At 63.5% G+C, this 115,343-nt stretch carries 111 protein-coding genes (2 of these 111 cut by a window edge); 75 read left to right on the top strand and 36 right to left on the bottom strand.

The features are described from left to right. Together JJ896_06495 and JJ896_06490 are read left to right on the top strand one after the other, a co-directional pair. Positions 1-419 carry the 3' portion of a hypothetical protein gene (locus JJ896_06495; GenBank protein ID MBO6779284.1) on the top strand. The gene continues 409 nt to the left of window position 1, outside the view, so only the last 419 of its 828 coding nucleotides appear in the window; its start codon lies beyond the left edge, outside the window; its stop codon occupies positions 417-419. Next, positions 412-1,260 (top strand): GNAT family N-acetyltransferase, encoded by an 849-nt coding sequence (locus tag JJ896_06490; protein ID MBO6779283.1) that lies wholly within the window; start codon positions 412-414, stop codon positions 1,258-1,260. Before JJ896_06495 ends, JJ896_06490 begins: the two co-directional genes overlap by 8 nt. On the opposite strand, the gene JJ896_06485 is transcribed toward JJ896_06490, so the two are convergent. After that, positions 1,241-2,161, bottom strand: coding sequence for a rhodanese-related sulfurtransferase (locus JJ896_06485; GenBank protein MBO6779282.1), 921 nt, complete (start codon positions 2,159-2,161; stop codon positions 1,241-1,243). The two genes, JJ896_06490 and JJ896_06485, sit on opposite strands and share 20 nt — an antisense overlap. Before the next feature lie 119 nt (positions 2,162-2,280). On the opposite strand from JJ896_06485, the gene JJ896_06480 reads away from it, so the two are divergent. The 5 genes from JJ896_06480 to JJ896_06460 all read left to right on the top strand — a co-directional run bounded on the left by JJ896_06480 (position 2,281) and on the right by JJ896_06460 (position 7,298). Continuing rightward, positions 2,281-2,664: a hypothetical protein gene (locus JJ896_06480; protein MBO6779281.1), complete on the top strand. Its 384-nt coding sequence runs from the start codon at positions 2,281-2,283 to the stop codon at positions 2,662-2,664. Continuing rightward, positions 2,651-3,109 carry an isoprenylcysteine carboxylmethyltransferase family protein gene (locus JJ896_06475; GenBank protein MBO6779280.1) on the top strand — a complete coding sequence of 153 codons (459 nt, stop codon included), beginning with the start codon at positions 2,651-2,653 and terminating at the stop codon, positions 3,107-3,109. Before JJ896_06480 ends, JJ896_06475 begins: the two co-directional genes overlap by 14 nt. Beyond that, positions 3,100-3,696, top strand: a complete 597-nt coding sequence (locus JJ896_06470) for a uracil-DNA glycosylase family protein (GenBank protein ID MBO6779279.1) — start codon at positions 3,100-3,102, stop codon at positions 3,694-3,696. The genes JJ896_06475 and JJ896_06470 overlap by 10 nt, the downstream gene beginning before the upstream one ends. Before the next feature lie 86 nt (positions 3,697-3,782). Continuing rightward, positions 3,783-6,431, top strand: coding sequence for a TonB-dependent receptor (locus JJ896_06465; protein ID MBO6779278.1), 2,649 nt, complete (start codon positions 3,783-3,785; stop codon positions 6,429-6,431). A gap of 78 nt (positions 6,432-6,509) precedes the next feature. After that, the gene (locus tag JJ896_06460) at positions 6,510-7,298 is read left to right on the top strand and encodes a hypothetical protein (protein MBO6779277.1); all 789 of its coding nucleotides are present in this window, start codon (positions 6,510-6,512) and stop codon (positions 7,296-7,298) included. Here the strand turns inward: JJ896_06460 and JJ896_06455 are convergent, their stop codons facing one another. The 3 genes from JJ896_06455 to JJ896_06445 form a co-directional block, all read right to left on the bottom strand. Then, on the bottom strand, positions 7,299-10,136 hold the full coding sequence (locus JJ896_06455) for a TonB-dependent receptor (GenBank protein ID MBO6779276.1): 2,838 nt from the start codon (positions 10,134-10,136) through the stop codon (positions 7,299-7,301). It lies immediately after the preceding gene. Between the two features lie 105 nt (positions 10,137-10,241). Next, positions 10,242-13,010, bottom strand: a complete 2,769-nt coding sequence (locus tag JJ896_06450) for a TonB-dependent receptor (protein ID MBO6779275.1) — start codon at positions 13,008-13,010, stop codon at positions 10,242-10,244. A 64-nt stretch (positions 13,011-13,074) separates the two neighbouring features. Further along, positions 13,075-13,824 (bottom strand): GLPGLI family protein, encoded by a 750-nt coding sequence (locus tag JJ896_06445; GenBank protein ID MBO6779274.1) that lies wholly within the window; start codon positions 13,822-13,824, stop codon positions 13,075-13,077. 108 nt (positions 13,825-13,932) lie between these two features. Here JJ896_06445 and JJ896_06440 point away from each other — a divergent pair, with 108 nt between their 5' ends. From JJ896_06440 to JJ896_06405, 8 genes are all read left to right on the top strand, one after another. Beyond that, positions 13,933-14,214: a hypothetical protein gene (locus JJ896_06440; GenBank protein ID MBO6779273.1), complete on the top strand. Its 282-nt coding sequence runs from the start codon at positions 13,933-13,935 to the stop codon at positions 14,212-14,214. After that, a complete protein-coding gene (locus JJ896_06435; protein ID MBO6779272.1) occupies positions 14,211-14,855 on the top strand; it encodes an ATP-binding cassette domain-containing protein in 645 nt (214 codons plus the stop codon). The genes JJ896_06440 and JJ896_06435 overlap by 4 nt, the downstream gene beginning before the upstream one ends. A 71-nt stretch (positions 14,856-14,926) precedes the next feature. Then, positions 14,927-15,361, top strand: coding sequence for a hypothetical protein (locus JJ896_06430; GenBank protein MBO6779271.1), 435 nt, complete (start codon positions 14,927-14,929; stop codon positions 15,359-15,361). Positions 15,362-15,421: 60 nt separating this feature from the next. Further along, the gene (locus JJ896_06425; protein MBO6779270.1) at positions 15,422-16,870 is read left to right on the top strand and encodes a hypothetical protein; all 1,449 of its coding nucleotides are present in this window, start codon (positions 15,422-15,424) and stop codon (positions 16,868-16,870) included. Between the two features lies 1 nt (position 16,871). Next, on the top strand, positions 16,872-17,579 hold the full coding sequence (locus JJ896_06420; protein MBO6779269.1) for a class I SAM-dependent methyltransferase: 708 nt from the start codon (positions 16,872-16,874) through the stop codon (positions 17,577-17,579). 51 nt (positions 17,580-17,630) lie between these two features. Beyond that, on the top strand, positions 17,631-18,086 hold the full coding sequence (locus JJ896_06415; protein MBO6779268.1) for a RidA family protein: 456 nt from the start codon (positions 17,631-17,633) through the stop codon (positions 18,084-18,086). Positions 18,087-18,134: 48 nt separating this feature from the next. Further along, a complete protein-coding gene (locus tag JJ896_06410; GenBank protein MBO6779267.1) occupies positions 18,135-19,367 on the top strand; it encodes a sterol desaturase family protein in 1,233 nt (410 codons plus the stop codon). Then, the gene (locus JJ896_06405) at positions 19,364-21,505 is read left to right on the top strand and encodes a hypothetical protein (protein MBO6779266.1); all 2,142 of its coding nucleotides are present in this window, start codon (positions 19,364-19,366) and stop codon (positions 21,503-21,505) included. Before JJ896_06410 ends, JJ896_06405 begins: the two co-directional genes overlap by 4 nt. On the opposite strand, the gene JJ896_06400 is transcribed toward JJ896_06405, so the two are convergent. Beyond that, positions 21,489-21,911: a two pore domain potassium channel family protein gene (locus JJ896_06400; GenBank protein ID MBO6779265.1), complete on the bottom strand. Its 423-nt coding sequence runs from the start codon at positions 21,909-21,911 to the stop codon at positions 21,489-21,491. The two genes, JJ896_06405 and JJ896_06400, sit on opposite strands and share 17 nt — an antisense overlap. A gap of 70 nt (positions 21,912-21,981) precedes the next feature. Between JJ896_06400 and JJ896_06395 the strand changes: the two genes are divergently transcribed. The 4 genes from JJ896_06395 to JJ896_06380 are packed head-to-tail and all read left to right on the top strand — an operon-like array spanning position 21,982 to position 25,317. Beyond that, positions 21,982-22,371, top strand: a complete 390-nt coding sequence (locus JJ896_06395) for a hypothetical protein (protein MBO6779264.1) — start codon at positions 21,982-21,984, stop codon at positions 22,369-22,371. 23 nt (positions 22,372-22,394) lie between these two features. Continuing rightward, positions 22,395-24,041: an energy-dependent translational throttle protein EttA gene (ettA, locus tag JJ896_06390; protein ID MBO6779263.1), complete on the top strand. Its 1,647-nt coding sequence runs from the start codon at positions 22,395-22,397 to the stop codon at positions 24,039-24,041. Positions 24,042-24,043: 2 nt separating this feature from the next. Beyond that, positions 24,044-25,081 (top strand): GNAT family N-acetyltransferase, encoded by a 1,038-nt coding sequence (locus tag JJ896_06385; GenBank protein MBO6779262.1) that lies wholly within the window; start codon positions 24,044-24,046, stop codon positions 25,079-25,081. A 26-nt stretch (positions 25,082-25,107) separates the two neighbouring features. Next, positions 25,108-25,317: a zinc ribbon domain-containing protein gene (locus tag JJ896_06380; GenBank protein MBO6779261.1), complete on the top strand. Its 210-nt coding sequence runs from the start codon at positions 25,108-25,110 to the stop codon at positions 25,315-25,317. On the opposite strand, the gene JJ896_06375 is transcribed toward JJ896_06380, so the two are convergent. Genes JJ896_06375 through JJ896_06355 form a run of 5 tightly spaced genes read right to left on the bottom strand, consistent with a single transcriptional unit; the run spans position 25,307 to position 30,427 of the window. Beyond that, a complete protein-coding gene (locus JJ896_06375; GenBank protein ID MBO6779260.1) occupies positions 25,307-25,732 on the bottom strand; it encodes a DUF126 domain-containing protein in 426 nt (141 codons plus the stop codon). The two genes, JJ896_06380 and JJ896_06375, sit on opposite strands and share 11 nt — an antisense overlap. Further along, on the bottom strand, positions 25,720-26,976 hold the full coding sequence (locus tag JJ896_06370; GenBank protein ID MBO6779259.1) for an aconitase X catalytic domain-containing protein: 1,257 nt from the start codon (positions 26,974-26,976) through the stop codon (positions 25,720-25,722). The genes JJ896_06375 and JJ896_06370 overlap by 13 nt, the downstream gene beginning before the upstream one ends. 51 nt (positions 26,977-27,027) lie before the next feature. Further along, complete coding sequence (locus tag JJ896_06365; GenBank protein ID MBO6779258.1) at positions 27,028-28,221, bottom strand: hypothetical protein; 1,194 nt, start codon at positions 28,219-28,221, stop codon at positions 27,028-27,030. Positions 28,222-28,226: 5 nt separating this feature from the next. After that, positions 28,227-30,032: a M56 family metallopeptidase gene (locus JJ896_06360; protein MBO6779257.1), complete on the bottom strand. Its 1,806-nt coding sequence runs from the start codon at positions 30,030-30,032 to the stop codon at positions 28,227-28,229. Beyond that, complete coding sequence (locus JJ896_06355) at positions 30,029-30,427, bottom strand: BlaI/MecI/CopY family transcriptional regulator (GenBank protein ID MBO6779256.1); 399 nt, start codon at positions 30,425-30,427, stop codon at positions 30,029-30,031. The genes JJ896_06360 and JJ896_06355 overlap by 4 nt, the downstream gene beginning before the upstream one ends. 125 nt (positions 30,428-30,552) lie before the next feature. Here JJ896_06355 and JJ896_06350 point away from each other — a divergent pair, with 125 nt between their 5' ends. From JJ896_06350 to JJ896_06335, 4 genes are all read left to right on the top strand, one after another. Continuing rightward, positions 30,553-32,946, top strand: coding sequence for a S9 family peptidase (locus JJ896_06350; protein ID MBO6779255.1), 2,394 nt, complete (start codon positions 30,553-30,555; stop codon positions 32,944-32,946). 77 nt (positions 32,947-33,023) lie between these two features. Further along, positions 33,024-33,683, top strand: coding sequence for an ABC transporter ATP-binding protein (locus JJ896_06345; protein MBO6779254.1), 660 nt, complete (start codon positions 33,024-33,026; stop codon positions 33,681-33,683). After that, a complete protein-coding gene (locus JJ896_06340; protein MBO6779253.1) occupies positions 33,680-36,046 on the top strand; it encodes an FtsX-like permease family protein in 2,367 nt (788 codons plus the stop codon). Before JJ896_06345 ends, JJ896_06340 begins: the two co-directional genes overlap by 4 nt. A gap of 2 nt (positions 36,047-36,048) precedes the next feature. Further along, the gene (locus JJ896_06335) at positions 36,049-37,191 is read left to right on the top strand and encodes an efflux RND transporter periplasmic adaptor subunit (protein ID MBO6779252.1); all 1,143 of its coding nucleotides are present in this window, start codon (positions 36,049-36,051) and stop codon (positions 37,189-37,191) included. A 27-nt stretch (positions 37,192-37,218) separates the two neighbouring features. Here the strand turns inward: JJ896_06335 and JJ896_06330 are convergent, their stop codons facing one another. The 5 genes from JJ896_06330 to JJ896_06310 form a co-directional block, all read right to left on the bottom strand. Next, complete coding sequence (locus JJ896_06330) at positions 37,219-37,539, bottom strand: winged helix-turn-helix transcriptional regulator (GenBank protein ID MBO6779251.1); 321 nt, start codon at positions 37,537-37,539, stop codon at positions 37,219-37,221. Next, positions 37,539-37,973 (bottom strand): SRPBCC domain-containing protein, encoded by a 435-nt coding sequence (locus JJ896_06325; protein ID MBO6779250.1) that lies wholly within the window; start codon positions 37,971-37,973, stop codon positions 37,539-37,541. Before JJ896_06325 ends, JJ896_06330 begins: the two co-directional genes overlap by 1 nt. 62 nt (positions 37,974-38,035) lie before the next feature. Beyond that, complete coding sequence (locus tag JJ896_06320; protein MBO6779249.1) at positions 38,036-38,686, bottom strand: hypothetical protein; 651 nt, start codon at positions 38,684-38,686, stop codon at positions 38,036-38,038. 45 nt (positions 38,687-38,731) lie between these two features. Then, a complete protein-coding gene (nhaA, locus tag JJ896_06315) occupies positions 38,732-40,057 on the bottom strand; it encodes a Na+/H+ antiporter NhaA (protein MBO6779248.1) in 1,326 nt (441 codons plus the stop codon). A gap of 174 nt (positions 40,058-40,231) precedes the next feature. Next, positions 40,232-40,927 (bottom strand): hypothetical protein, encoded by a 696-nt coding sequence (locus JJ896_06310; GenBank protein ID MBO6779247.1) that lies wholly within the window; start codon positions 40,925-40,927, stop codon positions 40,232-40,234. Positions 40,928-41,050: 123 nt separating this feature from the next. Between JJ896_06310 and JJ896_06305 the strand changes: the two genes are divergently transcribed. The 3 genes from JJ896_06305 to JJ896_06295 are packed head-to-tail and all read left to right on the top strand — an operon-like array spanning position 41,051 to position 44,190. After that, positions 41,051-41,512 (top strand): (2Fe-2S)-binding protein, encoded by a 462-nt coding sequence (locus JJ896_06305; GenBank protein MBO6779246.1) that lies wholly within the window; start codon positions 41,051-41,053, stop codon positions 41,510-41,512. Positions 41,513-41,515: 3 nt separating this feature from the next. Further along, positions 41,516-43,789, top strand: coding sequence for a xanthine dehydrogenase family protein molybdopterin-binding subunit (locus JJ896_06300; protein ID MBO6779245.1), 2,274 nt, complete (start codon positions 41,516-41,518; stop codon positions 43,787-43,789). Next, positions 43,789-44,190 carry an SUF system NifU family Fe-S cluster assembly protein gene (locus JJ896_06295; GenBank protein MBO6779244.1) on the top strand — a complete coding sequence of 134 codons (402 nt, stop codon included), beginning with the start codon at positions 43,789-43,791 and terminating at the stop codon, positions 44,188-44,190. The genes JJ896_06300 and JJ896_06295 overlap by 1 nt, the downstream gene beginning before the upstream one ends. A 5-nt stretch (positions 44,191-44,195) precedes the next feature. Here JJ896_06295 and JJ896_06290 read toward each other — a convergent pair whose 3' ends face one another. Next, positions 44,196-44,810, bottom strand: coding sequence for a hypothetical protein (locus JJ896_06290; protein MBO6779243.1), 615 nt, complete (start codon positions 44,808-44,810; stop codon positions 44,196-44,198). Here JJ896_06290 and JJ896_06285 point away from each other — a divergent pair. Both JJ896_06285 and JJ896_06280 read left to right on the top strand, forming a co-directional pair. After that, positions 44,809-45,669, top strand: a complete 861-nt coding sequence (locus JJ896_06285; protein MBO6779242.1) for a M23 family metallopeptidase — start codon at positions 44,809-44,811, stop codon at positions 45,667-45,669. The genes JJ896_06290 and JJ896_06285 overlap by 2 nt on opposite strands. Before the next feature lie 37 nt (positions 45,670-45,706). Next, entirely contained in the window at positions 45,707-46,936 is a 1,230-nt protein-coding gene (locus JJ896_06280; protein ID MBO6779241.1) for a hypothetical protein, read from the top strand. Here JJ896_06280 and JJ896_06275 read toward each other — a convergent pair. Continuing rightward, entirely contained in the window at positions 46,933-48,165 is a 1,233-nt protein-coding gene (locus tag JJ896_06275; GenBank protein MBO6779240.1) for an FAD-dependent oxidoreductase, read from the bottom strand. The genes JJ896_06280 and JJ896_06275 overlap by 4 nt on opposite strands. A 99-nt stretch (positions 48,166-48,264) precedes the next feature. On the opposite strand from JJ896_06275, the gene JJ896_06270 reads away from it, so the two are divergent. Beyond that, on the top strand, positions 48,265-49,842 hold the full coding sequence (locus tag JJ896_06270; GenBank protein ID MBO6779239.1) for a hypothetical protein: 1,578 nt from the start codon (positions 48,265-48,267) through the stop codon (positions 49,840-49,842). A 269-nt stretch (positions 49,843-50,111) separates the two neighbouring features. Here JJ896_06270 and JJ896_06265 read toward each other — a convergent pair whose 3' ends face one another. Genes JJ896_06265 through JJ896_06255 form a run of 3 tightly spaced genes read right to left on the bottom strand, consistent with a single transcriptional unit; the run spans position 50,112 to position 52,467 of the window. Further along, a complete protein-coding gene (locus JJ896_06265) occupies positions 50,112-50,930 on the bottom strand; it encodes a sterol desaturase family protein (protein ID MBO6779238.1) in 819 nt (272 codons plus the stop codon). A 30-nt stretch (positions 50,931-50,960) separates the two neighbouring features. After that, positions 50,961-51,959 carry an XdhC family protein gene (locus JJ896_06260; protein MBO6779237.1) on the bottom strand — a complete coding sequence of 333 codons (999 nt, stop codon included), beginning with the start codon at positions 51,957-51,959 and terminating at the stop codon, positions 50,961-50,963. Next, a complete protein-coding gene (locus JJ896_06255; GenBank protein ID MBO6779236.1) occupies positions 51,952-52,467 on the bottom strand; it encodes an NTP transferase domain-containing protein in 516 nt (171 codons plus the stop codon). Before JJ896_06255 ends, JJ896_06260 begins: the two co-directional genes overlap by 8 nt. A gap of 167 nt (positions 52,468-52,634) precedes the next feature. Here JJ896_06255 and JJ896_06250 point away from each other — a divergent pair, with 167 nt between their 5' ends. Together JJ896_06250 and JJ896_06245 are read left to right on the top strand one after the other, a co-directional pair. Then, positions 52,635-52,922 (top strand): RNA-binding protein, encoded by a 288-nt coding sequence (locus JJ896_06250; GenBank protein ID MBO6779235.1) that lies wholly within the window; start codon positions 52,635-52,637, stop codon positions 52,920-52,922. Positions 52,923-53,045: 123 nt separating this feature from the next. Further along, positions 53,046-53,684 (top strand): hypothetical protein, encoded by a 639-nt coding sequence (locus JJ896_06245; GenBank protein MBO6779234.1) that lies wholly within the window; start codon positions 53,046-53,048, stop codon positions 53,682-53,684. Here JJ896_06245 and JJ896_06240 read toward each other — a convergent pair. Beyond that, positions 53,674-54,639 (bottom strand): phosphotransferase, encoded by a 966-nt coding sequence (locus JJ896_06240; GenBank protein ID MBO6779233.1) that lies wholly within the window; start codon positions 54,637-54,639, stop codon positions 53,674-53,676. The genes JJ896_06245 and JJ896_06240 overlap by 11 nt on opposite strands. Positions 54,640-54,694: 55 nt before the next feature. Here JJ896_06240 and JJ896_06235 point away from each other — a divergent pair, with 55 nt between their 5' ends. From JJ896_06235 to JJ896_06210, 6 genes are all read left to right on the top strand, one after another. Then, entirely contained in the window at positions 54,695-55,183 is a 489-nt protein-coding gene (locus JJ896_06235) for a DinB family protein (GenBank protein ID MBO6779232.1), read from the top strand. Beyond that, positions 55,176-55,682, top strand: coding sequence for a hypothetical protein (locus JJ896_06230; protein ID MBO6779231.1), 507 nt, complete (start codon positions 55,176-55,178; stop codon positions 55,680-55,682). Before JJ896_06235 ends, JJ896_06230 begins: the two co-directional genes overlap by 8 nt. After that, positions 55,682-56,200, top strand: coding sequence for a DinB family protein (locus JJ896_06225; GenBank protein MBO6779230.1), 519 nt, complete (start codon positions 55,682-55,684; stop codon positions 56,198-56,200). The genes JJ896_06230 and JJ896_06225 overlap by 1 nt, the downstream gene beginning before the upstream one ends. 61 nt (positions 56,201-56,261) lie before the next feature. Continuing rightward, positions 56,262-57,038, top strand: coding sequence for a VOC family protein (locus JJ896_06220; GenBank protein MBO6779229.1), 777 nt, complete (start codon positions 56,262-56,264; stop codon positions 57,036-57,038). Next, positions 57,035-57,322, top strand: coding sequence for a hypothetical protein (locus tag JJ896_06215; protein MBO6779228.1), 288 nt, complete (start codon positions 57,035-57,037; stop codon positions 57,320-57,322). Before JJ896_06220 ends, JJ896_06215 begins: the two co-directional genes overlap by 4 nt. A gap of 71 nt (positions 57,323-57,393) precedes the next feature. Continuing rightward, positions 57,394-57,825, top strand: coding sequence for a hypothetical protein (locus tag JJ896_06210; protein ID MBO6779227.1), 432 nt, complete (start codon positions 57,394-57,396; stop codon positions 57,823-57,825). Positions 57,826-57,874: 49 nt separating this feature from the next. Here the strand turns inward: JJ896_06210 and JJ896_06205 are convergent, their stop codons facing one another. Both JJ896_06205 and JJ896_06200 read right to left on the bottom strand, forming a co-directional pair. Further along, positions 57,875-59,428, bottom strand: coding sequence for a tetratricopeptide repeat protein (locus tag JJ896_06205; GenBank protein MBO6779226.1), 1,554 nt, complete (start codon positions 59,426-59,428; stop codon positions 57,875-57,877). Between the two features lie 70 nt (positions 59,429-59,498). Continuing rightward, positions 59,499-60,005, bottom strand: a complete 507-nt coding sequence (locus tag JJ896_06200) for an FKBP-type peptidyl-prolyl cis-trans isomerase (GenBank protein ID MBO6779225.1) — start codon at positions 60,003-60,005, stop codon at positions 59,499-59,501. 72 nt (positions 60,006-60,077) lie between these two features. Here JJ896_06200 and JJ896_06195 point away from each other — a divergent pair, with 72 nt between their 5' ends. From JJ896_06195 to JJ896_06170, 6 genes are all read left to right on the top strand, one after another. Beyond that, a complete protein-coding gene (locus JJ896_06195; protein ID MBO6779224.1) occupies positions 60,078-60,539 on the top strand; it encodes a DinB family protein in 462 nt (153 codons plus the stop codon). Then, positions 60,540-61,187 (top strand): pyridoxamine 5'-phosphate oxidase family protein, encoded by a 648-nt coding sequence (locus tag JJ896_06190; GenBank protein ID MBO6779223.1) that lies wholly within the window; start codon positions 60,540-60,542, stop codon positions 61,185-61,187. After that, complete coding sequence (locus JJ896_06185; GenBank protein ID MBO6779222.1) at positions 61,184-61,777, top strand: DUF2911 domain-containing protein; 594 nt, start codon at positions 61,184-61,186, stop codon at positions 61,775-61,777. Before JJ896_06190 ends, JJ896_06185 begins: the two co-directional genes overlap by 4 nt. Then, positions 61,774-63,198 carry a Na+/H+ antiporter NhaC gene (gene nhaC, locus JJ896_06180; GenBank protein ID MBO6779221.1) on the top strand — a complete coding sequence of 475 codons (1,425 nt, stop codon included), beginning with the start codon at positions 61,774-61,776 and terminating at the stop codon, positions 63,196-63,198. The genes JJ896_06185 and nhaC overlap by 4 nt, the downstream gene beginning before the upstream one ends. Further along, entirely contained in the window at positions 63,195-64,358 is a 1,164-nt protein-coding gene (locus tag JJ896_06175; GenBank protein MBO6779220.1) for an aminotransferase class I/II-fold pyridoxal phosphate-dependent enzyme, read from the top strand. The genes nhaC and JJ896_06175 overlap by 4 nt, the downstream gene beginning before the upstream one ends. A 105-nt stretch (positions 64,359-64,463) precedes the next feature. Further along, complete coding sequence (locus tag JJ896_06170; GenBank protein MBO6779219.1) at positions 64,464-64,874, top strand: hypothetical protein; 411 nt, start codon at positions 64,464-64,466, stop codon at positions 64,872-64,874. Between the two features lie 15 nt (positions 64,875-64,889). On the opposite strand, the gene JJ896_06165 is transcribed toward JJ896_06170, so the two are convergent. Then, positions 64,890-65,831: a calcium/sodium antiporter gene (locus JJ896_06165; GenBank protein MBO6779218.1), complete on the bottom strand. Its 942-nt coding sequence runs from the start codon at positions 65,829-65,831 to the stop codon at positions 64,890-64,892. A 49-nt stretch (positions 65,832-65,880) separates the two neighbouring features. On the opposite strand from JJ896_06165, the gene JJ896_06160 reads away from it, so the two are divergent. The 7 genes from JJ896_06160 (at position 65,881) to JJ896_06130 (ending at position 73,264) form a co-directional block, all read left to right on the top strand. Beyond that, positions 65,881-66,666 (top strand): hypothetical protein, encoded by a 786-nt coding sequence (locus JJ896_06160; protein ID MBO6779217.1) that lies wholly within the window; start codon positions 65,881-65,883, stop codon positions 66,664-66,666. Then, complete coding sequence (locus JJ896_06155; protein MBO6779216.1) at positions 66,663-67,181, top strand: Spy/CpxP family protein refolding chaperone; 519 nt, start codon at positions 66,663-66,665, stop codon at positions 67,179-67,181. The genes JJ896_06160 and JJ896_06155 overlap by 4 nt, the downstream gene beginning before the upstream one ends. A 77-nt stretch (positions 67,182-67,258) precedes the next feature. Then, entirely contained in the window at positions 67,259-67,786 is a 528-nt protein-coding gene (locus JJ896_06150) for a DUF1648 domain-containing protein (protein MBO6779215.1), read from the top strand. Between the two features lie 30 nt (positions 67,787-67,816). Then, complete coding sequence (locus JJ896_06145; GenBank protein ID MBO6779214.1) at positions 67,817-69,856, top strand: S9 family peptidase; 2,040 nt, start codon at positions 67,817-67,819, stop codon at positions 69,854-69,856. Between the two features lies 1 nt (position 69,857). After that, positions 69,858-71,993, top strand: a complete 2,136-nt coding sequence (locus JJ896_06140; GenBank protein ID MBO6779213.1) for a T9SS type A sorting domain-containing protein — start codon at positions 69,858-69,860, stop codon at positions 71,991-71,993. Positions 71,994-72,056: 63 nt separating this feature from the next. Further along, complete coding sequence (locus JJ896_06135; GenBank protein MBO6779212.1) at positions 72,057-72,812, top strand: SUMF1/EgtB/PvdO family nonheme iron enzyme; 756 nt, start codon at positions 72,057-72,059, stop codon at positions 72,810-72,812. Beyond that, positions 72,812-73,264, top strand: coding sequence for a VOC family protein (locus tag JJ896_06130; GenBank protein MBO6779211.1), 453 nt, complete (start codon positions 72,812-72,814; stop codon positions 73,262-73,264). Before JJ896_06135 ends, JJ896_06130 begins: the two co-directional genes overlap by 1 nt. 8 nt (positions 73,265-73,272) lie before the next feature. Here JJ896_06130 and JJ896_06125 read toward each other — a convergent pair whose 3' ends face one another. Next, the gene (locus tag JJ896_06125) at positions 73,273-75,483 is read right to left on the bottom strand and encodes a carbohydrate binding family 9 domain-containing protein (protein ID MBO6779210.1); all 2,211 of its coding nucleotides are present in this window, start codon (positions 75,481-75,483) and stop codon (positions 73,273-73,275) included. Between the two features lie 53 nt (positions 75,484-75,536). Next, the gene (locus JJ896_06120) at positions 75,537-77,114 is read right to left on the bottom strand and encodes an amidohydrolase family protein (GenBank protein MBO6779209.1); all 1,578 of its coding nucleotides are present in this window, start codon (positions 77,112-77,114) and stop codon (positions 75,537-75,539) included. 12 nt (positions 77,115-77,126) lie between these two features. Between JJ896_06120 and JJ896_06115 the strand changes: the two genes are divergently transcribed. From JJ896_06115 to JJ896_06105, 3 genes are read left to right on the top strand one after another with little or no spacing between them, the layout of a single operon-like run. Next, a complete protein-coding gene (locus JJ896_06115) occupies positions 77,127-77,528 on the top strand; it encodes an ACT domain-containing protein (protein ID MBO6779208.1) in 402 nt (133 codons plus the stop codon). Then, positions 77,521-77,787, top strand: a complete 267-nt coding sequence (locus JJ896_06110; GenBank protein ID MBO6779207.1) for a hypothetical protein — start codon at positions 77,521-77,523, stop codon at positions 77,785-77,787. The genes JJ896_06115 and JJ896_06110 overlap by 8 nt, the downstream gene beginning before the upstream one ends. Before the next feature lie 40 nt (positions 77,788-77,827). Next, positions 77,828-79,462, top strand: coding sequence for a T9SS type A sorting domain-containing protein (locus tag JJ896_06105; GenBank protein MBO6779206.1), 1,635 nt, complete (start codon positions 77,828-77,830; stop codon positions 79,460-79,462). Position 79,463: 1 nt separating this feature from the next. On the opposite strand, the gene JJ896_06100 is transcribed toward JJ896_06105, so the two are convergent. The 3 genes from JJ896_06100 to JJ896_06090 form a co-directional block, all read right to left on the bottom strand. Then, positions 79,464-80,075, bottom strand: a complete 612-nt coding sequence (locus JJ896_06100; GenBank protein MBO6779205.1) for a tetratricopeptide repeat protein — start codon at positions 80,073-80,075, stop codon at positions 79,464-79,466. After that, positions 80,075-80,920, bottom strand: a complete 846-nt coding sequence (locus JJ896_06095; GenBank protein MBO6779204.1) for a Ku protein — start codon at positions 80,918-80,920, stop codon at positions 80,075-80,077. Before JJ896_06095 ends, JJ896_06100 begins: the two co-directional genes overlap by 1 nt. Before the next feature lie 81 nt (positions 80,921-81,001). Further along, on the bottom strand, positions 81,002-81,637 hold the full coding sequence (locus JJ896_06090; GenBank protein ID MBO6779203.1) for a hypothetical protein: 636 nt from the start codon (positions 81,635-81,637) through the stop codon (positions 81,002-81,004). A gap of 129 nt (positions 81,638-81,766) precedes the next feature. Between JJ896_06090 and JJ896_06085 the strand changes: the two genes are divergently transcribed. Further along, complete coding sequence (locus tag JJ896_06085; protein ID MBO6779202.1) at positions 81,767-82,654, top strand: DUF2807 domain-containing protein; 888 nt, start codon at positions 81,767-81,769, stop codon at positions 82,652-82,654. Positions 82,655-82,656: 2 nt separating this feature from the next. Beyond that, on the top strand, positions 82,657-83,820 hold the full coding sequence (locus JJ896_06080) for an AraC family transcriptional regulator (GenBank protein MBO6779201.1): 1,164 nt from the start codon (positions 82,657-82,659) through the stop codon (positions 83,818-83,820). Here JJ896_06080 and ligD read toward each other — a convergent pair. Together ligD and JJ896_06070 are read right to left on the bottom strand one after the other, a co-directional pair. Then, entirely contained in the window at positions 83,792-86,077 is a 2,286-nt protein-coding gene (ligD, locus tag JJ896_06075; GenBank protein MBO6779200.1) for a non-homologous end-joining DNA ligase, read from the bottom strand. The genes JJ896_06080 and ligD overlap by 29 nt on opposite strands. A gap of 17 nt (positions 86,078-86,094) precedes the next feature. Further along, positions 86,095-87,780, bottom strand: coding sequence for a hypothetical protein (locus tag JJ896_06070; protein MBO6779199.1), 1,686 nt, complete (start codon positions 87,778-87,780; stop codon positions 86,095-86,097). A 131-nt stretch (positions 87,781-87,911) separates the two neighbouring features. Here JJ896_06070 and xth point away from each other — a divergent pair, with 131 nt between their 5' ends. From xth to JJ896_06045, 5 genes are read left to right on the top strand one after another with little or no spacing between them, the layout of a single operon-like run. Continuing rightward, positions 87,912-88,691 carry an exodeoxyribonuclease III gene (xth, locus tag JJ896_06065; GenBank protein ID MBO6779198.1) on the top strand — a complete coding sequence of 260 codons (780 nt, stop codon included), beginning with the start codon at positions 87,912-87,914 and terminating at the stop codon, positions 88,689-88,691. Positions 88,692-88,694: 3 nt separating this feature from the next. Then, positions 88,695-88,880 (top strand): hypothetical protein, encoded by a 186-nt coding sequence (locus JJ896_06060; protein ID MBO6779197.1) that lies wholly within the window; start codon positions 88,695-88,697, stop codon positions 88,878-88,880. Beyond that, positions 88,877-89,494 carry an L-2-amino-thiazoline-4-carboxylic acid hydrolase gene (locus JJ896_06055; protein ID MBO6779196.1) on the top strand — a complete coding sequence of 206 codons (618 nt, stop codon included), beginning with the start codon at positions 88,877-88,879 and terminating at the stop codon, positions 89,492-89,494. The genes JJ896_06060 and JJ896_06055 overlap by 4 nt, the downstream gene beginning before the upstream one ends. After that, entirely contained in the window at positions 89,481-90,389 is a 909-nt protein-coding gene (locus JJ896_06050; protein ID MBO6779195.1) for a DinB family protein, read from the top strand. The genes JJ896_06055 and JJ896_06050 overlap by 14 nt, the downstream gene beginning before the upstream one ends. After that, positions 90,386-90,901 (top strand): hypothetical protein, encoded by a 516-nt coding sequence (locus JJ896_06045; GenBank protein ID MBO6779194.1) that lies wholly within the window; start codon positions 90,386-90,388, stop codon positions 90,899-90,901. Before JJ896_06050 ends, JJ896_06045 begins: the two co-directional genes overlap by 4 nt. 23 nt (positions 90,902-90,924) lie before the next feature. Here JJ896_06045 and dinB read toward each other — a convergent pair whose 3' ends face one another. Further along, complete coding sequence (dinB, locus tag JJ896_06040) at positions 90,925-92,064, bottom strand: DNA polymerase IV (GenBank protein ID MBO6779193.1); 1,140 nt, start codon at positions 92,062-92,064, stop codon at positions 90,925-90,927. On the opposite strand from dinB, the gene JJ896_06035 reads away from it, so the two are divergent. From JJ896_06035 to JJ896_06005, 7 genes are all read left to right on the top strand, one after another. Then, positions 92,063-92,491, top strand: a complete 429-nt coding sequence (locus tag JJ896_06035; protein ID MBO6779192.1) for a hypothetical protein — start codon at positions 92,063-92,065, stop codon at positions 92,489-92,491. The genes dinB and JJ896_06035 overlap by 2 nt on opposite strands. Beyond that, positions 92,488-92,907 (top strand): hypothetical protein, encoded by a 420-nt coding sequence (locus tag JJ896_06030; protein ID MBO6779191.1) that lies wholly within the window; start codon positions 92,488-92,490, stop codon positions 92,905-92,907. The genes JJ896_06035 and JJ896_06030 overlap by 4 nt, the downstream gene beginning before the upstream one ends. 212 nt (positions 92,908-93,119) lie before the next feature. Beyond that, positions 93,120-93,452: a Gmad2 immunoglobulin-like domain-containing protein gene (locus tag JJ896_06025; protein ID MBO6779190.1), complete on the top strand. Its 333-nt coding sequence runs from the start codon at positions 93,120-93,122 to the stop codon at positions 93,450-93,452. Between the two features lie 113 nt (positions 93,453-93,565). Beyond that, positions 93,566-95,620: a DNA polymerase III subunit gamma/tau gene (gene dnaX, locus JJ896_06020; GenBank protein ID MBO6779189.1), complete on the top strand. Its 2,055-nt coding sequence runs from the start codon at positions 93,566-93,568 to the stop codon at positions 95,618-95,620. Between the two features lie 39 nt (positions 95,621-95,659). Continuing rightward, on the top strand, positions 95,660-95,998 hold the full coding sequence (locus JJ896_06015) for a YbaB/EbfC family nucleoid-associated protein (protein ID MBO6779188.1): 339 nt from the start codon (positions 95,660-95,662) through the stop codon (positions 95,996-95,998). Between the two features lie 6 nt (positions 95,999-96,004). Then, positions 96,005-96,640, top strand: a complete 636-nt coding sequence (gene recR / locus JJ896_06010; protein MBO6779187.1) for a recombination protein RecR — start codon at positions 96,005-96,007, stop codon at positions 96,638-96,640. After that, positions 96,637-98,313 carry an iron ABC transporter permease gene (locus JJ896_06005; GenBank protein ID MBO6779186.1) on the top strand — a complete coding sequence of 559 codons (1,677 nt, stop codon included), beginning with the start codon at positions 96,637-96,639 and terminating at the stop codon, positions 98,311-98,313. The genes recR and JJ896_06005 overlap by 4 nt, the downstream gene beginning before the upstream one ends. Positions 98,314-98,376: 63 nt before the next feature. Here the strand turns inward: JJ896_06005 and JJ896_06000 are convergent, their stop codons facing one another. Further along, positions 98,377-99,570 (bottom strand): ATP-dependent 6-phosphofructokinase, encoded by a 1,194-nt coding sequence (locus tag JJ896_06000; GenBank protein ID MBO6779185.1) that lies wholly within the window; start codon positions 99,568-99,570, stop codon positions 98,377-98,379. A gap of 143 nt (positions 99,571-99,713) precedes the next feature. Here JJ896_06000 and JJ896_05995 point away from each other — a divergent pair, with 143 nt between their 5' ends. Beyond that, positions 99,714-100,889: a saccharopine dehydrogenase NADP-binding domain-containing protein gene (locus JJ896_05995; GenBank protein ID MBO6779184.1), complete on the top strand. Its 1,176-nt coding sequence runs from the start codon at positions 99,714-99,716 to the stop codon at positions 100,887-100,889. An 803-nt stretch (positions 100,890-101,692) separates the two neighbouring features. Here the strand turns inward: JJ896_05995 and JJ896_05990 are convergent. Next, positions 101,693-102,376: an SDR family NAD(P)-dependent oxidoreductase gene (locus JJ896_05990; GenBank protein MBO6779183.1), complete on the bottom strand. Its 684-nt coding sequence runs from the start codon at positions 102,374-102,376 to the stop codon at positions 101,693-101,695. Positions 102,377-102,809: 433 nt separating this feature from the next. Here JJ896_05990 and sprA point away from each other — a divergent pair, with 433 nt between their 5' ends. From sprA to JJ896_05975, 3 genes are read left to right on the top strand one after another with little or no spacing between them, the layout of a single operon-like run. Then, positions 102,810-110,672, top strand: coding sequence for a cell surface protein SprA (sprA, locus tag JJ896_05985; GenBank protein ID MBO6779182.1), 7,863 nt, complete (start codon positions 102,810-102,812; stop codon positions 110,670-110,672). Further along, positions 110,672-111,472 carry a lipoyl(octanoyl) transferase LipB gene (gene lipB, locus JJ896_05980; GenBank protein MBO6779181.1) on the top strand — a complete coding sequence of 267 codons (801 nt, stop codon included), beginning with the start codon at positions 110,672-110,674 and terminating at the stop codon, positions 111,470-111,472. Before sprA ends, lipB begins: the two co-directional genes overlap by 1 nt. A gap of 17 nt (positions 111,473-111,489) precedes the next feature. Beyond that, positions 111,490-111,888 (top strand): hypothetical protein, encoded by a 399-nt coding sequence (locus tag JJ896_05975; protein MBO6779180.1) that lies wholly within the window; start codon positions 111,490-111,492, stop codon positions 111,886-111,888. On the opposite strand, the gene JJ896_05970 is transcribed toward JJ896_05975, so the two are convergent. Continuing rightward, positions 111,854-112,264 carry a DUF423 domain-containing protein gene (locus tag JJ896_05970; protein MBO6779179.1) on the bottom strand — a complete coding sequence of 137 codons (411 nt, stop codon included), beginning with the start codon at positions 112,262-112,264 and terminating at the stop codon, positions 111,854-111,856. The two genes, JJ896_05975 and JJ896_05970, sit on opposite strands and share 35 nt — an antisense overlap. Positions 112,265-112,365: 101 nt before the next feature. Between JJ896_05970 and JJ896_05965 the strand changes: the two genes are divergently transcribed. From JJ896_05965 to raiA, 3 genes are all read left to right on the top strand, one after another. After that, positions 112,366-112,821 (top strand): hypothetical protein, encoded by a 456-nt coding sequence (locus JJ896_05965; protein MBO6779178.1) that lies wholly within the window; start codon positions 112,366-112,368, stop codon positions 112,819-112,821. Further along, positions 112,814-113,260: an rRNA maturation RNase YbeY gene (gene ybeY / locus JJ896_05960; protein MBO6779177.1), complete on the top strand. Its 447-nt coding sequence runs from the start codon at positions 112,814-112,816 to the stop codon at positions 113,258-113,260. Before JJ896_05965 ends, ybeY begins: the two co-directional genes overlap by 8 nt. 65 nt (positions 113,261-113,325) lie before the next feature. Continuing rightward, a complete protein-coding gene (gene raiA / locus JJ896_05955) occupies positions 113,326-113,637 on the top strand; it encodes a ribosome-associated translation inhibitor RaiA (GenBank protein MBO6779176.1) in 312 nt (103 codons plus the stop codon). Between the two features lie 125 nt (positions 113,638-113,762). Here the strand turns inward: raiA and metF are convergent, their stop codons facing one another. After that, positions 113,763-114,719, bottom strand: a complete 957-nt coding sequence (metF, locus tag JJ896_05950) for a methylenetetrahydrofolate reductase [NAD(P)H] (protein ID MBO6779175.1) — start codon at positions 114,717-114,719, stop codon at positions 113,763-113,765. 59 nt (positions 114,720-114,778) lie between these two features. Here metF and JJ896_05945 point away from each other — a divergent pair, with 59 nt between their 5' ends. After that, positions 114,779-115,343, top strand: partial view of a hypothetical protein gene (locus JJ896_05945; GenBank protein ID MBO6779174.1) — the 5' portion only. 32 nt of this gene lie beyond the right edge of the window; only the first 565 of its 597 coding nucleotides appear in the window; the start codon lies at positions 114,779-114,781; its stop codon lies off the right edge, out of view.

Here is a 115,343-nt window from a genome sequence, read left to right as displayed (position 1 = left end):
TCGTGACGACGCTCACCATCCGCTCAGCGGAAGGCAAGCAGTTCATCAATTTCCAGCGCAGGGTCGGTCTGGGCAGTCCTCGCGCCGAAGGGTGGGGGTACGGCGCCATACTCGCGTTGCTCGCGGGTGCCATTGCCGGCGGGGTGCTCGGGTCCGTCCTGGCGCTGTTCATGGTGTTCTTCGCAGTGCTCTTCATCGCCGCCCCGGGCATCGAGTATCTGGACCGGCGCTGGCGTGACAAAGTGCTCCGCGAGATGGGTGGTGTCGCCGACGACATTTGCAGAGTCATGCACGACCCCGTGGCCGCCCAAGACCACGAAGCGGCTGCCGAGCAGGTGGAGCCCGTAGTCGCTCTGGACGAAGCGATTCAGGAGGACGACGCCGCTATCGCTGCTGCCCGATCGAGAGCTCGTGCCTGAGCTCCGCGTGCATCGCTTTGAGGATTTCGGCGAAGCCCGCCGGGTCCTGGAGCCGTGGATGCACACGCGGGAAGCGCTGCTTGGACTGCCCATCGGGATTCTCCGGCAGCTTGATTCCGGGAGTCACGTCTATGAGCCGCCCTACCTCGTAGCCGGCGTTTTTTCGGGCGATGCGGTCCGCGGCATGGCCTGGCGCACGCCCCCCTACAAGCTCGGCCTCTCCGAGATGCCGGCGAGAGCGATTCCCGAACTGGCCCGGCACGTGTCTGCCACCTACCCCTCCGGCCTTCCCGCGGTGCTGGGACCAGAGCGCGAGGCGGTGCTGTTCGGTGCGGCCTGGCAGGCCCTGACCGGGGCCGAACCTGTCGTCGGCCTGCGTCAGCGCCTGTACCAGGCTGTGCATGTGGACATGCCCTCCCGGCTGCCGGAAGGGAGGCTGCGCAAGGCTCGGGAAGACGAATGGCACACGCTGCTGGCCTGGAGCAATGAGTTCGTGAAAGAGGCGGGGCTGCTGCCTTTGCATCAGGACAAGCGCCTCCGACAGATGCTGGATGCAGGAGCGGTACATGTCTGGGAACATGGTGAGGCCTGCTCCATGATTGCCTGGGTTGCGCCAACCGACCACGGCGTGCGTGTGGCGCACGTCTACACGCCGCCCGAGAAACGCGGCCGAGGCTACGCTTCGGCAGCCACGGCAACCCTGACCAGGCGACTTCTGGAGCAGTACGACTTCTGCACGCTGTACACGGACCTTTCCAACCCGACGTCCAACGGCATTTACAGCAAAGTCGGCTACCGCCCGGTCGCGGACGTGCTCGATGTCAACTTTCGGACGACGTGAACGTGGCGCCGAGGTGCTCCACACCGCGCTGCTCGGCCAGCATCATCTGTCGCTGGCGCTCCCGGTAGCGATCGCGGTCCTCATCGCTGCGATCATCGTGGCAGTACGGGCAGCTTACCCCTTCCTCAAACATGGGCGATGCGGTCTCCGCCTCGGACAAAGGCATGCGGCAGGCCCGGCACATGTCGTAGGAACCCGGCTCCAACGCGTGGTTGACGCCGACCCGCTCATCGAACACAAAACACTCACCACGCCAGAGTGAGCCTTCCTCCGGCACTTCCTCGAGATACTTGAGGATGCCGCCCTTGAGGTGGTAAACCTCCTCGAACCCCTGTTCCAGCAGATAGGAGGTGGCCTTCTCGCAGCGAATGCCGCCGGTGCAAAACATGGCCACTTTGCGGTGTCGCCGCGGATCGAGGTGCTCGGACACGTAGTCCGGGAATTCCCTGAAGGATGTCGTGTCCGGGTCAACCGCGCCCTCGAAGGTGCCCATCTGCACCTCGTAGCGATTGCGGGTGTCGATGAGCAGGACCTCCGGATCCGAGATCAGCGCATTCCATTGTGCGGCGTCGACGTACCGACCCACACACAACGTAGGATCCACTCCCGGCACCCCCAGTGTGACGATCTCCTTCTTGAGTCGAACCCGGGCCCGTCGGAACGGAATCTCCTCGGCGTAGGATTCCTTGTGTTCGACAGCGGCGAGACGCGGATCCGCCCGGATCACTCCCAGCACCGCGTCCACGCCCGTTCGAGTACCCGCGATCGTCCCGTTGATCCCCTCTTCGGCCAACAGGATGGTACCCTTCACCCCGTGCTCCTCCATCGCACCCTGGATGCGCGACTTCAGCTCCGCCAGGCCGTCCAGCCGCGCGAACCGATAAAGAGCAGAAATGACCATCGAATGGGGCATAGGTTAGGGCGAGCGCAAAGGTGCACGCGTGCAGGAGGCGTTGGTTTTGCTGGGCCGATAGAACTATCGATGGACATTCCCACGTCAGAAACTCTAATCGAATCGCTGTGATCACCGCCATCCGCATCGCCGCCATGTCCGTGCTGCTCCTCATCGCAGCCCTGTTCGCGTACCAGGCGGAGGGTGGCGTGCGCATGCTGGCGATCTTCTTCGGCTTACTCTTCCTGCTTGCAATCTCAGACAGCCTGGCACGGCATCGGTTGGAACCGCGCACGTTTCGTCAGCAGCTCGAATTCCATCGCACGAACAACCGGGTCTGGTGGCTGACTCCGCTCGCGCTGGTGGCAGGCCTTGTCACCACCGCGCTGCTGCTGGCCGGCAATGATCGCTCGACGGCGGAGGAACTCCTCGTCCTCCTGGTCCTTGTCTCGGCATACCACCGTTTCTGGTCACTCCCCGCTTCCGTCCCCCGCGGTGATGAACGCACTTGAACTGAAGATCCCCCCGGTCATCGTGGCCGGCCTGGCCGTTGGCGCGGCGTGGCTGATCCGTGACCTGCTCCCCAACCTGACGCTGCTCAGGCCCAACTACTTTGCCATCATTCCCCTCCTGGTGTTCGGGGCGGGGTTCGCGGTCATCGGCCTCTACCAGTTCGCCCGGGCCAGAACCACGGTCGATCCCCATCGCCCGGAGAAGACCAACACATTGGTGACGGAAGGCATCTACTCCGTGCTGCGGAATCCGATGTACCTCGGCATCTTCTTCTTTCTTGCAGCGATCGTGGTGTACCTGGGAAATCTGGCCGGCGTGATCGTGCTGCCGGCTTTCGTGGCCTACATGAATCGGTTCCAGATTCTGCCGGAGGAACGCACGTTGGCCGAGAAGTTCGGTGAGGAGTACATGCTTTACGTCGATCGCACCAGGCGTTGGCTGTAGAGGCGGCATACCAGGAACTGCTGGTCGAAGTGCGGGCCTGCACGGTATGCGCCGAGCATCTTCCGATGGGACCGAGGCCGGTGATTCGAGCCACGACCCATGCACCCATTCTGCTTGTGGGTCAGGCGCCCGGCCGCCGTGTGCACGAGTCGGGAATCCCGTTCGATGACCCGAGCGGAGATCGCCTGCGCGACTGGCTGGGCGTGGACCGGGACACGTTCTACGACCCCACCAGATTCGCCATTGTGCCGATGGGCTTCTGCTACCCGGGCACTGGCAAATCCGGGGACCTGCCACCGAGGCCGGAATGTGCAGCAACCTGGCGAGAGCGCGTGCTGGCTCCACTCACAAACGTACATTTGACGGTGATCATGGGCGCCTATGCGCTCAAGTACCACCTCCCGGGACCGCGGCAGACGCTGACCAGAACGGTACAGTCCTGGGAGGACTACTGGCCGGATCGCCTGCCTCTTCCCCATCCGAGCCCGCGCAACATCCGCTGGTTCCGGTCAAATCCGTGGTTTGAGGCCGAGGTCGTTCCCGCGCTTCGTGAGCGCGTAGCGGACCTCCTGGGTACTCGACATTGACGGCGAACACGATCCGGCATTCCCGTGCGCCCATCCGGGAGACTTCCCGATGCTTCGTCTGTCTTTTTGGTGCACCCTCCCGCCACATGCGCCTGATCATCTTCTCCCTGTTGGTTCTCGTGACGGCCCCGGACCCCGCAGCCGGTCAGGTGGCGCAACTGACCGGCCGGGTGTTGGAGGCGGGTTTTGACGATGGGCTGCGCGGCGCGAACGTGTTGGTCCGCCAACTCTCCGATTCGACGCGAACTGCGGGGGTATCCACGGATCGCCGTGGGTTTTATCGGCTGGAGCTACCGTGGACGGGACCCACTGCCATTCGCATTTCACACGTGGGCTTCCGGGCATTCGCGGATACGCTTCAGATCGACGGCGACCTGGATTTTGGCGTCGTCACCCTGCAGCCCGAGGTGCTCGACATGGACGCGGTGGAAGTTCAGGCCCGGCGCGAGCGCATGGTGATCCGCGGTGATACCGTCGAGTTCTTTGCTGGGGGCTTTTTTGTGCCGAGATACACGTACGCCGAATCCCTGATCGAGGCGTTGCCCGGATTCGAGATGTCGGGTGGCGTGGTGATGTATCTCGGCCGGCCTGTGGACCGTGTGCTCATCGACGGAAAAGCCTACTACGGCAAGGATGTCATGACCGCGCTGACCACGATGCCCATCGAAATGATCGAGGCGCTGCAGGTCTATGACCAGTTGCCGGACGACCGCCGGTTCTCCGGTGTTGACGACGGCAGTCGGGAGCAGGTCATCAACCTGGTCACCGATCCAAACAAGCGACGGGCGCTGCTCCTGTCTGTGGGCGCGGGGGGGGGATCGGCCGACCGATACTCACTGGATTCCGGATTGAACCGCATGGAGCCGCCTCACCAACTCAGGGCCTCCATCGGAAGCGAGAATACCACAACCCCATCGGATGGTGGCATCGCACGGTCCAACAAGGGTTCGCTCAGCTATTACAACACGTTCAACGAGCGCACACAGGTGCGCATGACATGGTCTGCGAACGACGGCATCAACCGGGGCACGACGGAACTCACGCGCACATTCCTTGGCAATGAGGAACCGTCCGATGCCTACGCCGAGGTGAGAACCAACACGTCCGACCGGCTCTCGAACACCCTTTCGGGTTCGGTTTCTCACCAGACTGATTCCCATTACTTCTCCTGGAATCCCCGCCTGCTGGTCATGAGCACGCGGACGGACGGAGCTTTCCGTGGTCAGTCCGTGGATCCGCTGAGCGGCGTCGCGCGCGGCATCGAAACCACCAATGCGTTCGGGTCCGAGTCCGTGACGGGCGGTTTTTCCGCGAATTGGCAGTACAACCCTGGGGAGCGGTCCGGCTTTTCTTTCGGCAGCAACGTGTCGTTCTCCGACGATCACACAGACGGCTCCCAGAGTTCGGTCATCGGCGCAGCTCCCGCGGAGATCACGCAGACGGACTCGGAAAACCGCTCGTTGGCGCTGTCTGGGGACGTGGGGTACATGCGGCGCCTTGGGGAAACCAGGTATCTGAGCGTGGGAGTCAGTGGAGGCACCGATGGGCGCTTCGAGGATCGCCGCGCGCTTTCCGGGATGGCACTCAACATGTTGGCGCTCGACTCCACGCTTACCTCCGACTACCGAAGCACCACAAATTCCTATGGGGCCAGTCTGAACTACGGCATTGCCACGGGTCAGCGCGGTCTGGAATTCGGACTGGTTGCCAACAGCAACGTGCGCCGCCTGGAGGACGATTTCTCCGGCCGTCCGGCGTTTCGTGAATCGGACCTGGTGGTCAGCGGAAACCTCGGCGGAAATGTCAGCATCACCGATTTCGGCTCCCTGCGGATGGGCTACTCGATTTCGGGGGCGTCCCCGTCCGCAGACGACCTCCAGCAGGTCGTTGACAACTCCAATCCGTTGTTTCTGCGGGTGGGCAACCCGGACCTGCGACCCATGCGCGACCACAGTCTGGATTTTCGCATAAACGTGCGCATTCCGGAGTCGTCCTACACCGGAAACGTGTCCCTGGAAGCCTCAGCGAGCGAGAACCTGCAAGGCTCGGAAACCTGGTACGCCGGTGCGGCCGATCGCGAGGTGTTCGGCATACTCATTCCAGCCGGCGGACAGTTGTCCAGGCCCGCGACCCTCGGTACGGCGTATTCGCTGCGGATGAGCACCGGCCTCGCTCGTTTTGGTCAGCTCGGCGGCCTTAATGCGCGCTTCTCGGGAAGCGTCGGTGTGCGGCCAGAGTCCATCAACGGAACCCGGTCCGAGGCCCGAACCCGTGCGCTCGGCAGCGGATTGAGCTGGCGCATCCGCATGACCCGTCGCATGTTTGCCAACACCAACTATTCGTTTTCCTGGTCCTCCGTCGATTCTGACCTGCCACAAAGCCCGGCTCGTGGCTACTCTTCGCATACGGGGAGCGCCACGTTCACATTCCAGGCAGGCAAGGGCGTGGGCGTGAACGCCTCCTTTACCGGTTCGGCCTACAACCGCACGGGCGCCGGACGGAATACCCGTACCAGCAATCTGAATACCGGTCTCATCTGGCGTCCACCTTTTGCCGAGCAGATCTTCGCGACGGTCATGTTCAACGATCTGCTGAACTCCGGCGACACCCTGCGCCAGACCGAAGACGGCCTGTTCCTTACCCAGCAGCGCGTGAACCGCCTGGGCCGGCACGTCCTCTTCTCGCTGAGCTGGCAGTTCCGCACGTTTCAGCCGGAACGGGGTCGCCAACCTTAAATCCTCTACGTGTTTCTACCGGGGTGGCGGGTTTCCGGGGGTTTTTACGTTTGATATAGTGAAGCCCCCTCCTTCACCATGATATCATCCCCTAGCAAGGCGCCAGTCGTCGCCTGCATTTGCGTGGCCGTAGCCTATGCGCTGACGGTTACAATTGCATTGATTCAAACTTGGGCGTATGCGCCGGCGACATCGGCCGGCGGTCAGGTCGTACTCCCTGCAATCATCGCGTCCATAGTGGGCGTCACCGTATTTCGCCTCACCCCCGGAAAGGATGTGTGGCGCGGTGCCCTGGGCATGGGGGTCGGCTTTCCGCTTTTCACCTTCCTGGCCGGTTCCCTGGCTACCATGCCTGCAGACGTCGACATCCCCTGGACTTCCGGGGGCACCCTGATGCTGGTCCCTGCCGCTTTCGCGGGGGCTGCCATGGGCGCACTGATTGTCAGAAACTCGATTCAGCCGCCCTCTCGCTGGGAGGCACAGCTGTTCGGAATCGCGGCGGGAGTCTTCGGCGGCGTCGGTGTGGTAGGCTCCCTCCTTGAAGGTGGATCGTTCACCCAGGGGGTATCCATGGGCGGACAGCTCGTGGTTCCGGGGATCCTGGGAGGCCTGTCCTTTATGCTGGCCCGCAAGTACGTGCGCGGGCCGGCGGTACTCAACCGCATCCTTTCGCCAGCGGTCGGCGCGGCAGTGTTCGCGGTCCTCTCGGCGATACTCGTGGAACTCGACGCCTTTGAGCTTTCCATGCTGTCCGGACCGCCGCTTCCGGCCGCGGTCATCGGCTTTGTGGCTGGAGGCTCCGCAGGACTGCTCCACTACCTGTTTGTCGACCGCTCCCTCAAGAACATCAAGAAAGAGGAAGAGTGATCAGAACCGGTAGTTTCTGAGCGTATAGGTGAAGTTCAGCATCACGTAGCGACCCAGCACATTGCTGGACATATCGTCCACGTAGAAGCTGTTGACGGAGCGGCCCACGCTGGTCTGCTGGTTCAGAATGTCGACCACGGCAAACCGAAGCTCGCCCCCGTTGCCCTGCAGGAATTTGTAGCCCAGGCCTGCATTCAGCAGCAGGGAGGCGTTGTCGATGCTGTCCTCAAGCCCGTCAAACGCCCGGTACGCAAAGCTCGACTCCAGCACCCAGTTGGCACTCGGCATGAGGTTCATGCGCACCCCTGAGGTATGCTGGACATAGTCCGAATCCAGCTCGGGTGAGACACTGTTGCGGATGGTATTGAATGTGGACTCGTGCGTGAGCGTGAAGTCCACGCGCTCGGAGATGTTGGAGCCGAGCGTAGCCCCGGCGGTCATGACCTGGACATCCGCATCGTTGGACTGCCCGTTGACCAAACCCGGCGTGTTGGACACGCTGAGCCCGCCGTTCAGGTTGAGGTTGCTACTCAGCGGACCGATCGGGGTACCCAGCGTGAAAAAGCTTCGGGCGTTCCAGTAGCCGTCCAGGTTTACCGGCCGCGTGTACTGGGAGCCGGGAGCCAGTACTAGGCCGTTGTCCAGCCGTGTCTGCGTGGCAGCAACGATGGTTTCGGAGCCGACGAAATTCTGCGCAGCCTGGAAGCTGACAAACCCAATGAAGACCCGGCCCTTCCGCGGGCTCGTTTTGTTGAACCGCGCCACCAGGTTGTGGCTGTAGCTCTGCTCCAGGTCGGGGTTGCCGCTTGAGAGCTGCAGCGGATTGCTGTTGTCCACCACGTCCTGGAGCTGAGTGATGGACGGCGTATTGGTCGAGGTGCGGTAGAACAGTCGCAGATTGTTGGTGCGCCGATCGCCGATCATGAACATCACCTGCGGCAGCAGCGAAGTGAAGGACTTGTCCACCTCAGCCACCCGCGGCAATGCCTGATCGCCCGTGAGGGATTCAGTCTGCGCCGAAAGCCCCGCCGAGAAAAACCCGCGGTCCATGCGCAATCGGTAGGATACGCCCGCCCGCTGGGTCAGCACCTCATTGTCGATCCTGCTCGACAGGGCCGGCGCGGGCACGGTATACCCTCCGGTCGCGATATCAAACATGCTGGCCAAACGATCCGCATCGTTCATGGAGAACGATGGGCGGTAGCTGACCTGAATCTGTCCCCGCTCCCCAGCCGGCTCCGTATACACCAGGCTGGTCGCGACGGTGTAGCCGCTCTGCAGGTTGTCGGTGAGTTGTGAAAACGACGCGTCCTGGGCGGTACCGTCGTAAAAGACATTCTCCGAGGCCTGCCGGGTCTCCCCGGATCGATCGTCGACGCGCCCCGTCAGGTTCAGGGAAAGGGTGCGTCCCCGCTTGGTGAAGCGGTGCCGTAGCAACAGGTTCGCCGAGCCGTTCCAGCCGCTGTTCTCGGTCAGAAAATCGTTCACCGTTTCGCTCAGCAGACCACCGCCGGCGTCCGTATTCAGTCCCGACACGAACGACTGCGAGTCATTCATCTGGGCCGAAAGACGGGGTGTGAAGATGATGGAGTTGCGCTCGTTGATCGTGTACTCCATGCGCATCGACAACCGGTGGTTCATGTTGTCCGAGGCGGCATCGTTCGACTCGTCGTAGAACTGACTGCCGCCGCCGTCCAGGAAGTACTCACGGTCCAGGAAGTTGGCCGTCGTGTTCTCAGACTGATTGAAGAAGTAGGAACCGGTCATCTTGAAGGCATCGCCAAACTCGTCGGAGTAGTTGATGCCGATGGAGTTGGTGCGGTTGACCCCGCCCTGATCGCCGATCATGAAGTCGCGTGCGTTGCCGCCGCCCCCGCGGAATCCACCGCGATCCCCGCCGCCTCCACCTCGGCCGCCGCGCGCGCCGCCGCCGCGGGGCCCGCCAGAGAAGCCTCCCCGACCGCCGGCCTGGCCTACAACGCCGAGCAGATCTTCCGTCGAGAAGTTCTGCTGGTTGACGTTGTTGGACATGCCGATGATGGAGATGCGTCGGGTGTCGTCAAACATGTTGACATTGCCACCGCCCTGATACCGGTCTTCGGATCCGTAGCCACCGTAGACCTTGCCGAATTGCCCGTTTCGACGGTCCGCCCGCGTGATGATGTTGATCGTCATTTCCCCGTTTCCATCGTCGAACCCGGTGAACTGCGCCTGATCGCTCATGCGCTCGAACACCTGAATCTTGTCGATGACTTCCGAGGGCAGATTGCGCAGGGCGGCGGTCGGATCGTCTCCGAAGAACTCCCTGCCGTCCACCAGCACACGCCTCACCTGTTCGCCGCCGGCCTCCACCTGTCCATTTCGCACGACCACGCCCGGCATTTTGGCCAGCAGATCCTCTGCGTTGGCATCCGGGTTCACCTGATAGGCTCCGGCGGCATATTCGGTCGTGTCACCCCGGACCACCACGCGATCCTGCACGGCTTCGACGACCACATCGTCCATGTCGACGGCACGGACCTCGAGACGAACGGTATCCAACTCGCGACCCTCTTCAGGGATCGAGAGCACCCGCAGCGCGGGCTCAAAGCCTACGAACGTGATGCGAATCCGGTATACCCCGGGCTCCCGCAGCATGACGCGGAAGCGCCCGTCTGCTCCGGCAGCCTCACCGACCACACGGGTGGAGTCTGACAGAGGCGATATGGCCACGTTTACCCCGGCAAGCGGCTGCCCGTCATCGGCCGAAACCACGCGGCCGGTAACCGGAATCGATTGGGCGAATACATCCTGCGACACGAGCAGGGCAACCGAGAAGAGCAGCAGGCGACGAAGCAAGGTCGGACTCCGGTGGTGAATGGGGCCGTCTACCTCGAATCCGTCACCCGGGTTGTCACGGAAGCGTGGCGAATACCGCGCAATTCCGCTCCCGAACGGTCACAGTCAGTCTGCGTGAATCTCGATGCCCCCACGACCTGCTCCGCGATTGCCCACATCCGACAGGTGGTAGACAAAGCGCAGCATGAGGTAGCGACCCAGCGTTTCGATACGCTCCTCCTGGATGTAGGTTGAGCCGTTGGAGAAGTTGACACCCTGATTCTGGTTCAGCAGGTCGAGTCCGACCAGCTGGACCTCGGCGCGCTGCCTCAGCAGGGTCTTGGACACGGACGCTTCCCAGAGCGCGACATTTTCCCCGGCTCCAAACACGTCCTGATCATAGAGCCGGTAGTTGAGCTTGGTGCCGACCTCCCAGGTGTCCGACGGATACCACGTCACCTCGCCGAAGAAGGTGCGGTTCACATAGCTCTGATTCAGGCGCTCGTTCAACGAGTAGTTCACCTCATTGATGGTGAAACGCGAACCACCGCCGAGGTCGAACAGGTCCTTGCTGCGGTTCTCCAGGCGGGCTTCAATAGTGTTGCGCAGAATGCGGCTGTCATTCTCTTCGCCATTGATGAACTCAAGTCCGCGCGACCACATCGCCCGATTGGACAGGTTGATCTTGGCGCGGATGGGCCGGATGGGCATTCCGTAGTTGACCTGCCCGCGGAAGGCCCAGTCGTCACCGGTGGAATTGACGCTGGTTACCGTCTGACGGAACTGCTCATCCACCGTGCGTGAACGCACGATCTTGTTGTCGGTATAGGTCAGGTTCAGAAATGCGAACAGGTTGATGAAGCTGAACTGGTCGAAGTACATGAAATGCAGCCCGGCTGAATGCCGGTACTCCGGCCGCAGCGCAGGATTGCCCACGTAGATGTTCAGAGGATCGCTGTTGTCCACGAACGGCTGCAGTTCGTTCATGGAGGGCTCCCGCGTCGACGTGTTGTAGCGCAGGTCCATGTTCATGCCCTGTCGGAACGTGTAGTGCACGTTGGCGCTGGGCAGGAAGTGCGTATACCCGCTGGAGATGGTCTCGTCCCTGTCCAGCACAGTGCCGTCCAGCTGCGACTCCTGAACCTGGAGACCCAGGCCAAAGCGCCAGGTATCACGATTCTGGTTGAAACGCAGGCCGCCCTGATAGTAGGTGTAGGTGCGGTCGAAGCCGGACGAGAGCGCATCATTCAACTCACGCACCCCCGTCACCGTGTCCCAAATGGACTTGGATTGGTCCTCGTTAACCTGCCGGCGCTCGACCGACGCCTCGAGCACCCGCTTGCCCTTCAGCGGCTGACTCAGGCTGAGCTTCTGAGACTGCCTGAGCGTATTGCCCAGGTTCTCCTGCTCCTGAAGAATCTCCTCGTAGGAGACCACATCGCCCGCCTCGAAGAGACCGGTTGTGTTGGCCAGACCTGCCTCGGCATCATTGTCGTTCAGGTTGGCTGTGGCCTCACCTACCAGCGCCGTGCCTTTCGAGCCGAGACGCTTGCGCCACGTGAGGCGCGCATCGCCCCCGAGCACATTGCCGTCGGACCGGTAGCTGGTTTGCGCCGTGTTCTGGGTCAGGCCTGTCGAGGTAAAGGTCTCCCGGAAGCCCCCGCTGACCAGCCCCGAATTGGAAGCCGTGAAGTTGCCCCGCAGGCGCAGGTCGTGGCCTTCGGCCAGGGTATGCTTCACATAGAGGTTGCCACGGTGCGCCAGGTTGTCGCTTGTCTGCGAACTGGCTTCCTGAATGCGCGATGAGGTCGCGGCGCCCAACAGCTGTTGCTGAAGAATCGAACGATCCTGCAGATTCTCCAGGCTGCTCAGGAAGTAGCTGCTTCTGATTGAGGTGCGACTCCCGAAGTCCCGGCTGGCGTTGACACCCACGGACAGGGTCTCCGAGAACCCATCGCTCAAATCATTGCCCAGGGGTACGCCGGAGCTCATCATCATGCCGCCGCCGTCCATCATGGCGCCCATTCCGCCCATGAACTGCATGTACTCGTTGAAGCCGAAACCCTGCCGATTGATGTTGTTGACGTTCGCCAGTAGCGCCAGCTGCACCGTCGGCGTGAAGCGGTTGATGTTCGCCTGACCGTCATACCGCTCTGTATCCCCGAACCCTGCAGTGATATTGCCGAACGCACCGCGTTTGGCGTCTTCGGTCAACTCAAGATTGATGGTCTTCTCCTCGTTGCCGTCATCCACGCCCGTGAACTCGGCCATGTCGGACTGCTTGTCGTAGACCTGCACCTTGTCCACGGCCTCGGCAGGCAGGTTGCGCGTCGCGATCCGGGGATCATTTCCGAAGAACTCCTTGCCATCGACAAGCACGTTTTCCACGTCCTCGCCCTGCGCCTTGATGGTTCCGTCATCCTCCACCTCGATGCCGGGCAACCGCTTCAACAGGTCCTCCACCGTGGCGTTGGGCCTGACACCGAACGCCGCAGCCACATACTCCAGTGTGTCCGTTTTCACCAGCATGGGAATCCGGTCCGTGGACACGACAAGCTCCGCCAGCTCGCCCACCGATTCGGTAAGGGCGATGGGCTCCAGCTCCATGTCCGCATCCGCGATCTCCAGATCCTGCTCCACCGACTGAAAGCCGACGAACGTGATTTGCAGGACGTACGAGCCCGGGTCCAGGCGCCGCAGTGCGAACCGCCCGTCACGGGCCGAAACCGCGAATTTGGAGATGACCGAGTCGGGTTTGGTAAGGGCCACCACGGTTGCACCCTGCAGACCGACGCCCGCCGAGTCTACGACCACGCCGCGCACGTCAAACCGACTTTGTGCGTGCGAAACCAGGGGAAAGGCGACCAGGACAAACAGTAGCAGAATCCGGCGCATGGCAGGTTCGGGATAGGTGATTCCTTGGGGTGGACGCGTCTGTCCGATGGGCGGCTGCCCGGAATCAGTGCCTGATCATTACCCGCATGCCGCCGCTTCCGCTACGCTGCGCGTTCATCTCCTTCATTTTCTCCTCCACGATCGCGTCGAACTCCTCACGGGTCACCTCACGGCCGCCTTTGGGAGGAGTAATCATCCCGGCCACCGACATTTCGAGGTCCACGGAAGTAGCGGTGTAGGTGCGGCGACCCTCATCGACCGAGGCCACGAGTATCAGGCCCGGCAGTCCGCCCATACCATCCGGACCGGCCGAAACCGGAATGTCTGGCGTGAACCATGCCTCCACGACCGTGGTGTCCCGCTGGCCGACTGCCTTCATCATGGCATACCCCATGTACTCGCTCTGCTCCCCGGTCAGTCGCCAGGAGTATTCGGGAGTCTGGTCCATCACGCGAAACTTGCGACCCATGAACTCGCGCTTGTCGATCATGGACCCGTCCTCCAGGCTGATGTAGGTCTCCTGCTCGGGACGGCGGTTGTCAAGGCGGAACTGGAAGTTGTCGCCTCCGATCTCAATCGGTCCGTCGTCGTCGGACTCGGCCTTCGGGGCATCTTTCATGAGCGTCGCAGCCTCCGTGAAGTAGAGCATGCGACCCGAGGTCTGGGAGTCCGGGATCTGGGCGGCCATTTCCTCCATGCCCGGAGGAAGCTGGATGTCCAGTTTGATAGTAGCGTCGTAGCGAACTGCGCCCTGCTGGGCAAACGCGGCCATCGGCAGCAACAGGGCTGCCAGGAGGGAGACGATCGACTTCATGGCTGATGTCGTTGTGGGGTGGAAGACGCCCTCAAAACGACCGGGCGCCCGGCTTATTGTCCCGCGACAACACCTGCCCGGATTTGGGGTTTCGCCCTATCCTCCGGCATGGCGTGGCGCTACCTCTTCATCCGACATGTTCTGGCCGCCACCGGAATGGGCCTGTTCATGATCGGGATGACGGCCCTCGGCGGCTACTTTGAGCCGGAGACCATTCCGACGTCACTGGTGCTCGCGGGCCTGTTTGCGTGGCCCTACACGTGGTGGGACGTGCGGCGCAGACGCCTCTGGCCCTTTTTCGACAATCTGGGGGTTGTGCGCTGGCAGCCGCTGGGCGCGGGCACCACGCTCTTCGTGGCCCTCGGTGTCCTGGCGGGGCAGGTGCTGTGAGTCTGGTTCTCGACGGCCTGTTCTATTCGGTGCGCGAGCTCACGATTCTCAAGGGAGTGTACCTCGAAGTACGACCCGGCCGCGTGTGCGGGCTCATCGGCAGGAACGGATGCGGAAAATCGACGGCCCTCAAGGTGGCGGCAGGCCAGATTCGGGCAAACTCCGGCATCACCAGAATTGGCGATCTGCGATTGCACCGACTGCAACGCAGCAAGCGGTTCCGCCACGTCGCGTATCTGCCCCAGGATCCCATGTTGCCACCGCATCTGCCGGCCGGGAAGTTGGCCCGAACTGCAGGTGTGGAGCACCCGCTGCTGGATCGGGTCCACAAGCAGCGAGTGATCGAGCTTTCCGGTGGCGAGCGCCGGCTGCTGACGCTTCTGATCGTGCTGTCGCTCGGCCGGCCGTACGTGCTGCTTGATGAGCCGTTCTCCGGTGTAGAGCCTCTCATCATTGACCAGATGATTGAGGCCATCCGCGCCGCGGCCGTCAGGGGGGCTGGTATTCTGGTTACGGACCACTACCACCAGTATGTGACAGCCACCTGTGACGACGCCTGGCTCATGGTTTCCGGGCAATGTCGCCCGTTGGAGCCGCCGTTTCCTGACGCGCTGCGGGCCGCGGGGTATCTGCGGGGGTAGTTACACCCTAATGACGTAACCGCCCGCCTCGTCGCCCTTGTGGGCGGCTGACCCACGCCGATACACGGGGCATGGCTGCTCCCGTATTTCTGGATTCCGATGTCATGCACCCGGTCCCCCGACCGCTGGAGCAACTCCATCGCTGGCTGACCTGGCCGCTGGCGTCCTCCGTCCTGTACGCCGCGGGATTTGCCGGCCCTGCGGCCTTCATGGCTTCGCTGGCGTTTGTGGCCGCAGCAATCTTTGCTCCGCTCATGATGTGGAAGTTGGTTCAACTGCGGAAGTGGGGCTGGATTGCGGGTTTTGCGGTCTGTGTCGGCGGTGCCTTCCTCTTGCCCGTCCCGGACAACCTGATCGGCGCCTACCTGCTGTCCACGCTGCCGATGATCGCCTTCTACGGCTACACCTTCCTGCTCAAACTCGTCGTGTCCGGGTGGATGACCGATGCCCGGGGCGATGCGCTCCTTGCCTTCTATGACCGCAAATACGCGCACAAGGGGACTTGATGCGTGAGCCTGGGTCGCGGAGATTGAACTCAGAGCCACCGGCTCCCATCTCCCGACGCCATGAAATACCTCCCCCTGGCTGCGCTGCTGCTTCTGGCGGTGCCCGCTTCCGCCCAGCCCGTCACGGTGCCCGGTCTAGGCACCATCGACTTTCCCAATTCCGGATCTGATGCAGCCCAGGAGCCCTTCATTCGGGGTGTGCTCTTGCTTCACAGCTTCGAATTCGGGCCCGCGGCCAGGGCCTTCCGACAGGCTCAGGAGGCCGATCCGGGTTTTGCGATGGCCTACTGGGGAGAAGCAATGGCCAACAACTACCCTTTGTGGCGAACCAAGCGGGAGGATGATGCGCGCGCGGTGCTCGCTCGCCTCGCGCCCTCTCCCGAGGCCCGTCGCGACAAGGCGGGCACCGAGCGGGAGGCACGCTATCTGGATGCTGTGGAGGCGCTCTTCGGAGATGGCGACAAGCGCGCTCAGGACCTGGCCTATCTGGACGCCATGACGACACTGCACGCGGCCTTCCCGGAAGACGACGAGGCGCGCGCCTTTCTGTCCCTGGCGATCCTCGGCTCGACAAACGGGGAGCGGGATTTCGCGACCTACATGCGCGCCGCCGCCACTGCGCAGCCGGTGTTCGATCGCAATCCGGATCACCCTGGCGCCGCCCACTACCTGATCCACTCATTCGACGACCCTGTGCACGCCCCGCTCGGGCTTCCCGCGGCGGACGCGTACGCAGAGATCGCCCCGGAAGCGGCACACGCGCAGCACATGACCAGTCACATCTTCGTGGCCATGGGCAAGTGGGAACGTGTGGTCACTGCCAACATCCGGGCGATGGACGTGCAGGACGCCATGCGGGCGGACTCGGGGCAGCCGCCGAACGCGTGCGGCCACTATTCGAGTTGGCGCCACTACGGCCATCTGATGCTGGGCCAGCTCCCGGACGCGGAGTCCCTGATGGACGCCTGCCATGAGCAGATCCTCTCCGGAGACAGCGGTGACTGGTTCTACTTCGTCACCATGCGGGCACGGCATGTGGTGGATACCGAAGACTGGACACTGACCAGCCGGTGGCAGGCGGAGCCGCCCCGGGAGCAAACCCTGAGTAATCCCAGCAGCGTGTACGGCGGACCGTATTTCACCTACATGGTCACCGACGCCCTTGCGGAACTCATGCAACAGGACCACAGCATAGCTGAATTGCTGCACGGCTCGGACTGGGGCGACTATCCCGGCCGCCGGCTGCAGTTGAAGCAGCTACGTGGGTTGTGGCTGATCAAGGAAGGCCAGACGGACGATGGGCTCGCGCTCCTCGAGGAGGCCGCCCTGGAGGATGCCGCTCTCCCGTTTGCCTTCGGCCCACCGGCCATCGTGAAGCCGGGATACGAACTTCTCGCACGCCAACTGGAGCGCGCCGGGCGGGATGCCGGCGAAGCCTGGCGGCAGGCGGGGCTGCACACCCCTGGCCGCCCCCTGGCCCAGCCCATGAGCACACTCGGTTCGAACTGAGGTGAGCGGCCACGACGGGGAAGCGATCCAGCGATTCTTTGACGGCTGGGACCTGTACAAGCGCGTCATCGAGCATGACTACATGTTTCATGGCGCTATCCACCAGGCTCTTGGTGTTGCTCTCAGGGAGTCGCGCGCAAAACGAATCCTGGATGTCGGCTGTGGCGATGCGTCGGTGATGGCCGGCACGCTCAGAGGGCTCCCTCTGGTTGGGTACACGGGGGTTGACCTCTCCCCGGTGGCCCTGGACGCCGCCGCAGACAACCTGATTGCCGTAGGAGTCAAAGCCCGATTGATTGAGGCCGACTATCTGGCGTTTCTGAGAGAATCCCGCGCCGCGGAATTTGATGCGATCGTGGCCGGCTACTCCCTGCACCACCTGATCGGAGAGGACATCACCCACTTCTTCCGTGCGTGTCGGCTCAGACTCACGTCGGGTGGTCTGCTGCTGATCTACGACGTCTTCCGCGGAGAAGATGAGTCCCCGGAAACCAACGTGGAACGAAATCACAGGTGGCGTCAGGAGACCTGGACGGAGCTGACTCCCCGGGATCTGGAAATGATCTGGAGTCACGTCTCCAGCGCCGACCATCCGAAGTCGCGCGCCGAAATGACCTACCACGCGGTCGAGGCCGGATTCCATCAGCCGCCCGAGCTCCTGTACGAGGCACCCACCGAAATACACAGGCTCTACGCCTTTTCAGTGTAGTTTGCGGGGACCACGCAGCGAGAACCTCCCAATCCGATTCCCTCCGGATCCATGAAGCGCTTACTTCCTCTGCTCCTGCTCGTGACAGCCTGCGGAACGCCTCCCGATGAGGTGCCGGCCGGGGCCGATGTCGAGTACCTCAACACGCCGGAATACCTGGAAATGGGCGTGCCGTTCTCGGAAGCCGTGCGCGTGGACAACATGCTGTACCTGGCCGGCCAGGTAGGCAACTTGCCCGGCCAGTTCGTGCTCGTGGAGGGTGGCATCCAACCCGAAACGCGACAGACCATGGAGAACATCAAGGCCGCCCTCGAGCGCTACGGTTCATCCATGGATGAGGTCGTGAAGTGCACCGTGTTCCTGGAAGACATGGCCGAGTGGGGAGCCATGAACGAGATCTATCGCACCTACTTCCCGGAAAATCCGCCGGCGCGCAGCGCTGTGGGCTCCAATGGCCTCGCCATCAACGCCCGCGTGGAAATCGAGTGCATGGCGGCAATGCGCTGACGAAACATCCCGGCGCGCTCGGGGTGGATTCGGGCTGACCTGCCCCCCATGGAGACCTACGCCACCGCCCTGCTGGTTGCGATCCCGTTGTTCTCGGGATTGATTGTCGTCGAAGCCCTGTACGGTGCCCGACGCGGTGTGCAGACCCTGAACAGCATGGACACCATCTCCAGTCTCAGCTCGGGGGTGACCAATGTGGTCAAGGACTCGCTGGGGGTCGTGCTGGTCATCCTCTCCTATCCCTTCGTTCTGGGGAGCATGGCACTGTTCGAACTGGAGGCCGTCTGGTGGGTCTACCTGATCGGGTTCGTCGCCCTCGATTTTGCCGGCTACTGGTCCCATCGCCTGAATCATTCGGTCAATTTCTTCTGGAACAACCATGTGATTCACCACTCCAGCGAGGAGTTCAATCTGGCGTGCGCGCTGCGCCAGAGCATCTCCAACCTGCTGGGGTATTACGCCATATTCCTGATTCCGGCAGCGCTTCTGGGAGTACCGGCCCAGGTGATCAACGTGCTCGCGCCGATCCACCTGTTTCTCCAGTTCTGGTATCACACGCGTCACGTGCCCAAACTGGGCTGGCTGGAGTACGTGATCATCACACCCAGCCAGCACCGGGTGCACCACGCCATCAACCCGGAATACCTGGACAAGAACCTGGGACAGATCTTTCCCTGGTGGGACCGCATGTTCGGCACCTTTCAGGAGGAGCTTGACGACGTGCCCCCGGTCTATGGCATCACGCGTCCTGCAGCCACATGGAATCCGATCCGCATCAACTTCCAGCACATCTGGCTGCTGAGCAAAGACGCCTGGCGCACCGAATCCTGGCGCGACAAAGCCCGCATCTGGTTCATGCCAACCGGCTGGCGGCCACCAGACGTAGAGGCCCGGTTTCCGATCCACAAGATCGAGGACCCCTACAACTTCCAGAAATACGCCGTGCCGGCAGGGCCGGCATTGCTTCGGTGGTCCTGGTTTCAGTTTCTGAGCACCATTGCGCTGCTGATGCTCCTGCTCTGGAACTTCGGAGCGCTTGAGACCGGCGACCTCTTTGTGTACGGCGGGTTTGTATTCCTGGGCATCTTCGGCTTCACCTCCATGATGGACGGTCTGGCATGGGCACCCTGGCTGGAATCCGCGCGCGGACTGCTGGGCCTGGGCTTCCTCCTCTGGTCGGGCAGCTGGTTTGGCATCGGCGGCCCCGTCACGGCGCTCGGCGTCGCCGCCTATTTTGTGATCACCGTCATTGGATCTCCCCTGATCTCCAAGAGCACATGAGACGCTTTCTACTGGTACTGGCGATGGGGTCGCTGCTCGCACCCACGGTGCAGGCGCAGCACTCCGTGGCCCGTGCATGGAACGAAGTGCTTCTGCAGCACATCCGGAAGGACTTTGCCCGACCCACCGTGCATGCCCGAAACCTGTTCCATACGTCGGTCGCGATGTACGATGCCTGGGCAATTCTCGACCCTGTCGCCGGCACCTACATGGCCGGCCGGTCCGAATGTCCCGTGAGCGCCTTTGCCGTCCCCGCGTCCGCGGCCGCGCAGCAGGAATTTCGCCGGCAGGCTATCTCTTTCGGTGTCTATCGTGTCCTTCAGCACCGCTTTGCGGAGTCTCCCGGAATCGAAGAAAGCGGGCCGCTCGCCGACAGCCTGATCCAGGCTCTCGGGTTCGATGCGGCGTTCAGTGGAACGGACTACTCCAGCGGCGACGGCCGCGCATTCGGCAACTACATGGCGTCGTGCCTGATCGCCCATGGTCTGGCGGATGGCTCCAACGAGGCCGAGGGGTACGAACCACGCTTTTATCAGGCCGTCAACCCGCCGCTGCGTCCGGACCGCCCGGGAAGCCCCCAGCTGGTGGATCCGAACCGTTGGCAGCCACTGCGACTCGAGGTGTTCATTGATCAGGGCAACAATACCATCGACGACAACACCCCCGCCTTCCTGGGACCGGAGTGGGGTTCGGTGACACCCTTCTCCCTGAGCGCGCACGATCTGCAGCAATTTGAGCGGGACGGCGGCCAGTACTGGGTATACCACGATCCGGGCGCCCCGCCTTACCTGGAAGAAGACCTGATCGGACCGGACTACAATGGGTACCAGCGGGGCTTCTCCATGGTAGCGACGTGGTCGTCGCACCTGGATCCGGCCGATGGTGTCATGTGGGACATCTCCCCCGCGTCGATCGGCAACGTACTCTACTTTCCCCGTACCGTCGAGGAGTACGAGGCGTTCTACGACTACCTGGACGGAGGCGACGCCAGTTTCGGACACGGAGTCAATCCTCACACTGGCGAGCCCTACCCCCCGAATGTGGTGCCGCGGGCAGACTACGCACGCGTGTTGGCGGAATTCTGGGCAGACGGCCCCGACTCCGAGACGCCACCCGGCCACTGGTACAGCATTCTCAACTATGTGAATGACCATCCGCTGTTCGAGCGGCGATTCGCCGGTACCGGCGAGGTGGTGGACCCGCTGGAATGGGACGTCAAGGCCTACTTCACGCTCGGCGGGGCCATGCATGACGCGGCGGTTACGGCCTGGGGCATCAAGGGCTGGTATGACTACATCCGGCCGATTTCCGCGATCCGCACGATGGCTCAGCGCGGCCAAAGCTCGGACCCATCCCTGGACAACTACCACCCGCAGGGCATCCCGCTGGTGCCCGGCTACATCGAAGTGGTCGAGGCCGGAGATCCACTGGCCGGCGTGCTCGGTCAGCATATCGGCAAGGTCAAGCTGTACGCCTGGCGGGGCCCTGACTTCATCCGCGATCCGGAGACGGATGTGGCGGGCGTGGACTGGATTCTCGCTGAGAACTGGTGGTCCTATCAGCGCCCCACATTTGTGACGCCTCCATTCGCGGGCTACGTATCCGGACACTCCACCTTTTCTCGGGCTGCGGCAGAGGTCATGACGTTGCTGACCGGGGACGAATTCTTCCCTGGCGGTGTCGGCGAGTTCGTCGCACGCAAGAACGAGTTTCTGGTGTTCGAAGACGGCCCGAGTGTAGACGTTGTGCTGCAGTGGGCCACCTATCGGGACGCCTCGGACCAGACCAGCCTGTCCCGGATCTGGGGTGGCATTCACCCGCCGGCGGACGACATTCCAGGCCGCATCATCGGCGAGCGCATCGGCATCCAGGCATTCGCCCACGCGGAGCAGTATTTCTCGGGCACGCTGGCGGCGGCCGTCGAGGAGTCGCCGGAACTCCCCGGCTTCGAGGTGTACCCGAACCCGGTGCAGATCGGGATGCCGATCCAGGTATCCGGCACCGGCGACGTGGAGTTATTTGACACACTCGGGCGTCGCGTCGGGTTCGGAGCCAGCATCACTACCCGGCACCTGGCCCCCGGTCTCTACGTGGTGCGCCGCGGATCGCAAAGTCGGCCCGTCATTGTGATCCGCTAGTCGGCGTCCACATGTGGCGGAACACCACGGAGGCCGAGCAACTGATCAGGAGGAATCCGTTGATGGCGCCGACCCCGGCCAGCATACGGAGGGCACCTGTCGGGTGCATATCTCCCAGACCAAGCGTGTTGTAGGTAACCAGGGAGAAGTAGAAGTAGTCGGAAGGCCCCATGCCGGCCTCCTGAACAAAGCTTCCCAACCCCATCGCCGAGCCCGCGTAGAAGCCCGCCGCGTACAGTCCGGCCTCCACCACATGGACCAGGACGATGGCAGACACGCCCAGCATCACCGTGAGGGGCCGATGATCGTCCTTCCACCATGCGGGCACGCGCCTCATGACCAGATTGGTGTGGAGGTAGGTGGTGGCACACACGAGCACCATGGAGAGCAGGAACGCGGCGGTCATTGACCTTGTTGTCGGGTGAGACGGCAATATGCACCGCAAACGGCCCGAAAATCCCGGGACCCCATCGCCCGTGAACATCCCCGCCATTGACTTCACCCTTCCCGATATCCACGGGGGCTTTACGGAAATCGAGGGAGCCGTTTACCTGGACGAGGAGTTTCTCGTGCTTGATCTGGAGGAAGCACAGTTCGGGGGCCTTCGAAAGAAGGACCGGATCATAAAGATCGAACCGGCCGCATTGTCCTCCATCACCATGCGACGGGGTCTGGTGCGTGACCGCATCTGCATACGCCCGAAGAAGGACGCACTGCTGCAGGCCGTACCCGGCACGCATCGCGGCGAAGTCCAGCTTCGGGTGTGGCGTCCCCGCCGACTGGATACAAAGAAACTCATACAGGAGGTGCGGCGGCGCATGCAGCTCGCCGACATCGCCGAAGACACGGAAGAGGAAGCGCCCTGAGCGACCAGAAGATCATCTTCTCCATGCAGAACGTGGGGAAGATCTACCGGACTACCAACAAGCAGGTACTGAAGAACATCAACCTGTCGTTCTTCTACGGAGCCAAGATCGGCGTGCTCGGTCTCAACGGTTCCGGCAAGAGTACGCTGCTGAAGATCATCGCCGGCCTGGATCAGGACTACCTGGGCCATGTCGAGGCCAACAAGGGTATCACGTTTGGATACCTCTCGCAGGAGCCGGAGCTCGACCCGGAGAAGACGGTCATGGAGTGCATCCAGGAGGGTGCGGCGGAGACCGTCGCGCTGCTCAAGCGCTTCAACGAGGTCAGCGAGGCGTTTGCCGATCCCGACGCTGACTTTGATGCCCTGATGGCCGAGCAGGCCAAGCTGCAGGACCGGATCGAAGCCGAGGGTGCCTGGGACCTCGAGTCCAAGCTCGAAATGGCGGCCGATGCGCTTCGTTGCCCTCCGGGTGACACGCCGGTTACCAACCTCTCCGGGGGAGAGCGTCGCCGCGTGGCCATGGTTCGTCTTCTGCTGCAGGAGCCGGATGTGCTGCTGCTCGACGAGCCGACCAACCACCTGGACGCCGAATCGGTGGCGTGGCTGGAGCAGCATCTGGCGCGGTATGAGGGCACGGTCATCGCCGTGACGCACGATCGCTATTTCCTGGACAACGTGGCCGGCTGGATTCTGGAGCTGGACCGGGGCCAGGGCATTCCGTTTCAGGGCAACTACTCGTCCTGGCTGGACCAGAAGGCCAAAAGACTGGCTGTCGAGGAAAAACAGGCTACCAAGAAGCGGGCGGCCATCGAGCGCGAACTGGAGTGGGTGCGCACGTCGCCCAAGGGTCGACGCGCCAAGAACAAGGCACGCATCACCGCTTACGAGAAGATGGTGGAGGAGCAGAAAGAGAAGCGGGACGACTCCATCCAGATCCCGATCGCTCCCGGGCCACGACTTGGCTCGACCGTAATCCAGGCCGATAGGGTCTCCAAGGCGTTCGACGACAAGCTGTTGTTTGAGAACCTGAACTTCTCGTTGCCCCCGGGTGGCATCGTCGGCATCATCGGTCCCAACGGCGCAGGCAAGACCACGCTGTTCAAGATGATAGCCGGAGACGAAAACCCGGACACCGGCAGCATCAGTCTTGGCGACACCGTGAAGCTGGGCTACGTGAACCAGAATCGCGATCTCGATCCCACCAAGACGGTGTTCGAGGAGATCTCCGATGGGCTCGACTTCGTGGAGGTCGGCGACAAGGCCGTCAACTCCCGGTCGTACGTGGGCCGATTCAACTTCGGCGGACCGGACCAGCAGAAACTGACCGGCGAACTGTCCGGCGGAGAGCGCAACCGTGTGCACCTGGCGAAAGTCCTTCGCATGGGTGCCAACGTGCTCCTGCTTGACGAGCCCACCAACGACCTGGACGTCAACACCGTTCGGGCGCTGGAACAGGCGTTGATGAACTTCGCGGGCTGTGCCGTCGTGATCAGCCACGACCGGTGGTTCCTGGATCGCCTGGCCACGCATATCCTGGCGTTTGAGGGAGACAGTCAGGTCTACTGGTTCGAGGGTAACTACTCTGCCTACGAGGAAAACAAGAAGGAGCGCCTCGGAGTCGACGCCGATCAACCTCACCGCATCAAGTACCGCCAACTGACCCGCTAGCCATGAACCCTGTGGACTTCCCGGACCGCATCGCCGTGATCGGGAGTCCCGGGGCCGGCAAGAGTTGGCTTTCCTCGCGTCTGGGTGTGGCGCTCGGCCTGCCGGTCCGCCATATGGACAAGGCATTCTGGCAGCCCGGGTGGGTAAAGACCCCGCACACCGAGTACGTCGATACGATTGCCCGCTGGGCAGCGGAAGATCGCTGGGTGATTGACGGCAACTATTCCAGCACCCTGCATGTCCGGCTCCCGCGCGCGCAGTTGGTCATCTGGCTGGACCTTCCTGTCTGGCGGTGCACCTGGGGCATCATGCGAAGGTGGTGGCTGGAGGACAACCGGGACAACGTGCCAGACGGCTGCTCGGATGAGTTCGATCTGGAGTTCCTCTGGTATACGCTGACCTTCCGCCTGACGCGGGTCCCGGCCACCGAACGCCGAATCAGAGAGTGGGGAGGACGCTGCCTGCGACTTCGGACCCGGGAGCAGGTGATGGAACTGCTGGACCGTGCGCGAAGGCAACACACCGCCTTGTGGCGTCTACCCGACGGTCGGGAAGTCCGCTTGCGCCCCCTGCGGGCAACCGATCGAGAGCTGTACGCGAGAGCGATCGCCCTGGCGTCTCCCGAGACGCTTCGCGCACGGTTCCACGCGACCAGCTTTCGGCCAACCGCGTCCCAGCTGGACTACCTCACGCGGGTGGATCAGGTGAACCACATCGCCGTGGGCGCCACCCTCGTGGATCAGATGGGTGAGGAGCAGGGAATCGGAGTCGCGCGCTGTGTACGGCCCGAAGGCTCGCGCACCGCTGAATTGGCCGTTGCGGTGCTGGATGGATACCAACGCCAGGGTCTGGGGACGCGGCTGGTGAGAGAAATCATGGACGTCGCCCGGGAGAAGGGCGTGCACGAACTCGTGGCGTTTGTGGACGGCGAGCGCCGAAGCCTCGTGCAGCGGCTGTGCCGGATCGGCTTTCATGTGGAGGAGGCCGAGGAAGGCGTGGTGAAACTCACGCACCGCATCCCTGGGCCGGCCGACTCGTAGACGGGGCAGAACTCAACCCTCCTGAGATGAATCACCCGAACTGGAAGTGCCCCAAATGCAGGCACAGCGAGTTTTCTACAGATCGCTTTCGCGCCTCGGGCGGCGGATTGGCATCCATCTTTGACATCGAGAACAAGAAGTTCTCGACGGTATCCTGTCAACGATGCGGCTACACGGAAATGTATCGCACGGCCAACTCCCGGCTGGAGAACATCCTCGACCTCATTACGACCTGACGGGCTCCAGGTGTAGCGAGGCTCCCAGCAGTCGGGCCCGCACTCCCGACGGGATGTCGCCAAACTGCTCCGGCGAAACCGCCAGAATTGGGAACGATGCCTTGTACATCTCATGCGCCACCACGGAAGCGAGTGCCAGGAACAGATCCGCGCGATCGGTGACAAGGGCAGCCGGAGCAACGCCGGCGCGCACCGACTCCAGCAAGATGGCCGTCGATGTGCTGGAGCCACGCGTGTAAGGCAATACCAGAATTCGGCCCGCCCCGCACTCGCCCGACAGCGGATGTCTTCGGTCGATGATCTCGCCGGAAGCCTGGTCGTAGCCACCCCAGAAACTGAGCGGCTCACTGCTGGCCAGCGTGATTCCCGCAGCCTCGCCCGGCACCACCAGTTTCCCCTCGACTATGCGCGCCACAGCCCCTCTTCACGTTCGATACGGCCCGCAACTGCGGATTCTACGCAGTCGGACAGCCGACCGTAGCTGACGGTTACGCCGAGCAATCCGGGAGAGTAGTACGCGTACTTGGCCGAGTTCGTCATGAGGTGCTTGATGCGCTCGGGCAACATGGGGGAGGTCAACGGGCAGGTGTCCACCGTTATTCGAGCTCCGAATTCCCGGATGGGAGCCAGTAGTCCGGCCGCCTCCGCGATCATGCGCACCGAACGGCTGCAGGTAATCAGAAACTCCACCTGATCCGCCTTGCGTCGCCCCTGAACCAGTCCGGCCAGCGCCCGGAACTCGTCGTAGGAAAAGTGTGGACTGCCCAGCACCACCAGGTCAAGAGCGCTTCCGGAAGAGGTGCTCAGCTCGTGGTAGGCCTTCCTCAGATCATCTAGACTGACCCGCCTGGCAGCTGGGGGAGGGGCCTGAAAAGCATCGCGTGTGGAAGGCGCCTCTGGCGTGATCCCGACCAGGTGGAAGAGGGCGATGGCGCCGGAACTGGCGGCACCGGCGCAGACCGCCTTGAGGTCGTCATCGCTGGGGGTTACGGTTAACCCGTCCACGACCGGAATGCCGTCCGGAGCCCATCGCCCGAGAAGATGACCCAGGACCGGCCAGAACGCCGGGTCTTCCTGTAGCGCTACCGGAACCGCATCGAGGCGGAGCAAGGTGGTACCCCGTCGTCCTTCATCCAGGTGCAGCCCCGCAGCAGGCACGCGGCCCGTGATGGCCGCACAGATGTCGAGCAAATCCGGGTAGCGTTCCGTCCTGGCCCCGATCACGGAATTGTAAAAGCCGATTACGTTGGATTCTCCGGCTGCAATCTGCTGGCCAAACGTCGGCCGATGCTCGGTCTGGTACGGCGCGCAGGTCCACGTCTGGATGCAGCCCATGGACGCGTAGGCCTTCATCTGGCGCAGAGCGTTCTGGGCGACGTTTTCCGGGACCTCCCAGTCCTGCCACCCGTGCTCGTCGACGCCGGTCACGTTCAGTGTGGAGGGCACACGCACGCGCGCGCCCATCTCCGCAAGCCGCTCGGCGTACTCCATGGTGGCCACCCCCATGTAGACTGTGGAGTCTATGTGGGCGGCTTCGATATCCATGAAGGAGTCGACCCCGAATACCGGCAGCATGCGCTGCAGGATGGACATGGCCATGCGCGCGGCAGGACCCTCGTCCCCGTTCAGAAGCCCCAGATCAAATTCGGTTAGCGCCACGGGGCAGGTTACGCACCGGACTGCCCGGGGACTAGCCTTGACCGGATGCGTTTATGGCTGAGCGCCACGCACCAGCGCGGTCAGCACCCGTGTGCGATCTCCCGAGGACGGAATGGACTCGGCCGCCTCGAGAAACGCCTCTTCCATGCGCTCTCCCTCGACGAACGGCACGGCGCGCATGAGTACACGGGCCTTGTCGCCGGAACTCGAGATACTGGTTGTGGCCTGAAAAAGTGCCAGCCAGGAAGGCTGATCCAGCTCAACGTTCTCAATCACGGCAAGGAGCACTCGAGCCCGGTCTCCGGAACTCGGGATGCCACGCGCGGCCTCGAAATAGGCCGCTCGGCTTGCCTCTTCGGCAGCCATATGGGGTGCCGCGGCTATCAGGACCCGGCTTCGGTCCCCCGAGGACGATACGGAAGTCGCTGCCTGGAGCAGAAGCACCATGTCAGCCGGAGCCATCTCCTTGCCAATGGCCCGCAAGAGCACGCGGGACTTGTCACCCGAAGACGGGATGCTTTTCGCGGCGGTCAGTATGTGGGTCGCGTCCAGTTCGGCCTCGAGGCCCGCCATCAGCGTGCGCGCGCGATCCCCGGAGGAAGGCACCGAACCGGCAGTCTTGCTCCACGCCGCTTCCGCCCGGACATGACCCGCAAAATGATCCACGGTGTTGATCAGAAAGCGCGCCCGGTCTCCGCTGGACGGGATTTCGTCCTCCGCGAGGACCGCTGCCCGGACCAGTTCCGACTCCTCCAGGTCACCCAGATTTACAAGGTGCTGAAGGTAGCGTCGTGAGCTGCTGCTGGACTGAATGATCTCGATCTCGTCAAAAACCAGATCGGCACCACCGTCGGCTAGCAATTGCCGCACACGACGCTCTGCGTCAATGCCCGTCTCCCGCACGACCCAGAGGATCAGGTCGCCGATTTCTTCGGTAGCCTGCGCAGCCGGAATCCGATCGCCGTTGCGACGGAAGTCGTACACGATGGTGGATCCCTCCCGCTCTACGTCCAGGCGCCAGTCGCGACGTCGCTCTTCCTTTCGGATGCGCAGGTAGGCATCCCGCGACATGCGCGTGACCGAACGATAGTCGGAAGCAAACTCGACCTCACCATCCATGCGCACCGAGAAGTCCACATGGTCGTGGGTCATTCTCCAGTTCATCTTGCGGTCCGACTGGGCGGAAGCCGGAGCGGCGACCAGCAGGGCCAGCAGGCAGACAGTGGCAATTCGAACGACTCGCATGGGACCTATCGGATGAGGGCGCGCAGGACACGCTCCCGGGAACTGGTGGATGGAACGGACTCGGCCGCGTCAATCAGCGCCTCTTCGATGGCCTCGTTGCGAGGAGCCCGATTGATGATGGCTATCAGCAGGTTGGCCCGGTCACCGGAGGACGAAATGGTGCGCGCCGCGCTGATGAGGTCGAGGTACTGCGCGGAGGCCGGGTCCACATTGCGATTGTAGGCGTGCAGCACGCGGGCACGATCCCCGGTGGAAGGAATGGAGGCCGCTGCGTCGATGAGTGCTTTGTGGACTTCGGCATTGGCCGGAATCTTGCTGGTCGCGTCCAGCAGCAGACGAGCCCGATCCCCGCTGGACGGGATGCCCTTGGCCACACGCAACAGCCGGAGCCATCCCTTGACGGTCAGGTCTTGCGAAAACCCACCTTCTTCCAACTGATCGGGCATAGCCGGAGCCGTGGCCATCGAAGGCGGGGCCAGGTCAATCACGACAAGCGGCGCCGACGAAGCGAGCGGCTCGATGACCTGAAGCGGGACGCCTGGAGCATCGGCCGGCAGGGCCGGATCCTCGGCAACATCAGGGGCTACCGGGGGCTCCGGGTGCTCCACGGGCTCCGGAGCCGCGGGGACCTCCGCCGGTTCAGGCGGCTCGGCCGGGGCATCCGGAATGGGCGCCAGGGGTGGCAGCGGAGCAAGCGGCGGCAGCGGTGCCAGGGGGCTGTCTGCCACAAGCGCCACCGGCGTGACCTCGGGATCGGAGTCACTATTCCACACGATGCTCAGGGCCGGCGCCTTGAGCACAGAGAGCGCAACCACAAGGGCGATGATCGCGACGGCCACGCCGGTTCGACCCTTCATGGCATTCGCAGAAACGGTCGCCCCGTCCTCCAGCAGGCGCCGCACCCGCTTGACGATGTCGCTTTCGCGGGCTGCAAGTCCCGGAGCGGTCATGAGGTCGCCGCCCAGGAGACGCAACTCCACCATGCGACTCAGCGAGCGCACGTAGTCGCCCGTCCGCCCCGTGCGGGTAACCACCCACTCGTCGCAGGCGGCCTCCCGTTCGCTCTGCATCCAGCGGCCCAGTGCCCTCACCGCCGGGTTGAACCACAGCACCGCTTCGGTCACCCGCTGAAAGAGCAGTGCCCAGTCGTCGCGCCGGTGAATGTGGGCAGCCTCATGCAGGGCCACCTGTAGCAGCGTCTCCCGGTCCGCCTTGCTGAGCAACCCCGGGGGCAGAAGCACCATGGGGTTCCGGTAGCCCGTGGCAACCGGCGAGGCCACGGCCGCCGTGGAAAATTGAACAGGACGCGTGCCACCCGGCATGCGGGCCTGCAGCCAATCCGTCAGGTCTTCCGGCAACGCGCTCGCACCGCGCTTTAGGCGACGGACCGATCGCACGGCCTGCACAATGCGGGCCAGGGCGAGCAAGGCACCGAGAAGCCAGACCACACCGAGAGCCAGAAGCACCGGCCCCGCGATCTGAGGAAGAGTCAGTCCCTCGGGGACCTGAACTGCCGGAAGCACTTCCGGAAGAACATCGGTCGAGGGCAGGATCTCCGCTACCTGCGTTTCCGGAACGGACCACGTCTCTACCCCGTCAACCGCGCGCCAGGGCGAAGCCAGCGCCAGATGCAGCAGCAACACACCGGCCAGGGCGGCCGTCCAGATGGTATGTCGCGTCGTGGCATTCGAGCGACCGCGCGTATCGAGCACGCGCACCGCAAGAGCGGCGAGTCCGACAATGAGTACAGAAGCCCACAGTCCGTGGCCGAGAACCTCCGCCAGTCCGGAGGCCAGTTGGTGCAACGTCATGAGGATACCTCCTCATCCAGGCCGGAGGCTCGCAGGAGATCCCGAATCTGTTCGGCGTTCTCCAGGTCGATTTCCTCGGACTCGATGACATTCATGAGCAGGAGTTCGGGGGAGTTGTTGAAGAAGCGATCCAGCACGTAGCGCAATGCGCTTTGGCGAGCCTGTCCGGCGCCTACCTGCGCGGAGTACACGAACGCACGTCCCTCCTTGTGGTGGGTCAGATAGCCCTTCTCTTCGAGGATGCGCATGGTGGTCTGAACCGTGGAATAGGCCACCTTGTCGTCTCCTTTCAGTGCATCGGTGACTTCGGCGACGGTAGACGGACCTCTGCGCCACAGAACGCGCATGAGGCGAAGTTCAGCGTCGGTCAGGGTCGGTGATTTCGAGCGTGCCATCAGCAACTCTTAATTCTTTAGCGCAACTATACGACCGTTTTGCCGATTGTTGCAACTAATGAATTAAAAGATATGCACGACGCGCGCCTGTATACTGCCGCCCCACATCGTTCCTGCTGAGCTGCATGCGCTTCCTCCTCTTCGCCGCACTCCTGCTGACGACGCCGGCCGTCGCCCAGGACCACCCCACCGAAAACCCGGATCACGCGGTTTATGTCCAGCCTCCGGAGTCCATCGCACGGGCCCTGCAGACCGACAAGAACTACGTCTCTCTGAGCAATGTCAGCCCGAACGCACGCCACGTGCTGGTGCCCCGCCAGACCGAGCTGTCGACGCTGGATCGCATGTCCCGGAAGACCTACCGGCTGGGCGAGCTGGAGCTTAGACCGGCCACCGACCGGATCTGGCACCTGGAGACATGGGGCACCAACGGCCTGTCGTTTTTTGACCTCGACTCCGGGACCATGCGCCCCGTTACGCTGCCCGAGGGCACCTTTGTGTCCGACATGGTCTGGTCGCCCGACGGCAACCGCATCGCGTTTCTCGCCCACCTGCCGAACCACACCGAACTCTGGACCGCCGATGCCGCAACCGGAAGGGCGCGCTCCATGTCCTCGCGCCGTGTGCTGGCCACCGTAGGCGCTCGAAGCACGGTTTCCCGCATGGTTCAGTGGCTGCCCGACGGCTCCGTGGTGACGCTGTTCGTGCCGGAGGACCGGGGTCCGGAGCCGGCCTGGAATCCTGTTCCCTCCGGTCCGATCGTGCGCCGGACGCGGACGGAACCGACCTCATCTCGAACCTGGCCCAACCTGCTGGAAGACCCGTGGGAAGAGGCCCTTTTTGAGCACTACACCACTTCTCAACTCGCTGCGGTCGACGCTCGCGGTCGGGTACGAGAAGTTGGCTCCGCGTCCATGTGGGAATCGGTGCGCGTCAGTCCGGACGGCGCCTGGGCTATTGCCTCCCGCATCGAACGACCGTTCAGCTACCGGACCAGCTACCGTGGATTTCCGAGACGGACCGTACTGCTCAACCTCACCACGGGTGAAGAGAGGGAACTGTCGTACCAACCGTTGCGGGAAGGCGGAGGCGGTAACGGTGGAAACGAGCCCAGGGACTTTTCCTGGGCCCCCGACGGCTCAGGACTGCTGTTCCTTCAGAACTCGGACGATGGCCCGGACACGGTGCGCCGAGCGGCCGCGCCCTGGGATCTTACTGCTGCCGACACCCTGGCCGACTCTCAGGGCCGCATCAGCAGCGCCTCTCTGAGCAGGGACGGCCAGACCGTCTTTGCGGAGGTCCGGCAAGGCGGCAAGTCCGGCGTGGCGTGGTGGCGGGGGGACCCGCATGCCCGGCACATGCTCGTCGACTTCCACGAAACGGACGACCCTACCTCGCTCCCCGGAGACCTGGTCACCCGGCGCACGGGCAACGGCATCGAATACGCCGTGCTCAGTTCGGACGGCTCTGCTGCATTCCTGCAGGGACCCGGATACAATGCCGAGTTCAAACCGCAACCGTTCATCGACCGGATCGTGCTCGATGGTGAATCCACCCGCGTGTTCGAGGGAACCCGCACGTCGTGGGACCGCCCCCTGGCAGCGCTGGACGACGACATGTCCCGTTTGCTGGTGCAGCGGGAATCCGTCACCCTCTACCCCCAGACCTATCTCGTCGAAGGCGAGCGCTGGATCCAGCTCACCGCGAATGAGGACCCCTTCCCCGAAGTGACCGCCGCAGAGCGCATCGACTTCTCCTTTGAGCGCCGTGACGGCTTGCAGGTGCAGGGCCGGGTCAGCCTGCCGGTGGATTATGAGCCTGGCACCAGGGTCCCGGCCATCTTTTGGACGTATCCGCGCGAGTACACGACGGCCGAAGGCTATGAGCACGCCGCCATCCGAAGGAGAAACCACAACGCATTCACCCACATGAGTTGGCTGCGCTGGAGTGACCTCTGGCTGAAAGCCGGCTACGCCCTGGTGTATCCGGACATTCCCATCGTCGGCGAGAACTACAACGACACGTACATCGGCAGTCTTGTGGACGCCATGTACGCCGCCATCCGGGCGGTAGACGGACTGGGAGTCGTCGACATCGACCGAATCGGCCACGGAGGCCACAGCTACGGCGCGTTCGCCACAGCCAACATTCTGGCCAACGCACCATTCTTCAAGGCAGGCATCGCGGGCGATGGGGCCTATAACCGGTCCCTGACGCCGAGCGGCTTCCAGGCCGAACGTCGAACCATCTGGGAAGCCCCGCACACGTACATCGAAATGTCGCCCTTCTTCAGGGCAGACCAGATCGATACGCCGCTGCTGCTCTACCATGGCGGCGACGACAACAACACCGGCACGTTTCCCGTACAGTCTAGGCGAATGATTCACGCATTGACTGAACACGGGAAGACTGCCGTCCTGTATGAGTACCCATACGAGTCCCATACGCCGCGTGCCATTGAGCACAAACTCGATATGTGGGCCCGTTTTGTTGACTGGATGGACACGTATGTGAAGTGAACCCTGCCCCGGACGAGAGCGCTTTCCCCCGGCGCGCGGCCGTCTATCGGACACGACGTCTGTGCAAGTCCTACGAAATGGGACAGGTCACCGTCGATGCGCTCCGCGATATCGATCTGGAATTGTGTGAGGGAGAGCTGGTCGTTCTGCTGGGCGCCTCCGGCAGCGGCAAGAGCACCCTGCTGAACATCCTGGGCGGCCTGGACACCGCAACCTCCGGGGAGGCCTGGTACCGCGACACGGAACTCACCGCTGCGACGCCTCGCGAGCTGACGCGCTATCGCCGCGAGTCCGTCGGCTTCATTTTCCAGTTCTACAACCTCATTCCGAGCCTGACGGCACGGGAAAACGTGGAACTGGTCACCGAAATCGCGCGAGACCCGATGCCGCCCTCCGAGGCCCTCGAGCTCGTTGGGCTCGCTGACCGGCAGGACCACTTCCCCGCTCAGTTGTCGGGCGGCGAGCAGCAGCGGGTGGCGATTGCACGCGCGGTTGCCAAACGTCCCGACGTCCTGTTGTGCGATGAGCCGACCGGCGCCCTGGACCTGTCCACCGGGCGTCGGGTGCTCCGCGTTCTCGACACGGTGAATCGGGAAACGGGCACGACCACGGCAGTTATCACACACAATGCGGCCATCGGCGCGTTGGCGGATCGGGTTCTGCACATGAGCAGCGGACGCATCGTAGAGCGCATCGAACACGCGGAGAGGGCCGACATCTCGGAGGTGGAGTGGTGATGCGTATGCTTAACAGACGACTCGTTCGGGAACTGTGGCGCACACGGGGTCCCGTACTCTCCATCGCTGCGGTGGTCGCCGTCGGCATCATGACCGTGCTCACGCTTCGTGGTACGTACCAGTCGCTGGTCACGGCGCAGGCCGAGTACTACAGTCAGACGCGCTTTCCGGACGCCTGGGCCGTGCTCGAGTCCGCACCGGAGGCCGTGCTGGCTCGCATCTCGGCGGTCGATGGCGTGACGTCCGTCTCCTCCCGGGTGGGCTCAACCGCCAACCTGTTTGTGCCCGGTCTCTCCATGCCTGCGCTGGGCCGCGTCTACTCGGTTCCCGCGGACAGGCGTCGGTCCCTGTCGGATCTGCACCTGACCTCCGGCCGCTATGTCCAGCCGAACCGGGGGCGCGAAGTCATCCTCAGCGACAAGTTTGCGGCCGCAACCGACTACCAGCCGGGAGATACGCTGGCGATGTCACTCAACGGGATTCGCTTCGAGGCGCTGGTGGTCGGCACGGCCATATCGCCCGAGCACACGTACGCAGTGCCGCCCGGCTCCCTGTACCCTGACGATGAGCGCTACGGCATTGTCTGGATGGATCGGGACGCACTCGGCCCCCTGCTTCAGTTGGACGGCGCCTTCAACGAGGTGCTGATCCAGGTCGAGACGGAGGCCGCATTGCCAGGCGTGCTGGCTGCGGTCGATCGCATTCTGGAGCCCTTCGGCGGGCAGGGTGCCTACCCGCGTGCTGAGCAGGCCTCCCACTTCATTCTGCAGGCCGAGCTCGATTCCAATCGCGCAACCAGCGGCGTAATCCCTGCGGTTTTTCTGGGGATCGCCGCCTTCCTGCTCCACATGGTGCTGAGCCGCATGATCGCCACCGAGCGCACCGAGATCGCGGTATTGAAGGCGTTCGGCTATTCGGACTGGGAGGTCGGCGGGTACTACTTCCGGTTTGCGTTGGCTGCGGTGTTTCTGGGTGCCCTGGTGGGCATCGGGGCGGGTGTGGCACTCGGACAATCCATGGTGGAGTTGTACGGCCAGTTCTTTGGATTCCCGGAGCTGGTCTTTATCGCCAATCCGGGCCTGGTACTGGTGGCCCTCGTCATTTCGGTGCTTGCAGCAACGGCGGGGGCGCTCAGCGGCGTCAGGCGGGCTGTCAAGCTGCCCCCTGCCGAGGCCATGAGACCGGAGCCACCGGCCTCGTTCAAGCCCGGACCGGTCGAGCGACTCGGTATCGGCAAGCTCGTGCCACCGGCTGCACGCATGATCCTGCGCAACGTAGAGCGCACGCCGGTGCGCAGCGGACTTTCCGCACTCGGCGTGGCCTATGCGGTTGCAATCCTGGTCGTCGGCATGTTCATGTTTGACGGTGTAGACCTGCTGATGAGGCTGCAGTTCGACCTCTCCCAACGAGAGGATATTTCGGTCACCTTCAACCGGCCGGTCGGACTCGACGTCACCCATGCGCTGGGCGGACTGGACGGGGTTCAGCACGTCGAGACCGTAAGCACGGCACCTGTGCGGTTTGTGCATGGCCCCGTTCAGGAAGAGAACGCCATTCTCGGATTGCCCGCGGGCTCCGCGCTGCGCCACGTCGTGGGGCGCTCCGGCAGACGACACCCCATACCTGTATCCGGCGTCGTCATGAGTCGCATGTTGGCGGACCAGCTTCGTCTTGAGCCCGGAACGTCAGTCACCATGGAATTTCTGGATGGCGAGCGGCGGCGCGTCAGTGCGCCGGTTGCCGGAGTCGTAGAGGACTTCCTGGGACTCTCCGCCTACATGGACCGCGAGGCACTCAACCGGCTCAGGGCCGGTCCCCCGTCCGCGAATATGGCCCTCCTGCGCATTGACGATGGCGCGGGGGAGAAAGTTGGCCGCCAGTTGCGTGACCTGCCGGTGGTCGCCAGCGTGGCATCACCTGCGCAGATGCTGGCGTCGTTCCAGAAACAGATGGACGAGAGCCTGCTCATCTCGGTGTTCTTCATCCTCGGCTTCTCCTGCGTCATTGCCGTCGCGGTGATCTACAACGGAGCCCGCATCGCCCTGTCGGAACGCGGCCGCGAATTGGCCAGCCTGCGTGTGCTGGGCTTTACGGAGCGAGAGGTGAGCACCATCCTGCTGGGTGAGCAGGGTCTCATCACGCTCACCGCCATTCCAATTGGATGGGCGATGGGCTACGCGCTGGCCTTCCTGACCGCAACGGCCATACAGAACGAGAGCTACCGCGTGCCCATGGTGGTGGATGCCGGCACCTTTCTCTGGGCCGCCGGGATCACCATTGCCGCGGGTGTACTGAGCGGTCTCATTGTGCGGCGTCGGCTGCACCGAATGGACCTGATCAAGGTTCTGAAAACTCGCGAATGAACATGAAGAGGCGCTACATCATTGGGGCCGTGCTGGTTGTTGTGGTTGCGGCCGCTGCGCTATTGGGGCGAGACACCGCCGTGTCGACGGAGGTAGCCGTCGTGGAACAGGGACCCGTTGTGCAGACCGTCTCCGAGGACGGCGTGACCCGGCTCCGCGAGCAGTTTGTCATCACGGCACCTGTTGGTGGGACGGTCAGTCGCATCGAACTGCGGGAAGGCGAACGGGTGGCGACGGGTCAGGTGGTGGCACGTATCACACCCGCGCCCAACGATCCGCGACAGGCCGCCGTGCTGGATGCCCGCATAGCCGCGGGTGCCGCCCAGACCGAAGCCCTGGAGTCCCGGGTGGCACAGGCCGATGCGGTTCTGAGCCAGGCCAGGCGAGATCTCAGCCGTTCTGACGCGCTGGCACAGGACAGCATTATCAGCGCGGCCGAACTGGAGCGCGCCCAATTGGCCATGGCAAGCGCCGAGCGGGAGTTGGAGGCCGCGCGGAGCGGGTTGTCCACAGCGCGTGCGGACCTGCAGGCTTCGCAAGCTGCCGCTCGCCAGGGAGGAGATTTACTCGTGCGCACTCCGGCAGACGGCCAGGTACTTCGTATTCCGGAGCGCTCGGCCCGTTTGGTCGGGCCCGGCGAGCCCCTGTTGGTGGTCGGAGATGCCGGCGGCCTGGAGGTGCTTATTGACGTGCGATCGCAGGACGCCGTCCGGGTGCGGGCCGGACAGGCCGTGCGGATCGATGGATGGGGCGGCAGTCGCGTGCTCACCGGCTCGGTAAGGCTGGTGGAACCCGCCGCGTTCACCAAGATCTCCTCTTTGGGAGTGGAGGAGCAGCGCGTCAACGTCGTGGTGGACCTTGGGGAGAGTCCGGCTGGACTCGGTGCAGGGTTCCGGGTAGACGCCGCCATTCAGGCGGACCGAAAGGAGAATGTCCTTCGCGTGCCTTCGACCGCGCTTTTCCGCGATGCAGACTCCTGGCAGGTGTACGCCGTTCAGGACGGTCGAGCTGCACTGACCTCCGTCACACCCGGTGTCATCACCCCTGAATGGGCCGAGATTCAAGCGGGTCTGGAAGACGGAGATCGTGTGGTGCGATTTCCCTCCGACCTGATACAGGACGGTACCCGCATCAGCGGGGGTTGAACAGCAAGCTGCGTCGAGGAACCCGCCTCATCCCGTCAGGTCCTCCGCCAGGTCGGCGAGCACCCCGCTCCAAAGCCCCTCGAATCCACGCACCCATCGATTGTAGATCTGTCGAATGGGCACGGGGTTCAGTCGGTTGATGCGCCGGCGACCGTCCTTGCGAACCAGGATCAGTCCGGCATCCCTGAGTACATCGATGTGCTTCACCACACCGACTCTGGACAACTCGGGAAACTGCTCGACAATCTCCCCCGTGATGCGGGGGCCCTCACGCAGGTAGTCCAGAATGCGGCGACGTGTGGGGTCGGAAAGGGCTTTCCAGACCGGATCCAGATCGTCTGCGCACACTACTCCGAATCGGCCTTGACGTCACCAAGCCATTCCGCCCATCCCTCTCGCATGCCGTCTTCCCATTCGGGCTCCACAGGACCGTGTGCCGTGTGGCGAAACGTGACTACCGTTCCGGCATCGGTTTCCTTGAGGCGGGTAATGACATTGTTGGTGACGGGCGCCGACATCATGAGCGGCCCGCAGATCTCCAGCAGACTAGGCGGCCGGATGGACTGTACGTGGCCCCAAAGATGACCGGCGTCGTCCCCGAGGTCGCGGAACCACCGACCACCCGGCCGTCGCTCCAGCACCATGGGCATGGGCGCATTCTCTGCTCCCTTGTTTCCGGCACCCATTCGGTGAATCAGCGCTTCGAAGACACGCTCGATCGGCGCGTCGACCGTGATCTCGATATCGATGTCGAGATCGTACTTCGTGTCCTGTGTCAGCATGGCCGGACTCCTTTATGTTACTGATTAGTAACATATAATCCCGCCGTGGTGTGCGCAAGACCTCAGTCTTTCGGCAGGAGCCTTTCGAAGCTGGTGGTGTGATCGCAGACTGACCGGAAGCGGTCCGGGATGCCGTTCAGGATGTTCGACCGGGCCTCGCGATGGCGCTCCTCCACCGTCATGGCACCACCAAACACGCCGTGCTGGCCCATGTGCCGGCGATAGTGCTCCGGCGTCATGACGTCACGGTAGTCCTCCAGAAAAGCCTCCATATGGCCAGGAGGCATTTCGCCGACTTCGCAAAAACGACGGGCCTCCAACATCGCCATCAGCTCGATGGAGTGAAGATCCCCGGCCGCTGCGGCCGCCTTCAGACCTTCGTGGGTTCGATCTACGAAGTGGTACCACATGGTCCCGGCGTGCGGATTGCCCGCTTCCATCGCCTGGCGAATGAGGTCCCGTCCCCACAGGCTGTCCCGCTCCACCCCTTCGGGAAGGAACCCTCCCCAGAAGTGATGCATGCCCACCTGCAGGGTCCAGCGTGTCTCTCCGGACTCATGTCGTTCAAGCGCCTGGCTGTACCCCTCAGGGGTCATGCTATCGGGCCGCTGGTCCGAGAAGGTATCCATGGCCTTGGCCAGCGGCGTTGGATTCACCGCCAGGAAAGAGAGCGCGACAATCGACAGCAGAGCCGCCGGCACAAGCTTGTACATGCGATTGGGGACTGGTGAGTCCCCGGTATCGGCCGTCGAGCCCTGCTATTCAAGCGCAGGTTCTTTGGAAAGCGAGCTCTTGAGCACCAGATAGCCACCGACTCCGGCCACCAACGAGGCACCGAGAATGCCGATCTTGGCCAGATCCAGGATCGCCGGCTCTGCGAACGACAGGTTCGCTATGAACAGGGACATGGTGAATCCAATACCCGTCAGCAGAGAGACGCCGTAAACCTGTCTCCAGGTGACACCCTCAGGTAGAGAAGCCCAACCCAGGCGTACTGCGAGCCACGAGAAGAGCGTCACGCCGAGCTGCTTGCCGACGAAGAGGCCGAGCACCAGGCCGACCGTGACCGGGTGGCCGAGCGCCTCTCCCCAGTTCATTCCACCCAGCGCCACACCCGCATTGGCCAGGGCAAAGACAGGCATGATGAAGTAGGCCACCCACGGATGCAGGCTATGCTCAAAGCGTGCCAGCGGGGTTTCGGCTCCCCGCGAGAGTACCTCGAGGGCATGAACGGCATCCGCGCGGTCGGTCGTGTTGTCTCCCCGCAGAATGCCCATGAATCGATCGGCCTTACTGGCAAAATCTGTGGTGTCGATGCGACGCGAGGCCGGAATGGTCAGTGCCAACAACACACCGGCGATGGTTGCATGCACGCCGGACTTCAGGAACGCCAGCCAGAGAACCAGCCCGAACACCACATAGAACGCGGTTCGATGCACGCGCAGCCGGTTGCCCACCATCAGGATGACGAGGGCCACCGCGGCCACGCCGAGCGCGGTCATCTTGATTTCTGCGGTGTAGAACAGCGCGATAACCATGACGGCACCGAGGTCGTCGATGATCGCCAGCGCCGTAAGGAAAATCTTCAGTGACACGGGGGCCCGGGAGCCCAGCAACGCCAGCACACCCAAGGCAAATGCAATGTCCGTTGCCATCGGGATGCCCCAACCGTTGACAAACGGCGTGCCCCCCGTGACCAGCACATAGAGGCCGGCCGGAACAACCATGCCCCCGATAGCCGCCATGATGGCCAGCATCGCCTTGCGGGGACTGCGCAGCTCACCAACGAGGACCTCACGCTTGATCTCCAGGCCTACCAGGAAAAAGAAGATGGCCATAAGGCCGTCGTTCACCCACAGCAGCAATGGCTTGTCGACCATCAGCGGCCCTGCTCCGGCCACGACACGGGTCTGCCACAGACTGAAGTAGGCATCGGCCCACGGACTGTTTGCCCAGATCAGGGCGATGGCAGCGGTCGCCAGCAGGAGCAGTCCAGAAGCTGCTTCAAGACGGAAGAAGCGCTGGAAAGGACGCATCAAACCGTCGACGGGACGGTCTGCAGGGAGGATGTCGAGTTTGGCCATGGGATCGGTGTGTGGAGTATCGCCGACCCCGAATATCTCGAACGGCGCTTGAACTTGTAACCGATGGGACGAACGTTTTGAACGTTTTGATGCATACCCCTCGGTGAAATCGGATTCACAGAGCCGATTTCCGTAGTGTATGCAACGTCAGGCGAGGCCTCAGCCTGGGCACAATCAGGCGCGTTCGGCAGAGGCGCGCACTGCTCGCGTTCGCCGAAGAGCAGGACGTGGGCCGGAGGCCGCCTGCCTGAGCACCAGGCAGCGTGCATGTTCAACCACTTCGTCGAGGGGCCTGGACGCATCGAGCAAATGCGCCTCAGGCACGCGTTCGGCCAGCCTGCGATATGCGTCACGCTGTTGCCGGGACTGCTCGAGAGTCACTTCCTGTTTCCTGGCCTGAAGGACCTCCGCCGGCGCATCCAGCACCAGGCACAGGTCGGGCCCAGGCACCAATCGCTCAAGCGCATGCACTGCCCACATCGGCCCTCCGTATCGGTATCGAATCGGGTCGGCTGCGATGTCATGCACGTAGCGATCGAATACCACCAACTCTGACTGCCTCCCCGCTCGGATTCGCATCAGGTAACCGAATACGTAGTCGGCCCAGTAGTACGCCAGCTTGGCGACGCTCCCGGCCGGTGAACGGGGAGGCGCTGCGTAGGGGTCGGTTACCACCGGACCATCGCCCCTGCCCAGCGAGGGCCGAAAGTGAAAGCGCCGCGTTCCCCGGAATGTGTTTCCGAGTTCCTGAACCAATGCGTCTATGACTGAACTCTTGCCACAGCCGTCCGGACCGAGTACAGCGAGGAAAACACCGCCCGGATGAGACTGCGGGTGCGTTGCGGAGGGATTGAAGCGAGTGGGGCTCACGCGGGGGTCGGACGGGGGCTGGTCGGCCCGACTTGACGACAAAAACCAGACCAGTCCCACTTTGCGCTCCATTGCCCCCGGAGCCTGCGTTGAATACGTTGGAGTCAAGAGACCCCAATACACATGCCCACCTATACCCTAACCGTCAACGGGGAGCTGCACACCGTCGAAGCCGAGGCGGACATGCCGCTGCTCTGGGTGCTCCGCGATATCCTCGGACTGACCGGCACCAAGTTCGGCTGCGGAAGCGCCTATTGCGGCGCATGCGAAGTGCACGTGGACGGTAGTGCGCAGCGCTCCTGCGTTGCGGCCATCGCCGGAGTGGCCGGTTCCGAGATCACCACGATCGAGGGGCTGTCACCTGACGGCTCGCATCCCCTACAGCTGGCCTGGAACGAACTCAACGTCCCCCAATGCGGCTACTGTCAATCCGGTCAGCTCATGCGGGCTGCGGCGTGGATGCAGGACACCCCGAATCCAACGCCGGATGACGTGGATCGCAACCAGTCGGGTAATCTATGCCGCTGCGGGACCTACAAGCGCATCAAAGCCGCCATTCTGCTGGCGGCAGAGAAGGGGGCCTAGATCATGTACGCACTTGAACTCTCGGGCCTGAAGGCCCCGACCCCGTCCGAATCGCTGCAGATCCTCAACGTATCGCGACGACGCTTCCTGAAGACCACCGCCCTGGGCGCAGGGTCGGTATTTGTTCTCGGCGTCTTTTCGGGGTGTCGCAGCGACAACCTGGCACAATGGCCGGACCGGGCAGAGCCGGTCGGATCCCTGAGCGATTCCGAGTTTCAGCCCAACGTATTCATTGGCCTGAACACGAACGGCGACGTCTTCCTGGTCTGCTCGCGCTCAGAAATGGGACAGGGAATTCGATCGAGCGTGCCCGCGGTGATCGCCGACGAGATGGGTGCCGACTGGGATCGCTGCCACATTCTTCAGGCAGACGGCCACCCCCGTTTCGGCAACCAGAACACGGATGGCTCCCGCTCCATTCGGAATCACTTTGACGATTGGCGTCGTGCAGGTGCGTCCGCCCGATTGATGCTTCTGGCCGCAGCTGCCGAGACCTGGCAGACGGACACGCAGGAATGCAGGATGGGCGTGCACGAGGTGCTGCACAGCGACGGCAGGCGCCTCTCTTTCGGCGAGCTTGCCCAGGCCGCGGCGTCTCAAGCCGTACCGAGCGATCCGGTTTTCCGCCCTCAGGAGGAGTGGCGCTACATCGGCACGGACATCCAGGGCCGGGACAATCGGGCTTTTGTAACGGGCTCCGCCGAATACGGGATCGATGTGCAGGTGCCGGACATGGTGCACGCGGCGATCCAGCGTTCACCCGTCATGGGTGGACGCCTGCGCCGGGTAGACGACTCCGCCGCCCGCGCCGTGCCCGGCGTGCGCGATGTCGTGGTACTTCCCGACGCCACGCTGCCCCCCGCCTTCCAGGCGTTGGGAGGTGTGGCGGTCATCGCAGACAATACGTGGGCGGCCTTCCGCGGGCGAGATGAGCTGGTCACCGAATGGGAAGAGTCCGAGCACCAGTCCTGGTCGAGCGCGGGAGAACGTGCCGCCCTGGAATCCTCCGTAACCGCTCCCGGGAACGTGGTCCGAGAGTCAGGTGATGTGGACGAGGCCTTCAATGACGCTGCTCAAACCGTGGAGGCCGTGTACCATGTGGCCATGCTCCCTCACGCACCCATGGAGCCTCCCAACGCGGTGGCGCACGTCAAGGACGATGGCAGCTGTGAGGTCTGGGCACCCTCTCAGGCACCGCAAACTGCACGGGCATCCGTGGCCGGCGCGCTTGGGGTGGACCCCGAACAGGTCACCGTGCACGTCACGTTCCTGGGTGGCGGATTCGGTCGCAAGTCAAAGCCTGACTACTGTGTCGAGGCGGCCCTGCTCAGCCGTGCGGTCGGGGCGCCGGTGAAGGTGACCTGGAGCAGGGAGGACGACCTGCGCCACGACTACTTTCACCCACCCAGCGCTCAGTACATGAAGGCATCGCTGGATGCCTCCGGGCAGGTCACGGGCTGGTTGCATCGCGTAGCCTTCCCTACGATCGGATCCACCTTCCAGCCCAACGTCATGGGTCCGGGAGCCGGCGAACTCAGCTCAGGGGCGCGAACCTGTCCGTACGTCATTCCCAGTATGCGTGTGGAGGCCTGTGAGGCCATCGCCCATCAGCGCATTGGCTGGCTGCGCTCGGTGTACAACATCCAGCAGGGCTTCTCGGTCAATGCGTTCGCTTCGGAGATCGCACATGCGTCAGGAAGAGACGCTCGCGAAGTGCTGCTGGAACTGATTGGGCCGGACCGTGAGATGGCTGATTTGTATCCGCGTCCGCCGGTGCTGGATACGGCACGACTGAAGGGCGTCATCAACCTTGCCGCGGACGAGGCCGGATGGGGCCGAGAGCTCCCGCCCGGGCACGGCATGGGCATCGCGGGCCACTTCAGCTTCTCCAGCTATGTGGCCCACGCCGTACACGCCTCCGTCGAGAACGGCCAGATCCGTGTTCACCGGGTAGATTGCGCTGTGGATTGCGGCATCGCCGTCAATCTGGACCGCATCCGGAGTCAGATGGAGGGGGCGGTGGTCTTCGGACTGACGCTCGCCCTTAAGGATGGCATCGAGGCGGCCGATGGGGCAGTCACAACGGGTAACTTCGACACCTATCGGCTCCTGGCTCTCGACGAGACGCCGGAGACGCACGTACACATCGTGGAATCCCGGTTGCCGGCGGGAGGCGTCGGCGAGCCTGGTGTGCCGCCGCTGGCGCCCGCCCTCACCGGGGCGATCCTGCAGGCCACCGGCACTCCTGTGCGCACGCTGCCCATCAGGCTGGTTTGATGGAAGCCGAACTGGCACAGGCCGTCATTCTCGACCACGATGCCAACCCCCGAAATTTTGGGGAGCTGGCGGATGCCACGCACAGCGCCGGCGGGTACAATCCCCTGTGCGGCGACAAATACACCGTGTGGGCCCGTGTCGAAGCCGGTGTGGTGCGCGCCGTTCACTTCCACGGGTTTGGTTGCGCGCTGTCCAAGGCGTCCGCCTCCATGATGACGGAAGCAGCACGTGGCGTGCCGGTGGAGGCGCTGCCTTCCATGCGGAGTCGACTGTTCGATGCGGCCCCGACGGAGGACCTGCTTGCGCTCGTGGCGGTCAAGGACCAACCAACCCGAGCACGTTGCGCGTTACTGGCATGGCATGCCCTGGAGCGGGCAGTAGCATCGCCTGTCGGCGAGTGATCCGGTCAAGCCGGATCCGTGTAGCCCAGGTACTGGAGGATCTGGCTGGCGTTGCCGCAGATCTCCGGCACGTGCAGGTTGATGTTTTCGACGAAATACACGGTTGTCAGATATTCCTTGGTCACCCCCTCGATGCGTCGGGAGCGAGCGTTGGGATTCCTCGGCATTCGGTCCAACTGACCCATTAGATCCATGCGTGGCAGGTACCGGGCCTGAAAGGTCACGATCTCCGGCTCCGGAACGACGCCATCACCACAGTGAGACAGAGCCACGTCCAGCGCGTGCATGGAAACAGCCATGGGGTGGCCCGCTTCGGCAAGCTTTTTCCAGCGATCGGGAGACGGTCTTTCGAGCTTGTAGAGATAGATAGGCCCGGCCATCCAGTTGCCGTCCAGGGCCTCCTCAGTGATGAGTTTTCGGCCCAACTCGGCATCGACCGCGGGATCCGCCAGAAGCGTTTTGTATGACAGACCCTGTGCTCCGAACCAGTTCATCATGCCCCACTGCAGACGATCGTAGGACGAGCCGGCGTCGGCCCTCGCCCTTAGCGGAGACCAGGGGTCCTTCATGCCTGCGACCAGGCTGAACAGCAATGTCAGAAACGCAACGAGACTTGGCATGCCTCCGGTATCGGCAGACCAGATCCAGCGCATAACCGGGGTGTATCTTCGGGGCGTGTATCGCCTGTTTCTGGTCATCCTGCTAGCCGGCTGCCAGTCGCTCCCGGAGCCCGTCACTCGCCAGAATGACGTGCGCATGGATCGTGAACTCCGGGGCGACTCGCTTGTGGTGACCGTGCACAACACGGTTCCCAGCCCCATGCGGGTGCAGTTGACTTCGGACGCGATTGCCCTGGACACCGCATTCGTCCTGGCGCCGTTGTCCGAGAAGCCGATTCGTGTGCACGCTCCAGGCCTGGACTCGACGTCTCTTTCGAGCGCCGTTCGCGGCAGCCTCACTTTTGGCTCGCTCGATTGGCCGGTGCGCGCGGAGACCCTCTCCCTGCCCTTTCCGGCAGGACGCTGGTACCGGGTCATTCAGGGATACTACGGCTCGTTCTCCCACAACTATCCGTTTGCCCGGTATGCGCTGGATTTTGCCCTTGCGGTCGGGGACACCGTGACGGCCGCCGCCGACGGCATGGTCATCGGACTCGTTGACGAGAACACAGCAGGCGGCAACAACCGCAAGTACCGCGATCACGCCAATTACATCACGCTCTTCCACCCGCAGTCGGGCCTCTACACGCAGTACGTGCATTTGCAGCCCGGCGGCAGTCTGGTCGCCTTGCGGGACTCTGTGAAACGTGGACAGCCGATCGGACTTTCAGGCCTCACTGGCTTCACCAGTCGCTCGCATCTCCACTTCAACGTATTGGTGCCGGACTCCTCAGCGGGCCTGGTGTCTCACCCCGCGGTCTTCGAGCCAGACGTACCCGGAGGGGCGCTGACGCAGGGGAGCAGAGCTGTCAGACGGTAGGGGGGCAAGATTCGCTCAGTTGCCCCGTTATCTCACCATGCGTGCTCTCCCTCTCCTGATCCTGCTGCTCGCGCCTCCCCTGGCGGCTCAGCCGTCTTGGCAAGATGCCCGCTTGGTGGCTACCGCTCTCACAAGGCTCGCTGAGGAGGACTCCGGACACCTCTGGGGTGTGTCCCTGGATGGGCCGCTGATGATCGCCGATCCCGATTCGCGCCTGGCGTGGGCCACCCGTCCGGCCCCCGGCTTTGCCGAGGAAGCCGGCTTCTGGAAGGGTGTGCTGCCCGACTCGGTGCCCATTGCCAACACCGCCACCGACTGGGGTGAACACCGGTGGACCATGATGGCCTGGCCGCTTCCTGAGACCGAAACGGGGCTACGTCGCCTGTTGTCGCACGAGGCGTTCCACCGCATACAACCTCAGGCCGGGCTGCCGCAGGAGGGCGGCTCGAATCCGCACCTGGGCTCCAGGGACGGACGCTACTGGCTCATTCTGGAGATGCGTGCGCTTGCCGCCGCCCTACGCGGTGACGCATCCCGGGTGGGCGATGCGCTCGCTGCCCGCAACGCGCGTCTGGCAATATTCCCCGATGCCGCGTCCGCCGAGAACGCCCTGCTCCTCCATGAGGGTCTTGCCCAGTACACGGGGCTCCGGCTTTCCGGCCTTGACCTGGAAGCGGCAAGGGAGGCGGCAGCACGGGACCTGGAAGAGGCCGAGGACGCCGCTTCATTCGTTCGCACGTTCGCGTACGCAACTGGTCCGGCATGGGGTCTCATCCTGGACGAAATGCGGGCGGACTGGCGTGACCACATCGCTCCCGACACCGACCTCCCGGGCCTGCTCCCGATCCGGCCCGCAGCTGATCCTGACTTTGATTCACTTGGAGCCACCCACCTGGCGGCCACAGAAGATGCCCTGGAGGCTGAACGGCAGAGAAGGCATGAAATGCAGCTGGAGCGCTACGTCACGCACCCCCATCTCTTCCTCGGCTTTCGACAGATGCAGGTGAGCTTCGACCCGGGGCAGGTGGAGACGCTGCCGGACCACGGTCAAGTCTATCAGGGTCTGCGCCTGTCCGACGCGTGGGGGGTGCTGGAGGTGGACGGCGGGGCGCTCATCCGGCAGGACTGGAGCGGTGTTGTGGTGCCTGCCCCCGGTGCATTCGCGTCGCCGATCCTGGGAGACGGCTACACGCTGACCCTCAATGCAGGCTGGACCCTGCGCGAGGACGGCTCGAAACGTTGGGTGCTCGAACAAGGCGACCGCTAGCGGGCCGCCAGAAACTCCCGAACCGCTTCGGCGGCACGTCTGCCAGAGGCCATGGCACCGTTGATGGAGGCCGTGTCCCTATGGTCACCGCAGACAAACAAGCCGTCGGCATATTTCACGGCCCGATGCGGTGGGGACAGAAACGGCGGAGCCTGCTCAGGAAGGGCGTACTCGATGTCGTAGGTGCGCAGATGCTGCCACGCCACCGCAGCTGGATACCACTGACTCAATTCGTCCTGCACGTCCTGCGGGGAGCCCGAGAGTGCCCCGAGCACCGTTACCGAAACCAGCGCGCGTTCGCCGGGACCATATTCGGGTGCGGCATTAGTCATCACAGCCAGATTGTTGACCTGGCCGCTGCCCGTTCCGTTCAGCACCAGAACGGGGTCGGATACAGGCGCTTCGGGGGCAGAGAAATACAGGTTTGTGACCCGTCTTCCAGACGTATGCACGACCTCCGGCACCAATCGCGCGGCGGCCGGAGCCGCCGTGGCAACAACCACCGCAGAGACAGGCACCTTGGTACCGTCCTGCAGGACCACCTCGCCGGATTGCAGGGAGCCAACCGGCGTGTTGAGGTGCACCGTGAGCCCATCGGCCAACTGCTCCGGAATGGCCTGCATGCCGCGGGCCGGAACGGCGGCTTGCCCCTCCGAAAACATGCGGAAGACAAACTCGAACATGCGGCTGGACGCCTGAAGGTCGCCGTCCAGGAGAATGCCTCCCAGGAAGGGGCGGAAGAAGGTGTCGATCATCCTCGGCGAGAAACCCCACCGCTCGGAGAGCGCGTTGGCCGTGGTCATTTCTTCCCGCTCAAACACGGATTCGAGCTCGCCGGAACGCACACCCTGACGGAGCAGGGCGACTTTCATCTTGTCCGCCAGCGAGCCCACGCCGGCCAATACGGTCGCCAGGGCAGCACCCGGCTGCCGAAACGGATCTGCGATGCGCTCGAACCCCGCTTCCGTGCGCACCAAAGCGCCGTCGAAAAACGTCCTCAGTTCCAGCGCCTCGTAGTCCAGCAAGGCCTGGGTCTCCGGGTATGCCGTCAGCAACACCTGAAATCCCCGGTCCAGTCGGAAGCCGTCCATCTCGTCCGTGCGAACCCGACCACCGACGGCATCGGAAGCTTCGTACACGACCGCGGCGATGCCTGCGTCCTGCAGCAGACGCGCACAGGTCAACCCGGCGAGGCCGGCACCGACAACGATGACTGGGGCTCGATCCATTTCGGCTGTTTGAATGACTCGCCGCAATCTAGGGGGCTCGCCTTTCCCCAACCCACCGCGCATCGTTTACTTTCGGGCTCCACACAGTCCCCACCTCTCATGCGTACCACCGCTCTGTTTCTGGCGCTACTCTTTGGCGCCGCATCTGTTTTTGCCCAGGTCAAACCCGCCCCGGACCTCACGCCCGAAGAGAAAGACGGCCCTCATGAGAGGCTGATCATCCGCGGCGGAATTCTGATCGACGGCACGGGTGGGCCACCACGGGGGCCGGTCGACATAGTCGTGGAAGGCAACACGATCACCCGCATCGTGGGCGTCGGATACGCCGGTGTGCCCATCGACCCTGAGCGGCGTCCTCAGGGAGCCACACGCGAGATCGATGCCCACGGCATGTACATCATGCCCGGCATCGTGGACAATCACCTGCACACCGGCGGCGTACCCAAGGCTCCGGAGGCGGAGTACGTCTACAAGCTGTGGTTGGCCCACGGGATCACCACCGGCCGTGGGGTCGGATTCGGGCCCATGGAATGGAGCCTTTCAGAGCGCGAGCGCAGCGCCCGCGGCGAAATCGCCGCACCCCGCATGGTTGTCTATGCGCGCCCGGGGCAGGGAGAAGACTGGGAAGGCGATGTCGATACGCCTGAGGGCGCCCGAGAGTGGGTTCGGTACGCCCACTCCAAGGGCGTGGAGGGATTGAAACTCGGAGCCTATCGCCCGGAAATCATGGAGGCCCTCATTGACGAGGCTAACAAGCACGGAATGGGTCAGACGGCGCACCTCGGGCAGACTGGCGTGGCGCAGATGAATGCCATCGACGCCGCGCGCCTTGGAATGACCTCGATGACGCACTACTACGGCCTCTTCGAGTCCATGTACGACAACGCCGATGTGCAGACGTGGCCCGTCGACATGAACTACATGGACGAGTACCACCGTTTTGGCCAGGTGGCGAGACAGTGGGACATGGTCACCCCGGGCGGAGAGAAGTGGAACGCGCTGCTGGACGAATTCCTGGAGCACGACTTCATCATCAATCCAACGATGACCATCTACTCCGCGGGTCGCAACGTCATGAGCGCCAAGAACGCCGACTGGCACGACACCTACACGTTGCCCAGCCTCGCCGCGTTCTTCGCACCAAGCCGCGAGAATCACGGCTCGTACTGGTTCCACTGGAAGACGGCCGATGAGATCGCCTGGAAGAAATTCTACCAGGTCTGGATGCAGTTCCTGAACGAGTACAAGAACAAGGGCGGCCGCGTGACGGTGGGCTCCGACTCGGGCTTCATCTACCAGCTCTTCGGCTTCGGCACCATCCTGGAACTGGAGATGCTTCAGGAGGCCGGATTCCACCCGCTCGAGGTGGTCCGCGCCGCGACCATGCACGGTGCGGAGGAGATTTTTGAGGCGTCTGGCGAGCCCATCGAATATGGTGTGGTGCGGCCCGGACTTCGCGCCGACATGCTGATCGTCGAGGAAAACCCGCTGGCCGACTTCAAGGTGCTCTACGGCACCGGAGCCATTCGGTTGAATGACGAGGGCGATGTCGTGCGCAAGGGCGGCGTCAAATGGACCATCAAGGACGGCATGGTCTTCGACGCCAAGCAGCTGCTGCAGGACGTGGCCGACATGGTGGAGGCGCAGAAAGCGGTAGGGCAGCCGACCGGAGACTGAATCCCCTCAGCCGCAAACCAGCGGCAACAGGCACCCAGAAGTCCCCAACTCGGTCGTAGCCGAGAACGCATACCACGAAAACGCTGCGATAATCAGCAGCGAAAAGGCTACGCCTGCGCTGAACTTCAGGAATGCTTTCATGGTCTCGGCGGTTGGTTGGGGCCTGTCGCGAGGGGAGACCGACGCGGGAGACGCGCCGACACCATGACAAGCCCCCAAAACCGGGCCAGTCTCAACGCGAGACTGCACGAGCCCCGGGGCCGCTGGAATCAGTAGTCCGTCTTGATGCTCTTGTCGAACGGAATCTTGAACTGATACGCCACGTGCTCGTCGGTGGCATCATCCAGCACGTCCAGTCCATACCGGATCTGGCGGGGATCTTCGTACACAAGGGTCCCGAACGCCCGGTCCCACAGGCTGAAGATGTTGCCGTAGTTCGAGTCCGTCCAGGGCCGCTCGAAGTGGTGGTGGAACTTGTGCATGTTCGGTGAGATGAACACCCAGCTGATGCCCCGGTCCAGCCACGCCGGTATGGAAATGTTGGCGTGGGTGAAGTAGGTCATGAAGATGGTCAGGATCCTGTAGAACAGGTAAAACGCCAGCGGCGCCCCGACCACGATGATGGCCATGAGGGCAAACATCTCGCGCATGAAGTAGTCGCCCGGATGATGCCGCGTCCCTGTGGTCGCATCCACCTTGGTATCCGAGTGGTGGATCATGTGGAACTTCCACATCCACTTGTACCGGTGCAGCATCCAGTGCACCACGTATTGGGCGATGAGGTCGAATGCCATCACGGCAATAATCAATTCGACCCAGATGGGCAGGCTCACCCAGTTCAGCAGCCCGAACTGGCTCTGCTCAATCCAGAGGAAGAGTCCCACCGTGGCAAGCCCGAACAGGGCATTGATGATCATGGTGGTGGCGAGGAAGACGAAGTTGACTCCCGCATGCCTCCACTTTCGATAGTTCAGCCGCGCCAGGGGGATGCTGCCCTCCAGCACCCACGCAAACGCCAGGGAGGCCATGACCCACAACAGCTTCTGCAGTGTGGTCAGTTCTTCAAAAAACGTGAGAAAGGCTTCCATGTCACTCGGGGGTCGGAGCCGGCAAACACGTCACGCGTGCAGGCCGTTCCGGCTGCCTGTCGCACCGTTCCGCACAGCAATCAGCTCCGCCAGGATCGAGGCCGCAATCTCCGCCGGATCCCGCGCGCCGATGGCCAAACCGACGGGCTGATGGATTCGGGCGATGAGGTCCTCGCTGAATCCAGCGGCGGCCAGCCGGGCATTGCGGGCCTCGCGGGTTTTGCGCCCGCCCAGCGCTCCGACGTAGGCCACATCTGCCTGCAGCAGGATCCTTAGCGCCGGGTCGTCGATGCGGGGGTCATGCGTGAGCAGGACGGCGAACGTATCGTCGTCGGGCTTCAACTCCTCAAGCACCTCCTGCGGCCAGGCTGTCAGGATTTGGGCCGGAGCCACGTCGAATCGCTCGGGGTCTGTAAACACGGCCCGAGGATCCACGATGAGCACCTCGAACCCGGCCCTGGAGGCCATCGCCGAGAGATGCACCGAAATGTCGGCGCCACCAAGGAGCAGCAGCCGTGCCGGCGCGCGGATCTCGTGCACGAATACACCGTCGAACAAACCGGTTTGTGCCGGGGTGGCAGGTGCGGTGTCCCAGCCCGCCACCACCTCGGTTGCCGCAGAAGTCACCGACTGCCCAGAGCCGTCAAGGGCTGTACGCACCCATACCCGTTCGCGCGATGCCAACCCCTGCATCCAGGCTCTCCCGACTTCCGAAACCGGATCGAACGGCTGCACCAGCACGGAAATCTGCCCGCCGCAGCTGAGTCCAACCTGCCAGGCGGTCTCTGCGGACACACCGAACGAGAGGAAGCGCATGCGGCCGTCCCTGAGGCATGCCTGAGCCTCCTGAATGACGGCACTCTCTATGCATCCTCCTGAAACGGATCCGGCCACCGCTCCCTCAGCGGACACCAGCAGAGCTGCCCCCGGGCGACGCGGAGCCGATCCCCAGGTCTCGACCACTCGGGCCAGGGCGAACGGCGTCTCCTGAAGGGACCAGCGACTCATGGTCGCAAACACGTCACGCATGTCGAAGCCGCCGGTAGTCGTCCGTGGTGTCGATGTCGGCGATGACCGAATCGTCAGTCCAGTTCAGCCAGATCACCTCCTTCAGCAGAATGCGTGCGGGTTCGCTGAGACGCTCGAGCTTCTCTCTGAACGCAGAGCCGAAGAACACCGGGTGGCCGGGAATCCCGTTGAAGCGCGGGCGAACGGCACAGTGCTCATCGCCCGATTCCATCACGTTGACGGCTGCCTCTGCGGTAATGAGCGGCATGTCCCCCGGCCAGACGAGAAACCCGCCCGCGTCCCGGTGTGCACGCCGTACGCCCTCGGCGATGCTCGCCTCCATGGGACCCTCGGGATTGAGCTCAGGACCCACCGTGATCACCTCCCTGGCACCGGCCCGCTCCGCCTCCGCCAGGACGGCTCCCAGCACCGTCGTATCGCCCCACGCCATCACCAATTTGTCTCTGGTTCCGAACCGTTCCGAGCGGCCCGCGGCGGGTACGATGATGCTGACCTTGTCCGGAGTCATGTTTTGAAAGGTGAGTATACGACCTCCTTTCGAGGGTGCGGAACAATGCACGAGTCTGTCGATTCGCGGCGCGTTGTTCAATCAGGCTCCCCCCTTTCGCCGTCACACAGGGTGAACGTCAGGGACTGGGGGCATGGCCCACCCATTCTGGGGGGCTCAGTTACTCAATGAAAAAGCTTTACGTGGGCAATCTGCCCTGGCGTACAACCGACGCCGATCTCGAGGACCTCTTCGCTTCCCATGGAACCGTGGAGTCCGCAGTTGTAATCACCGATCGTGAAACCGGTCGCTCCCGTGGCTTCGGCTTCGTGGAGATGGACGACAATGGCGCTACTGCCGCCATGGACGCCCTCGACGGACACGACCTGGGCGGCCGTCCGCTCCGCGTTAACGAAGCCAATGATCGTCCCCGTCGCCCGCAGGGTGGTGGTGGCGGTGGTGGCCGTCGCTGGTAACAGCGCCTTGCCGGGCACGTCCCGGCGCGGGTTAGTCCCGCAGAGTTCGCGCGAGGCCTCCGGGCCGGGTTCACCGCCCGGAGGCCGGCGCAACCCGCAAGACAGATTTCTCCCACCGAAGTCATGCTGCGTTTCGTCCCCCTTGTCCTGCTGTTGCTGCTGGCCGCCTGTTCAGGCGCTGCCGACGACCCCCAGACAGCCTTTGAGGACCTCGAGGACCGCCTGCTCCAGGCAGAAACCGTGGCGTTTGACTTCCAGGTGGTATCGGAGGGGGTCATTGAAGGCGACCTTTCAGGCGTGGTCACGCTCACCCAGGGCGGTGACGTCACCCTGGAAGCCGAAGGACACTTCATCGGTCGTCAGATTCAGATGACCATGGAAACCGATGCCGACTCGCTGCGCATGGCGACCAGCGAAATGTCGGACGCCGTGGCCCGCCCCGACGACACCTTTCGCGCCATGGTGCTCGGCTTCACGCGCATGGGCATCCTGCACAATCTCGCAGCGCTGACCACGGTGTCTCCGCCCGAGCATGCAGACGGCGGGATTGCAGAATGGGTCGAGGCCGTCCGATTCGAGACCGACGAGCAGGAAGAGGATGCCGGAATCACATTCGACATCCTGGTGGAAGGCCAGCGCACGTCCAGTGCAACCATGATCCTGGACGATGGACTCCCTGTTCGTCGACGCCAGGTGGTGGACTTTCCGGGCGGTGCCATGATCGTGCAGGAGCGCTACAGCGACTTCCGGATCACCCGGTAATCAACCGGGCGGACGTCTCCAGCAGGGAGACTTTCTCCTCCAGGCTGCGGTTCATGGGCAGTTGTGCCACGCCGATCAGCCGACGCATGATTTCGGTGCCGGCAAACGCATCGGTCAGCTCGTGGTCGAATGCACGGCCGTAATGCTCCAGCGCGCCCGAGGCATCCAGGCCAGCCATGATCAGATGCGCCTTGAAGACACCCAGATCAAATTCTGCGGGCCCAAAGAAGCCGAATTCGGGATCGATGATGCGGAGACCCTCCGCAGTGCGCAGCCAGCTTCCCGGGTAGTAGTCGCCGTGTAACAAGCGCGGACCATCGTCCAGATACCGCTCGCCCAGAGCGCTGACACGAGCCTGCACGACCGTGTCGTTCCGGAACGTCTCGGCTGCCTGCTGCAGCCCCGGCGTCACTGTGTTCAGATCCATGCCGTGAGCGCCGGTCATCGGCAGATCAAAGATGTGCGCGTGGTTCAGGGCACGCATCTCGCGGTTGCGCAATCGGTCTCGCAGCTCCGAAGAGTGATCGCTGTCGTGCAGGGCCGTCAGCCACGCCATCAGCGGTGCGGCCTCCAGCGGCGCGCCTGCATACACGTCTGTGCAGTCCGAGGCTTCCCCGAGATCGGCCATCACCGCTATGCGGTGTGCGCGATCAACCGCAATCAGCGCTGGCATGGCCTGTCGTACCACCGGCTCGCCGCCTACGGCCTCGTAGAACGCGACCTCAACAAGCAGCCGGTCCGGAGGAGCCGGGATGGACGGATACTTCTCGACGAATGGGCGACTCTGCTTGAGAATCAATGATCCCGACGGTCCATGCAGGCGCACGACCAGGTTCATGTTACCCTCACCCGCCTTCTCGACACGGGTAACCTCCTCCATCCATCCTGCCTGCTGCACGTAGGCGATAATGGAGTCAGGGTCCTCCAGGGAAAGGAGCGGGAAGTTGTCGGACATGGATCGGCGGAGATACTTTGGCCTCCACCAACGACCGGCCCTTCCCTGGGTGCCCATGCCTGACCCACGTCTTTCAGACCTGAAACGGTGGCTTGATCCGCCAAAGGGTGGACTGTGGCACGGCGGTCCGAGCGTATTTGGCGCGACGCGTGGAGTGCACGCCGCCCAGGCCGCATGGAGGCCCGCACCCGGTCGTCACAGCATCTGGGAGTTGGTCCTGCACCTCGCCTACTGGAAGTACGCAGTCCGTAACCGCATCCTTCAGGGCCCAAGAGGAAGATTTCCGCGCAAGCCCGCCGACTGGCCGGCTCAACCCGAGATCGTCGAGGACGGTGCGTGGAAGGCGGATGTCGCGCTGCTGAAGTCCGAGCACACCGCGCTGCTGGGCGTCGTTGAGGAATTCGACGCCGGCCGCCTGGACGACGTCTGGGGCGGCGCCGAGCACTGGACGTTCATGGACCTGTTGTCCGGCGTGGTACTACACGACACCTACCACGTAGGCCAGATCCAGCTCATCAAGAGACTGTACCGGGACCATGGCTGATTTGTCGATGCGGCCCCGGATCGAGGGACATGCCAGCGGATCCCTGGACAGCTTTCTGGGGGCGCTGAACCGAGGCCTCTCGGACTCATCGTCGTTTGTGGGCACCACCTACGAAAAGTCAGCCGTCATCAAGATCCGGGAGCAGGAGCGGCATTTCTGGTCCCCACAGCTCCATCTTTCCCTGGAGTCCGATGGCGACGAGGTCGAAATCCTTGGGCTGTTCAGCCCCCACCCGACAGTCTGGTCCGCCTTCATGGCGGCGTACATGGCGCTTGCGTTTCTGGGCATTATGGGCGTAACAATCGGCGCCTCCCAATACCTCCTGGGCAACCCTCCCTTTGCCCTCTGGGCCGGTCCGGCGGCCCTGCTTCTGGGGATGGCTGTGTACCTGGCGGCCCGCTTCGGCCGCAGCCTCGGATCCGACCAGATGCGCGCACAGCTCACGTTTCTTCGCGAGGCTACTGCATTCTCAACCGAACCCCTGTCTACTGATTCCTGATGCCAGACCGCCGCCCTTCGCCTGACGAATACGCCGACTACTACGCAGGCTACATCGGACGCGTGCCCGTGGGACCCATTGTCGAAACCCTGACCATCCAGCGGGAAACCCACTACCTATCTCTAAAGGAGATTCCGGAGTCGATGGCAGACTACCGGTACGCCCCTGGCAAATGGACGGTGACCGAACTGCTGGGGCATGTTGTCGACTCGGAGCGGGTGTTCGGGTTTCGCGCCCTGCACTTCGCCCGCGGCGCAGCCGGATCCATCCCTGGAATGGACCAGGACGAATTTGCTCAAGCAGCGCCCTACCGGAATCGCTCGCTCACCTCCATCATCGACGAGCTTTACATGCTTCGCGGAGCAAACCTCGAGCAATTCAGGGCCTTCGATGAGGCGATAATGAACCGGGACGGGATCGCGTCCGACTGCCGGTTTACCGTGCGCGCGTTGCTCTACATCATGGCCGGTCACGAGCGGCATCACATGGGAGTGCTGCGGGCGCGATACCTGGACTAGCCGGTTGCGCCCTGCATGCGCAGCGGCCAAATTGGACGGATCACGCCAACCCCCAGGAACCATGGATCCATTTCGCACCCACGGGGCCATTTCGTGGCCGGAACTGCATACGTCTGACGCCGCAGCGGCCGCCGACTTCTACAAGGCGATTTTCGGCTGGGAACTGGAAGCCATGGACATGGGCTATGGCATGTACCACGTCGGAAAGATCGGGGGCATACCCATGTCGGGCATGATGAAGGCCCCCATGGATGACGTGCCGCCGTGCTGGATCCTCTACATCACGGTCGATGATGTCGATGCGGTTGTATCCCGAGCCACGGAGCTGGGCGGCCAGAATTTCGTGCCGGCCATGGACGTTCCCGAGGTCGGTCGTTTTGCCGGTATTGCCGACCCCGGCGGTGCCATCATCTTCGTCATGAAGTGGGACCAGCTCGGTCCGGCCGTGGACTACACCCAGTCCTTCGTGACTCCTGGACAGTTCTCCTGGTTTCAGCTTCAGACGCCCGACGTGGAAGGGTCCATCTCGTTCTACACCCAACTCTTCGGGTGGAACACCGAGGTGAACAACATGGGCACGGGCCCCTACAACATCATCAAGATTGGCGATGTGGGGTTCGGCGGGGTCATCCCCCCAATGGACGAAGGCATCCCCGCTCACTGGGCGGCCTACGTCACAGTCGAAGACGCGGACGCCACGGCAGAGGCCGTCCAGGCCAACGGCGGCACGGTGGTCGCGGGACCGTTCGACGTCGAGACCGTTGGACGCATGGTCGCCATCCAGGACCCGCAGGGAGCCCATCTGCTCGCCATCGCTTACGTACCGATGCCCGAATGAAATCGAACAGCCGCCAGGTCTATTCCACCCACGCCCCACCATCCGCAGCCAGAGTGCGGGTGGGACGGGAAACCAAAGGCCGCCGAGGCAAGGGCGTCACGGTGGTGACCGGCGTGCCCCTCCGGGGGGACGCGCTGAAGGAGCTGGGCAAGAAACTCAAACAGACCTGCGGCTCCGGCGGCACCGTCAAAGACGGCGTCATTGAAATCCAGGGCGACCACCGTGACCGGGTCGTCCAGGCACTCGCTCCCTACGGCTGGGACGTCAAACGCTCCGGCGGCTGACCCCACAACTCTCGCTCCCTACGGCTGGGACGTCAAACGCTCCGGCGGCTGACCCCACAACACGCACCCCCATGTCCGACTCCCAGAACTATGCAAACCATCGGCGCTTTGTGCCGATGTATCACTACTTCCTGGCACTGCTGGTGCTGGCCACCGTGATCGGCTCCGTCGTCAATCTGATACGCGTGGATGGCGATGGACTCTACAGCGCCACGCTGATCCTGGCGCTTTCGGTCGGCCTGCTCCTGGCCGGCTTTTACGCACGGGTCTTCGCGCTCAAGGTCCAGGATCGCGTCATCCGCACGGAGGAGCGGCTGCGCCACCAGGAACTCACCGGAACGCCGCTGAACGGAAATCTGACCATGCGGCAGATCATCGGTCTGCGCTTTGCCTCAGATGAGGAATTCCCGGAACTGGCCGCAAGGGCCGCGGCCGAAGGCACGTCGGAAGACGATATCAAAAAGGCAATCAAGAGCTGGCGCGCAGACAACGAGCGCGCCTAGGACGGCGACATCCAGGAAGAGGGCTCCGCGGCCGGCGCTGGAGAGCCGCCTAGAACACCGCGCGCTGAATCCAGGTATCAGAGCGGGCCCAGGCAGACTCCAGTTGCTGCGCAACGACCGCTGCCTCTTCCATATTGCCCTGGGCTTCCAGTGCCTGGTGCAGGCCGAGCAGACTCCAGCCGTTTTTGGGATGATCCTCAAGGGCTGCCCGGAAGACCGCCTCGGCGTCCTCGGGCCTGTCGGCATCCAGCAGCACGTCACCAAGCCAGTGGCGGGCCGAGAAGTTCAGCGGCTCAGGCTCATCGTATCGCAGCGAGTCTTCCACGATCACCGCAGCCTCAAGCATCTCTATCGCCGCATCCAGATCTCCTTCGTGCCGGGCGATGCCGGCCTTCAGGATGCCGCCTGTGATACCGAGCAGGTCCGGCAACGGGTGCCCGCGAAATCCCGCGTCGGGATGCTCCCTGATGGCCCGATCCAACCGCTCTACGTATACCCGGGCGTTGTCGGGGTCACCCACCTTGAGGTGCGCATAGCCCCGAGCAAAGTCCCACAACCCGCGAAAGGTGGGGTTCTCCGGAGTATCGACCATCTCCAGAATCTCATCGAACCGTCCGAAGCGCAGCAGGGCCAGCGCTTCGTAGAACTGGCCGCCTGAAACGATCTTGGCGTAGTCCCTGCCGGCTTGCACCGCTACGGCACCCTGCCCGTCCATGGACGCGGCAAACAGCAGCATGTGCAGATTGTGGCTCGGATAGATGGCGAAGCCCTGGTTGTACGCGGCTTTCTGGTCCGAATGCCAGGCCTGAATGTTGCCGCGCACCGCGTCCCCCCATCGCCCGATCCTGTTGAAGGTGTGGGACGGCATGTGGTTGATGTGACTCGCTCCGGGAATGGCGTCCCCGAGATATTCCGCGCAGGCCTCCGCCTTGCCCGGCTCGGTGGTCGACTCGGTCGCGTGGATGTACAGATGACACGCTCCCGGGTGCGTGATGTCCGCCTCCAGCACGCGCTCCAGCACCTGGTGGATGTGAATGACGTCTGGATCGTCAATGGACCAGCGGCCCCGCCGCGGCTCCAGAAGCATCAGCGCTTCGCCATACAGCGTACCGGCGTCCAGGTCATCCGGGAAACGCGCCACGACGTCCGACATGGCGTTGGCAAAGAGGGTGTCCAGGCGAGCCCGATCATCCGAATCCCATTCCGGCGCGTACCGCACGGCCATGGCGTCGATCAGCGCACGCTCCACCGGCGCGGCGTTTTCCCGCAACATGAGGGCACGTTGCGCGGCCTCGTACGCCGGTTGATTGTCGCTTTCCCGCATGCGGCCGTTCAGGTATGGGCCGTAGGACCAGGAGACGGCCCACCAACAGGCCGCACACGTAGAGTCCCTCCGGGCGGCCTCCTCAAACGACGCAGGCGCCTCGTCCTTGGCGAAGGCGTACATCATCTGGATGCCCTGGTCGAACCACGCCTGCGCTTCGTGCGAATCAGTCTGGATCGGCCGGGAGAACTCTCCCAGGGCGGCATACATGATCTCCGCCTGCTGGGCGGACGCGTTCAGAACAAGTGCCGCCGAAGCGGCCAGCAGGATTCGTTTCATCGGGGGGCGAAGGTTTTCGGCCCCGAAGATAGTCGTGCGTGGGGGTGGTGCTCACCCCGTCCGCCGACGCCTACTCGAACTCGAACAGCTCGATCGTAAACACCAGGGCCTGGTTGGGCCCAATGGGTCCGCCCGGCGTTCCCATCTGACCGTAACCCAGCTCCGGCGGGATGTAGAATTTGTACTTGGCGCCTGGCGACATGAGTTGCACACCCTCGGTCCAGCCTGGAATCACCCGGCTGAGCGGGAAGGTGATGGTCTGGCCGCCGAACGAGGACTCGAACACCGTGCCGTCGGGCAGCGCGCCTTCGTAGTGCACCGTCACGATCGATGCAGCGTTCGGATTCTCGCCGCTTCCTTCGGTAATGACCTCGTACAGGAGCCCGGTTCCGGTCGCCTGGACATTGTCGGCGTCGGCCATTTCAGACATGAAGGCTGCGCTGGCAGCAAGATTCGCAGAGCTCAAGGTCGCTGGGGGCTGGGTTTCAGGCGCGTCGTCGGACTGAACGCCGGCTTCTTCCTTGCAGCCCGTCAGAACGAGTGCCGCAAGTACCATGGAGAAGAGGAAGCGAGTCATGCCGAATGCCGTTACGTTCCGGGAAAGAGCGCGCATATAACCCTGAGCAGCCGAAGGGTTGCACATTTACCCATGCTCAACCGGATTTTTGACCACAATCGCTGGGCAGACGAGCGCGTGCTGGCCGCCCTGCGTACCGCCGATCAGCCCCCCGAACGGGCGATGCGCTGGTTCGCCCATGTGATCGCCGCCGAAATCCTCTGGCTGGATCGCATTCAGGCCCGGCCGCAGTCCACCGCAGTCTGGCCCGAGCCGGATCTGGAGGCCATCGCCCAGACCATTCCGGAACTGCACGCACGATTTCGCGATGTCGTAGAAACCGACGATCTGCAACGCAGCGTCGCCTACACCAACTCCGCGGGCCGGCCGTTCCAGACATCTCTGCAGGATATTCTGTGCCACGTTGCCCTTCACGGCGCGTATCATCGAGGTCAGGTCTCTCTGCTGATGAGAGACAGCGGACTCGTACCCGAGCCCACCGACTACATCGCATTCGTGCGCGGCGCGCCCGCCGCGACCCACCCCCTGAGCTGAGTGAATCGACGCGACATTCCGGACCGAAGCCGCCTGCGACGCATCCCCGATCGCGCCTCGTACGATCGCGAAGATCTGCATGCCGTATTGGATGCTGCGCCCATCTGCCATGTCGCGTTCGAGGTTGACGGCCAGCCGTTCGTCATCCCGACCATCCACGCACGTCACGGAGATGAGATTGTCATCCATGGTGCGAAGGCCAGTCGTCTGATCAAACATGCTGCGACCGGCGCGCCGCTGGCCATCGCCGTCACCATGCTGGACGGCCTGGTGCTGGCCCGGTCTGTGTTTCACAGCTCGATGAACTACCGCTCGGCGGTCGTTTTCGGGACCGGCAGACTGGTGGAGGACGCTGAGGAGAAAATGGCATGCATGGAAGCGGTCAGCGAGCATTTGATGCCCGGTCGATGGGCGGATGCGCGAGGTCCAAGCGACAAGGAATTCAACGCCACCTCCATTGTGGCAGTCAGCATTGATGAGGCCACAGTCAAGGCGCGCACTGGACCTCCGGGCGACGATGAAGAGGACTATGCACTGCCCGTCTGGGCCGGTGTCGTAGAAACCCGCACCGCGTGGGGCCCCTTGACCGACGACCCCGGCCGTCACCGAGACGTGCCGGTACCCGACTATCTGAAGGGGTACGAATGAAGCGGGTCTTGCTCTTCGCAGCCCCCCTGTTGATTGTGGGGCTGCTGTATTTCGCGAGGGGGCCCTACTTCTTCCCCACTTCTACCGCGCTCGGGCCCTGCTTCAAGGACTGGACCAGCCCATCCAGCTACATGTCCCGGGCCAGTCCGCTGCGTTCAGTGGACATGGATCTGGGCGATGCGCAGGCCCGCCTTTGTTACGGTGCACCGTCCTCCAACGGTCGCCGATTGTTCGGGCAGGGGGGTGTGGTACCGGACGGCCTCCTGTGGCGCATGGGTGCCAACGAACCTACCCGACTGTTCGTGGACGGCCCGGTCACGCTGGGTTCCTTGCGACTTGAGCCGGGTCGGTACTCCCTGTATGCGCAGACGGGCCAGACCATGTGGCGCATCTTCGCTACACAGTCCACCCGGCACTGGGGCAACATGATATCATCCGGCGTGCGCGCGCAGGAGGTGGGCAGCTTTGAAGTGCCGCGGGTCCGCCTCGGCGGGCACGTCGAGGAACTCACCTTCAGCCATGCCGACGATACGCTGACCATGGCCTGGGGATTTACCCGCATCCACATGCCGCTGGCAGCCGCAGAATGAGTTCGCACGAGGAGTCGGTGCCCTTCTGGCAGGCGGCAACTCCAGTGGCCTTTCTGCTTCTGCTCATTGCGTACGGGCTCATGGCCCGGCCCCTCTTTCTGGATCAGCCTCCGTTTCCCCTCGAGCTGGTCTTTGTGGGTGCCGCTGCCTTTGCCGTTGCCCACCTGCGCTGGCTGGGGCATGCGTGGGCGGACATTCAGGCTTCCGTCGTTGCCAGGCTGGCCAAGGCCATGCCGGCGCTCTTCATCCTGTTCGCAATCGGCCTGCTGATCGCGGCGTGGATGGTGTCCGGCACCATTCCCATGCTGGTCTTCTACGGCATTGCGGTTATACAGCCGTCGGTCCTGTATCCGCTGGCCTTTCTCGTGCCGGTCGTCTTTTCCACGTTGACGGGCACGTCGTGGGGATCTGCGGGCACCATCGGCGTTGTGATCATGGGCGTGGGCCTGGCCGCGGAAGCCAATCCCGGTATCCTGGCCGGCGCCATCATCGGTGGTGCCTATTTCGGTGACAAGCTCTCTCCCCTGTCGGACACTACGAACATCGCTGCCCTCGGGGCGGATGTGGAGTTGTTCGAACACATCCGGTCCATGCTATGGACCACGGTGCCCTCTGCCGTGATTGCGCTGTCACTCTACATCGCGCTGGGACTGACCGATCCGCCGGGGTCCGGCGCTTCCACAGCGGATGCCGACGCCTTCACCGCCGCCCTGGGAGAGATGTTCACGTTCTCCCCGCTCCTCTTGCTGCCTCCTGCAGTGGTGCTTTGGGGCTCCATGAGACGCTATCCTACCATCCCGGTGCTCATCAGCTCGATCCTGGTGGCAACCCTCCTGGCGGTGCTGCTCCAGCCGTTCCCACTTGCTGATGTGCTGACCGCGCTCAACAGCGGCTTTTCGGCTGATATGGCTACGTGGATGGCCACCATACCCGATGGGGTCCGGGTCCTCGTGGAGCGCGGCGGCCTGTACTCGATGAGCGCCGCCATCTTCACGGCATTCCTGGTGTTCTTCTACATCGGCGCCATCGACCGCATCGATGCCATGCCTGTGGTGGTAAACCGCGTATTCCGCTTTGCCCGCACGCAGTCGGCGACTGTGCTCGCGGCTCTGGGTGCCACCGCCGTCACGAACGCAATGACCTCCAATCAGTACGCCACCAGCTTCATCGTGGGTGATGCCTTCGGCAAGCGGTTCGACGCGCTCGGCGTGCCGCGAAAGGTGTTGTCCCGATCGCTGGAGGACACCGGCACCATGCTGGAAAGCCTGGTGCCCTGGCACGCAACCGCGCTCTTTATGGTGGCCACGCTCGGCGTGCCGGTCGCCGACTACTGGCACTGGCAATTCCTGTCGCTGGTCAATTTCGTCGTGGCCCCTGTGCTGGCCATCACCGGAATCGGCTGTTACTACCGCCCCAAGTGAAACCAGACACGCTGCTCAACCAGGACCCTGTGCATCCGCACGGGGCTGCCGCGCCGCCGCTGCACCAGACGTCGACCTTCGGATTCGATAGCTGGGATGCGATTGATGCGGCGTTTGACGACCGCACGGGCACCGCCATCTACTCCCGGCAGATGAATCCCACGGTCAGCCTGGCCGAAGAAAAACTCGCGGCGCTGGCGGGCGCCGAGCGGGCGCGCCTGTTTGGAAGTGGGATGGCGGCCATTTCGGCGGCCATTCTTCACTGCCTCTCAGCCGGTGACCACATCATCACCCTAACGAACGTCTATGGTCCGGCCAGGTCGTTCATGAGCAGCTATCTGCCCGAAAAAACGGGCTGTCGCACCACCTTTGTGGGAGGCACGGTTGAGGATGTCCGTGAGGCCTGGACAGACCGCACCCGGCTGGTCTACCTGGAGTCGCCGTCGAGCGCCGTGTTCGGCCTCCAGGATATCGAGGCTGTGTCCGGGCTTGCCCATGAGCGCGGCGCCCGCGTCATCGTGGACAATACATGGGCCACGCCCGTCTTCCAGAAAACCCTGGCCCTGGGAGCAGACCTGGAGGTGCACAGTGCTTCCAAGTATCTGTGTGGACACAGCGACGTAGTGGCAGGTGCCGTGCTCGGATCCCGGGCGGACCTGGACGCGCTGGCCGTTCGCGAGGGCGAACTTCTCGGCGCCAAAATGGCCCCGTTTGAAGCATGGCTGATGCTTCGCAGTCTGCGCACGCTTCCCGCCCGCATGCGGCAACACCAGGAAAGCGCGTTCCGAGTCGCCGAGTACCTGGAACAGCACAGGGCCGTTCGGACCGTGCGTTACCCTGGGCTGCCCTCCTTCCCGCAGGCCGAACTGGCGGCTCGACAGATGTCCGGGTTCACTGCGCTGATGGGTTTCCAATTGGCTACGGATGACATCGCCCGGGTGAAGCGGTTCTTCGATGGGCTCCGCCTGTTCAACCGCGCCGTATCCTGGGGCGGCCACGACAGCCTGGTATACGCCCCCGCCATTTCCTACGCGAAGGAGCATGCGCCCGAGCGATTTGCGGAAATGGGCATCTCGGCGGGAGACATCCGCATTTCCGTCGGCCTGGAGGATGCGGAAGACTTGATTGCGGACCTTGAGCAAGCTCTGAGCCGCATCTGACCCATGCCCCGACTGACACAATCGTGGCCGGCTGTCTGCCCGCCTGCTCGCTTGAAACGGTCCGCCGGGATTAATCGTAGGGCCGACTGAACCTCTCGAAACCTTATGCCTCCTCCTCCCGACTCTGCCCTGCGTTTCCAGCCACTGGCCGTACTGCGGTCCATTCTGGCGATCATAGTCGGCTATGTGGTGTTCGCCGGGGGCCTGATGGGCGCCGTTCTCCTGGCGTGGGGTGGCCTGGTGGAAGGCCCCTCCGCCGCGCTGGTGCCGATCTCGATGGTCGGCATGCTCCTGTCGATTGTGCTCGGAGGGGCGGTTGCGGGCGTGCTTGCGGGCCGCAGACCCGGAGGACACGGCCTCGCGGTGGGCGCGATTGCCCTCATTGTGCTGGTTGTCGGCACATTTGCTTCCAACGCTCTGGAGCCGGACTGGTACCGCATTGTCGGTGCTGTAGTCTCGCTGCCGCTGGCTTACCTGGGCTCTGAGCTGGCCGGCAAGAAGGTGGGCGCGCGGTAGCAGGCGGCCCGGGCATCAAGCCCAGACCAGTATGAGATAGATCACGTACAGCGCCAGCAGAACCGCTCCCTCGGTGCGGATCAGGCGACGTCCCGTCCAGATCAGGGGGATGACCGCCACGGACAGGAGCACCATCGCTGCCAGATCCAGGCGGGAGATACCGGGTGCGGCGAGCGGACCGACCATGGCGGCGGTGCCAAGGATGCCCAACAGATTGAAAATGTTGGAGCCGATGATGTTGCCCACCGCAATGTCCGTCTGTTTCCGGATGGCGGCCACAATGGAGGCCGCCAGCTCCGGGAGACTGGTCCCGAGAGCAACCACAGTCAGGCCGATCGTAGCCTCCGACACGCCCAGCCCGCGGGCAAAGTCGCTCGCGCCGTCCACGAGCACCCGGGCACCGAGGACAAGGGCAGCGAAACCTGCCACCAGATAGAGCACGTCCTTGCCGACAGACGCCGAGCGGTCCGCGATCTCTTCGTCAAAAGGCGCCGCTTCCTCTGGCGCTGTGCGGCGCGCCATGCGCACGTTCCATGCGGTGTACACGCCGAGCGCAACGACGAGGCCGGCTCCAGCGCCGAAACTGACCCCGCCCATGAGAAGAATGCCCGCGACGCCCAGTGTCGCAAGGATCATCACCGGAGCGTCCAGCTTGAGCAGGGACAGGCTTACCGGGATGGGACAGATGAGTGCAGTTATCCCCAGAATCAGTCCGATATTGGCAATATTGGATCCGACCACGTTCCCCACCGCGATGTCGCCGACGCCCTGCAGCACGGCACTCACCGAGACCACCATCTCGGGCGCGCTGGTTCCGAACGCGACAACGGTGAGGCCGATCACGAGGGGAGTAAGTCCGAGGCGACGGGCCAGCGACGAGCTTCCGCGCACCAGGCCTTCGGCGCCGGAGACAAGCAGGACAAGCCCTGCCAGGATGAGGCCGAGATCGTTGATCATGTGCAACTGCGAGGGAAGGAGGTCGTAATTTCGGTCCACCACACGGACCATGAAAGAGCGCTCCTTTTCTCATCAGCAGGCTTCAGACCTGTTGGCTACCGCCGCCAAGCTGGAGGCAGCTTCCATCGAAACCAGCGAGTCCCGCTTGTCCCTCCAGGAGCTGAGGGAGGCGGCTGATGCGGCCGGCATAGACCCCAAGTGGGTGGACGCTGCGCTGGAAACCTCCAAGAGGCCGAAGCCGGCTGGAACCCACTGGGGTATTCCTCTTGGCGTGGAGCGCACCGTGGTGATTCCCGGGGAGGTCGATGAAGACCTCTGGGGTCGCATGGTGCAAACCATCCGTTCCCGCCTGAATCAGAAGGGCACCGTGGAGTCCATCGGTCGCACGCACCGCTGGAGTAACAACCAGCGCGAGGTGATTGTCGAGCCGGCGGGGGAGAACACGGTCATTCACGTGCGAAACGACTGGTCGGGCGCCGTCAAGGTCTTCTCCTGGATGAGCATCGGGTTCGCCGGTGGGGCCGGACTGTTCGGACTTCTGGGATACCTGCTCGAGCCCGAGGTCCTGATTACAGCAGGAATCTTCGCAACGGTAGCCCTGGTCTACTCGCTCGTTGCCTGGGTGGTGTATCCGGCGCAGAAGAAAACAGCGGAGCGCAAGGTGGATGCTCTGGCAGAGGAGTTAACGGACCTTGCAGTCGGGCCGACCCGTTCTCCCGCGGCGTACAGGGCCCCAGCCGAGCCCGCCGAGGAAGGCGCGGGCATTCTGACGGACACGGACGGCTTCTCGTCAGCCGAGGATTCAGAAACACGCAACCGGGTTCGCACGACATGAGATTGACAGTATTCGCACTCGGCCTCCTGCTGGTCACTCCCGCCGTAGCCCAGCACGACCACGGCGCGAGCCCGTATGTGGACCTGCAATCGCGCGCCATCAAGGCGCTGAGTGACCAGGAGATTGCCGATCTGGAGGCCGGAAACGGTATGGGCTTCGCGCTGCCCGCAGAACTGAACGGGTATCCCGGCCCCAAACACGTGCTGGAGATGGCGGAGACGCTGAGGCTCACGGATCCGCAACTGGAGCAGACCCAAGCGCTGTTCGAGCGTATGCAGACCGCGACTCAGGCCATGGGCAAACGCCTCATCGCCCTCGAAAGAGACCTGGATGCTGCCTTCGCCGGGCGTCAGATTGATGAGCAGCAACTGGTGGATCTCACCAGCGCGGCCGGAGCCCAGCGAGCCGCGATCCGGGCGGAACACCTTCGCGCCCACCTCGCGATGATGGACATACTCACGTCCGAACAGGTCCACCAGTACAGGATGGCGCGCGGCTACCACGGCGGCCACTGACCGCAAAACGTGCACGCGAGCGTCACTTCGGTGGGGGTACTCCCGTATCCCCTACGACCTGATTTTTTCAGAGCCCCATGGACAGATCACTCTACCACGCCGGCAACCTGTTGCTCCTGGCGCTGCTGGTCGGCGGCAGCGTCTTCGTGTTTGACACGCTCCCTGAGCGCGTGCCCATCCACTACGGGATCGATGGTACACCCGATCGGTGGACCGAACGGAGCTGGTTCGCATGGATGCTTATACCGGGTCTTGCGGTACTGCTGACGGGAATGATGTACGGACTCGCCCGATTCATGCGGCGGCACCCCGACCATATCAATACCCCTGACCCCAAGCGCTATCAGCAGCTGTCCGCTGAGCAGAAGCAGACAGTCGTGGATCAGCAAATGGGCATGATGTGGGGCATCACGCTGGCCATGAACCTCATGTTCGTCGCCATTCAATGGGGCGGCTACCAGGCGTCGATCGGAGTGCAGGACGGGCTGCCGCTCTGGTCGATGCTGTCGATCGCCGCCTTCGTCGTCGTAACCATGGTGCTGGCGCTGCGCGCCCTGACCACAAGCAACAAGCTCATAAAGACACTCTCCGGCGCCGCGCAGTAGATTGTCGGCATCACCCACCATGATGCCGCCATGCGCCCTCTTGTTCTGTTGATCGCTCTGCTCACCGTGCCGACGGCGAGCGCTCAGGAAGTATTTCTGCCGCGGGATGTATTCGAACTCGAACGCGCCACGCAGCCGCAGATTTCGCCGGACGGATCGCGCATTGTCTACGTACGCTCGGGCTTCGATGTGATGACTGACGGGTCCCGGACCGCGCTCTGGATCATCAACGCGGACGGCTCCGGGCATCGGCCTCTCACCGATGGGACCTACGGCGTATCCCAGCCGCGGTGGAGTCCTCGCGGAGATCGGCTGGCCTACGTATCCAGCAAGGACGGTCGCAGTCAGGTGTACGTGCGCTGGATGGATACGGGCGACGTGGCCGAGCTGACGGATCTCGAACGCGGACCTTCCAGTCTGGCCTGGTCTCCGGACGGCACCCGGATCGCACTCAGCATGTTCGTGCCGAATGCAGACCCGGATATCGCGGTCGAAATGCCCCGCAAGCCGCGCGGAGCGGACTGGGGTCCGGAGTGGACCTTCATCGATGACATCAACTACCGGAGTGACGGCAGGCAGGGGTTTGTGGAGCAGGGTGGCAGCCAGCTCTTCATCCTGCCCGCCGAAGGTGGCACCCCGCGGCAGGTCACGTTCGGCCCGCAAAGTCATGGCGGCACCCCGTCGTGGACTCCCGACGGCAACGCCTTGATACTCAGCGCCAACCGGCGGGCGGACTACGAAGTCGAGGCGCGCGATTCGGAGGTATATCGCCTGGACCTTGCTACCGGAGACCTCACCGCGCTTACCGATCGCTATGGCCCCGACGCCAGCCCGCGGGTCTCCAGCAACGGACAGATTGCCTATCGCGGCTACGATGACACGTACATGGGCTACATGCAGAACCGTCTGTACGTGATGGACGCGGACGGATCCGGAAGCCGCGAACTGCTTCCGGAGTTTGACCGCTCGGTAGGCAGCGCGGAGTGGTCGGCAGATGGACGCGCGTTGTACATCTCCTACACGGACGAGGGCATGGGGCGAGTCGCCCGGGTGACGCTTGACGGCACGTTGACGACGCTCAACGGCAATGTGGGCGGACTGTCCATCGGCCGTCCCTACTCAGGTGGTCAGGCCTCCTTTGCGGGCAACGGCACCTATGCATTTACCTCCGGCACCCCGCAACGACCGGCGGATCTGTGGGTAGGCGCCGCCAACGGGCGAACCCGGCAGCTGACGTTCCTGAATGAGGATCTGCTGGGAGCGCGTGAACTCGGTGAGGTGGAAGAAATCTGGTACGACTCCTCCTTCGACGACCGGCGTGTACACGGCTGGATCATCACCCCTCCCGGATTCGACCCATCGCAGAAGTATCCGCTCATTCTGGAGATCCACGGCGGACCGTTTTCCAGCTACGGACCGCACTTCTCAGCAGAAGCCCAACTCTACGCCTCCAAGGGCTACGTGGTGCTGTACACCAATCCACGGGGCTCGACCAGCTACGGCGCGGAGTTCGGCAACCTGATTCACCACGCCTATCCCGGCAATGACTACGATGATCTCATCAGCGGAGTGGATGCCGTACTGGAGCGCGGCTACGTGGACGAGAACCAACTGTACGTGACCGGGGGCTCCGGGGGTGGCGTGCTGACATCCTGGATCATCGGCAAGACAGACCGTTTCCGGGCCGCGGTGGTGCAGAAGCCCGTCATCAACTGGTACAGCTTCGTACTCAACGCGGACGGGCTGTCGACATTCTGGAAGTACTGGTTCCCCGGTCCGCCGTGGGAACACCAGGATCACTACATGGCCCGATCGCCCATTTCGCTCATCGGCAACGTGACGACACCCACCATGCTGATCACCGGAGAAGTGGACTACCGCACACCGATGTCGGAAACCGAGCAGTACTACGGCGCTCTCAAGATCAAGGGCGTTGAGGCCTCGCTGGTTCGGGTTCCTGATGCAAGCCACGGCATCGCGAGCCGACCCAGCAACCTGATTGCCAAGACCGGGCACGTGCTGGCCTGGTTTGACAAGTACCGGGCTACTGTTCAGGAGGCCAGCCGCTAGCATGCGCGCCCTCTGGTTGCTGGCGGCCCTGGCCTGGGCATCCACCGCCGTGGCCCAGAGTGACCGCTGGACGGCCACCGGTGGTCCGGCCGGCGGAACCGTTCGCGCCGTGTACGCCTGGCCGGAACGCGGCACGGCGGTAGTCACATTGACCGGGGCGCACTCCTACGTGAGTGACGACGAGCTTCGGTCATGGCGCTACCTGACAAACGGCAGGTACTTCGGATTTGCCGGTGCCGACACCGTGGCGTCCGCCAGCCCGCCACAGTATTCGGTCGATGGGGGGACGACATGGATTGAGGCGCCCTTGCCAGATTCCGTGTCCGGCCGCTCGGTGGCCATCCACCGAGAGACCGGTCGTGCCGTGCTCGTGTCGAATGACGGAATCTGGAGCTGGCGACTTGGGGAAGCGGCATACGCGTTCACCCGCACCAACGGAATGCGCTGGGCGTCCGCGGCAGGCTCCGTTGTAATTGTCTCACCCGCCAACTCCGGTCTCAACCTTGCCATGTCGGAGGACGGCGGAGTCACCTGGGAGACGGTAGCCCTGGGGTCATCCGCTACGCCGCGCGGTCACGCCCGAATCGCTGCAGGGCAGGTTTGGATGGTCGGAAGCCACAACAACCGGACGGGGTTGTTCACGTCCCCGGATCAGGGACGCACATGGTCCCTGCACGGCTGGCTGCCCTGCTTTGCGGATGACCTCTTGGCAGTAATCGGCGATCAGGCAGTCCTGAGCAGCAGAGCGACGCTGTATAGCCGTCCTCTGTCCGGCGGCCCATGCGAGGAGCAGATCAACCTCTCCGAGCGAACCTACCTGACAGGGGTTCGCTCATCCGGTCACCCCGGGCAGGCGTCGGTTCTTGGGGCAATCCGGCTGATGGCAGCCAGAAGCAACCTGCACGTGAGCCGGGACCAGGGCGCGAACTGGGAGATCGCGACGCTTGAAGGCATTGGCTCTCCGTCAGTGACCGCACTCTTTCCCGAACCACGCACAGGCACCTGGTGGGCGGGCACCGCTTCGGACGGCCTGTACCGCAGCGATGACGGTGGCATTTCCTGGACATCGATGGGCTTTCGGGGGGAGCCCAACCTGTCAGCAATCACAACCGCGGGGTCACCGGATGAAGTGTGGCTCGGCACGACCGCCTCCGGCCTGCATCGCAGCACCGACGGCGGCCGCACCTGGACGCTGCTCCCGAACCCCGAATTGGGCGGTAGCATCCCGCACGGGTTTATCGACAATCTGGCCTACAACGCTGCAATCGGTGACGTGCTCACGACGTGGTCGCTCTGGGACGTGTTCTCCAGCCAGGACGGACAGTTCTTTTCCGCGCTCGGAGTGCCCGCCGGGTCCCGGATCGACCCACCGATCTGGGGTACACACCTGTCGCAGTCGGGGGCACTGTACGTAAGCATGCTCTATCCATTGGCCAATGACTGGGAGATTCTGCGCTGGCCGACCCCGGCATCCAGCACCTACGAGTCCGTCGGCGGGAAACTCCCCGCCGCTGCCGAACAGATTCTGGAGTCCGCCGGCGGTGCGCTGTTTGCGGGCATAGCCTTCCCGTTTGACAGAAGCCTTGGCCCGGCCGGCGTCTACCGCCTCGACCTGCCCGACACGACCTGGCGCGCCGTACTACCGGATGTGAATCCAGTGGAGATCGTCGAGACTCCCGACGGAGCGATCTGGGTGGCCTCCTGGGAGGGGGTGTTTCGCTCCGCGGACGGCTTTTTGTTTGAGCCGGCCGATGCGGGTTTGCCGGATTGCACGGAAACGCTGACATACGATGCGTTCTGGAGAGAGCTGCTTGCGGGCACGTGCCGCGGCGTGTACTCCATAGCCATCCCCTCCACCATTCGAGTCGATCCGGACCCCATCGCCCCGGCGCGGCTTTCCCTGTTTCCGAACCCGGCCGCGGAGCACGCAACCCTCCTGCTGGACCATCCTGGAGGTGAACTGACCGTGCACGTGTTTGACGTGTTGGGTCGGCGCCTGTCGCACTCCCGAAGCTGGCAGGGCGCAGGTGAGGTGCGCCACCCCATCGACCTGGCGGACTTTCCAGATGGCGTTTACTACGTACAGACCGAGTCTGCCGGAGCCGTTTCTGTGGTCGCAGGTGTCGTGGTTCGGTAGCAACCGGCGACTTTTTCGCCTCAGCGCTGTCCTTCAGGGGAGTCCTCCATCCAGACCGTCTCCATGCGCCGACTAGTTCTGACCCTGTTCACCGCCGCCCTGCTTACCGGCTGCGCTTCCCTGAAGGAATCCCGCAGAGCCGAACGCATCGGCATCGAGTGGGTGACCATTCCTGGCGAGCGCTTCGTGATGGGCGACACGGCGATGATCGAGAACCCGGACGCCCTGCCGCTTCATGAGGTGGATCTCACCCCCTATGCCTTGACCCGTTACGAGACCACGTATCATCAATACGACGCCTTTGCACGAGCCACCGAACGCAGGATGCCCGGAGACGTGGACGGCGTGCGGGGAGATCGCGCGGTGGTTGATGTGGACTGGGAGGACGCCAGCGCATTCTGCGCCTGGATAGGGGGCCGTCTGCCCAGCGAAGCCGAATGGGAATTCGCGGCCGGCGGAGGCGTGGATAAGCAAGTCTGGGCCGGCACGAACGATGAGGCCGAGGCCGGCGACTACGTGCGCTATCGGGGGAACGCCAATGCCCACCCCGCACAGGTCGGCCGCAAGAAGCCCAACCAGTTCGGGCTGTACGACATGAGTGGAAACGTGTCCGAATGGATCGGTGCCTACTATCAGTACTATCCCGAGCCTGGTGAAGAGCCGTCGCGCTACGATCTCGAGACGTTCGATATTCGCATTCTTCGCGGCGGCGACTTTACCATGGAACTGGAAGTGGCGCGCACCTACTGGCGCGCCGGCACACTCAAAGACGTGCGCAGCAACGCAATCGGCTTTCGCTGCGCCCGAGATCTGGACTGATGGCTGTAGACGGAGTCACGCCTGTACTGAACGTGAGCGACATCGCGCAGAGCTTTGCCTTCTTCGAACTGTTCGACTGGGAACGCTCCTTCACCTGGAATCAGGAAGGCCTGATTGGAGACGGACCGGAAGCGGCGACTGAAAACGAGCACGGAAAGGCAGGATTCGGCGGAGTGCGACAGGGCAAGACCACCATCTTCCTGTGCGTGGACTGCCAGGGATCCAAGGGTACGCGCATGCCGTCCTGCCCCGGAGCGGACGACACCGACGGCGTGTGGATGACCTGGTGGGTCACCTCGCGATCTGAGGTGGACCGCTATCACGAGATTGCCGTGGAGAACGGCTGTGTCGTGACGTGGCCTCCGACGGACGAGCCGTGGGGCGTGCGGGAATTCCACCTGCGGCACCCCGATGGGCACATGTTCAGAGTCAGCTGCGGGCTCGGGGAGTAGCCGCTGGCCTAGAGCAACACCAGGTAGGTCAGTTTGGCCACGCCGACTCGGCTGTTCATCAGGATGTCCGCACGCGGATCAAACAGCACCTCCCCATCTTCGGCCAGGTGGTACGAGGTGTTGAAGACCAGGAAGAGGTCCGAGCCAGGGGTATGAATCCAGTTTATCCGAACGTTTGCGCTGACGTTCCGGGAGAAGTTGTCATACTGGATCAGCGCCTTGGAAAAGAGCTTTCGGCTCACGCTGGCAAGGACATCCACCGACACGGTGGTGGCGCTGAAATCTCCATTGTCGACAGGAAGGCGCACGATGCTGTTTCGAATACTTCCCCCGAGCGTCAGGTGTTTTGACTGACGCCACCCTGCGCCCACCGACCAGTCCGTGCGGTGCCCCCCGTAGAAGCCGCCGGCCGAGACCGACGCACTCCCCGACAGCTTCTTGCCGGGGTCTGTGTTCACCCTCGAACTGACCCGGGTGAAGTAGTAGTCATCCGCGCTTATCTCGGCATCGGGACGGATGAAGAACGACCCGGTCAATCGGTCAAATTCCCGGGACCCGGAGACATTGACGGACATGCGGGCTCGCGATGTCAAGGTCATCGACACCAGCGACAGCCACGACTGGAGATTGCCGTCCTGCCCGTCGTAGTGAATTCCCATGGTGTGAAACGTGGCCTGACGGAACGGACCGTCCTCAAACAGGGGTGAGTAGGTGCCCGTCGCCACGGTGCGACGCATATCCCGTCGCCGGACGAAGCCGAGCGCCGGCCGGTAGTTCTCCCCCACGCTCGTGTAGGACAGGCTCGCTCCGTACAGATCGTTGCGGAGGTTCACGGCGACGCTTCCTGCCCAGTCCTCGTTGGACGGGTCTGCGTCCGTCACGCGGGTATACCACACATCAGCGCTGCTCGCCGACCCGAACCGCTGCCGAGCGTCCAGTCCGACAGCCCGATTCCACGCATCGCCCTGCGCCCGACTGGTCACGATGGCTCCCACGGACCCCCGTCGGCCAAAATTGGTCTGGATGCGGGCTACCGCGTTGTTGGCCGATTCGGCCCCGAACGCTCGGCCGAGCTTGTCCGCGATGGTGCCTTCATCCGGCCCTGTCTCGATGTTGATGAGCCCCACGTTGAAGCGACCCACCTGGCCCGTCAGGCGACCTCCCAACAGGATCGACTCAAACACTCCAATACGCCGCGAAAAGAAGGTCTGGGTTTGCCTCGAGTCACCGTGCTCGAAGATGCCCGAGCGCTCCAGGAAGAACTCCCGCTTCTCAGGAAAAAAGAGGCTGAATCGCGTGAGGTTCAGCTGCGTGTTGTCCGCTTCCACCTGCGCGAAGTCCGTGTTGACGGTCAGGTCCAGGGAGAGATTGGACGTTATACCGTACTTGACATCAAACCCGGCATCGTACGAGAACTCGCTGTCCGTGTCCTCGATAGACAGGTCCGGGCGGCGCGTTTGGCCGCCCGTGATAACGTACGGCTTGACCTCAACATTCCGGCCGCGGCGAATATTTCTGATCCCTGTGAGTCGTCCATAGCGCGACACCGTCTTCAGGTCGTCGGAGTATCCGGACCCGTAGGTCAGCGGCACCAAAGGCCAATTCTGGATCTCGTTCTTCCGGTTCACGGTGCGCCGCATGAACAGGCCGAATGTGAGTTCTTCGCCATCCGGAAACCGTAGCTGCCGGAACGGAATCCTGACTTCCATCGACCAGCCGTTTTCGTCGATGACCGTCTCGGATTCGAACACCGCGTCCCAGCTGTAGGAATCGATTGTCATATGCTCGTCGGCGATGAGCGCGTCGTCCTGGGTACCCAATGCGTTCATCTCAAACAGGTAGGCGTTCCGGCCATCCAGAAACGTGTCCAGCCCGATGTAGGCGTGGTCATCACGATCGTTGCGCCCACCACGCTCCATGTTCTTGGCGCGGATCAACTCGGGGTTCGCGTCAGAGAATTGAAAGGCGAAGTACAGGTTGTCCCGGTCGTAGGCCACCTTCACCCACGTTCGCTCGGTTGGTTCAGCGCCTTCTTCTGGCCAGCGTTGCACAAAGTTTTCGACCGGGTCGATACCGGACCAGACCGGGTCATCCAGATGACCGTCCACGCGAGGCGCATTCTGGATTTGGGTGGCCTCTATGGAGAATGCGTCCTGAGCCCGGGAGTCCGCAGAGGTCCCAAGAAGGAGGACGGCCAGCATCAGCGCCGCTCGTGTCATGCTTTCTGGTTGAGGTAAGGGAAGTGCACGGGAGGATACCGCTCAGGCGGCGCTCAGTGTGTCTCGATGAACATGGGCATCGGGCCGGACGGAATGCCCTCCAACATTTTGGCCGCGTCCACAAGACTGCGCACCCACCCCAGCAACTGACGCGCATCGAAGATCACGCCGTCCTTGATGGTCCACCGCACGCCACCGACCCGCTCCACCTCTCCGGTCTCGTCATTCAGTCGCACGGCCCCCGTCCCGTAGAGCACTTTCAGGTTTTCGAGCGGATTCTCGGGCACGATCACAAAGTCCGCCCGCTTCCCTACCTGGATGGAGCCGATTTCGTCGTCCGCGCCCAGGGCCTCGGCTCCGAGAATGGTGGCTGAACGGATGACCTCCAGCGGATGGAATCCCGCCTCCCTCAGGAGCTCCATCTCCTGGATGTACCCGAAGCCGTAGAGGTTGTAGATATAGCCGGAGTCGCTGCCCAGTGTTACCCGCCCGCCCCGGTTCTTGTACTCGTTCAGAAAGGTCATCCACAGGCGGTAGTTCTCCTTCCAGTCCATCTCGTTCTCGGTGGTCCAGTAGAACCAGTAGGAGCCGTGCGCTTCGCGCGCCGGACGGTAGAAGCGCCAGAGGCTCGGCAGGGTGTACACCGCGTGCCAGGGCCGACGGGACTGCGCCTCCAGATCCCGACTGGCCAGGTACGCCACCATCGTCGGATCAATCGTAAAGTCCAGCGCAATCAGCGAGTCCATCACTGCATTCCAGTGGGGACTGAAGGGTTCGGCAGCCTGCTTCCACAGCTTGCCGGCCTCCCCGAAGCGATGGGCCTCGTTGAGGTAGTTGTAGTCCAGTCGGTAGTGCTGGATGATGCGATCCTCAAAGAGCGCCTCGGGCAGACCGTACCAGTGCTCCATGGAGGTCAATCCGGCCGATGCGGTCTGCAGCACGTTCATGCGGGTCACATCCAGCTGCGCGTGGTGCTCGGTTCCGCGAAGTCCCTGCTTCTGCATTTCATCGAGCGCCGCGTACATGATGGGCGGGGGAGCGCCGAAGAACTTGATCCCGTCGGCGCCCTTGGCGGCGATCCAGCGCACCCATTCGCGCGCGTCCTCCGGCGATGTGATCCGGCGATTCCACCCGCTGCCGAACACCGGATACGTAAAGAAGCGGGGCGCGGTGATCGCGTTCTCCTCGGAGAGGCGCCTCTGCTCCAGGAGCCAGTCCGGATCGCCTCCGCTGGGCTCGCGCGTCGTGGTAATGCCGTGGGCCAGCCAAAGCGCCCGGATGTAGTCCACAGGAGTGTCCTGCCCAGATCCGGGCTTGTGAGTATGGCCGTGCAGGTCCACGAAACCCGGCAGGACGTACATGCCCGACGCGTCGATCTCCCGCGTGCCCGCCGCCGGCCGGCGCTCCGGCCTGATCGGTACGCCGGGATACCCCACGTTGCGGATCTCCACGATACGGTTGCCCTCGACCACGATATCCACCGGCCCGATGGGCGGGGCGCCCGCGCCATCGATCACGGTACCCCCACGAATCACCAGACGCTCAAACGGTCCGTCCCCCATGGATGGCCCCTGGTCCTGGGCATTGGCGGGAAAGGCAACAAGCAGAGCAACCAGCAGCAGACAACGCATGTTTTTCGGGCGATGAACTCTGCGGCATGCTACGAAGTGACGTACCATTGCCGCATGCAATTGCAGTGGTTCAAGGGGGTCTACTGGGCCTGGCGCTTACCTGCCGGTGCAACAGGGCCGGATGATGCCTTCTGTGTGATGCGCACGCCGGACGAGACCACCGTGATTACGCTGTCGGATGATCCTCCCGTGGAGGCGCGCACATCGGGACCCTGGCGCATGTTCAGGGTAGACGACGAACTGCCGCACGACGCCATCGGAATTCTCGCCGCGTTGAGCCGCGTTCTGGCCGATGCCCGCATACCGATCCTTGCGTTCGGCAGCTTCGATACCGACTATGTCTGCGTGCCGGGCGAGCTGCAGCGCATCGCCCGGAAAGCCCTGAAGGAGGCCGGCTACCGTGGGTGTGATTGACGCGCTGGGGCTCGTAGGCGTGGCTCTGATCCTCGGGTCCTACGTGTTGCTGCAGACCGATCGCTGGAGCGCACGGGAGGCCCGGTATTCGGCGGCGAATGCGGTTGGTGCAGCGCTGATTCTGGTAACGCTGTACTTCGATTTCAACCTCTCGGCTGCGGTGATCGAAGGGTTCTGGCTGCTGGTGAGCCTGTACGGGTTGCTGAAGGCGCGCCACCCTCAACCGGCCACACCGGAAAACGGACCGCAGGTGGGCTAGCACCGGGCATGCCGCGGGCGCGTAGGGTACGTTTCGCGCCATGCCTCGCATCGTGCTTCTGGTTCTTTTTGCGTGCGCGCTTCCGTGCGTCGCCCAGACGGTCCCGGTGGATTCTACCGCCTTCGGACGCTGTGGGGCGGGTCAGGCAAGTCTGGCCGTCCGGTCCGGCACGGTAGCCACCACCCTGGAGAATACCGGGCACCTCCACTGGTGGGGAAACCTCGTCATACCTGCCGGATCAGGGATCGAGGCTGGAGGGGAAGCCACCTTCGCGGTCGCGGGCACCGTGAACGGCGACACCCTCGCAGCCGTCACCCGCAACCGCAGTACAGAGTTCTTCCCCGGGCCGCTGGCCTACGGCGTCACCCCCCCGGAGGATTGTGGGCGCTTCGATCGCATCTGGTACGTGACGCGGGCAGATGAGGGCGTGAATCCTGAAAGCCGAACCGAAGACGTCGAAGAGTGGCCCGTCGGGCTCGGCGCGCCATACGTCGAGAAGAACGGCCGGGTGGGGTACCAGCCGGCCGACGGAGACTATCCCGCAGTGCGCGGCGACTGGCAGGCGTGGTGGATTCTGAACGACGCGGGGAACGTGCACCCGAGAACGGAATCGCCGAGGCCCCTCGGTGTTGAGGTTCGCATGACCGCGTACGGATTTGACGTTCCGGGCGTTTTGGGAAATGCTCTCTTCTATCGCTTTCAGGTTCGCAACAAGAACACATCGCCCATTGCGGATGCCTACTTCGGAATTCGAACCGCGTCAGACCTGGGAAACTTTACCGACGACTATGCGGGAACGGACACCTCCCTGGGCCTGAAGTTCTACTACAACGCCGACGATGATGACGAGGGGGGATACGGACCTGCCCCGCCTGCCACAGGCTGGTTCTTTCTGGAGGCACAGGGACTCGACCGCGATGGTACCTGCTCGGAAGGAGAAAGCGACTGGATGCCCACCTCCACCATGGAACGCTTTGGAGGAGGGGGAGTCCGCAGCCGCGCCTACGGGGTGCGGGGTGTTTACCGGGCCATGACGGCCCGATTCGAGCTCGGACAGCCCTTGCTGGAGGGTGGTGTGGGATACCCGGGAGGCCTGGGTGGCAATCCGGATCGGCCGATCCGCTACATGTATCCCGGCGATCCGGTGACCGGCGCGTACTGGTCCGAAGGAAACACCCGTCTCCCGCACGGTAAAATCAATCACCCGGGGTCGAGGGGCATGTGGATGAGCCGCGGGCCATTCTGTCTGCCTCCGCTCGGTGAGGCCGAATTTACTGTCGGCCTTGTCTGGTCCCGAGGATCCTCCAATCTCGACTCCGTGCGCAAGCTGAGAGAGGACGTAGCGTTCATCCGCTCCAACGCCGGCACCATTCTGACACCTCGCAACCTGCAGGGCGAGGTCCCCGTCGAGCCGGAAACCGGCGGGGTCTTTACGGTCTACCCGACGCCGGCTCGGGGACTGGCCAACGTGGCCGCCGATGTGGCGGAAGGCTCAAGGGTCTCGCTGGAGGTGGTGGACCTGCTGGGCCGCGTGATGTTCGAACTCGAGGAGCAGGAATCCCTCACCGGACGCGTGCGATTCACGCTGGACACGTCGCGCTGGGTTTCTGGTCTGTACCTCGTGCGGCTTACCGAACGCGGACGCGTGCACACCCGAAGCCTGGTCGTGCGGTAGCTCAGGCGCGCTCCTGAAGCGCCTTTTCGAGCTCGCCAAGCAGTTTCTGGGCACTCTCGTCCCGGTCAGGATCCGGACTGAGTTTCCGGAACTGCCGAAGCGCCGCGACCGAGGCCGCGAACTGCCCAACGCCTGCCAGCGCGACCGCCAGATTGAATTGCAGCTCGGCGCTCTCGGGATCCCGCGCCGCAGCCACCGCCAGGTGCACACGGGCAGGCGCAAACATCTCCATGTCCAGATACAGGCAGCCCAGGTTGTAGTGGGCCTCGACGTGCTCCGGATCGGCCGCAAGCGAGCGCGCAAACCACTCGACGGCGTCGTCATAGGCGCCGTCCGCGGCCTCCAGAATGCCCAGGTTGCAACAGGCGTCGGCCACCCGGTCTCCGTCTCGCACGGCCTGCAGGTATGCGTCCCGCGCATCCGAGCCTGCCCCCGTGCGGTCCTTCATCAGGGCGGAATCGAATGGCGACAGGGCAGCGTCCAGTCGAACTACGGTGGCGGCCTGGCGCTGCGCGAACAGGTTCAGCTGGGACTCCTCCTCGGCAGTCCGCTCCCCCTTGGCCCTGCGATAGGCCCCTTTCCGATTGGTGACTAGCTGAAGTATGCGCGGCATCAGCCGGTCTTACGCGCGGGCTCCTCGTCGGCTTCGACGGCCTTCTCCTCGCCCGCCTTCTTCATGGGTTTCCGGTTTTCCTTGGCCTCGTCGATGGACGCCTGCAGCGCGGTCATGATGTCGACCACCTCTTTCGGCGCCTCTTCAGACGTGACGAGCTCCTTGCCTTCGGCCTTCGCCACGATCATCTCACGCAGCGCGTCATTGTACCGGTCCTTCAGCTCAAGCTTGTCGAGCGTCGTGGCCATGGTGTCCACCAGCGTGCGCGCGAGCTTCAGCTGATCCCTGTCGGCCACAGCGGAGTCAATCTCGGGCACCTTGTCCATCGCCCGCAATTCTTCCGGGTAGCGCAGTTTGTAGAGCATCAATCCCTGCTCATTCGGAGCCAGGAGCATGACGCTTTCGCGGTCCCGCAGCACAACACGACCCACGCCGAGCATGCCGGATTCCTTCAGCGTCTCGACGAGCAGCGCATAGGTCTTGGCCGCGACGGGTCCGTCGGGCCCGGCGAAGTACGGCGTGTCGAACAGGGTGGCGTGCACTTCGTCTTCCTTGACGAAGCCCTCGATCTCGATGACCCGGAGGCTCTTCATCTTGAGCTTCTCGAAGTCCTCCTTCTCGACGACCACGTACGTGTCGGGCTCGATCTCGTAGCCTTTGACGATCTCGTCGGTCCTGAGGACCTTGCCGCATTTCTTGCACTTCTTCTCGTACTTGACGCGGCCAAAATCGTCCGCATGAAGCTGGTTGAAGCTGATCTTCTGGCTGGCCTCGATGGCGCCGTAGATCTTGACGGGAATGGTGACCAGCGAAAACTGGATGTGCCCTTTCCAGAGTGCGCGCATGGTATTCCTCCGGGCCGCGGGGGCCGATGATTCGTGGCAAGATAGGGCCTTGAGCCCGAATCCAAGTAAACGGACCTGTTCTCAGGAGTTGCGCAGCGCCCGGATCAGGTCCGGGATCGCAGATGCCCGGGCGTGGATTTCCCGGGCTCCCGTTGCCTGGACAAGCCTTGTCACGTGCGATGCCCTCACGCCACCCGCGACCAGAATGCCAGGGCCGTCGGCCGCGACGAGCTCACGCAGCCTGTTTGCTCCGGCCAGCGCGCTCGCCGCTCCGCCGGACGTTAGAATGCGCAAAACGCCGGCCTGCGCACATGCCTCGTAGGCTGCCCACTGATCTGCGGTGTCGTCGAATGCCCTGTGGAACGTGACAGGCCTGCCTTGAGCGGCGTCGACCAGGTCACGTAGTTGCTCGGCGGCAACCTGCCCATCGCCCGTCAGACAGCCTACGACGACGCCCGCGGCGCCCGAGGCAACCGCGAATCGCACATCGAGCACGGCCTGCCGGTGCTCCTGGAGCGTGTAGCAAAAATCCCCGGTGCGTGGCCGAACCAGCACCATGACCGGCGTACCAAGGGATACGGCCCGTGTGAGCAGTTCGGGATCCGGCGTCAGGCCTCCCGTCTGCAGCGCCGCGCAGAGCTCAATCCGGTCGGCCCCCGCTTCGATGGACGCCTCGACGTCTTCCAGGGACTCGCAACAGCTCTCGACAAGAATCACAGGCAGCGGATAGGGTCTCAAGTCCGAACGGGAGGGCTCAGAACATGTTTTGGGCCTCGCGCGCTATGTTTTGGGGCGATGGGCGATGGCCGGAATCGGAGGTTGGTTTCATCACAAACGGCAACTCCCATGAAGCCCTCATTATTGATCCTGTTCGCTTTCCTGCCGCTCACTGCGCAGGCCCAGCGAGTAGACGGGAACGGTGACATCACCACCCAGACCCGACCGCTCTCCCAGTTTTCGGCCATCTCTCTCGACTTTGTCGCGGAAGTCCAGATCCGTACGGGCGCTGCCCCAGGCATCGAGATCACCGTCGACAAAAACATTCTGCCTTACATCGGTACGCGCGTCAGCGGAGGCAAACTCGAAATCACGCAGGAGGCGTGGATCGAACCGACCCAGAAGGCCATCATTCATGTCACGACCCCCCTGCTCGCCGCGCTGGAGACGTCCGGGTACTCGACGGTGCGCCTTCTTGAACCCTCGGGGCCACGACTCACGCTGGACGTCGGCGTCGGGGACCTGCTCGTGCTCGGCGGGGAGGTAGACGAACTGACAGTGGCCACGAAGCAGGGCTCAATCGACGCGTCTCGCCTCGCGGTGAAGCGTGCCGTTGTTTCCGTCACCGGCCGCGGCAAGGTCCAGCTCAAGGTGCGCGACGAACTGGCGCTTGTGGCCGACGAAGACGCGACCATTGTCGTGGATGGCAACCCCAGGGTGTCGGGCGCCACGGAGAAGGTGCGGCCGGCCGCGGAGTACAAGACGGCGGCCGCGCCCCGCGTGGCCCGTGTGTTGATTCGCATCAAGAACAACCGGCTGTGGTGGTCCAAGCTCCGGGTGGAAGGCCCCGAGGGTGCTCGATTCGGGTACGGTTTCGGGCTCGGTCCGCGCGCGGCGCGCACCGAGACGTGGCCAATCGGCACCCGAGTCTATCGAGTGGAAGGTGAGGAAGAGCGGCTGCTCTACACCGTCGCGCGCGCCGACTCCGGCAAGACTGTTTCGCTCTTCTCCCGCTAGGCATGCCGTCCCTCTGGTTCGTCTTGCCCATCGCGTTCGGCATCGTGCACGGACTGCTGTTTGCAGTCCTGCTCGCCGTGCGCTCGGGCAGAAGAAAGACCATCTCCGATGCGCTCCTTGCCGGCCTCGTGCTGGCAGGAGCGCTGCGGCTTCTGCCGTACGTACTCAGCTTTCTCGGATCCGATGTACTCTGGGCGCAGTGGCCGTTTCTGCCCCTGGATACTGGACTTCTGATTGGACCCCTGTTCTGGTTTTACCTGAGGTCTCGAACCAATGCACGGTTCCACTTCAGGCGGAGTGACCTGCTGCACGTCGCCCCCTGGACGTTGTATGCGGGCTACAGACTACTGGTGTTCAGCCGTGACGCCGAGTTCGTCTTCCAATGGACAGACCGTGTAGATCTGCCGTTTGTACAGCCGGCGCTGGCAGTACTGACGGGCCTGTCACTGGGGTATTATTTGTGGCGGTCGTGGGGTCTTCTGCGGCGATATCGGGTCTGGCTGGACAGCGAGTTCGTGGACGTCGAGCCGATCCAGCTGGGTTGGCTGCGCTCCTTTGTATTGGCGATTTCCGTGGGTGTTGCCACCGCATGGGTGTTTGGACTGCTGGATCTCGTTTCGGTGCGCCTGGACACGTTGCAGGCCTGGTGGCCCTTCGCCATCACGACCGCAACGCTGTACTATCTGTCCCTGGCGGGTTTCATGAACCCCCAGCCGCCGGGCATCGCGTTCGAAGACCGACCCAGAGAGCGTCTCCAGGGTCCCGCCTCGAATCTGCCGGTGGCAGCCCTGCTCGACGTCATGGCGACGGAGCGACCCTACCTGAACCCGTCGTTCTGCCTCGACGACCTGGCCGCCCTGATGAACCGGCCGAAGGCGCTCGTTTCCCAGTCAATCAATGAGGGACTTCGGACCAATTTCCGGGGACTGGTGAACGCCTACCGGGTGGATGCCGTCTGCGAGGCGCTGAAGCATGAGAGTGCGCTTACGCTGGTCGGCGTCGCCATGGATCAGGGGTTCAATTCCAAAGCCACCTTCAACCGGGTGTTCAAGCAATACACGGGCGTCACGCCCCGGGAGTACGCAAACATGACCATCGACCAGCGCGCCCGGATTCCGGTGAGTCGACCGGCGGCCATTATTCCAGATCCGGTCGCAACCGCTTGAACGCTCCCTGGCGCAGCATACCGCTGGAGGTCAGCTGCGAGTAGATGGCATCGCAATAGACCTGGGGCTTGATCCACTCGGCGCTCTTGTCCTGATCGTCCGGCGCGAGATCCGGCCTGTCCATGCGCTCCAGATCCATGAGGGCAGCCTGCAGTTCGTCCAGGGCACGATCGGTGAATCCAGTGCCGAGATGTCCTCGGTAGACGAGCCCATCGTCCGTGTCCTCCGCCACAACCAGACTACCGACCGTCTCTGAGCGCGCGCCGCTGCCGCGGGTGAATCCGATAATGCGCAGTGTGACCTCGTGCTCGGATTTGATCTTGAGCCAGTCTCCGCTTCTGCGACCGGCGATGTAGCGGCTTTCCTTGCGCTTGGCCACGATCCCTTCCAGGCCCTGCTGCTTCACGGCCTTGAACAGCAGGTCGCCGTCTGCCACGGTCTGGCTGAAGCGAAACGCGTGGTCGGGGCGGATCAGGTCCTCCAACCAGGCGCGTCGACGTTCGATTGGGTCCTTGACCACGGGCCGGCCGTCCAGATACAGGCAATCGAACAGGTAGCAGACCGCGGGGTGCTTCTTGGCCGCGCGTGCCACGGCTCCTTCTCCCCGAGCGTGCAGGCGTTTGATGACGCGGCCGAATTCGGGGCGGCCCGCATCGTCCAGCACCACGATCTCGCCGTCAAACACACCGGTCGTGCAGTTAAGGCCATCGGCCGAAAGCTCAGGAAACTGGTCGGTGATGTCGTTGCCATTGCGGCTCCAGATTGTGACCTGCTGTTCAATCACCGTGATGATGGCCCGGATGCCGTCCCACTTGACCTCATAGTGCCAGTTGTCGTCGATGGGCACCGCGTCCACCTTCTCACACAGAAGCGGCGGAATCGAGCCTTTCAGCCACTCCCGGTCGGGCTCGTGCACGCGCTCCAGCAGCCACTGCTTGTCCTGCGTGCGGTGCATCCGGTAGTCCGCATTGATCTGCTCGGAGTGCAGTCGGAAGTAAAACCCGGTTTTCTTCTCCTTGGTGACCGTGTACCGGCCGGTGGCGTAGACCCACATCGGGCCCGCCCCGTACTCGCCTTTCGGGATGACGCCTTCCCAGGTCAGGTACTTGATGGGGTGCTCCTCCACCTCCACGGCCAGCCGCTTGACGCCCGGCTCATGGGGCAGGCCGCGCGGCAGCGCCCAGGACTTCAGCACGCCGTCCTGCTCCAGCCGAAGGTCGTAGTGCAGGTTTGTCGCGTGATGCCGATGGATGGTGAAACGGGCCATGTCCTCGCTCCCCAGCACCGGCCCGGGCTCTGAGGTGATGTCGAAGTCGCGCTTCTTCTCGTAGGCCTTCAGCGTCTCCGGATCCCCTGCAGCCACCGCAGGGGCGCGGTCGGTGTGAATCGCGACGGCATAGGCGGCCATGGCCTCCCAGGGATCCCCTTTCTCCTCCAGGATGCGCGGCACCGTCGCGTAGTTGTAGGGCGACGCGTCCTCCAGCGTGGCCAGTTCCTCCCAGGTGAGCGGCATGGACACCGGCAGACCGGGTTTGCCGCGCAGGCTGTACGCGGCCACGGCTGTCTGACCCTTGCGATTGCGATTGAGGTCGATGAGCACGCGGGTCTCGCGGGCCTTCTGGCTCCAGTTGAGCGTGGTCTCGTCCTTGTGCCTGCGCACGAACGCGCCCGTCACCTCGTGCGCGGCCTCCATCACCTTCTCGATCTCCCAGCGCGGTTCGATCGGTACCACGACGTGGATGCCCTTCTGGCCGGAGGTCTTGCAAAAGGGATGGTAGCCGTAGCCACGGAGCTGCTCTCCGAGGCCCGCCGCGAGCTCGATCACGCGCGTGTACGGGAAGTCCGGCGGCGGATCGAGATCAAAGACAATCTGATCCGGGCGATGGGGATGAGGAATGCGCCCCTGCGTGACATGCAATTCCAGACAGGCGAGGTTGGCCAGCCAGACCACGTCGGCCGTGGCGTCAGCCACCATGTAGTCCTGCGACTTCTTGTCCAGGCGCACCGAGCCGATCCACTCCGGCGCCCAGTCCGGTCGGGACTTCTGAAAGAACTGTTCGCCTTCGATGCCGTCAGGGTAGCGCACGAGGCTGAGCGGTCGGCCCCGCGCGTGACGCAGGAAGGTCGGAGCCACAGAGAGGTAGTAGTTGACGATCTCCGCCTTGACCACCGGCACCGTGGGGTCCAGCGTCTTGGTGAGGTTGGAGAGCTCCACCTCACGTTTGCCGACCTTGACCCACTGGGATTCCCTAGCCACGCTTGATGCCGTCGCCGTCAGGCTCGCCGGTTCTTCTGGAAGTAAGCGCCGACGATTTCCACGAATTCGCGGTTGGTCATGTCTTCCCCGGAGCCTGACGGGCTGTATCCCGTCCAGCAATGCGGCTTGCGCCGCCCGTACTGGACCTCGTACTGAAAACCTGGCTTCGATGCGAGGAACTCATCCAGGAGGTAGACCGCGTTGTCCAGGTAGTAGGAGTCCATGTCTCCGGTGGCGATGTGGAGCTTGCCGTTGAGCTTGGGGCCGACCGTCTCCCAATTCGTGCGCAGGTAGTGGTGCAGGTCATAGTTGGCTCGCCAGAACTCTGCGGTCTCCCTGTTTACGGACCCGGAGACGGGATCCCAGATGGGCTCAGGATATCCGTCGTCACCGACCGGGCTGAACACCGCCTCCCAGATGGCCCACTGGCCGCCTGAACGGGAATTCGGACCGGCCGCCAACTCCATGTGGTTCTCCTGCCGCACCGTGGAGCGCACGTTTCCGTCAAACCGCCGCGCGTTCGGGCGCTCGACGCGGTGCCACTCATTGCCGGTGAAATAGGCATTCTCGTCTTCGTAGATGTTGACGATCTGGTAGTAGTTGAAGTCCACCGGGTCCGGGCACCACCCCCAGGCACCACCGAAGGTGTCCGGGTAGTAGATCTGCGCAGCCAGAGCCTCCCATCCGCCGGTCGAACCGCCTGCCGTGGCTCGAGCCCAGGCGGCAGGGATCATGCGGAACTGGTCCTCCAGGTAGGGTATCAGCTCCTCGGTGATGGCTCTTCCGTACGGTCCTACGTTTTCCGAGTCCACCGAGTAGGCGGTGTCGTAGTACGGATTCGCATCCCGGATCGATACGGCGATCATGCCGGGCGCCTGCCCCGAGGACCAGAATTCCTGGAATCCGACGCTGCGGCCACGCTCGCTTCCAAATCCGAGGGGTGCCCGGCCTCCAGGGAAATGTCCCTGCATGTACAGGACCGGATAGCGCTCATTGGAGGTAGCGTAGCCCGCCGGCAAGAGCACGTTGGCACCGATGTACATGTCCTGTCCCCAGAACTCCGAGAGCAGCTCACTCCTGATCTTGACGTACTTCACCCAGTCGGTGTCCTGGTAGTTGCCCTGCTGCAGCACCTGCCCATCGGCCAGGGGAGTGTCCGGCTGGATGGCCTCCGTCAGGGCAAGCTCGATGGTCTGCCCCCTCCCCGTCACACGGATCTGCATCGGCTCAGAAATCAGGTTGCCAGGCGCTTCCCACAAGTCCTGACCGGCACCGCTGTTCAGATGCATCCAGACCGTGTGCCCGTCCGACCGGTCGAACCGGGTGTACACATTCAGCAGCGCCTGCATGGTGTATTCCCCCTCCGGGAGGTCGGATACGTGCTCCAGGGGAAAGCCTCGAACGTCGGGGTCGCCCGACTGCACGGATCGGGCCGTGCCGGCCTGCCAATCGGAGACATCCATCCCCCAGTAGGGCACGCCGCTCACGCCTGTCTGCGCCCTCGGCTCCTGATCAGCAGTCCTGGACACGATCACGAGCACCCGACCTGTGTAGGGTCCGTCGAGCCCGAGCGCCGCGGCCTCGGCGGCAGCGGATTCCGCCAGCGTGACTTGCACCGTCAGTTCGGAACCGTGCGGCGTCGGGGAGCAGCTCACGAGGAGGCACAAGGCGGCGACGGCAGCGGTGACGTAGCGCGCGTTCATGGGCAGGGCGGTCTGTGATTGATGTTCGAACATAGTACGCCGGGTTGCCCCGTGCGCAGTGCTTTTCCCCCCAACCTCACCAATACTCTCCTACGCGCTCCCGATTCTGTACCTGTACCAAACCCGCTCCCATGGCCCTCTCCATCGTCACCTGGAACGTCAATTCCATCCGCGCCCGTCACGATCGCGTGCTGGCCTTTCTGGATCGCCACGACCCTGATATCGTGTGCCTGCAGGAGACCAAGGTCGAGGACGCCGACTTCCCGGTAGAGGCCATCACAGAGGCGGGCTACCACGCCGTCATTCACGGGCAGCGCACCTACAACGGCGTCGCGATCCTCTCCAAACAGCCTGCGACCAACGTGGTGATGGGACTGCCCGGAGAGCCCGAAGACGAGCAGGCTCGCCTGATCGCGGCCGATATCGGCGGGCTGCGCATCGTCGATGTCTACGTTCCGAACGGACGCACCGTGACCGATGACGACAAGTACCCGTACAAGCTGCGGTGGTTGAACCGGCTCGAGTCCTTCCTTGCCGACGAAATCGGAGCCGGCAAGTCGGTAGTGCTGTGCGGCGACTACAACATCGCGCCCACCGATGACGACGTGGCCAAACCGGAACGGTGGGCAAACTCCGTGCTGTGCCACCACAAGGTCCGGGACGCGTTCGGGCGCCTTGTGGCCATGGGGCTGAACGATGCGGTCCGCGCCCGCATCCCGGAAGTGCCCGGACCCTACTCCTGGTGGGATTACCGCAGACTGGCATTTCCCAAGGGAGACGGCCTGCGCATCGACCATATTCTGGTGACGGCGGACGTGCTGGCTCGAACCACCGGCGCCTTTGTAGATCGGGATGAACGCAAGGGCAAGCAGCCCAGCGACCACGCGCCGGTATTCGTGCAACTGGACTGAGCCATGGCTGATCGAAACCCGCTCTACTACTTCCTCGATATCGACCTGAAGACGCGCCACGTGGTCCACATCGGCACGGAGCGCAAGGCGACGGTACAGGTCCAGCTGGAGGATGGCCTGCATCGCGTGTTTCTGAGCAAGGGCCAATTCAACAAGCTCGAGCACAGGCTGCTCGGATTGTCGGGGTGAGCTTCGGCAGACTTCTTCTGCCCCCGGGCGTCGCCTATCGTCGTGCGGCCCAGGAAGCGCTGGCAGACCGCCCTGTAGATGCGCAGACCGTTCTGGCGGAAATGCGCAGGGCCTACGCCCGAACAGAAAGCCGATATTCGTTTGGCGTAAACCTGCTCCTGCGCTACTTCGACTGGAGCCGCGCGCTGTATGCATCCGCGCTGGAGGCCGGCCTCGACGCCGACGAAGCGGGCCGACTGGTCCAAGACACCCATTGGCGTCTGTTTCGGCCGGTATTCGTCCTTCTGAACCGGGTCTCAAGGCTTCGAAGCCGACGCCTGAGGACGCGAGTACAATGGATGCTCGACCTCTCCTTCCGCACGGTGTTCACCGCACCGTTTGAACGGGAGCTCCTGGCGTCCGGTGAGGGTATCGCGTTCGATGTGGTCCGGTGCCCGATCGCGGAATACTTTCGCGATCACGGCATGCCCGAGTTGACGCGTCATGCAGCCTGTAGCCTCGATTGGCGCATGGCCGAGCTGTGGGGCGTACTGTTTGAACGCACACAAACCATCGCGGCAGGAGCCGATTCGTGCGACTTCCGCTACCAAATGCCGGATCATGTCGAATCCTGAACCCTGGCTCCGCGGCCCTGTAGAGGGGGTGCCTGGTGTGCTGCAACCTGTAGCCCACGCACTCCTGGGCGCCCAGGAGGAGATCCGGGCCGTGCTGGCGGGTCTGGCCGAGCCTGACCTCTGGACGCGGCCGGAGGGATGCGCGTCCATCGGGTGGCATCTGTCGCACCTGTCCGGCAGCACCGACCGATTGTTCACCTACGCGCGGGGGGAAGCACTGACGGAGGCACAGCGGACCGACCTTGCCGCGGAGCGGGATGCTTCCACCCGAGTTGCCGCCCAGGAGTTACTCGCCCGGTTTCATCGGGTCGTCGATCAGGCGCTCGCCCAGCTTCGGGGTACGTCCCCGGAGACCGTGACAGACTTCCGCGCGGTCGGAGGGGCACAGCTCCCATCGACCGTGATCGGACTTCTCATGCATGCCGGCGAGCATGCGGCACGCCACGCCGGACAGATCAAAACTACCAGCCTCCTGGTCACGGCCGGCGCCGCACTGGACATGGTAACGCTGGTGGTTCGAGACCATGACGAGGCCGTCGCGTTCTTTACCGGGAAGCTGGGATTCGCCTTGCTGGAGGACACCTATCAGCCCGAACAGGACAAGCGCTGGGTGGTCGTCAAGCCGCCGGGACCCGCTTCGCGCATCCTCCTGGCACGGGCCAATACAGACTCCCAGAGAGCCGCGATTGGCAATCAGACCGGCGGCCGGGTGGGCTTTTTTCTGCACACGGACGACTTCTGGCGTGACTTTCGAGCCTACTCGGACGCAGGGGTGGAATTCGTGCGGGCGCCGGCCGTGCAGTCGTATGGCACGGTGGCGGTTTTTGCGGATCTCTACGGCAACCTTTGGGATCTGATCGGACCTACATTGGGCGAAACACCCCCGACGCCATGAGAATTCCCGTTCTGCTGACCGCCGGCCTGTTGATGGTCGGGTCGGCATCCGCCCAGACCGCGAAGACCGCAAACACCCTGGCGCTGACGGATTCGACCGCTGGTCTGGACGTTTCTCTGGACGTGGTGAGCAGCTTCCTGACCGGGACCTGGCATGGCGATGGGCTGGGAGGCACCGTGGACGAACTCTGGACGGCTCCGGCTGCCGGTCAGATGCACGGGCTCTTCCGCCTGGTTCGCGGTGGTGCTATTTCGTTGTCGGAGCACATGGTGATCGACACGGCGGCAGGACGACCGACCCTGCGTGTAAAGCATTTCTCCTCCGACTTCGAGGCCTGGGAGGCGGCCGACGAGGCCGTGCTGTTTCCGCTCATCATGGCAGACGAGGGCGCGCTGTACTTCGACGGTCTTACCATTCGTCGGACCGGCGACGACGCCCTCACGTTCTTTCTGGCGATGGGCTCTCCGGATGGATTCCGCGAGGTCGAGATCAACTACGCTCGGGTTCGCTGATTTCGGAGCGCGGTTAGGCGAGGCTATGCTTCGCCAGCTGCCAGGTCGAGCTCGAGCTGCCGGCCGGCGCCGTCCCGGTCCTCAAATTTGGAGATCGTGATGCCGAGCAGACGGACCGCCTTTTCAGGCGGGGCGGGTGCCTTGAAGAGCAGACGTTCCACCAGTGGCAGGATCTCGTCTGCAGTCGAGACGGGCTCTGGTACCGTGGTGGACCTGGTGGTGATCGTGAAGTCGAAGTGCTTGATCTTCAGCGTGACTGTGCGGCCCGCGAGCGGCTTGTTACCCATGCGCTCCGCAACCACGCGAGCGATCTCCCGCAGCCGGTCCATCATCTCGTGTGGGTCGGCGATGTCGTCGCGGAACGTGCGCTCGGCACCTAGCGACTTTCGGCCGCGTCTACTCGACACCCGACGGTCATCCAGGCCATGCGCGGCGCGGAAATAGTACTTGCCGGCCTTGCCGAAGCGGCTGACCAACTGCTCCTCCTCCCATCGTTTGAGATCCGCGCCCGTGTAGATGCCCACATCCTGCATGCGTTTCGCGGTCTTCGGTCCCACGCCAAAGAACTTGCCGATGGGCAGCGCATCGATGAACGCGGGCGCATCCTCCGGGGTAATCACGGTCAGGCCGTCCGGCTTGTTGTGGCCTGAGGCCACCTTGGCCAGGAACTTGTTGTAGCTCACCCCGGCCGATGCGGTGAGACCCGTGGTTTCGAAAATCTCCTGCTTGATGGCCAGCGCAATCAAGGTGGCCGATGGAGGCCCCTTCAGAGGCTCGGTCACATCGAGATAGGCTTCGTCCAGGCTCAGGGGCTCCACGTCCGAGGCGTAGGTACGAAAGATGGCCTGCACCTTGCCGGACACCTCGCGATACACCTCAAACCGGGGTTTGACAAAGATCAGGCCGGGACACCTCCGGGCAGCCGTGCGCGACGGCATCGCGGAGTGCACGCCGTACTTGCGGGCCTCATAGGAAGCGGCCGCCACAACGCCCCGATGCTGGCCCCCGACGGCGACCGGTTTGCCACGCAGCGCGGGGTCGTCGCGCTGCTCCACGGACGCATAGAACGCGTCCATGTCGACGTGGATGATTTTTCGGCCGGGCACGTGTCGGGTGGGCGAAGGCTTTTCCGTTGTATCGACCGAACGCACCTCCGTTTCCATGCCTCTGCCTCGGGTAATCCCGGCCCTCCTGGCATCCCTGCTTTTTCTGTCGGCCTGCGCTGCCAGCGGTCCCGCCTACTCTCCCGCGGCCAAGCGGGAACTCGGGATGCTGAAGGGGCGCTCGGTGCGCCTCATGGAGAAGGCCGAGCAGCCGTATGAGGAGCACACGAAGGCCGCAAACACGCTAATGCAGCAACTTGCTGCGGCCCGCGAAGCCGCTCAAGGTCGCGTAGGAAATGGCACGGCAGTCGCCCAGTGGAACCTCATGCTCGATGCGGAGGGACACCTGGTCGGCGGTTTTCTGTCCCGCTGGCAGGCGGACACCACATTGCGCCCGGCCTTCATCGCTCAGGCCATTGATCTGGTCGAGGCGTCATTTGCGGCCATGGAGGCCTTTGAACTCGCCAAGATCGGCGCCCCGAAATGAACAACGCTCTTCCAAGGCTTTCTCCGGAACTGGAGTCCGTGGTGCGAAGTCGCTCAGGTAGAGCCTATCCATCGCGACCGGACTTTCGTTTGTTTCTAAGGAGGGTCCTGAAGACGGTCTCCGGGGGCATCGGCACCCACTGGGCTGGGTACCGGGCCGAGCTCATGGAGACCGCGCAGAGCTTCATCAACGGAGCCGCAGATGATCTCGCCGAATGGAGCGGACTGCTGGCCGCCGGGGCGATTTCTGCCGACGATTTCCGATGGCTGCTGAATTCACGCGCAGCAACCAGTGAAATGCTGGGGCTGAGCGCAACGGGAATGAGCCGCGGTCAGGTATCTCACTTCCGCGCCCTGCTGATCGAGGGGTTGGTATCCGCGGCGGTGACCACGTTCCTGGGCACGCGCTCGGACTAATCGGTAGGTGGCGGTGGGTCCGGGCGTGCCGGGGTTAACCGGCCTGCATCCTGATGTGTGCCCGCTGCGCCGGCGGTTGACCTCCCCGGTTCCGGTGTGCCCGGGCACGCCGGGGTTGACCTCCCTGTCGGCAGACGGCAATTTGCAGCATGCGCTTGATTGTGTTCGCTCTCCTCCTTGCTGCCGGCTGTCGGTCCCAATCCGCCGGGTTGGTGCCGTGCCCCCCACTGGACGCCGCCCACGTGATTGTCACCGAGCCGCGCGCCGGCCAGCAGGTGCGCTCACCGATGGAGGTGCGCGGGTGCTCACGCACCTTCGAGTCGAACGTGCAGTTGCGACTGATGGCGCGGGACGGCTCCCAGCTTGCGGCTGGTTTCGCCATGGGTGGCGGCGTGGACGGGGCCGGACCGTTCCGTTTCGACGTGGAGTTTGTTGTGCGGGAAAGCCAACTCGGACATCTCGAGGTCTACGAGGAGGATGTTTCTGACGGTGAGGGATTTCCACCCTCCCGCACGGTATTGCCGCTTCGTCTCATGGCCGACTGAGTAGCTCGCTCGCCTCCCCGGTCTGGACCGGAACCGCCCAAAAACGCTCCGGTAAGCCTCGGTCCCACCGCGTACATTGGCAGCTCGCGGTCGTCCTCCGAGCACTACCCACCATGCCCGACACCCGTTTCCTGGTCACCGCGCGCAAGTATCGCCCGCAGCTGTTCGGCGAGCTTGTGGCGCAGGAGCACGTGACCGAGACGCTGAAGAACGCCATCCGCCTGGACAGGCTGGCCCAGGCCTACCTGTTCACGGGTCCCCGCGGCGTGGGGAAGACGACGGCCGCCCGCATTCTGGCCAAGGCCGTCAACTGCACCACGGCCCAGGAAGAACGAACGGACAGCGCCGAACCGTGCCGGGAGTGTGAGTCGTGCAGGAGCTTTGAAGAGGGCCGCAATCTCAACATCATCGAAATCGACGCGGCCTCCAACAACAAGGTCGACGACATTCGGGACCTGCGCGAGACCGTGCGCATCCCGCCGCAAGGCAATCGCAAGAAGGTCTACATCGTGGACGAGGTCCACATGCTGACCACGCAGGCGTTCAACGCGCTGCTGAAGACGCTGGAAGAGCCTCCGGCCCACGCCCTGTTCATCTTCGCGACCACCGAACCGCACAAGGTGTTGCCCACCATCCAGAGTCGGTGCCAGCGGTTCGATTTTCGGCGTATTCCGGTCCAGGAGATCGTATCCCGGCTGGCGGAGATCTGCACGTCGGAGGGCATCTCGGCCGACGATGGCTCGCTGATGTTGATTGCCCGAAAGGGAGACGGGGCTCTGCGCGATGCGCTCTCCGTTTTTGACCAGGCCGTATCGCTTTGCGGCGATGACCTCCAGCAGGATCGGCTTGTCGAGGCGCTGGGCGTCGTCAGTGAGGAGCTCTTCTTTGAGGTCACCACCCACATCGCCCACCGCGACACGGCGGGCATGCTTGCGCTTGTGGACCGGGTGGTGTCCAGCGGGTACGACCTCCAGGAATTCCTGGATGGACTTGCCGAGCACCTGCGCAATCTGCTGGTCGCCCGGACCATGCCCGACACGGACCTCATTGAGGCCGCCGAGGCCACCCGGCAGCGCTACGCACGGGACGCCCAGTCCCTGACGGAAACCCAGATTCTGCGGCTCCTGTCCACCATAGACCGCACGCTCGACGGACTCCGTGTGGCCCGCCAGCCGCGGCTCCGGCTGGAGCTCGCTCTGGTCCGCATGGCTTCCATGCCCGCCACCACGGACCTGCGGGAAGCGCTGGAGTTGGTGAAGAAGATGGCCCGCGATGCGGGACTGCCCGCGCCGAGCGACGCGCCGCTGGCGGAGGCACCGGTGGCGCGGCCCGTTGAATCGACCACGCCGGCGGCAGCCAAACCCGAGCCTGCGGCGACCTCGGGATCGGTGGCGAAGCCCCGCGCGCCCAAGCCGGTCGCCGTCGAAGCCGCCGCAGCGGAGACGCCCGCCGAGACCGCCCAGCAGGAGCCTGAGCCCGAACCGGCGGCGACGTCCGCCGCGCCGCAGGATCAGCCGACCGCCAGACCCGCGCAGCCGAAGCCCGCCGCAGCGGAGCCGGAGCAGGCCGCCGAAACGCCGCCCCCACCCGAGCCCTTCGAGCCCGCACTGCGCTCGGAGCCGGCACCCAGCCCATCGCCCGCGCCACAGCGCCCATCGCCCGCACAGCCTGCCCTTTTCAACCAGGGAGGCGGCGGATCCATGGACATTTTCGGAGCCCCGGCGCTGAGCAGGCCTGCACTGGACCGCCCGGACGAAAAGGCCCAGGCGGATGTGGCCGTCATGGAGGCGCCGGCTGCCGTGGGCGAGTCCGTGGAAGAATGGGAGGCCGTCGTCGAAAAAGTGCGAACCGCAAAGATCCACCTGGGAGCGTTGCTGCAGCATGCGCAGGCCGAGATCCGGGACGCCACGACTGTCACCCTGGTGGTGCCGGACGAATTCCACGCCCGCGTTCTGCGCGAGGCGCATGATGAGATCATCCAGGGACTGGCCGAAATCGGACGCCCGGAAGTCCAGCGCATCGACTTTGAAATCAATGGCACCGTGCGCCACGAGGAGGATGTCACGGTCAGCGATGTCGACCCGCAGGAGGCCCTCCGCAAGATCTGTGAAGAATACCCGGCCATGAAGCTGCTGATGGAGCGCTTCGGCGGGGAAATCGTATGGTGAGGCCGCTCGGCTCCACCCCAAAAACCAAGAGACCTGAAGATGACTGAAGGCGGCAACATGGCCGATATGTTCGGCCGCATGATGGACATGCAGCGCAAGATGACCGAAGCCCAGGACGCGCTGGCGCAGCGCACGGTGATTGCGGAGGCAGGCGGCGGCATGGTGCAGGTGACTGCCAACGGCGCACAGCGTGTGACGGCCATCAAGATTGAGCCGCAGGTCATCGACCCGCAGGACCCGGAGATGCTGGAGGACCTCATTATCGCCGGTATCAACAAAGCCCTGGATGAGGCTGCGGCAATGGCCAAGCAGGAAATGTCAAAGGCAGCGGGCTCCTTCCTGCCCCCGGGCATGGATCTCAACAACCTGGGCCTGTAGCAGTCCGTGCAGTTTACCTCGGAGTCTGTCGAGGCCCTGATCGAGCAGTTTGCGAAGCTGCCGACGATAGGTCGCAAGACGGCGCGCCGACTGGCCTCCTACATCCTCAAGATGAGCCGAGAGGAAGTGACGGCGCTGGCCGAGGCGCTGGTGGCGGTCAAGGACAACGTGACCACCTGCGAGGTGTGCTACAACGTCACTGACCAGCAGCCCTGCCCCATCTGTCGCGCGCCGCGGCGTGACCGGAGCCTGCTCTGCGTGGTGGAGGAGCCGAATGACGTGCTCGCCATCGAGCGTACCAACGAATTCGACGGCCTTTACCACGTACTCGGCGGCGTAATCTCCCCTCTGGACGGAATTGGGCCGGAGGACCTGCGCATTCGGGAGCTGGTGCAGCGTGTGCACGACGGACACGCCGATCCGCTGGACGATGACGCACCGCCGGTGGCCATCGGCGAGATCATCCTCGCCATGAACCCGAATGTGGAGGGCGATACCACCGCGTATTACCTGGGGCAGCTGCTCGATCCGTTCGGAGTGCGCGTCTCGCGCATCGCCCGTGGGCTGCCCATTGGAGGAGACCTGGAGTTTGCCGACGAGGCCACGTTGACCCGCGCCCTGGAAGGCCGCGCCAGCCTGTGAGTGCTGCGGCGCTTCTGGATCGTCGCCGATCCTGGGCGCTCGCCGTGCCGGTCGGGCTGATCCTGCTCGCGTACGTGCTGTATCCAAGCCTGCGCATGTTTGCGGCCGGGCTTTCGGCCGATGGGCTCTCAGACATGTTTGCAGGTCGCGGCAACGCAAACGTGCGTGCCCTCTGGAACTCGGTCTGGATTTCGGTGGCCTCTGTTCTCGGAGCGGGTGTAATCGGTACGGCCATGGCCTACGGATTTTTCCGGTTTTCCTTTCCCATGAGGCGACTGCTCATGGCGGTCGCGGCGTTGCCGCTGGCGTTGCCTCCGCTGGTCGGCGTTCTGGCGTTTCTGTTCCTATACGGCGAGTCCGGCATACTTCCCAGGGGGATTCAGGAAGTGCTGTCTCTGGAGTCGGTGCCCTTTGCGTTTGAAGGACTGTGGGCCGTGTGGTTGGTGCACGTCTATTCGTTCTACGTGTACTTCTACCTGTTCGTCTCGGCGGCGCTGCGCAGTCTCGATCGATCCGTTCTCGAGGCTTCCGCCGATCTCGGCGCCGGTGGATTCACCACGTTCCGGCGGGTGATGCTGCCGCTCCTTCGCCCGGCATTGGTGAGCGCATCGCTTCTGGTGTTCATGATTTCGATGGCGTCATTCACCGCGCCACTCCTGTTTGCCGGCACCGAGAATTTCCTGACGCTGCAGATCTACAACTACAAGACGAACGGGAATCTGGAGATGTCTGCCGCCGTGGCCAGCCTGCTCACGGTCATCTGCCTGGTTTTTTTGGCATTGATTGAGGTGGATCGACGCAGCAAGACTCGAGGCACCGCCAGCAAGGGAGCGGGTGCACCTCCACTTCCAGTCCGCTCCGGCTGGGCGCGGGCGCTTGCGGTCTTGCTGGGAGCGATCACGCTGACGGTGCTCCTGCTGCCTATCGCTGTCATTGTGCTCATCTCGTTTGTGAAGGAAGGATCCTGGACGTATCAGGTCATGCCACAGGCCTACACGCTGGCCAACTACGGCGCGCTTTTTTCGCAGCCGGATGTGTTCGAGCCCATCCGCAACTCACTGGTGATGGCATCGATGGCCACCGCAGCCAACGTGGTATTCGGCGTGGCTGCCGCCTTGCTGATTCAGCAGGGCACCATTCGCGGCCGGGCTGTCTTTCGCACCGTAGCCATGCTGCCGTTCGCGATTCCCGGAACCGTGATCGCGATCAACCTGATCGTCACGTTCAACCAGCCGTCAGTTGCCGGGTTTGGACAGGTTCTGGTGGGCACGTTCTGGCTGCTGCCTTTGGCCTACTTCATCCGAAACATCCCGCTGGTGGTACGAGCCACCATAGCTGGGCTGGAGGCCTATGACCCTCGGTTGTCCGAGGCCTCGATGGACCTTGGCGCCAGGACGCTGACCACGCTTCGACGGGTCATGCTGCCTGTGCTCGGTCCTTCCATTCTGGCGGGTGCTCTGTTGACGTTTGTAGCCGCACTCGGGGAATTCGTCAGTTCGATTCTGCTTTACAACTTTGCGAACAGGCCCATCTCCGTGGAGATTCTGGCGCAGCTCAGGCTGTACGACTTCGGCGCGGCGGCGGCGTACTCGGTGCTGCTGATGGTGCTGGTAGGGCTCTCCACGCTGGTTGTGCGATGGATGGGTGCCAGCGCCGATCAGGCGGCGGTGTAGGGCCGGAGTCATGCCGCGGAGCGTTCACGCGGCCGGGGCGCGCAAGCCTGGGAGCCCCTCGACCTACACGTCGCTGGTCATAATGAACACCGGCCGGCGATTGAAGCTCTTGTACTGCGGGCGCAGGCGCTCGGTATTGTAGTACTTGGCCACATCGACCACCTTCTTCGTGCCGATGACCACATCGATCGGAACGTTGTCGTACGTACCGTTGCGAACGCTGACGAGCCTGCCTGAGGTGCCCTGCAGGATCAGGTCCAGCGCCAGGTTTCCGAACGCCATGGGCACGATGGAATCCAGCGCGTCGGGATCGCCGCAGCGAACCAGATACCCCAGCCGCTGACTGACCACATTGATGCGCTGACCGTTGTTGTACTTGGGGCTGAGCGCCTTGAGGTCTGAAGCCACCTTGTCGCCGATGCCGCCGAGCTTTTTGTGACCGTATTGATCGGCCTCCTCGCCCTCGAAACTCATGCCATCGTGGTGCGCCATCGTGGCGCCTTCTGACACCAGCACTACGGCATACTTGCTCGGGTGGCGGTTGCGATCCGCGACCATGAGCTCGGCGAGCTGTTCAATGTCTACCGGGTGCTCTGGTATTACGCAACGGTCCGCCGCCCCTGCCATGGTTGGAAGCAGGGCCGTGAAACCGGCGTATCGCCCAAAGACCTCAATGACCAAGAAGCGCTCGTGGCTGCCCGCGCTGGTGCGAAGTGCGTGCGCCAGTTCGATGGTGCGCGTAATGCAGGTCCCGAATCCGATGCAGTAGTCCGTGCCGGGCACGTCATTGTCCATCGTCTTCGGAATGGCAACCACCTTCATCCCCTCCTGATGCAACCGGTGACCGTAGCTGAGCGTGTCGTCGCCGCCGATCGGAATCAGGTAGTCGACACCGAGCCACTCCAGGTTCTTCATGACCTCGGGCGTCATGTCGTTGAACTCGTCTTCGTAGCCGGTCACGTGTGTTGGCACGCGGGCAAGGGGCAGGTGGCTGGGGCGGGTCCGGCTGGAATGAAGGAACGTGCCGCCGGTACGTCCGGCGCGATTCACCACGTTCTCGGTGAGCTCCACAAAGTTCTCGCTGTTGTCGGCTCCCTGCTCCCGGACCATGTCGACGAGACCAGCCCAGCCTCGGCGAAGACCGATCACACGGTATCCTTCACGGATGGCCCGGATGGTGACCGCCCGGATTGCCGGGTTCAGGCCGGGGACGTCTCCGCCCCCGGTGAGGATTCCAATGGTGCCCTTGTACGCCATGTGCAACTCGGTTTATGCCCGCGCAAACATAGACGGAGCCCCTGCTTGCGACAACGACGCCGACCCCGGAAGCGCTTCCGTTTACGGCTTGTTCACGACTGCCCGGCCTATCTTGACCCATCGCCCATCCCCTACGTCGTGCCATGCGCATTCTTGTGATCGGAGCGGGAGCCGTCGGCTCCGCGATTGCCCGCGACCTCGCGGCTTCAGACGAGATCACGGACGTCCACATCTGTGACACGAGTGCCCGCGCCCTCGCGGACATCTCGCGCAGTATTTCGTCCGACAAGTTGCGCAGTTATCAGGTATCGGCCCGCGATGCGGACGCCATGGCGCCAATTCTGGAGCGATGTGATGCGGTGGTGGGAGCGATTCCCAATGACCGCATCCCCGAACTGGTCAGGTTGGCGCTCGAACACGGCTGCCACTACTGCGACCTGGGTACCTCCGATCACGAAGTAGCGGACCTGGCCCATCTTCAGAATCTGGCCGAGTCTGCGGGGCTTTGGGTGGTACCTGGCTGCGGCATCGCGCCCGGCCTGGTCAACGTGCTCTGCCTGCACGGAGTCGACCGCTTTGACGACCCGGACGCGGCCTTCATCCGGGTGGGCGCGATTCCCCAGGATCCCAAGCCGCCATTCAAGTTCAATTTCTCCTGGTCCGCCGAAAAGGTGCTCGACGACTACACGGGCCCGGTCGAACTCATCGAGAACGGTGAGGTCACCAGGTGTGAGCCCCTCACCCGGCTGGAGGACATCTCATTCGGCGAGGGCTTCGAGGACCTCGAGGCGTTTTGTACGGCGGGCGGCCTGGCAACCCTTCCGGAGCGCCTCAAAGGAAAGGTGCGAACCTTGGATCTGAAGACCATCCGATGGCCTGGCCACGCGGACCGTATGCGCTTCGTCATCGGATTGGGTTTCGCCGAGGCCAAGAGTCTCGACGTACGCACGCATCTGACCTATCGAGACGTGCTTGTTCGGCGGATGCGGCAGCGGCTTGGGGGCCACCAGCGGGATGTCGTGCTCATGCGCATCGTCATTCACGGCAAGGTGAACGGTGTGCCGCGTACGCTGCGTTACGAGCTCATTCAGTACGCCGACCCGACGCAGGGCATCAGTGCGATGAAGCATTGCACCGCCATCCCCGCGGCAGCGATTGCGCGGCACATCGCGGCCGGCAACGTGCCCGGTGGCGGGGTTGCTCCTCCTGAGGTGGTGATTCCCGGCCAATTGCTGCTCGACGCGCTGAAGGCCCGCGGGCTCGAGATTTCGGAGGCGTGGGAGGACGGTTTCGTTTCGCCCACTCAGGGCGCGCGATAGCCCGCCGGGTCGCTGACGGTCCAGGCGCTCCCGGGGTTGGCCGCCGGCCGCCGGAGGGTTGCTTTGGCCGGCGGGGGATCGCTTGCGGGTTGGCCGCCGGCCGCCGGAGCCGCCCCGATATGGGATCTGGCACCGGTTTTCCACCCCGCAGTGTCCTGGCGGTTGCGCGATGTGGACTCAACCCCGTTTTTCCACTCGGCGTCGGCGCGAACAGGGCCATACATGGGATTCGGCGGCACTTTTCCACGTGGCGCGCCCAGCGCCGGGCCGCCGGGGGGATCGCTCGCGCTTTGGCCGCAGGAGGGTTGCTTTGGCCGCCAGGGATTGCTCGCGGCTTGGCCGCCGGAGGGTTGCTTTGGCCGCCAGGGATTGCTCGCGGCTTGGCCGCCGGAGGGTTGCTTTGGCCGGCGGGGGCGCTCCCGGGCTTGGCCGCCGGCCACCGGAGCCGCCCCGATATGGGATCTGGCACCGGTTTTCCACCCCGCCGTCTCCTGGCTGTCGCGCGATGTGGACTCAACCCCATTTTTCCACTCGACGCCGGCGCGAACAGGGCCATACATGGGATTCGGCGGCACTTTTCCACGTCGCGCGCCGGGGGCTCATACGGTTTGCCGGGCCGGAGGGGCTCCTAACCGGCCCCGGTTCCGCAGCCCCGCGCGCCGACTGGAGCCAAATTACCCCGGCGCCGCAGCCCCGCGCGCGCCGACTGGAGCCAAATCACCCCGGCGCCACAGCCCCGCACGCCGACCGGAGCCAAACCGCCCCGGCGCCGCAGCCCCCCGCCGCGCCCGACCGGAGCCAAATCACCCCGGCTCCAGCGTGCCGTACGCCCGCCGCAGCCCGCCACTTTCCGGCGGGTCGTCGCTCCAGGGGCTGAGGCAGGCCGCCACCACATCGCCCACGGGCACGCCGTCCCAGTCACTGTCGTCGTCAAACAGGATCATGGAAGGAGCCACCGCGAGGGTAGACACGCCGCGATCGGCCAACTCCTCGCCGACTGCTTCCACCAGGCGCAGCACGCCAGCCTTGCCGGCCGAGTAGGCCGACTGACCGCCTGCACCGCGCTCGGCGCCCTGGCCTGAAGAGATGCCGACCAGCCAGCCTCCGTCCCCGGTCACCATCACGCGCGAAGCTTCCCGAAAGCACAGGAACGCACTGGTCAGATTCAGGGCCATCATGTCGTCCCAGCGTTGACGGCCGGTCTCAAGCAGCGGCGTCATCGCCCAACCGCCTACGGTGTGCACCAGGCCGTCCAGTCCGGAGAATCGACTCGCGATGCGCTCGAAACCGTCACAGACCGATCGGCTCTCCGTGACGTTCATGATGAATGACTCCACCCTGCTCGACCGCCCGGAGGGTACCAGACGCGCCTCCGCGTCATTCATTACGATGGCGGCGACGTTGGCTTCACGACGCACCAGCTCGGCAACCAGCTCGCGGCCCAGCCGCCCCGCGGCACCGGTCACGGCAATGGTCTGTCCCTTCATGGAATTCTACAGCGGTTGGGTGAGTTCTCGTTGGGCACCGCGAGGGTGCTGCGGTGTACCGTTTCCGAACAAAAATAGGCGGTTCGGGTTTTCCATCCGCCGTTTCGGACGATACCCTCCACCAAGCCGCGTCAGCGTCCAGCCACTGGGGCTTTTTTGCTTGAAGGTCGACCCCCTCGAGCCTAGTTTCCCGCCCCTTCGGACCGCCGCTGCCGGAGTCACCAGCCTGTCTGTCGAACAAACCTGAGATCCGCCGCGCGCCTCCGCTACGAATCGTAACAATCCGCCCCCTGGACGGCTTGCAGACTTGACCTGCGGAAACGCACCAGAACGGGATCTCTCCACCTCGGCTCCGACAGAGGCCGCCTTTCTACAGGGCAGCACCGGGACCCGTACATCCGGACGCGCCGCTCGCACGCTTCTCGGCCTGGTAATGGGCAGTGCCGTCGTGGCGATGGTCCTGGTAGGACAGGCAGCCCCCGATCAGACCGGCGCATTGCGCACGTGGAGCACGCCGCGCATCGCGGTCTCCGACACCGACTCCGTACACATCGCACTGGACCGACTGCGCGTGGCCGCGGACTCGGATTCCACGGTGCTCGATTTCCGGCGCCTCCGCGAGGCCCTGGAAGACCCACGCTACGCAGCGCTGAGGGACTGGCCGATGCTGGCCGCCCGCGCAGACACCGACTCGGTGTTCGCCGTCCTGCTTGCCGACCTGCGACTGGATTCGCTGACTGTCACGCCGGACACCGGTCTGTCGGCCCGCTATCGGCCGCGCTGGCAACGCGACCTGCCGTCCGCACGCTTCTTCCCGCGCGATCGCAGGCCGTTCGGACTCCGATACGGCAATTACTGGCGCCAGCAGACCGAGGTCGATACAACCCGCCTCCGCTTCACCACGCGCGAGCAGGTCGGAAGCCAGGATGTGCGCTACCCGGTCGAGGTGGATTTCAATACCTACCGGCAATTGCGACTGCGCTACGACCTGAATGAGAGCTGGGAGGAACTGGTGGTCGAGCACCAGCGACAGCTCGAGCAGCGCCGCAGAGGCGGTCTCGGATTCAATGTGGTCGTGCCCGGTGGGCGCGAGAGTGCATTCACCACCATTTTCGGCACCTCCGAGGTGGATCTGCGCGTCAACGGACAGGCCGATATCCGGGCCGGTTTCGACTACCGCAAGAGTGACCAGCAGGTGGCCTTCACCGGCCGCCCGAGTCAGCTGGATCCGGACTTCAAGCAGGACCTGCGCCTTGGCATCACCGGCTCGATCGGTGACAAGCTGCAGATCGACGTCAACTATGACTCGCAGAACCAGTTTGACTACCAGAACCAGCTGAAGCTGCATTACCAGGGCTACGATGACGAGATCGTGCAGTCCATCGAGGCCGGTAACGTCTTCCTGCAGACCCCATCGACCCTGATCCGTGGCGGTCAGAGCCTGTTCGGCATCAAGTCCGAGTTCCAGGTAGGCGGCGTGCACCTGACCACCGTGATGTCACAGCAGGAGGGGCAGTCGAACAGCCTGTCCATCGACGGTGGCTCGGAGACGACCGAGTACGACCTCAAGCCGACGGACTACGACGACAACACCCACTTTTTCCTGGGCTACTACTTCCGCAACCGTTGGGAGGACGCGCTCGCCGATCCGCCCAACATCCGCGTGGCCGACGGCTTCGAGGGCATCAAGGAGATCGAGGTCTGGCGCCTTCAGCCCACAACGCCCGAGGAGCTCAATGTGCGACAGGTTGTCGCGATGGTGGACCTCGGCGAAAGCGAGGAACTGCTCTCGCAAGCCGACGGGTACACGGCCGAGCGGCTGCCTTCAAACGCCATCGACCAGTACGATGACGCAGCCGGTGGAGAGGTCGACTCCCAACTGCGCGACGGTGCTGCAACGCCGGGTTCCTATCTGGAGTCTTCCAAGAACCTGAGTTCTTCGGACTACCAGATCGGGCGCATGAAGCGTCTTGAACGTGGCCGGGACTATGACTTTGACGAGGTGCTCGGGTACATCAGTCTGCGCCAGCGTCTGCAGGAGTCCGAGGCCCTGGCGGTCTCCTTCCGCTACACGGCCGGCGGCCGCGCCTACCAGGTAGGCGACTTCTCGACCGACACCGGTGGCTCCGACGGCGGCCAGAACGAGGACAAGCTGGTCATGAAGCTGCTCCGCCCGGTGCAGCTACGGCAGCCGGCGCCGGAGTCCAACTTCAATCCGGCCGCGTGGTACCTGGAACTGCGCAACATCTACCGGCTGCCGGGACGCGGCATCAACGCCAACGAATTCCAGCTCCAGGTCTACTACGAGCCGCCTGGCCAGACCGCTTCGCGCACGCTGCCCGGCGTCGGCGGCCAGCAGACGCTGCTTCAGATGCTCGGCCTCGACCGGGTCAACGAGGACCAGGCCCTCAAGCCGGACGATCTGTTCGACTTTCTGGTCAACTACACCATTGAACCGGGCGATGGGCTCCTGATCTACCCGTACCTCCAGCCGTTCGGCGACCGCATGCAGGACCTGATCGCGGCCTCCGGCGGCAGCGAAGAGCTGGAGGACCTGTATGTCTTCCGCAATCTGTACTCGCAGAAAAAGGCCAATGCCCGGCGGGACTCGCAGCATGACGTGTATCGCATCCGCGGCGAGTACAGTGGCACGGTCTCCGACTTCTATGACCTGCGCGCCTATGCCGGCCTCATTCCGGGCTCCGTCAGGGTCACCTCCGGAGGCACACCGCTGCAGGAAAACGCAGACTTCATCGTCGACTACACAGGCGGCACGGTGACCATCACCAACCCTGCATTCCTGACGGCCGGCCGCGAAATCAACATCGAGTACGAGCAGAATTCCTTCTTCAACCTGCAGAAGAAGACCCTGCTCGGGGCGCGCGCCGACTACTCGCTGGATGACCGCATCAGCCTCGGCGCCACGCTCATGCGCCTCACGCAGAAGAGTCCCATCGACAAATTCCGCATCGGTGAGGAGCCTGTATCGAACACCATCTGGGGTGTGGACGGCAGTTTCCAGGCCGAGCCCCGGTGGCTGACGCGCGCGGTCGATGCGCTCCCGCTCATCCAGACGAGAGAACCCTCCCGGGTGGCGTTCACGGGTGAGTTCGCGCAACTGCGACCCAACCACGTGGAGACCATCGCATTCACGCGCACACGCAGGGACCTGCGCAAGGCGGACCGGGATTTTGCGGCCGATGAGCTGGCCGGCATCTCGTACATCGACGACTTCGAGGGCTTCGAGAACACGTTCTCCCTCATGCAGCCCGGGACCTGGTCCCTGACGGCGGCCCCGGACTCGATTGGTGCCGTGGACGGAGCGGGCGTGCGGGGCGGCTCGGTGTCGGACTCGCTGCGCACGACCTGGCGTGGCACGTTCGCCTGGTACCGCATCAACGCCAACATGCTTGCCGAGGTACCGGCGGTGGCCTACAACGTGGAGGCCATCAAGCCGCTGCAGATCAATGACGTCTTCCCGAACCGGGATACGCGCGCAGAGCTCATCGACCAGCTGGAAACGCTGGACATCTACTTCAACCCCTCGGAGCGCGGACCCTACAACTACACCACCGAGCTCAAGAACTTCCTGTCCAAGCCCGAGGACACATGGGGCGGCATGGCCCAGCGGCTGCCGGAGGGGTTCACGGACTTCAGCCTGAAGAACATCGATTTTGTGGAGTTCGTCTTCCGGCCCTTCCCGGAGAATCCGGCGGACGACGCGGGCGCGCAGGCCAAGCTGTACGTGGATCTGGGATCGATCTCCGAGGACATCCTTCCCAACGAGAAGCTGAACAACGAGGACGGCCTCACCCTGTCAACGGTCAGCGAGGGATCCATCCAGAAGTGGGGTCGGTCACCGAACGCCACCCAGAACAGCGTGGTCGACATCGACGACGCCACCAATCGCACCGAAGACCTGGGACTGGACGGTCTGGCTTCCTATGGAGGCGACTACCCGCCGTTCTCTACGGAGACCCAGCACTTTGCGGACTTCGTTTCGAGCCTCAACCAGAGCGATCCCGACCCGCGCTACCGGGCGGAGGTGGCAAAGGCGCTGGTTGACCCGTCCGGCGACGACTACCACTACTTCGGCAACAGCGAGTACTACGAGAACCCGGCATTCTACCCGACCGGGGCCACGTTCCAGCAGCGATTCTCCCGGTACTTCGCCGGGCACGAACTGAATGCGTTCGAGACGCAGACCAAGCTGGCGACCAACACCTCGGTCAAGCGCGGCAACTCGCGATTCCCCGACTCGGAAGACCGCAACCTCAACTCCACGGTCGACACCGACAACAGCTATTTCCAGTACGAACTGCCGCTGCAGCGCGCCAAGCTGGATTCCCTGGCAGCCCCCGGGCGCGTGGATGACTACGTGGTCGGCGAAATTGCAGATGCTGAAGGTGTCGGCACCGGCTGGTACCAGGTGCGCATTCCCGTGCAGGAGTTCACCCGGAAGGTGGGCAACATCCAGGACTTCAGTCTGATCGAGTCCATCCGGATCTGGACCACTGGGCATCAGGTGCCGGTCACCATCCGGTTTGCCGCCCTGGAGCTGGTTGGCAGTCAGTGGCAGAAGTCGGAGCGCATCACCCTCGAGCGCTCGACGGTGGCGGATACCGCGAGAGCCGACACCCGACTGACGATTTCCTCCATCAACAACGAGGAGAACGCCGACCTCTACTCGCCGCCCATCGGCGCAGTGGTCAGTCAGACCCGCCTGGCCTCCGGCCGCGTGCAGAATGCGCGCGAGCAGTCCCTCGTGTTGCGTGTAGAGAATCTGCTGCCCGGCAAGCAGCGAGCGATCTTCAAGACACAAAACACGGCGCTCGACCTGCTCAAGTACTCCAATGTGCGCATGTTCACGCACCTGCACGGGGAGTTGGCAGATGGATCCGATCTCGCCAATCTGCCCATCGAAGAGGCGCGTGAGAAGGTGAAGCTGTTCGTGCGCATCGGCGCGAACGAGAGCAACGATTACTACGAATATGAGCAGCCGCTGACACCAAGCAGCGAAGCGGCCGGCAGCTCGGATGCCCTCTGGGGAACGGCCGTGGAATTCAATGGCGAGATCCAGGACCTCAACTCGGTCAACATCGACCTGGGCGCACTGAATCAGCTCAAGGTGGCACGCGACCGCCTGGCCTTCCCGCCGGACAGCATCTTCTACAACGTGGTCGGAGACACGCTCGTCTCACCCGACGCTCCGGACGCCGAAGAATTCGCTCCTCCGGGCACGCGCCTGGGCATTAAGGGCACCCCGTCGCTTGGGCGTGTGAACAGCGTGGTCATCGGCATCCGGAACGCTTCCGACTCTACCTCCACCGCCTTCGACGACATCCTGGAGGACATTTCGGTGTGGGTTAACGAGCTCCGCGTGGCCGGTTACGACGAGACCAACGGCTGGGCGGGACTCGCAAACCTGGACCTAGAGCTGGCGGACTTTGGTCGCATCAAGGCCAACTTCCAGCGCCAGACCGACGGGTTCGGCTCGCTGTCCTCCACGCTGGGCGATCGTGAGCAGACCAGCATCAACAACTGGAGCGTTACGTCCGAAGTGAACATGGACAAGCTGATCCCGGAGCGGTTTGGCTGGACGATTCCGGTCAACGTTCAGGTGCAGTCCAATACGCAGACGCCGCGCTTTGCCCCGACCCGCGGCGACGTGCGGCTGGAGGAGCTGCTGAGCCAGATTGACGAGCGAGAGGACCTCGAAGAGCCCGAAAAGGAGGAACTGCGTACCGACGCCATCGAATCCGCGCAGACATACAGCTTTACCCGGTCCGTCACCACGCGCTTTGCCAAGACCGGCTCCCGCTCCCGGGTGCTGCGCAATACCGTAGACGGCATCGGACTGACCTATTCCTACTCCGATGCGGAGGGCCGCAATCCGAGCCAGGTGCTCAACGACAACTGGCGCTGGTCATCGACGGCGAGCTACCGCTTCAGCACCCGCCGGCCGCGCACCCTGAAGCCGTTCTGGTTCCTGGATCCGATCCCGGTGGTAGGCATGCTGGCCGACCTGCGATTCAACTACCTGCCGCAGTCGCTGTCGACCTCCGGCACGCTGAACCGCAACCTCTCGCAAACCCGAGAGCGCCCGGTCCTGGCCGCCGGGGACACGTCCTCCATCCCGCTGTCGGTGCGCTTCCCGCTGCGCGAGAAGCACGCGTTCGGGCACCAGCGCAACTTCACGCTGCAGTACAACCCGTTCGGATTTTTGAACCTCAGCTTCGACACCAACACCACGCAAAGCCTGAACGCCGCCGGTGTCGATACCACCTTCGCCATCGCGGCCTCGGACACCCTGTTCCCGGGCTTCAGTCTGCAGCAGGCCATCGACGCCGGGCTGGTGGACTCGAGCAACGCGAGCCGCTTTTTCGAGCTCGAATCCCTGGAAGTAAAGCCGTTCGACCAGGTGCTGCGCTCGGTGCTCACCGGCGGCGCCGACATCCGTGCGGAGCGGCACGACCAGAAGTTCACGGCGACCTTCCGGCCCAGACTGCAGAACATCAACGCGCTCAACTGGATTGCCCTCCAGGATGTGGCATACGATGTGACCTACAACTGGCAGAACGGTCCGCTGGGCCGAAATACGGGTGCCGCAATCCGCAACCAGGTAGACCTTCGCGCCGGTGTCTCGCTGCGCATCCAGGAGTTCTGGCGCAAGTTCGGATTCTACAAGGCGATGGAGGAGGCGCAACGCGCGCACGACTCTGAGAAGCAGCGGGAACGGCAACAAAGGGAGCAGGAGCGGCGTCGGGCGAACGACCCCAATGCACGTCGTCCCCAGCCGGTGGCTCCGGCTGATTCGGCAGCGGTGGCCGCCGATTCCACGGGCGGCGGATTCAAGCTGCCGCTGCCCAACCTGAAGGTCCTGGCGCGCCGCACGGTGCTCGGCCTGACCGGCATTCGCGACTTCAGCGTGACCTACAACGGTACACGGAGTTCGACCTCGAGCAACGTGGGCCAGCCTGTATTGAACCAAGACTCCACGCTGGCGGAGGTGGTCAACTACTACTCCATCCTCGATGCCTTCCAGGGACGCGGCCCGTCGCTGGGCTATCGCTTCGGATTCGACCGGCAGTTCGACATCGAGGACCGCATCATCGACCCGAGTTTGCAGGTCTCCGACCAGCTCGACAACTCCAACCGCTTCCAGGGACGCACCACGCTCAACCCGAGCCAGGCGCTGCAGGTCTCGGTGAACTGGAACGTGGACTGGACGGACGGCCAGACCTTCACCTACCGACCGGTTGTGGCTGACGGCACAACCACCGTCATCGGTGTCGATACCACGCTGACGCAGAACGGCACCAACAAGTCCTCCATATGGGCCTTCGGCGCGTCGTACCTGGACCTCTTCCAGGCGCAGTTCGACACGTACGTGGAAGACCTGGCCGCATCGGCCGAGGAAGACCCGATCCTGCTCGGCGACGAAAACGGGGACGGCCGGGTCGTCTTGACCAACGAGTCGGTGGTGCGGGACTTCCGCGATGCGTTTGTGCGCGGCTCTACCACAATCGACCAGCGCAATCTGCTGCCCATCCCCCGTCCGAACTGGTCGATCACATACTCCGGCCTGTCCGACTGGCCCCTGATCCGGGCCGTTGTGCAGAGCCTCTCGCTGCGGCACGGCTACTCCGCCGACTATTCCGCCGACTACAACACCGTCACCTTCGCGGGCGACGACTCCGTGCAGACCGTCGATCTGGGCAGCCGGCGCATCGTATTCGACATCCCGGAGTATCAGACCGGGTCCGTGCGGATCAACGAGCGCTACCAGCCGCTCATCGGCATGGACATCGGCTGGAAAAAGCAGATCAACACGGCGCTGCAGTACAACAAGTCCAACAGCTTCAGCCTGAGCACGTCCAACCTCGAGGTCTCCGAGAACAAGACGAGTGAGTTGAGCTTCAGCCTCAACTACCAGAAGACGGGAATGCGCCTTCCGTTCTTTGGCGGCAAGCGACTGAACAACCGGGCGAGCATTGGTTTGACGGTCGCGCGCAGCACCACGGTGGACCGTCGATTGCGACTGAGGACCTCGCTGGAATCGGCGATCGACAACCCGGAATTCCAGTTGGCCGACGTGCTCACCGGCGACAACGTGACACCGGTCACTGCCCACACACGTCTCACCCTCTCCCCGGTGGTCTCCTACCAGTTCTCAAATCGGGTGTCGGCCAACTTCACGCTCAAGTATGAGAAGTTCGACTCGGAGGACAGCCGTCAGCCATCTGCGACACAGGTCCAGGGCAATTTCAACATCCGGGTAAGCATCGCAAACTGATGGCCGCCCGGGATTCATCGGGCCATGCGCGGCAGGAGGTTGTGGTCTGTCGGCTGGGTGTTCTGCAGTATCAGCCCACCTGGGACCTGCAACGCCGCATCCAGTCCCGACTCATCGCGGCAAAGCGCAGCGAGCCGACCGAGCACCTTCCACACGTGATGCTGCTCCTGGAGCATCCGCCCGTCTACACGCTCGGCAAGAGCGGCAGCCGGGAAAACTTGCTTTGGGACGATGCCCGCCTTGCCGAGCAAGGGGTTGAATTCCACCACATCGACCGGGGAGGCGACATCACGTTTCACGGACCCGGCCAGCTGGTAGGCTACCCGATTCTGGACCTGGATCGATTCTTCACGGACATCCACCGGTATCTCAGAGAGCTGGAGGACGCGGTCATACACACGCTTGCCCAGGTCGGGATCGAGGGGGATCGTGTCGATGGGCGCACCGGCGTGTGGGTCGGCCCGGATGTACGTGGGCCCGAGCGCAAAGTGTGTGCGATGGGCGTTCGGTGCTCCCGGTGGGTCACGATGCACGGCTTTGCGCTTAACGTGCAGCCCCGCATGGACTTCTACGACGGTATTGTGCCCTGCGGCATCGATGATCGTGGCGTGACATCGATGGCCCTTGAGCACGGTCGACCCATTGAGATGAACCAGGTAATGGGCTGGTTCGAGCAGGGTTTTGCTCGACAATTCGACTGCGACGTGCGGGTGCTTGAAGGCCCGTTCGCATGGGCATTTCTGAGTCGATTCCTGGAGGCGGAGATGAGCGCTGAGTCGTACCAGGCGCCCCGCGAGTAGGCGGCATTTCCAGGTGCGTGTCCTATCTTGGACGCACATTCGCCCCTGCAGAGCACATGGCCCAGTTCGACTTGGAAGACTTTACGCGCCAGCTGATCGCCGAGACGCTCTTCTACGATGAGGAGTACGAGGCGCTGGGCAACCTGAGCCTTGTCGACGAGCGCATCGAGCAGGAGCGGTTCGTGGCTTCCTATTCCCCGGAGGACGGCCTGTTTGTGATCGAGGAGGCTACCAACTGGGAAGACTACGAGTCAGGCGATGCCGATGAGATTGGCTACGCCCTCGCCGTAGACAGCAAGGAGCACGGCTCCTACGACACGGCGGACGACGCGGCTGAGGAGCTTCTGAACCTGGCGCGCAAGTTCCAGCTCACCCCGAGCATCACGCTCCTCTTTGAGGAGGACGACGCATCCTGAAGGCAGCCACCAGGAAAGCCGCATAGCCTGCAATCAGTATCACGCCTCCGAACGGCGTGACGGCACCCAACCAACCCTGGTCGAGCAGTACCAGGAGATACAGGCTGCCCGAGAAGACGAGGATGCCGGCCAGCAGCAAGCGCATCGCCCACTCCAGCCAGCGCTCTTCCGGAAAGCCCATGGCCAGGAGCGAGCCGAAGATCAGGGCCATGGCGTGAACCGTCTGATACTGAACGGCCGTCTCAAAGGTGTCCAGCCGGGCTTCCGTGACAACGCCGTCAAGTGCATGTGCTCCAAACGCCCCGATGGCAACGCCCGTGCCGACCAGCACCACGCCCCACTTGAGCCAGACCGGCACCTTCTCCGTGTCCTGCATCGTTGGTTTATGCGCCCCTCCGGGCGTAATTTGGCGCTCTGGTTGCGTCCGGATCGGGCGCCCCTGAGTTCCGAATAAAGCAGCATCCGCACTACCCGTATATGGCGTTTACGTTCTCTGATGCCGACCTCGAGCGCATTGCTTCCGTCCTGGAAGTGACCCCCAAGCGCGATGGGGACCTGGCCCGGTTTGAACTCGCTGATGAAGAGAGCGGTCGACGCATCACGCTGGAGATCCGCCAGCGCATCGTGCTGCCGGAGGGCGTTTCGGACGACCCGGAGTCCAATCTGGTCTCCATCTATGCCGCCAGCTCGTTCCTGCAGATCCAGGGCTGCACCGGGTTCATTGCCAGTCAGGAGCTCGGCGAAGTGATCTTTGTCGCACGCAGCGGCGACGCTGCGAACGCACTTGTGGTGGAGCGACAGGCGGGTTGCTCGCTGTACGCCAACGTGCATCCGGGCCTGTTCTCGGCGGACTTCACGCAGCTTCCTGCCGAATTGATCATGAGCAGCGTCGCCCTCTCCATGGCGGAGGACCTGTTCGGCGATCTTGGCTGACCCTGGCGTTAGCATCGAGGTCTGGCACACGCATCCAGGCCGCAGCCTGCCTGCCCATCGCACTGAAAGACTGGCCCACGCAGTGCTCACAGGAGAGGGCGTGGGTTACGCGTACGTAGGAATCATCCTGTCCCGGAGCGAAGAAGTCCATCGCCTGAACCGGGAATACCTGGAGCACGACTACCCCACCGATGTGCTCTCGTTTGTGATTTCCGACGAACCGGGCGCACTGGAGGGCGAGGTGTACGTGGATCTGGATATGGCCGCGCTGCGAGCGCCGGAGTTTGGCACGGGCTTTCGACGAGAGGCCGCCCGGTACGTGGTGCACGGGCTCCTTCATCTGGCCGGGCACGAGGACGCCACTCCCGAGCAGCGCACTCGCATGCATGAGAACGAAAATCGTTACCTCAAGGCCTTCTGGGACACTGAACGCGGTTGACAAAGGCCGAGTGAGTCCGTAATAGAACCGTACAGGTTTGCCTCCAGGAATTAAACCGGATCGCCATGCACATTCAGATCACGGCCCGTCAATTCCACGCCAGCGAGCGGCTCCACGAGTACACGAAAAAGAAGATTCAGCGGCTCGACAAGTTCTATGACGGCATCACCGGGGTGAACGTGATCATGTCCAAGGAAGGACAACCCGAGGAGAACTCCGTGGAAATGAGCGCCAGCGTGCACCGGCAGCAGTTGGTGGCGCAAGCCAAGGGCAAGACGCACGAAGAAGCGATTGACGAATGCGTCGATCGGCTCAAGCGCCAGGTGGTACGCTACAAGGACAAGCTGCGCAACGTAAAGCGGGAGAAGATCCGCTAGGGCTGCTCGACAGCGAACGCAGTCCCCCTGGGGCCGGCGGCCACGCCAGCGGCACCCGCGCGGCAAGCTCACGTCAGCCGCACCCGCGCGGCAAGCTCACGTCAGCCGCACCCGCGCGGCAGGCCTCAGGCCAGCTTGCGAAGCTGCCGCACGACCTGACTCACGTGCCGCGACGTCGACATGATGTAGAAGTGCAGGTAGGGCACGCCCCTGTCCAGTAGCTCCGCGGCCTGGCGCGTGGCCCACTCGACGCCGATTTCGGCAGTCTGCGACGGGTCAGCGCTTTCGACCTCGGCCGCCAGAGACTCGGGGATCTCCATATGGAAGGTCCTCGGCAGGCTCTGCACCTGGCGGCGGTTCGTGATGATCTTCAGACCAGGAACGATGGGCACCGTGATGCCGACGTCACGGCACTTCTCCACAAAGCGGAAATAGTGCTCATTGTTGAAGAACATCTGCGTGACCACGTACTCCGCCCCGGCGTCCACCTTGCGCTTCAGGTTCAGGATATCCCAGGTGAGATTCGGTGCCTCGAAATGTTTCTCCGGATATCCGGCCACGCCGACGCAGAACTCCGTGGGCGCGGCATCGATCATGTCCTCCAGATAACGACCGGCATTCATATCGGCGATCTGGGCCACCAGATCGATCGCATAGTTGTTGCGTGTGCGGTCGGCCCGGGGTGGCTTGCGAAAGCCATGATCGTCACCACGCAGCGCCATCACGTTCTGGATGCCCAGGTAATTCAGCTCGATCAGGGCGTCTTCGGTCTCCTCACGGGTGAACCCCTCGCACAGGATATGCGGCACGGTTTCGATGCCGAACTGACCGCGAATGGCCGCGCAAATGCCGAGCGTGCCTGGCCGCTTGCGCTTCACATGACGCTTCCAGCTGCCGTCATTCTGCTCCTCGTAGTAGGCCTGCGCGGCATGCGAGGTGACATCAATGAACGGCGGATCGAACTCGGTCAGCCCATCCACAATGTTCAGGATGTCCTTCAGGCTGCCGCCCCGTTTGGGCGGAATGATCTCGTAAGAAATAAGAGGGTTGGAAGCTGCCTCGAGCAGCTCAACAATTTTCATCGAGGCACGCAGCGATTAATTTGGAACGTTCTCCAACCCGGTAGCCAGCCCCGTGTTCAATGAAGGCCGTCATATTCGCCACGCTTGAAGAAGCAGAACCCTTTGTTCAGAGCTACAAGCGTGGTCGATTTGCCGGCGTGGCCGAAGGGGAGGCCGTGCGTGACGACGACTACCTGGTCACCGTCACCGGGATGGGAAAGATCAAGGGGGCGCTCCGTACAGAGCGGCTGTTGCGACAGTTCCGCCCCTCGGAGATCCTGCACGTCGGCACCTGCGTAACGCTTGTGGAGTCCCTCAAGGTGGGCGAGTTGTTCGCGCCGAGTCAGGTGTTCGAGGGCGACCGCATTGAACTGTCGGCACCTACCTACCCACGCATGCCGCTGAAGAACCCGTTCGAGGAGTATGCAACGGGCACACTCGTGACCCAGGACCATTCGGTCACGGGCGCGTCAGAACTCACCTACTGGCAACGCATCGCTGAGGCCAGCGACATGACGGGCTACGCGGTGGCCTACGTGGCGGCGACGCACGGGGTGCCGTGCACCATCGTGAAGGTGGTCTCAGGACGCATGGGAGCGGAAGACCCGAATCTGCGCAAGACACTCAGCGACTCGCACGCCAGAC

This window comes from Rhodothermales bacterium, from assembly GCA_017643395.1.
Lineage (GTDB): Bacteria > Bacteroidota > Rhodothermia > Rhodothermales > UBA10348 > JABDJZ01.
Note: the sequence above shows the minus strand (reverse complement) of the source record. Positions and strands in the feature narration are given on the sequence as shown.

Coding starts and splice junctions, on each gene's coding strand:
- JJ896_06485 (MBO6779282.1), bottom strand. CDS start 2,161: ATGGTCATTTCTGCTCTTTATCGGTTCGCGCGGCTGGACGGCCTGGCG.
- JJ896_06475 (MBO6779280.1), top strand. CDS start 2,651: ATGAACGCACTTGAACTGAAGATCCCCCCGGTCATCGTGGCCGGCCTG.
- JJ896_06465 (MBO6779278.1), top strand. CDS start 3,783: ATGCGCCTGATCATCTTCTCCCTGTTGGTTCTCGTGACGGCCCCGGAC.
- JJ896_06460 (MBO6779277.1), top strand. CDS start 6,510: ATGATATCATCCCCTAGCAAGGCGCCAGTCGTCGCCTGCATTTGCGTG.
- JJ896_06450 (MBO6779275.1), bottom strand. CDS start 13,010: ATGCGCCGGATTCTGCTACTGTTTGTCCTGGTCGCCTTTCCCCTGGTT.
- JJ896_06445 (MBO6779274.1), bottom strand. CDS start 13,824: ATGAAGTCGATCGTCTCCCTCCTGGCAGCCCTGTTGCTGCCGATGGCC.
- JJ896_06440 (MBO6779273.1), top strand. CDS start 13,933: ATGGCGTGGCGCTACCTCTTCATCCGACATGTTCTGGCCGCCACCGGA.
- JJ896_06430 (MBO6779271.1), top strand. CDS start 14,927: ATGGCTGCTCCCGTATTTCTGGATTCCGATGTCATGCACCCGGTCCCC.
- JJ896_06425 (MBO6779270.1), top strand. CDS start 15,422: ATGAAATACCTCCCCCTGGCTGCGCTGCTGCTTCTGGCGGTGCCCGCT.
- JJ896_06415 (MBO6779268.1), top strand. CDS start 17,631: ATGAAGCGCTTACTTCCTCTGCTCCTGCTCGTGACAGCCTGCGGAACG.
- JJ896_06410 (MBO6779267.1), top strand. CDS start 18,135: ATGGAGACCTACGCCACCGCCCTGCTGGTTGCGATCCCGTTGTTCTCG.
- JJ896_06405 (MBO6779266.1), top strand. CDS start 19,364: ATGAGACGCTTTCTACTGGTACTGGCGATGGGGTCGCTGCTCGCACCC.
- JJ896_06400 (MBO6779265.1), bottom strand. CDS start 21,911: ATGACCGCCGCGTTCCTGCTCTCCATGGTGCTCGTGTGTGCCACCACC.
- ettA (MBO6779263.1), top strand. CDS start 22,395: ATGCAGAACGTGGGGAAGATCTACCGGACTACCAACAAGCAGGTACTG.
- JJ896_06385 (MBO6779262.1), top strand. CDS start 24,044: ATGAACCCTGTGGACTTCCCGGACCGCATCGCCGTGATCGGGAGTCCC.
- JJ896_06380 (MBO6779261.1), top strand. CDS start 25,108: ATGAATCACCCGAACTGGAAGTGCCCCAAATGCAGGCACAGCGAGTTT.
- JJ896_06365 (MBO6779258.1), bottom strand. CDS start 28,221: ATGCGAGTCGTTCGAATTGCCACTGTCTGCCTGCTGGCCCTGCTGGTC.
- JJ896_06360 (MBO6779257.1), bottom strand. CDS start 30,032: ATGACGTTGCACCAACTGGCCTCCGGACTGGCGGAGGTTCTCGGCCAC.
- JJ896_06355 (MBO6779256.1), bottom strand. CDS start 30,427: ATGGCACGCTCGAAATCACCGACCCTGACCGACGCTGAACTTCGCCTC.
- JJ896_06350 (MBO6779255.1), top strand. CDS start 30,553: ATGCGCTTCCTCCTCTTCGCCGCACTCCTGCTGACGACGCCGGCCGTC.
- JJ896_06345 (MBO6779254.1), top strand. CDS start 33,024: ATGGGACAGGTCACCGTCGATGCGCTCCGCGATATCGATCTGGAATTG.
- JJ896_06335 (MBO6779252.1), top strand. CDS start 36,049: ATGAAGAGGCGCTACATCATTGGGGCCGTGCTGGTTGTTGTGGTTGCG.
- JJ896_06325 (MBO6779250.1), bottom strand. CDS start 37,973: ATGCTGACACAGGACACGAAGTACGATCTCGACATCGATATCGAGATC.
- JJ896_06320 (MBO6779249.1), bottom strand. CDS start 38,686: ATGTACAAGCTTGTGCCGGCGGCTCTGCTGTCGATTGTCGCGCTCTCT.
- nhaA (MBO6779248.1), bottom strand. CDS start 40,057: ATGGCCAAACTCGACATCCTCCCTGCAGACCGTCCCGTCGACGGTTTG.
- JJ896_06305 (MBO6779246.1), top strand. CDS start 41,051: ATGCCCACCTATACCCTAACCGTCAACGGGGAGCTGCACACCGTCGAA.
- JJ896_06300 (MBO6779245.1), top strand. CDS start 41,516: ATGTACGCACTTGAACTCTCGGGCCTGAAGGCCCCGACCCCGTCCGAA.
- JJ896_06295 (MBO6779244.1), top strand. CDS start 43,789: ATGGAAGCCGAACTGGCACAGGCCGTCATTCTCGACCACGATGCCAAC.
- JJ896_06285 (MBO6779242.1), top strand. CDS start 44,809: ATGCCTCCGGTATCGGCAGACCAGATCCAGCGCATAACCGGGGTGTAT.
- JJ896_06290 (MBO6779243.1), bottom strand. CDS start 44,810: ATGCCAAGTCTCGTTGCGTTTCTGACATTGCTGTTCAGCCTGGTCGCA.
- JJ896_06280 (MBO6779241.1), top strand. CDS start 45,707: ATGCGTGCTCTCCCTCTCCTGATCCTGCTGCTCGCGCCTCCCCTGGCG.
- JJ896_06275 (MBO6779240.1), bottom strand. CDS start 48,165: ATGGATCGAGCCCCAGTCATCGTTGTCGGTGCCGGCCTCGCCGGGTTG.
- JJ896_06270 (MBO6779239.1), top strand. CDS start 48,265: ATGCGTACCACCGCTCTGTTTCTGGCGCTACTCTTTGGCGCCGCATCT.
- JJ896_06265 (MBO6779238.1), bottom strand. CDS start 50,930: ATGGAAGCCTTTCTCACGTTTTTTGAAGAACTGACCACACTGCAGAAG.
- JJ896_06260 (MBO6779237.1), bottom strand. CDS start 51,959: ATGCGTGACGTGTTTGCGACCATGAGTCGCTGGTCCCTTCAGGAGACG.
- JJ896_06255 (MBO6779236.1), bottom strand. CDS start 52,467: ATGACTCCGGACAAGGTCAGCATCATCGTACCCGCCGCGGGCCGCTCG.
- JJ896_06250 (MBO6779235.1), top strand. CDS start 52,635: ATGAAAAAGCTTTACGTGGGCAATCTGCCCTGGCGTACAACCGACGCC.
- JJ896_06245 (MBO6779234.1), top strand. CDS start 53,046: ATGCTGCGTTTCGTCCCCCTTGTCCTGCTGTTGCTGCTGGCCGCCTGT.
- JJ896_06240 (MBO6779233.1), bottom strand. CDS start 54,639: ATGTCCGACAACTTCCCGCTCCTTTCCCTGGAGGACCCTGACTCCATT.
- JJ896_06235 (MBO6779232.1), top strand. CDS start 54,695: ATGCCTGACCCACGTCTTTCAGACCTGAAACGGTGGCTTGATCCGCCA.
- JJ896_06230 (MBO6779231.1), top strand. CDS start 55,176: ATGGCTGATTTGTCGATGCGGCCCCGGATCGAGGGACATGCCAGCGGA.
- JJ896_06225 (MBO6779230.1), top strand. CDS start 55,682: ATGCCAGACCGCCGCCCTTCGCCTGACGAATACGCCGACTACTACGCA.
- JJ896_06220 (MBO6779229.1), top strand. CDS start 56,262: ATGGATCCATTTCGCACCCACGGGGCCATTTCGTGGCCGGAACTGCAT.
- JJ896_06215 (MBO6779228.1), top strand. CDS start 57,035: ATGAAATCGAACAGCCGCCAGGTCTATTCCACCCACGCCCCACCATCC.
- JJ896_06210 (MBO6779227.1), top strand. CDS start 57,394: ATGTCCGACTCCCAGAACTATGCAAACCATCGGCGCTTTGTGCCGATG.
- JJ896_06205 (MBO6779226.1), bottom strand. CDS start 59,428: ATGAAACGAATCCTGCTGGCCGCTTCGGCGGCACTTGTTCTGAACGCG.
- JJ896_06200 (MBO6779225.1), bottom strand. CDS start 60,005: ATGACTCGCTTCCTCTTCTCCATGGTACTTGCGGCACTCGTTCTGACG.
- JJ896_06195 (MBO6779224.1), top strand. CDS start 60,078: ATGCTCAACCGGATTTTTGACCACAATCGCTGGGCAGACGAGCGCGTG.
- JJ896_06185 (MBO6779222.1), top strand. CDS start 61,184: ATGAAGCGGGTCTTGCTCTTCGCAGCCCCCCTGTTGATTGTGGGGCTG.
- nhaC (MBO6779221.1), top strand. CDS start 61,774: ATGAGTTCGCACGAGGAGTCGGTGCCCTTCTGGCAGGCGGCAACTCCA.
- JJ896_06170 (MBO6779219.1), top strand. CDS start 64,464: ATGCCTCCTCCTCCCGACTCTGCCCTGCGTTTCCAGCCACTGGCCGTA.
- JJ896_06165 (MBO6779218.1), bottom strand. CDS start 65,831: ATGATCAACGATCTCGGCCTCATCCTGGCAGGGCTTGTCCTGCTTGTC.
- JJ896_06160 (MBO6779217.1), top strand. CDS start 65,881: ATGAAAGAGCGCTCCTTTTCTCATCAGCAGGCTTCAGACCTGTTGGCT.
- JJ896_06155 (MBO6779216.1), top strand. CDS start 66,663: ATGAGATTGACAGTATTCGCACTCGGCCTCCTGCTGGTCACTCCCGCC.
- JJ896_06150 (MBO6779215.1), top strand. CDS start 67,259: ATGGACAGATCACTCTACCACGCCGGCAACCTGTTGCTCCTGGCGCTG.
- JJ896_06145 (MBO6779214.1), top strand. CDS start 67,817: ATGCGCCCTCTTGTTCTGTTGATCGCTCTGCTCACCGTGCCGACGGCG.
- JJ896_06140 (MBO6779213.1), top strand. CDS start 69,858: ATGCGCGCCCTCTGGTTGCTGGCGGCCCTGGCCTGGGCATCCACCGCC.
- JJ896_06135 (MBO6779212.1), top strand. CDS start 72,057: ATGCGCCGACTAGTTCTGACCCTGTTCACCGCCGCCCTGCTTACCGGC.
- JJ896_06130 (MBO6779211.1), top strand. CDS start 72,812: ATGGCTGTAGACGGAGTCACGCCTGTACTGAACGTGAGCGACATCGCG.
- JJ896_06125 (MBO6779210.1), bottom strand. CDS start 75,483: ATGACACGAGCGGCGCTGATGCTGGCCGTCCTCCTTCTTGGGACCTCT.
- JJ896_06120 (MBO6779209.1), bottom strand. CDS start 77,114: ATGCGTTGTCTGCTGCTGGTTGCTCTGCTTGTTGCCTTTCCCGCCAAT.
- JJ896_06115 (MBO6779208.1), top strand. CDS start 77,127: ATGAACTCTGCGGCATGCTACGAAGTGACGTACCATTGCCGCATGCAA.
- JJ896_06105 (MBO6779206.1), top strand. CDS start 77,828: ATGCCTCGCATCGTGCTTCTGGTTCTTTTTGCGTGCGCGCTTCCGTGC.
- JJ896_06100 (MBO6779205.1), bottom strand. CDS start 80,075: ATGCCGCGCATACTTCAGCTAGTCACCAATCGGAAAGGGGCCTATCGC.
- JJ896_06095 (MBO6779204.1), bottom strand. CDS start 80,920: ATGCGCGCACTCTGGAAAGGGCACATCCAGTTTTCGCTGGTCACCATT.
- JJ896_06085 (MBO6779202.1), top strand. CDS start 81,767: ATGAAGCCCTCATTATTGATCCTGTTCGCTTTCCTGCCGCTCACTGCG.
- JJ896_06080 (MBO6779201.1), top strand. CDS start 82,657: ATGCCGTCCCTCTGGTTCGTCTTGCCCATCGCGTTCGGCATCGTGCAC.
- JJ896_06070 (MBO6779199.1), bottom strand. CDS start 87,780: ATGAACGCGCGCTACGTCACCGCTGCCGTCGCCGCCTTGTGCCTCCTC.
- xth (MBO6779198.1), top strand. CDS start 87,912: ATGGCCCTCTCCATCGTCACCTGGAACGTCAATTCCATCCGCGCCCGT.
- JJ896_06060 (MBO6779197.1), top strand. CDS start 88,695: ATGGCTGATCGAAACCCGCTCTACTACTTCCTCGATATCGACCTGAAG.
- JJ896_06050 (MBO6779195.1), top strand. CDS start 89,481: ATGTCGAATCCTGAACCCTGGCTCCGCGGCCCTGTAGAGGGGGTGCCT.
- JJ896_06045 (MBO6779194.1), top strand. CDS start 90,386: ATGAGAATTCCCGTTCTGCTGACCGCCGGCCTGTTGATGGTCGGGTCG.
- JJ896_06035 (MBO6779192.1), top strand. CDS start 92,063: ATGCCTCTGCCTCGGGTAATCCCGGCCCTCCTGGCATCCCTGCTTTTT.
- dinB (MBO6779193.1), bottom strand. CDS start 92,064: ATGGAAACGGAGGTGCGTTCGGTCGATACAACGGAAAAGCCTTCGCCC.
- JJ896_06030 (MBO6779191.1), top strand. CDS start 92,488: ATGAACAACGCTCTTCCAAGGCTTTCTCCGGAACTGGAGTCCGTGGTG.
- dnaX (MBO6779189.1), top strand. CDS start 93,566: ATGCCCGACACCCGTTTCCTGGTCACCGCGCGCAAGTATCGCCCGCAG.
- JJ896_06015 (MBO6779188.1), top strand. CDS start 95,660: ATGACTGAAGGCGGCAACATGGCCGATATGTTCGGCCGCATGATGGAC.
- JJ896_06000 (MBO6779185.1), bottom strand. CDS start 99,570: ATGGCGTACAAGGGCACCATTGGAATCCTCACCGGGGGCGGAGACGTC.
- JJ896_05995 (MBO6779184.1), top strand. CDS start 99,714: ATGCGCATTCTTGTGATCGGAGCGGGAGCCGTCGGCTCCGCGATTGCC.
- JJ896_05990 (MBO6779183.1), bottom strand. CDS start 102,376: ATGAAGGGACAGACCATTGCCGTGACCGGTGCCGCGGGGCGGCTGGGC.
- sprA (MBO6779182.1), top strand. CDS start 102,810: ATGGGCAGTGCCGTCGTGGCGATGGTCCTGGTAGGACAGGCAGCCCCC.
- lipB (MBO6779181.1), top strand. CDS start 110,672: ATGGCCGCCCGGGATTCATCGGGCCATGCGCGGCAGGAGGTTGTGGTC.
- JJ896_05970 (MBO6779179.1), bottom strand. CDS start 112,264: ATGCAGGACACGGAGAAGGTGCCGGTCTGGCTCAAGTGGGGCGTGGTG.
- JJ896_05965 (MBO6779178.1), top strand. CDS start 112,366: ATGGCGTTTACGTTCTCTGATGCCGACCTCGAGCGCATTGCTTCCGTC.
- raiA (MBO6779176.1), top strand. CDS start 113,326: ATGCACATTCAGATCACGGCCCGTCAATTCCACGCCAGCGAGCGGCTC.
- metF (MBO6779175.1), bottom strand. CDS start 114,719: ATGAAAATTGTTGAGCTGCTCGAGGCAGCTTCCAACCCTCTTATTTCT.